This is a genomic window from Flavobacterium hercynium (assembly GCF_002217285.1).
GTDB classification, from domain to species: Bacteria; Bacteroidota; Bacteroidia; order Flavobacteriales; family Flavobacteriaceae; genus Flavobacterium; species Flavobacterium hercynium.
This window is the reverse complement of record NZ_MUGW01000034.1, coordinates 1-84182: the sequence shown is the minus strand read 5'-3', so window position 1 is coordinate 84182 and position 84182 is coordinate 1. Positions and strand designations below refer to the sequence as shown.

78 protein-coding genes are annotated in these 84182 nt (G+C 33.2%); 23 read left to right on the top strand and 55 right to left on the bottom strand.

Annotation, left to right across the window (positions count from 1 at the left end):
• Both gwsS and B0A66_RS16225 read left to right on the top strand, forming a co-directional pair.
• Positions 1-712 (top strand): grasp-with-spasm system SPASM domain peptide maturase (gene gwsS / locus B0A66_RS16230; RefSeq protein ID WP_123868250.1); only part of this gene is annotated, 712 nt, incomplete at its 5' end.
• 498 nt (positions 713-1210) lie between these two features.
• A complete protein-coding gene (locus B0A66_RS16225; RefSeq protein ID WP_089050909.1) occupies positions 1211-3085 on the top strand; it encodes an alpha-amylase family protein in 1875 nt (624 codons plus the stop codon).
• Between the two features lie 56 nt (positions 3086-3141).
• Here the strand turns inward: B0A66_RS16225 and B0A66_RS16220 are convergent, their stop codons facing one another.
• The 7 genes from B0A66_RS16220 to rsfS form a co-directional block, all read right to left on the bottom strand.
• The gene (locus B0A66_RS16220) at positions 3142-3921 is read right to left on the bottom strand and encodes a superoxide dismutase (RefSeq protein WP_089050907.1); all 780 of its coding nucleotides are present in this window, start codon (positions 3919-3921) and stop codon (positions 3142-3144) included.
• A gap of 13 nt (positions 3922-3934) precedes the next feature.
• Positions 3935-4201, bottom strand: a complete 267-nt coding sequence (locus B0A66_RS16215) for an acyl-CoA-binding protein (RefSeq protein ID WP_089050906.1) — start codon at positions 4199-4201, stop codon at positions 3935-3937.
• Positions 4202-4855, bottom strand: coding sequence for a phosphatidylserine decarboxylase family protein (locus B0A66_RS16210; protein WP_089050905.1), 654 nt, complete (start codon positions 4853-4855; stop codon positions 4202-4204).
• Positions 4845-5732 (bottom strand): phosphatidate cytidylyltransferase, encoded by an 888-nt coding sequence (locus B0A66_RS16205; protein ID WP_089050904.1) that lies wholly within the window; start codon positions 5730-5732, stop codon positions 4845-4847. The genes B0A66_RS16210 and B0A66_RS16205 overlap by 11 nt, the downstream gene beginning before the upstream one ends.
• A gap of 1 nt (position 5733) precedes the next feature.
• Positions 5734-6342, bottom strand: a complete 609-nt coding sequence (locus B0A66_RS16200; RefSeq protein ID WP_089050903.1) for a lactate utilization protein B/C — start codon at positions 6340-6342, stop codon at positions 5734-5736.
• 113 nt (positions 6343-6455) lie between these two features.
• A complete protein-coding gene (ftsH, locus tag B0A66_RS16195; RefSeq protein ID WP_089050902.1) occupies positions 6456-8381 on the bottom strand; it encodes an ATP-dependent zinc metalloprotease FtsH in 1926 nt (641 codons plus the stop codon).
• Between the two features lie 15 nt (positions 8382-8396).
• Entirely contained in the window at positions 8397-8768 is a 372-nt protein-coding gene (gene rsfS / locus B0A66_RS16190; RefSeq protein ID WP_017496527.1) for a ribosome silencing factor, read from the bottom strand.
• Positions 8769-8862: 94 nt separating this feature from the next.
• Between rsfS and B0A66_RS16185 the strand changes: the two genes are divergently transcribed.
• Positions 8863-9591, top strand: coding sequence for a biotin--[acetyl-CoA-carboxylase] ligase (locus B0A66_RS16185; protein WP_089050901.1), 729 nt, complete (start codon positions 8863-8865; stop codon positions 9589-9591).
• A gap of 107 nt (positions 9592-9698) precedes the next feature.
• Here B0A66_RS16185 and B0A66_RS16180 read toward each other — a convergent pair whose 3' ends face one another.
• Entirely contained in the window at positions 9699-10091 is a 393-nt protein-coding gene (locus B0A66_RS16180; RefSeq protein WP_089050900.1) for an orotate phosphoribosyltransferase, read from the bottom strand.
• A gap of 149 nt (positions 10092-10240) precedes the next feature.
• Positions 10241-10888 (bottom strand): orotate phosphoribosyltransferase, encoded by a 648-nt coding sequence (gene pyrE, locus B0A66_RS16175; RefSeq protein WP_089050899.1) that lies wholly within the window; start codon positions 10886-10888, stop codon positions 10241-10243.
• Between the two features lie 7 nt (positions 10889-10895).
• Between pyrE and B0A66_RS16170 the strand changes: the two genes are divergently transcribed.
• On the top strand, positions 10896-11501 hold the full coding sequence (locus B0A66_RS16170; protein WP_089050898.1) for an NUDIX hydrolase: 606 nt from the start codon (positions 10896-10898) through the stop codon (positions 11499-11501).
• Positions 11502-12472: 971 nt separating this feature from the next.
• Here the strand turns inward: B0A66_RS16170 and B0A66_RS16160 are convergent.
• Both B0A66_RS16160 and B0A66_RS16155 read right to left on the bottom strand, forming a co-directional pair.
• Positions 12473-12820, bottom strand: a complete 348-nt coding sequence (locus B0A66_RS16160; protein WP_089050896.1) for a cyclic-phosphate processing receiver domain-containing protein — start codon at positions 12818-12820, stop codon at positions 12473-12475.
• A 46-nt stretch (positions 12821-12866) separates the two neighbouring features.
• On the bottom strand, positions 12867-14594 hold the full coding sequence (locus B0A66_RS16155; RefSeq protein WP_089050895.1) for a M14 family metallopeptidase: 1728 nt from the start codon (positions 14592-14594) through the stop codon (positions 12867-12869).
• A 304-nt stretch (positions 14595-14898) separates the two neighbouring features.
• Between B0A66_RS16155 and B0A66_RS16150 the strand changes: the two genes are divergently transcribed.
• Together B0A66_RS16150 and B0A66_RS16145 are read left to right on the top strand one after the other, a co-directional pair.
• Positions 14899-16248, top strand: a complete 1350-nt coding sequence (locus tag B0A66_RS16150) for a DEAD/DEAH box helicase (protein WP_089050894.1) — start codon at positions 14899-14901, stop codon at positions 16246-16248.
• Positions 16249-16577: 329 nt separating this feature from the next.
• A complete protein-coding gene (locus B0A66_RS16145) occupies positions 16578-17024 on the top strand; it encodes a hypothetical protein (protein WP_089050893.1) in 447 nt (148 codons plus the stop codon).
• Between the two features lie 166 nt (positions 17025-17190).
• Here the strand turns inward: B0A66_RS16145 and B0A66_RS16140 are convergent, their stop codons facing one another.
• The 6 genes from B0A66_RS16140 to B0A66_RS16115 all read right to left on the bottom strand — a co-directional run bounded on the left by B0A66_RS16140 (position 17191) and on the right by B0A66_RS16115 (position 21670).
• A complete protein-coding gene (locus B0A66_RS16140) occupies positions 17191-17769 on the bottom strand; it encodes a PhnA domain-containing protein (RefSeq protein ID WP_089050892.1) in 579 nt (192 codons plus the stop codon).
• Positions 17770-17841: 72 nt separating this feature from the next.
• Positions 17842-18453, bottom strand: coding sequence for a zinc-ribbon domain-containing protein (locus B0A66_RS16135; RefSeq protein WP_089050891.1), 612 nt, complete (start codon positions 18451-18453; stop codon positions 17842-17844).
• Between the two features lie 48 nt (positions 18454-18501).
• Entirely contained in the window at positions 18502-19362 is an 861-nt protein-coding gene (locus B0A66_RS16130; RefSeq protein ID WP_089050890.1) for an alpha/beta hydrolase, read from the bottom strand.
• Between the two features lie 4 nt (positions 19363-19366).
• On the bottom strand, positions 19367-19822 hold the full coding sequence (gene coaD / locus B0A66_RS16125) for a pantetheine-phosphate adenylyltransferase (RefSeq protein ID WP_089050889.1): 456 nt from the start codon (positions 19820-19822) through the stop codon (positions 19367-19369).
• Positions 19823-19870: 48 nt separating this feature from the next.
• Positions 19871-20563: a DUF421 domain-containing protein gene (locus tag B0A66_RS16120; protein WP_089050888.1), complete on the bottom strand. Its 693-nt coding sequence runs from the start codon at positions 20561-20563 to the stop codon at positions 19871-19873.
• 135 nt (positions 20564-20698) lie between these two features.
• Positions 20699-21670: a D-alanine--D-alanine ligase gene (locus tag B0A66_RS16115; protein ID WP_089050887.1), complete on the bottom strand. Its 972-nt coding sequence runs from the start codon at positions 21668-21670 to the stop codon at positions 20699-20701.
• A gap of 303 nt (positions 21671-21973) precedes the next feature.
• On the opposite strand from B0A66_RS16115, the gene B0A66_RS16110 reads away from it, so the two are divergent.
• Both B0A66_RS16110 and B0A66_RS16105 read left to right on the top strand, forming a co-directional pair.
• Positions 21974-22594: a PASTA domain-containing protein gene (locus B0A66_RS16110; RefSeq protein WP_089050886.1), complete on the top strand. Its 621-nt coding sequence runs from the start codon at positions 21974-21976 to the stop codon at positions 22592-22594.
• Positions 22584-23627, top strand: a complete 1044-nt coding sequence (locus B0A66_RS16105; protein WP_089050885.1) for an RluA family pseudouridine synthase — start codon at positions 22584-22586, stop codon at positions 23625-23627. The genes B0A66_RS16110 and B0A66_RS16105 overlap by 11 nt, the downstream gene beginning before the upstream one ends.
• Positions 23628-23698: 71 nt before the next feature.
• Here B0A66_RS16105 and B0A66_RS16100 read toward each other — a convergent pair whose 3' ends face one another.
• The 9 genes from B0A66_RS16100 to B0A66_RS16060 form a co-directional block, all read right to left on the bottom strand.
• Positions 23699-24310, bottom strand: a complete 612-nt coding sequence (locus B0A66_RS16100) for a hypothetical protein (RefSeq protein WP_089050884.1) — start codon at positions 24308-24310, stop codon at positions 23699-23701.
• Between the two features lie 96 nt (positions 24311-24406).
• Entirely contained in the window at positions 24407-25639 is a 1233-nt protein-coding gene (locus B0A66_RS16095) for an ATP-binding cassette domain-containing protein (protein WP_089050883.1), read from the bottom strand.
• A 16-nt stretch (positions 25640-25655) separates the two neighbouring features.
• A complete protein-coding gene (locus B0A66_RS16090; protein WP_089050882.1) occupies positions 25656-26513 on the bottom strand; it encodes a sulfurtransferase in 858 nt (285 codons plus the stop codon).
• A 22-nt stretch (positions 26514-26535) separates the two neighbouring features.
• Positions 26536-26925, bottom strand: coding sequence for a DUF1398 domain-containing protein (locus tag B0A66_RS16085; protein ID WP_089050881.1), 390 nt, complete (start codon positions 26923-26925; stop codon positions 26536-26538).
• Positions 26926-27067: 142 nt separating this feature from the next.
• A complete protein-coding gene (locus B0A66_RS16080) occupies positions 27068-27910 on the bottom strand; it encodes a maleylpyruvate isomerase N-terminal domain-containing protein (protein WP_089050880.1) in 843 nt (280 codons plus the stop codon).
• Positions 27911-27918: 8 nt separating this feature from the next.
• On the bottom strand, positions 27919-28776 hold the full coding sequence (locus B0A66_RS16075; RefSeq protein WP_089050879.1) for a mechanosensitive ion channel family protein: 858 nt from the start codon (positions 28774-28776) through the stop codon (positions 27919-27921).
• Between the two features lie 123 nt (positions 28777-28899).
• Positions 28900-29367, bottom strand: a complete 468-nt coding sequence (locus tag B0A66_RS16070; RefSeq protein WP_089050878.1) for a hypothetical protein — start codon at positions 29365-29367, stop codon at positions 28900-28902.
• Between the two features lie 29 nt (positions 29368-29396).
• On the bottom strand, positions 29397-30071 hold the full coding sequence (locus B0A66_RS16065; RefSeq protein ID WP_089050877.1) for a hypothetical protein: 675 nt from the start codon (positions 30069-30071) through the stop codon (positions 29397-29399).
• A gap of 117 nt (positions 30072-30188) precedes the next feature.
• Positions 30189-31475 (bottom strand): Na+/H+ antiporter, encoded by a 1287-nt coding sequence (locus tag B0A66_RS16060; RefSeq protein ID WP_089050876.1) that lies wholly within the window; start codon positions 31473-31475, stop codon positions 30189-30191.
• Between the two features lie 317 nt (positions 31476-31792).
• On the opposite strand from B0A66_RS16060, the gene dnaK reads away from it, so the two are divergent.
• Positions 31793-33679 (top strand): molecular chaperone DnaK, encoded by a 1887-nt coding sequence (gene dnaK, locus B0A66_RS16055; RefSeq protein ID WP_089050875.1) that lies wholly within the window; start codon positions 31793-31795, stop codon positions 33677-33679.
• Between the two features lie 324 nt (positions 33680-34003).
• On the opposite strand, the gene B0A66_RS16050 is transcribed toward dnaK, so the two are convergent.
• The 4 genes from B0A66_RS16050 to B0A66_RS16035 all read right to left on the bottom strand — a co-directional run bounded on the left by B0A66_RS16050 (position 34004) and on the right by B0A66_RS16035 (position 39113).
• On the bottom strand, positions 34004-37768 hold the full coding sequence (locus tag B0A66_RS16050) for a DUF4132 domain-containing protein (RefSeq protein WP_089050874.1): 3765 nt from the start codon (positions 37766-37768) through the stop codon (positions 34004-34006).
• On the bottom strand, positions 37765-38202 hold the full coding sequence (locus tag B0A66_RS16045) for a hypothetical protein (RefSeq protein ID WP_089050873.1): 438 nt from the start codon (positions 38200-38202) through the stop codon (positions 37765-37767). Before B0A66_RS16045 ends, B0A66_RS16050 begins: the two co-directional genes overlap by 4 nt.
• Positions 38199-38384: a hypothetical protein gene (locus B0A66_RS16040; protein ID WP_089050872.1), complete on the bottom strand. Its 186-nt coding sequence runs from the start codon at positions 38382-38384 to the stop codon at positions 38199-38201. Before B0A66_RS16040 ends, B0A66_RS16045 begins: the two co-directional genes overlap by 4 nt.
• 84 nt (positions 38385-38468) lie before the next feature.
• Positions 38469-39113, bottom strand: coding sequence for a carboxypeptidase-like regulatory domain-containing protein (locus B0A66_RS16035; protein ID WP_089050871.1), 645 nt, complete (start codon positions 39111-39113; stop codon positions 38469-38471).
• Between the two features lie 143 nt (positions 39114-39256).
• Here B0A66_RS16035 and corA point away from each other — a divergent pair, with 143 nt between their 5' ends.
• From corA to B0A66_RS15975, 12 genes are all read left to right on the top strand, one after another.
• A complete protein-coding gene (gene corA / locus B0A66_RS16030) occupies positions 39257-40327 on the top strand; it encodes a magnesium/cobalt transporter CorA (protein ID WP_089050870.1) in 1071 nt (356 codons plus the stop codon).
• A 49-nt stretch (positions 40328-40376) separates the two neighbouring features.
• On the top strand, positions 40377-42470 hold the full coding sequence (gene pta / locus B0A66_RS16025) for a phosphate acetyltransferase (protein ID WP_089050869.1): 2094 nt from the start codon (positions 40377-40379) through the stop codon (positions 42468-42470).
• Between the two features lie 89 nt (positions 42471-42559).
• Positions 42560-43744: an acetate/propionate family kinase gene (locus B0A66_RS16020; protein ID WP_089050868.1), complete on the top strand. Its 1185-nt coding sequence runs from the start codon at positions 42560-42562 to the stop codon at positions 43742-43744.
• A gap of 100 nt (positions 43745-43844) precedes the next feature.
• Positions 43845-46589: a helix-turn-helix and ligand-binding sensor domain-containing protein gene (locus B0A66_RS16015; RefSeq protein WP_089050867.1), complete on the top strand. Its 2745-nt coding sequence runs from the start codon at positions 43845-43847 to the stop codon at positions 46587-46589.
• Positions 46590-46833: 244 nt separating this feature from the next.
• The gene (locus B0A66_RS16010) at positions 46834-49830 is read left to right on the top strand and encodes a SusC/RagA family TonB-linked outer membrane protein (RefSeq protein WP_089050866.1); all 2997 of its coding nucleotides are present in this window, start codon (positions 46834-46836) and stop codon (positions 49828-49830) included.
• A 4-nt stretch (positions 49831-49834) separates the two neighbouring features.
• Complete coding sequence (locus B0A66_RS16005; protein WP_089050865.1) at positions 49835-51301, top strand: RagB/SusD family nutrient uptake outer membrane protein; 1467 nt, start codon at positions 49835-49837, stop codon at positions 51299-51301.
• 72 nt (positions 51302-51373) lie between these two features.
• Entirely contained in the window at positions 51374-52747 is a 1374-nt protein-coding gene (locus B0A66_RS16000; RefSeq protein WP_089050864.1) for a glucoamylase family protein, read from the top strand.
• A gap of 11 nt (positions 52748-52758) precedes the next feature.
• The gene (locus B0A66_RS15995; protein ID WP_089050863.1) at positions 52759-53472 is read left to right on the top strand and encodes a carboxylesterase family protein; all 714 of its coding nucleotides are present in this window, start codon (positions 52759-52761) and stop codon (positions 53470-53472) included.
• Positions 53473-53483: 11 nt separating this feature from the next.
• Positions 53484-55784: a beta-glucosidase BglX gene (gene bglX / locus B0A66_RS15990; RefSeq protein ID WP_089050862.1), complete on the top strand. Its 2301-nt coding sequence runs from the start codon at positions 53484-53486 to the stop codon at positions 55782-55784.
• A gap of 113 nt (positions 55785-55897) precedes the next feature.
• Entirely contained in the window at positions 55898-56677 is a 780-nt protein-coding gene (locus tag B0A66_RS15985; RefSeq protein WP_089050861.1) for a glycerophosphodiester phosphodiesterase family protein, read from the top strand.
• Positions 56678-56759: 82 nt separating this feature from the next.
• A complete protein-coding gene (locus tag B0A66_RS15980) occupies positions 56760-58679 on the top strand; it encodes a family 43 glycosylhydrolase (RefSeq protein WP_089050860.1) in 1920 nt (639 codons plus the stop codon).
• 107 nt (positions 58680-58786) lie between these two features.
• Positions 58787-60181, top strand: coding sequence for a M20/M25/M40 family metallo-hydrolase (locus tag B0A66_RS15975; RefSeq protein ID WP_089050859.1), 1395 nt, complete (start codon positions 58787-58789; stop codon positions 60179-60181).
• A 175-nt stretch (positions 60182-60356) separates the two neighbouring features.
• Here B0A66_RS15975 and B0A66_RS15970 read toward each other — a convergent pair whose 3' ends face one another.
• The 19 genes from B0A66_RS15970 to B0A66_RS15880 form a co-directional block, all read right to left on the bottom strand.
• A complete protein-coding gene (locus B0A66_RS15970) occupies positions 60357-60809 on the bottom strand; it encodes a hypothetical protein (RefSeq protein ID WP_089050858.1) in 453 nt (150 codons plus the stop codon).
• A gap of 222 nt (positions 60810-61031) precedes the next feature.
• A complete protein-coding gene (locus B0A66_RS15965) occupies positions 61032-61715 on the bottom strand; it encodes a YiiX family permuted papain-like enzyme (protein WP_089050857.1) in 684 nt (227 codons plus the stop codon).
• A gap of 108 nt (positions 61716-61823) precedes the next feature.
• Complete coding sequence (locus B0A66_RS15960) at positions 61824-62669, bottom strand: hypothetical protein (RefSeq protein ID WP_089050856.1); 846 nt, start codon at positions 62667-62669, stop codon at positions 61824-61826.
• Between the two features lie 19 nt (positions 62670-62688).
• Positions 62689-63507, bottom strand: coding sequence for a 3-deoxy-8-phosphooctulonate synthase (kdsA, locus tag B0A66_RS15955; RefSeq protein ID WP_089050855.1), 819 nt, complete (start codon positions 63505-63507; stop codon positions 62689-62691).
• A 411-nt stretch (positions 63508-63918) separates the two neighbouring features.
• Entirely contained in the window at positions 63919-65115 is a 1197-nt protein-coding gene (locus B0A66_RS15950) for an SH3 domain-containing protein (RefSeq protein ID WP_089050854.1), read from the bottom strand.
• A 6-nt stretch (positions 65116-65121) separates the two neighbouring features.
• On the bottom strand, positions 65122-67416 hold the full coding sequence (locus tag B0A66_RS15945) for a glycoside hydrolase family 19 protein (RefSeq protein WP_089050853.1): 2295 nt from the start codon (positions 67414-67416) through the stop codon (positions 65122-65124).
• 12 nt (positions 67417-67428) lie between these two features.
• Positions 67429-67917, bottom strand: coding sequence for a DUF4280 domain-containing protein (locus B0A66_RS15940; protein ID WP_089050852.1), 489 nt, complete (start codon positions 67915-67917; stop codon positions 67429-67431).
• Positions 67918-67993: 76 nt separating this feature from the next.
• Positions 67994-69043 carry a peptidoglycan-binding protein LysM gene (locus tag B0A66_RS15935; RefSeq protein WP_089050851.1) on the bottom strand — a complete coding sequence of 350 codons (1050 nt, stop codon included), beginning with the start codon at positions 69041-69043 and terminating at the stop codon, positions 67994-67996.
• A 33-nt stretch (positions 69044-69076) separates the two neighbouring features.
• Positions 69077-70024, bottom strand: coding sequence for a TssN family type VI secretion system protein (locus tag B0A66_RS15930; RefSeq protein ID WP_089050850.1), 948 nt, complete (start codon positions 70022-70024; stop codon positions 69077-69079).
• A 300-nt stretch (positions 70025-70324) separates the two neighbouring features.
• Entirely contained in the window at positions 70325-71116 is a 792-nt protein-coding gene (locus B0A66_RS15925; RefSeq protein WP_089050849.1) for an arylamine N-acetyltransferase family protein, read from the bottom strand.
• A gap of 56 nt (positions 71117-71172) precedes the next feature.
• The gene (locus tag B0A66_RS15920; protein WP_089050848.1) at positions 71173-71625 is read right to left on the bottom strand and encodes a 2-dehydro-3-deoxyphosphooctonate aldolase; all 453 of its coding nucleotides are present in this window, start codon (positions 71623-71625) and stop codon (positions 71173-71175) included.
• The gene (locus B0A66_RS15915) at positions 71622-72296 is read right to left on the bottom strand and encodes a lysoplasmalogenase (RefSeq protein WP_089050847.1); all 675 of its coding nucleotides are present in this window, start codon (positions 72294-72296) and stop codon (positions 71622-71624) included. Before B0A66_RS15915 ends, B0A66_RS15920 begins: the two co-directional genes overlap by 4 nt.
• Positions 72297-72405: 109 nt before the next feature.
• Positions 72406-72681 carry an ATP-dependent Clp protease adaptor ClpS gene (locus tag B0A66_RS15910; RefSeq protein WP_089050846.1) on the bottom strand — a complete coding sequence of 92 codons (276 nt, stop codon included), beginning with the start codon at positions 72679-72681 and terminating at the stop codon, positions 72406-72408.
• 38 nt (positions 72682-72719) lie between these two features.
• Positions 72720-73553 carry a 50S ribosomal protein L11 methyltransferase gene (prmA, locus tag B0A66_RS15905; protein WP_089050845.1) on the bottom strand — a complete coding sequence of 278 codons (834 nt, stop codon included), beginning with the start codon at positions 73551-73553 and terminating at the stop codon, positions 72720-72722.
• A gap of 129 nt (positions 73554-73682) precedes the next feature.
• On the bottom strand, positions 73683-74435 hold the full coding sequence (gene tpiA, locus B0A66_RS15900; RefSeq protein ID WP_089050844.1) for a triose-phosphate isomerase: 753 nt from the start codon (positions 74433-74435) through the stop codon (positions 73683-73685).
• Between the two features lie 65 nt (positions 74436-74500).
• Complete coding sequence (locus tag B0A66_RS15895; protein ID WP_089050843.1) at positions 74501-74995, bottom strand: TlpA family protein disulfide reductase; 495 nt, start codon at positions 74993-74995, stop codon at positions 74501-74503.
• A 364-nt stretch (positions 74996-75359) separates the two neighbouring features.
• Positions 75360-76025 (bottom strand): alpha/beta hydrolase, encoded by a 666-nt coding sequence (locus tag B0A66_RS15890; RefSeq protein WP_089050842.1) that lies wholly within the window; start codon positions 76023-76025, stop codon positions 75360-75362.
• Between the two features lie 101 nt (positions 76026-76126).
• A complete protein-coding gene (locus tag B0A66_RS15885) occupies positions 76127-77227 on the bottom strand; it encodes a BT_3928 family protein (protein WP_089050841.1) in 1101 nt (366 codons plus the stop codon).
• A 70-nt stretch (positions 77228-77297) separates the two neighbouring features.
• Positions 77298-77837, bottom strand: a complete 540-nt coding sequence (locus tag B0A66_RS15880) for a DUF1599 domain-containing protein (RefSeq protein WP_089050840.1) — start codon at positions 77835-77837, stop codon at positions 77298-77300.
• A 198-nt stretch (positions 77838-78035) separates the two neighbouring features.
• On the opposite strand from B0A66_RS15880, the gene folP reads away from it, so the two are divergent.
• A complete protein-coding gene (folP, locus tag B0A66_RS15875; protein WP_089050839.1) occupies positions 78036-78860 on the top strand; it encodes a dihydropteroate synthase in 825 nt (274 codons plus the stop codon).
• A gap of 118 nt (positions 78861-78978) precedes the next feature.
• Positions 78979-79626 carry a hypothetical protein gene (locus B0A66_RS15870; protein ID WP_089050838.1) on the top strand — a complete coding sequence of 216 codons (648 nt, stop codon included), beginning with the start codon at positions 78979-78981 and terminating at the stop codon, positions 79624-79626.
• Positions 79627-79680: 54 nt separating this feature from the next.
• Here the strand turns inward: B0A66_RS15870 and rlmH are convergent, their stop codons facing one another.
• The 6 genes from rlmH to B0A66_RS15840 all read right to left on the bottom strand — a co-directional run bounded on the left by rlmH (position 79681) and on the right by B0A66_RS15840 (position 83864).
• Positions 79681-80154 (bottom strand): 23S rRNA (pseudouridine(1915)-N(3))-methyltransferase RlmH, encoded by a 474-nt coding sequence (rlmH, locus tag B0A66_RS15865; RefSeq protein WP_029269532.1) that lies wholly within the window; start codon positions 80152-80154, stop codon positions 79681-79683.
• A gap of 93 nt (positions 80155-80247) precedes the next feature.
• On the bottom strand, positions 80248-80550 hold the full coding sequence (locus tag B0A66_RS15860) for an antibiotic biosynthesis monooxygenase family protein (protein ID WP_089050837.1): 303 nt from the start codon (positions 80548-80550) through the stop codon (positions 80248-80250).
• 30 nt (positions 80551-80580) lie between these two features.
• Positions 80581-81993: an amidohydrolase family protein gene (locus tag B0A66_RS15855; RefSeq protein ID WP_089050836.1), complete on the bottom strand. Its 1413-nt coding sequence runs from the start codon at positions 81991-81993 to the stop codon at positions 80581-80583.
• Between the two features lie 299 nt (positions 81994-82292).
• Positions 82293-82577, bottom strand: coding sequence for a GNAT family N-acetyltransferase (locus tag B0A66_RS15850; protein WP_089050835.1), 285 nt, complete (start codon positions 82575-82577; stop codon positions 82293-82295).
• A gap of 6 nt (positions 82578-82583) precedes the next feature.
• Positions 82584-82979: an OsmC family protein gene (locus B0A66_RS15845; RefSeq protein WP_089050834.1), complete on the bottom strand. Its 396-nt coding sequence runs from the start codon at positions 82977-82979 to the stop codon at positions 82584-82586.
• Positions 82980-82982: 3 nt separating this feature from the next.
• The gene (locus B0A66_RS15840; RefSeq protein ID WP_089050833.1) at positions 82983-83864 is read right to left on the bottom strand and encodes a pirin family protein; all 882 of its coding nucleotides are present in this window, start codon (positions 83862-83864) and stop codon (positions 82983-82985) included.
• Positions 83865-84182: the final 318 nt, after the last annotated feature.

Genomic DNA, 84182 nt, shown 5'->3' with positions numbered 1-84182 from the left:
TTGTAGAATAATGTATTTAGAGATTCGTTTTTGTCATGATGTTACGATTAGTTATTTTGAAGATATATTAAAAAAATGCCTTATTTTAAATAATTCCTTTGTTAATGAAATTTCTTTTATTATTAAATTTAATAATGATTTATATGATTTTTTAAAAAATAATAATTTAGGAATTAATAAATTTTTAAATATTCAATTTCATTCTTGTTCCTATGATAGTAATTCACAATTAGATAACGTGATGTTTACTTTCACTTCGAATAAATTATCAATTCCATTGTCTTGTGGCATAATTAGAAAAAATAATTTTGTGTATAGTAATAATTTTTACTTGGAATCGCAAAATCATAATACTTGTCTAAATAAGAAAATATCAATTGATAAAGATGGAAATATTAAAAATTGTCCATCAATGAAGAATATTTATGGCAATATTAGAAATACAACATTAAGTGAGGTTTTAATAATTCCTGAGTTTAGGTCATTTTGGAAAATAAATAAAAATGAAATAGATGTATGTAGAGATTGTGAATTTCGCCATATCTGTACCGATTGCCGAGCTTACATTGAAAATCCAGCAAATATATATTCCAAACCTTTAAAGTGTGGTTATGATCCTTACACTAACCTATGGACTGAATGGAGTACAAATCCTTTAAAAGCAACAGTTATAGAAGAATATAATTTGCAAACCATAATTAATCCAAGTTAGTAAATTTATTAAATACAAATTAATAGCTAACAGATTACAGATATTGTTTACACGATTTTAATCCAATTTTCTAAATAAAACGAGAAACGACATGTGTATATGAAACTGTATTTCGTGGTATTTTATAAAAAAAACATCGTTCCTAAAACTTCTACGCTTTAGTTAAAATTGAGTAATCAATGGATTAATGGTATTTACTACTCAATATACCATTTATGTGAAACTTCCAAAACAATACAGAAACATTAACTAACACCTTTAATGATATTAGGATTTATTTATAATTCAAATTAATGTAAAATACATATTGATTTTAGAAGCTTAAGTTATCAACAAAACAATTCACTCTTTCGTTGTAGTGTTATTTTTTTAAATTGAAACGAAGACAAAATGATTTTCGACTCTGTGGAGTTTTAAAAATTAGCTTAAATTTAAAAATTAGTTTCCCTTTTTAATTTTAATTCCGGATTTTAAAGAGAATCAGTTTATAAAATGATTATGATAAATAAGAGAATTTTTGTTGCAGGATTGGCTGTAACCATGCTGTTTTCGGCATGTAAAACCAATGATTTAAAAATGAGTAAAGCAAAAGAAGAAGTGCCCGCAAATAAAAAAATTGTAGTGTACCAGGTTTTTACACGTTTATTTGGAAATAAAAATACAACCAATAAACCTTGGGGAACAATTGAAGAAAACGGAGTTGGAAAGTTTAATGATTTTACACCTAAAGCACTTGAAGAAATAAAAAACTTAGGCGTTACACATATTTGGTATACCGGAGTTCCGCACCATGCTTTAATTCGTGATTATTCGGCTTACGGCATATCAAATGATGATCCCGAAGTCGTAAAGGGAAGAGCCGGCTCTCCGTATGCAGTAAAAGATTATTACAATGTGAATCCTGATTTAGCCGTAAATCCGGCTAACAGATTGCAGGAGTTTGAAGAATTAATTGCACGCACGCATCAGGCAGGGTTGAAATTAATCATCGATATTGTACCGAATCATATTGCCAGAAAATACGAAGGTAAAAACAATCCCGAAGGTGTTCAGGATTTTGGAGCAAATGATGATGTAAATGTGGAGTATGCCAAAAACAATAACTTTTATTACATACCCAATACACATTTCGAAATTCCGGATGGTACTATTCCGTTAAACGGAGAAAAAAATCCTCTTGTTGATGGACATTTTGATGAAAATCCTGCAAAATGGACAGGAAACGGTTCTCGTAAAGCGAAGCCTAATCAGGATGATTGGTATGAAACAGTAAAAGTAAACTACGGCATACGTCCAGATGGTTCCAAAGATTTTCCGGAACTGCCTGCTGGTTTCGATCAGAAATCGTATCGGGAACATTTTGCTTTTTGGCAAGATAAAGAAGTGCCTGATTCCTGGAAGAAATTTAAATCCATTGCCTTGTACTGGACAGCAAAAGGAGTAGATGGTTTTCGATTTGATATGGCAGAAATGGTGCCGTATGAATTTTGGAGTTATATGAATTCAGCGATCAAAGTAAAAAATTCGAACGCTTTTTTATTGGCAGAAGTTTACAATCCAAATGAATATCGAAATTACATTCGTTTAGGAAAAATGGATTACCTGTATGATAAAGTAGAAACTTATGATAAATTAAAAGATATCATTCGCGGTAAATCATCAACAGCGGGTTTGAGTGATATTCAAAAAGGAATGGCAGATATCGAGCACCACATGCTTCATTTTTTAGACAATCATGATGAACAGCGTTTGGCAAGTCCTGAATTTGCGGGAAGCCCGGAAAGAGGAAAACCTTTGATGGTCGTTTCTACCACCATAAGCACATCGCCAACAATGGTTTATTTTGGACAGGAAGTAGGAGAGGCTGCAAATGAAAATGCCGGTTTCGGTACGCACTCCAGAACCTCCATTTTTGATTATATTGGAGTTCCCAATCACCAGCGCTGGATGAACGGAGGTAAATTTGACGGAGGTCAGCTTTCTGAATCAGAAAAAAACCTGCGTGATTTCTACAAACGATTATTAAACTTCTCAATCAAAAGTTCTGCCTTGATGGGTGATTTTCAGGAAATACATACTGTAAACCTTCAGGATACCAAAGGATATGACGAATTGCTTTATTCGTATGTGCGCTGGTATGCCGAACAAAAACTGATTGTAGTGGCTAATTTTTCTTCTGAAAAAACGAATGAGTTTGATTTAAAAATCCCTTCTGATATTATCTCAAAATGGAATTTAAAAGATGGATCGTATGAAATTGTCGATCAGTTGTATAAAAACGGTTCAGTACAATTAAAAGTAGCCAATGGAGAAGGAATAGCAAAAATTAAAATAGCGCCTTCAGAATCTTTTATTTTCGAATTGAAGCAATAAATGAAAACGTAATGCACAAAAAAGCTGATACCACTAAGTATCAGCTTTTTTGTTTTTTATATTTTGCGAACCTTTTTTAGGGCTTCGACATAATTTTCGTTGACCTTTTCCCAGTTAATGTGCTCATAAAAAGCATCGATATAACTTCCTTTTCTGTTTTGGTAGTCAAGGTAGTAAGCATGCTCCCATAAATCAATTCCTAAAATTGGAGTTCCCGGAATCAGTGCATTTCTCATTAGTGGATTGTCCTGGTTATCTGTTGTTGTAATTTGAAGTTTTCCAAGTTTATCTACCACTAACCAAACCCAGCCTGATCCAAATTGTTTGGTAGCCTGACCCTTAAATTGAGTAGTAAGATTGGTAAAAGATCCAAATTCTTTATTAATAGACCCAGATAAAGTGTCTTTAGGAGTTTGTTCCTTGGGCGTCAAAACATTAAAATACAAAGTGTGATTGTAATAACCACCTGCATTCTGGCGTAATTTCGCATTATTAAGATCCATTTTCTTTAGAATATCCTCAATAGCCATATTTTCATATTCTGTAGAGGCTATTTCTTTATTTAAGTTATTGGTATACGTTAAATAATGTTTAGAATAGTGTGTTTCTAAAGTCAACGAGCGTATCGCCGGAGCAAGACCATCATACGGAAACGAAAGTTTTGTAAGTGCAAAAGACCCAGGTTCTGCTTTAACGTCTTCCGGAGATCCAATCGTTATTTTTTCTTCTTTGGTAGGCAAAGGAACTTCTACTACTTCTCTTAACTTATTGTCGTTACAAGAAAATAGTGCTAAGAACAAAGTCAGAATGCTAAAATGTATAATGTTTTTCTTCATAGCGTACCTTATTTTATTGAGTTAATGAATTGATGATTTCAATGTATCTTTCTTTGGCTTCATCAATTGAAATATGACTAATTTGCATCCAGGCATTTGTTTTGAATGCATCGCGTAAATCAAAATTTTCAGATTGATTATACACCGCAGTGCCAAAGGTCGCTTGCTTATAGTACGCATAAAGCCTTAGCTGCACATCTTGTGGCAGCGAGGCTTGTGTCATTTTCAAAGCGATATCAACAGCCTCTAAAAAACGAGTATCTAAATCTTTTTGAGTCATTTAAGCTTTTGTAGCAATAATAGTTTTACCGCCAATCGCTTTTTGGTTTAGTACCACATTAATTGGTGTACCTAAAGGTAAAAATAAATCTACTCTTGAACCAAATTTAATAAAACCAGCGTCAGTTCCCTGAACAACCTGCATTCCTTCTTCTGCGTAGTTTACAATTCTACGGGCAAGAGCACCTGCAATTTGTCTGTATAAAATTTGTCCGAATGTTTCGTTTTCGATAACAACTGTAGTTCTTTCGTTTTCCTCACTTGCTTTTGGATGCCACGCAACCAAAAACTTTCCAGGATGGTATTTACTGAATTTTATGATACCGTCCATTGCGTAACGCGTTACGTGCACATTGATAGGCGACATAAAAATCGAAACCTGAAGACGTTTGTCTTTAAAAAATTCACCTTCATAAACTTCTTCAATAACTACTACTTTTCCATCAACAGGAGCCAAAATATGGTCACTGTTTTTGATAGCAATTCTTTTAGGATTTCTAAAAAATTGCAAAATAATAATCAGAATAACCAGACCTGCAATCTGAACCAGCATTCTTAGCCAGCTGATATCAATAAATTTGTCAGCAAGTAATAATACGGCAACAGCAAAAACAGTACCTAATAAAATCGATGGACCTCCTTCTTTATGAAACATAATATAAAATTTGATAAAATAAATATATAACTGGTGCTACAAATATAACACTATCTAATCGATCTAGAACACCTCCGTGTCCGGGCATTATTTTTCCACTATCTTTTACGCCTGCAACTCTTTTGAATTTGGATTCAATTAAATCTCCAATTGTTCCAAAAATGCTGACGATTAAAGCGATAATAGTCCAGATTAAAATAGATTTACTGCTGAAATCCGGATTAGGTCTAATGTAGAATTTTGAAATCAGAAATCCTGCAAAAGCTGCAAATACCACTCCGCCTACAAAACCTTCAATTGTTTTTTTAGGAGAGATGCGTTCAAATAACTTATGTTTTCCGATAGATTTCCCTACCAGATAAGCAAAAGTATCATTTGTCCAGATTAAAACAAATAAGCCAATGATGATTTTTGGATTATAGTTATTAATTCCAAAAGATATTTTAACAATAAAAATGAAAGGCAAAAGAATATATCCGATCAGATAAATATATTTTGATATTTTACTGATCGTTTGCGTATCGTCAAATAGAAAGACAATACATTTTATAGATACAATTAAGGTAATTAAAAGAAGTACAGAGAATAACCTGTCTGTGTCGACAGTAAATTCAATATTATTTTTTACAAATTTATTGATATAATTTTCGGTCTCTGTTTTGTAAAAACTAATTAGCGTTACGGTACCATAGAACAGAGAAACAAAAAGAATCGAAAAGACCTTATTAAGACCTACCAAGTTAGAAAATTCATAAGTAGCGATAATTAGAAAAGCGCCAAAAAGAATAATAAAGCTTTCGGTAGAAAACAAAATAGATGTTAGTAATAAAGCGATATAAACAGCGCCAGAAATGGCCCTTTTAAGTGTTTCATTCATCTTAAAGATCTTCTAGGAGCAAAAGATAAAGGTTTTTGGCAACACTTCCGTATTGTGTAAAATCTTCTTCCAGTGCTTTTTCGAAATATTTTATTGTGGTAATATTGGTTGGGTAGTCTCTTTCGTATTTGCGTTTAATAGCACTTAAACCGTCACTTTTCATAGTAAGGATTTGGCTTGTAGTAGCTATGATAACAATATTTGGAGGTAATTCGTTAGGTTTGTCTTGTCTAATTTGTTTTGATGAAAACAATATAGAACCTTCATCTGCAATTAGGTTTTCGCAGGTAGCAAGTAAAAATTTAGGATTTCTTGGTGAAATATAGATTAGTTTGTTTTCTTCTAACAAACTAAATAAGCCCGGTTCGTAACATAAAACTTCATTTTCGAACCAATCATTTTCTTCTAATATATTTTCAAACTGTTCCGCAACTTCTTGTTTGTTTTCACAATACAAAAATTTACCACCATTCTTTCTAAAGTTAAAAATGAATTGCTCATCTACGGAGAGATGACTATGCGGATTGGTGTTACCACCTCCGTATTCACTTTCATGTTCTTCTTCTGAAGAGGTATCGCTAGAACCAAATATTTTTTTAAAAAAATTCATTTTATATGAAATACTTTACATGTTAATTGAAAACGTTCAAAGATAAAAAAATCTTAATTCAAAAGGCTATTTTGAATTAAGATTTTAAAAAATATTGCAGATTTATTGAATATTTACGAAACTACTTCCCCTAGATTTTTGTCAAAAGTTCGTTTTCCGAAAATATTTTCTAAGTCGTCTTTGAAAATTACTTCTTTCTCAATTAAAATATCAGCTAACTGATTTAACTTGTCTTTGTTTTCCTCTAAAATGTGAATTGCTCTTTGGTATTGACCTTCAATTAATTCTGAAATTTCAGCATCAATAACTTTAGCAGTTTCATCAGAATATGGTTTAGAGAAATTATATTCGCTTTGTCCAGTTGAATCGTAATACGTAACATTTCCAATTTTATCATTCAAACCGTAAATCGTTACCATTGCACGAGCCTGACGTGTTACTTTTTCTAAATCGCTTAATGCACCAGTCGAAATTCTGTCAAAAGTTACCTTTTCAGCAGCTCTTCCTCCCATAGTAGCACACATTTCGTCTAGCATTTGATCAGTACGAACAATTTGTCTTTCTTCCGGCAGATACCAGGCAGCACCTAAACTTTGTCCACGAGGTACAATAGTTACTTTAATAAGTGGTGCAGCGTGCTCTAACATCCAGCTTACAGTAGCGTGACCAGCTTCGTGAATTGCAATTGCTCTTTTCTCTTCTGGTGTAATGATTTTGTTTTTCTTTTCAAGACCACCAATAATTCTGTCAACAGCATCAAGGAAATCTTGTCTGTCTACAGCCGTTTTATTGTTACGTGCAGCAATCAAAGCAGCTTCGTTACAAACATTGGCAATATCAGCACCAGAGAAACCTGGCGTTTGTTTTGCTAAGAAATCAAGGTCAAGACCATCAACTTTTTTAATAGGAGCTAAGTGTACTTTAAAAATTTCAGCTCTTTCGCGAATGTCCGGTAAGTCAACAAAAATTTGTCTGTCAAAACGTCCGGCACGCATTAAAGCTTTATCAAGAACATCAGCTCTGTTTGTTGCAGCCAGAACAATTACGTTAGAGTTTGTACCAAAACCATCCATTTCTGTTAGTAATTGGTTCAATGTATTTTCTCTTTCGTCGTTTCCGCCTGACATATTGCTTTTTCCTCTCGCTCTACCAACAGCATCGATTTCGTCGATGAAGATGATCGCAGGAGATTTTTCTTTAGCTTGTTTAAACAAATCACGTACACGTGAAGCACCAACACCTACAAACATCTCTACGAAATCAGAACCTGATAACGAAAAGAAAGGAACCTGAGCTTCTCCTGCAACTGCTTTTGCAAGCAACGTTTTACCAGTTCCCGGAGGACCTACTAATAAAGCTCCTTTTGGAATTTTACCTCCAAGGTTAGTGTATTTTTCAGGGTTTTTAAGGAATTCAACAATTTCTTGTATTTCTTCTTTAGCACCTTCTAAACCAGCTACATCTTTAAAAGTTGTTTTGATGTCTGTTTTTTCATCAAACAATTTAGCTTTAGATTTTCCAATGTTAAAAATTTGTCCGCCACCGCCACCAGCGCCGCCTGACATTTTTCGCATAATAAAAATCCATACACCAATGATAATGATGATAGGAAGTAAGCTAATTAGAATATCACTCCAATTGCTTGCTTCTTTAAAATCGTAATCAAGTAATTTTTTTTCAGCTTTAGCTTTATCCAGTTTTTCCTGAAAAGATTTCAAATCACCAAACTTAGTAGTATAGTGAGGTCCTTTGTTAGGTCTGTCAAAAAGATCTTTTGCTACTTTTTTATTAGCAGGATCTTTTAATGCAGCATCAGTAAGATAAATTTCAGCATCTTTATTATTAAAAATGATAACATTTTTTATTTGTCCTTTAGCTAACATGTTGTCAATATCGGACGATTTTAACTGAGCAGGTTCGCTCATGTTAGATCCACCGGTAGCAAAACTTATAAATAAAAAAACTAAAAGTATTGCGGTATAGATCAACCATGGACTTATTTTAAATTTATTCGGATTTGGATTATTATCTTTAGCCATTTAGAAAAGTTTTCTTTAGTATTTGTTTTCGATTGTAGTTATTTTGGCGTCCCCCCAAAGGCTTTCAATGTTGTAGTACTCACGAATGTGTTTTTGGAAAACATGCACAACGATATGAACGTAGTCCATAAGAACCCATTCTGCGTTGTCAGTTCCCTCTACGTGCCAGGGTTTATCTTTTAAATCTTTGGATACAGTTTTTTGAATAGAATTTACAATGGCGTTAACCTGAGTATTAGAGCTACCGTTGCAGATAACGAAGTAATCGCAAACAGCAGTGTCTATTTCCCTTAAGTCAAGAATATCGATATCATTTCCTTTTACTTCTTCAATTCCTTTTATTATGTTCGCCAACAGAACATCATTATTAACAGTCTTTTTCGCCATGAATTATTTTATATGATTTTGTAAAGTTACCAAATTTTGTGATTAATTTTGAACCTTAACAAAATATTAAATTAAGTATAAATAAATTATTTTAATGAAACTAATCAAACTCGATGCCATAGATTCTACAAACGATTTTCTAAAAGGATTAGCCAGCAAAGATGAGCTTGATAATTTTACAGTCGTAACAGCTGAAAATCAGACAAAAGGCAAGGGGCAGATGGGTTCGAAATGGGAATCTGAAACAGGTAAAAACTTAATTATGAGTGCCTTGGTGAAGGATTTTTTGTATAACAACAAAGATGTTTTTAATCTAAGCGTAATTGTTTCACTGGCTGTTATCAAAGCATTAAAATTGTTTAACATACCTGATTTAAGTATAAAATGGCCAAACGACATTATGTCATACAATAAGAAGATTGGTGGCATATTAATCGAAAATACGCTCAAAAGTGATGGCAGAATTGTGTCAGTTGTCGGGATTGGGATCAATGTCAACCAAACCAACCTTACTGAATTGCCGCATGCCTCGTCCTTGGCAGTCATTACCGGGGAAAGCTTTGACAAAGAAGTTTTACCTGCTTTAATTGTCGAAAACATCAAAGAAGAAATAACGTTGTGGGAAACTAATGCAACGCATTATTGGAATGAATATCTAAATTCATTATTCCGTAAAGGAGTTCCAATGCCTTTTAAAAACCTAAGAAATCAAAACTTTATGGGAATTATTCAAGGCGTTTCACCAACAGGGAAAATACAGATTTTATTAGAAGACGATACCGTAGCCGAATTTGAAATAAAAGAAATTCAGATGCTTTATTAGATGTGAGGTTCTGAGGTACTGAGATGCTAAGGTTCTTAGTAAAAAAAAGCCCGATCAATTAAGATCAGGCTTTCAATAATTTATAATTCACAATTTACAATTCAAAACTAAAGCTTCGTCATATTCGTAGCCAGCGTTTCAATGAATTTGCTAATTGGTCCTTTTATCATCATTGCCATCATTGGGTTAAATTCCCCGTCAAATTGCAATTGTACCGCGCTTGAAGCATCAGAAACAGTTTCGATGTTCGATACCAAAGTAAAAGGAAGTTTATCGCTTGCAGCACCCAAAACGATTTTGTTTGGAGCCGTTTTTTCTTTCATCTTCAATTTGATTTCCGGCATACCTTTCAATCCAAAAATAAAAGCATCTTCGCCAATTACTTCGAATTTAGCGATATTATCCGGCATTAATTTTTCAAAATTCTTTACATCAGTCAATAAATCAAATAAATCTTGAGCTGATTTCTGAACAGTAACTTTTGGACTTTCTAAGTTCATATTTTGTTTTTTGTTTTATTTAAACCAATTTTTTAATCAACGATTGCAACTAAAATAAATCAAGCAAAAAGCTTACCAGAATCTAAAATCAATATTTATTCACACAAAATAAGAAAGAATCTAAAATCTAAAATCTGCAATCTAAAATTCTACTTCTCCTGTAACCAAGTCGAAGGACTTTCGCTCCATTCCTGCAAAGTAGATTGTTGATCTTCGGTGATATATTGTTTTTGAACCGCTAAATCCAATAAGTTTTCATAATTACTTAGCGTGAAAAGGTCGATATTTGCGTTTTTAAAGTTTTCCTGAGCTACACCAAAACCGTACGTAAAAATCGCAGCCATTCCTTTAATGTTCGCTCCTTCGTTACGCAAAGCCTCTACAGCCAGTAAACTACTGTTTCCAGTACTAATTAAATCTTCAACAACAACAACATTTTGTCCTTTTTGTAAAAAACCTTCTACCTGATTTTGTCTTCCGTGTTTTTTCGCTTCCGGGCGCACATATACAAACGGCAATCCAAGGCTTTCTGCAACAAGAATTCCAATTCCAATGGCTCCAGTGGCAACACCGGCAATCACATCAGGTTTTCCAAATTGTTTCTCAATATTCTTCGCAAACTCATCACGAACATAATTTCTGATGGATGGAAATGAAAGAATTAACCTATTATCACAGTAAATAGGAGATTTCCAACCAGAAGCCCATGTAAAAGGATTTTCGGGATTCAATTTAATTGCATTTATTTGCAAAAGCAATTCGGCTGTTTTTTCGGCAGTATCTTTATTAAAAATCATAGTACAAATGTATAAAGTTTTTGTGAACGACAAACCACTTTTTTTGACAAATGAAATCTCAAAAGAAACAGATTTTCAATTATTCCTTCTTGAGAGTATTGATATTGAACATCTTATAGTGAAATTATTTCAAAATAAAATTCAAAAGGCTTATTTGTATCATCCTGACGAAAAGGAAGTTATGAAAACCCTTAAGGCAAAAATCCCCGTAAACAAAGCTGGTGGAGGACTTGTATACAATAAAAAAGGCGAAGTATTATTTATATTCCGCAACGGAAAATGGGACTTACCAAAGGGTGGAATCGAGAAAGGCGAGGAGATCGAAGACACCGCAATGCGCGAAGTCGAAGAAGAAACCGGTGTTGGAAAACTAAGAATTACCAATAAACTAGAAAAAACCTATCACGTCTTTAAGCGAAACGGAAAATATAAGCTTAAAATTACACATTGGTTCGAAATGCAATCCGATTTCGAAGGAACTCCAAAAGGACAAATCGAAGAAGGCATCGAAAAAGTAGAATGGCTTAATCCCGAGCAAATTAAAGAAGCCCTAAAAAACTCCTACGAAAACATCAAATTATTGTTCGAAGAAGAAAGCAATTCCGTTCAATAATCATTACATATAAACACAGCACCTCAGAATCGTATTTGCTTAACAAATAAGTATTTGAGCGTGCCACCATTTAGAAAAAAGCTTAATCTTTTTTACTTATCCTAACAGGTTTCCAAAACCTGTTAGGTATTTCATTAAATGTTTTTTATTTACCGCCATTAGCAATAATTGTCAATCCTTTAGTGATTATTTTAATTTAGATACCTAACAGGTTTTGGAAACCTGTTAGGAAACAAAAATAGTAATCAATTGAAATTGTTGTTTCGTTTATTTATCCTAACAGGTTTTCAAAACCTGTTAGGTATTTCATTAAACGTTTTTTATTTACCGCCATTAGCAATAATTGTCAATTCTTTAGGGATCATTTTAATTTAGATACCTAATAGGTTTTGAAACCTGTTAGGAAACAAAAATAGTAATCAATTGAAATTGTTGTTTCATTTATTTATCCTAAAAGGTTTCCAAAACGTGTTAGGTATTTCATTAAACGTTTTAGATATTTCGCCACTATCAACAATTGTCAATCTTTTAGGGATCATTTTATTTAGATACCTAACAGGTTTTGAAAACCTGTTAGGAAACGAAAAAGTAATAAAATCAAATTGTTGCTTTATTTGCTTCTCGTGCAAGGTTTTCAAAACCTGTTAGGTATTCAATTTATTTTTATTATGCTTTCTTTGTAAAGAGCCGTAGGCTCGGCAGATATTGTAGAGCCGGATTTTAATCCGGTTTTATAAATAGAGTATAAAAAAAGATCCATAGGATCGACCGATATTTTGAGCATATTTAGGCAAAGCAAATAAAATCGATCGTTCCTACGGAACTTTAGCTGCGGTCGTTATTTAAACAACGGATTAAAATCCGTTGCTACAAAATCGTTCGTTCCTCCGGAACTTTGAGTAGAATGCTTTATAGAAATATTGGAAAGTATTTCCTTGTCTTGTCCTGAAAAAAGTTCACATCATTATTATTTAATTATTTGAATTAGCTTTCAAATGCTTAATATAATTATCAAGTAAGCTTTGAATTTGTTGAGCTGCAACAGGATTTGCAGAATGAACATTGAATTTTAGATTTTCAAGATCAAGTCCGGATTCGTAAACCAACCATTTAGCGCAAGCATACCCATCTTCGGCAATATTGTCGTTTTCATCTAAACCTAAGTCGTTATCAAAACTAATTAATTCAGGAAGACCATTTTCAATAATTACTTTTTTGAAATCATGGAAATTTCTAACGATAACAAAATCGTTGTCAGTTAGGTTTTTGTAAACCATTTTTACATTTCGTAAATCGTCTAGAAACAGCTTGTATGTCATTTTAATTATTATGATATTAGGAAAATAGTAGAATTACATTAAAACCCTACAACACCCTATAAACAGGATACTGTAAATGCGACTTCTCATAATAAACAGAATGTTTGTAAATCCAGTTCAATTGAGCAGAAGGGTTTTTAGCAAATTCGGTATCACTTTGTTTTTTTGCTTCTAATTCCGCTTTGAGGGCTGGATTATCTTTTAGGAGTTTTGCTGCTGTGTCTTCAAAAATATAGTCCGAGTAATGTTCTTTTTGCTGTAAAATAGCATCGAAGAAATTCCAATTAAAAAACGAATCAACACCTTCAGGTTCAAAAGCTTCCAATAAATATTTTACACCTTTTTGCTGGGTTGAAACAAAGTAATCGCCTTTGGCAAAAGCCATTTTAACGATTTTAGAAGTTACTGTCGTATTTCTGTGCAAGTAATGTCCTTCGTAAGCAGAAGGAACCGTTTTAAAATCGGCAATTTTATAGCTTTCTACTTCTATGATCGTATCATTTTTAAGTGGAGTGTAAGCAATGTTATTGTTTTTCAGTAAGTCGATAACATTCCAATACCCACGCGGAACGATATACCCATTCGGAATCACAACTTCTTTTACCGATTTGAATTCTTTGATGTAAGGAACGTCTTTTTTATACGGTTTTGTACGGTCGTAATACAAACGATTTCCGGTTGTGGCTTCACTTTTTTTGTAATCCGCTTCATATCCTAAAAACGAAAATGTTGTTGCTTTGGTGCTGTCCAATTCCCATTTTAAGGTATACGATTTTTTAGGTTGGTATTGCTCTAGGTTTTTTACGCGCAGCTCTTTGATTTTTTTATAATTAGCATCGGTAAAATCCAAAGTCGATTTGGTGTATTCGTAGGTCATTTTTACACGTTCTGCGTATTTTTTCAGCATGTGTGTTTCCACCACAAAACCAATGGTATTAAACAAGGAAGTATAACCTGTTGTATAACGCGGACTATCCACAAATTGTCCAAATCCTTTATCGGGTGTATCTTTAAAAGAATCAACATACGGTGTTGTTTCGATTTTCTTTTGCTGTAAATCTTTCACCAAAGCAGGCATCATTTCGGTATTCATGAAATCACCCAAAACAGTACCTAATTTATTGTGCTGCGTCATGATGTAGGTTAGTTTGTATTGATAATCAGAACCATTGCTCACGTGATTATCAATGAAAACATCGGCATTTATTTTCTGAAAAATTTCAACAAAACTCTTTGTATTTCGCGTGTCTGATTTCATTAAATCGCGATTCAAATCGTAGTTTCTCGCGTTTCCTCTAAAACCATATATTTCCGGTCCGTCCTGATTGGCTCTGGTAGTTGAATTAAGGTTTAAGGCGCCTCCAATATTATAAACCGGAATAGTGACTAAAACCGTATTTTTTGGGGCTTTTAACTTTCCGATCGCTAAATCTCTGTAAAATTGCATTGTAGCATCTATTCCGTCAGGTTCACCAGCGTGAATACCGTTATTAATAAAAAGTACCGCCTTATTTTTTTGAATTGCCTCAAAATCGAATATTGCATCAGGATTGTAAACCACCATGTGCAAAGGTTCTCCTGAATCTGTCAATCCCATTTCTTTAATCTCAATCGTTTTGAAATCATGCGCTAAAAGTTTGAAATACGCAATCGTCTCAGCATACGAAGCAGACTGATTTCCGTTTCCTTTCTCGAAAAAAGTATCGTATTTTTTAGTGTTTTGAGCAAAAATGGTGATTGTGAAAAGTAAAAGGGGTAAGGTAAAAAGTTTCATTATTTTGGTTTTAATAGAAATTCAAATATAGTTTTTTTGGGTTTATTTGTTTCATGTTTTTTTTGTTTCAAGTTTCAAGTTGGTGAACTTTGTTTGTTTCAAGTTTCAGGTTTCACGTTAATAAGCTTTGTCGACAATGTAACCGCAATGTTTTAAAAACAAAAAAAGCAAAAAAATTACAAGTCTTTCTGATTATAACTTTGCGGCTTCGTGACTTTGCGAGATTAAATAAAAAAACTTGAAACAAAAATAACCATCAACCAACAACCACAAACCATCAACTTTTTTTAACTACTTTTGCAAAATGAATAAAAATCACCATTCCAACAACATACTTTCGAACTTAGGAATTGAAAGCCTAAACGAAATGCAAGAAGTAGCTCAGGACGCTATTTTAAATGATACTAATGTTTTACTGCTTTCTCCAACAGGATCGGGGAAAACGTTGGCTTTTTTGTTGCCTGTTTTAGAATTACTGCAGCCTGAAATTCTTTCAGTTCAATGTTTAATTCTGGTGCCTTCGCGCGAATTAGGTTTGCAGATTGAGCAGGTTTGGAAAAAAATGGGAACACAGTACAAAGTAAACATCTGTTACGGTGGACATTCAATTGATACTGAAATAAAAAATTTAAGCAATCCGCCAGCCGTTTTGATAGGAACTCCGGGTAGAATTGCAGATCATATAGACCGAGATACCTTTCGCACTGATAAAATTCAGACTTTAGTATTAGACGAGTTTGATAAGTCTTTGCAATTGGGCTTTCATGAGCAAATGTCGTATATCATTGGAAAATTAAGTAAACTAAACAAACGTGTTTTGGTGTCTGCTACATCAGATATTGAGATTCCAAGATATACCAGAGTTGTAAATCCAACTATTTTAGATTTTATTCCGGAGCAAGAAGAAAAAACCAATCTTTCAATGAAAATGGTTGTTTCGCCTGCAAAAGATAAATTGGGAAGTTTGTTTAATTTAATTTGTTCTTTGAAATCACAATCGGCTATTATTTTTTGTAACCACCGTGATGCAGCAGAGCGTATTAGCGATACACTGAATGAAAAAGGAATTTACGCTACATATTATCATGGCGGAATGGATCAGGATGAGCGTGAGCGTGCTTTGATTCAATTTAGAAACGGAAGTATGAGTTACTTAATTACAACTGACTTAGCTGCCCGTGGATTGGATATTCCGGAAATGAAACACGTTATTCATTATCATTTACCGCTAAAAGAAGATGAATTTACACATCGTAACGGACGTACAGCTCGTATGCAGGCATCTGGTACAGCGTACATCATCATTCACGAAAGTGAAAAACAACTCGACTATATAGATTACGGAATGGATGTTTTGAAGGTCGATAACGCGACTACTTTGCCAAAACCACCTGAATTTCAAACTATTTATATTAGTGGCGGAAAGAAAACAAAACTAAATAAAATTGATATCGTTGGTTTCTTTTCTCAAAAAGGAAAATTAGAAAAAGGCGATTTAGGATTAATAGAAGTAAAAGATTTTATTTCGTTTGCAGCAGTTAAATTCGGAAAAGTAAAAGACCTGCTTCATCATATAAAAGATGAAAAAATGAAAGGCAAGAAATTTAAAATTGAAGTTGCCCGTAAAGTGGTTAAAAAAGAAGAAGAAAGGTAATTTTTTGCTTAACTGTTTTGTATTAGACTTTTAGAGAAGATATATGTTTTAGAGTCAGGTTTTATTTTAGGTAAAATCTTATGAAAATTAAACTGAGATACCTCTGAACTGTTTTTATTGCAAATCAGAATGTTAAATTTTTAAACAGATTTAATTTGGTTTGAAATGATTAATTTGCTGATTTTGAAAAAGTTGTGTTCGCATTTTGTTAGATTAGGACATATTTCGTCAAAATTCACAATTTAATGTTAATAAAAGGATTGATTTAGAAGTAATTTTTCATAATTTCGGCGTTTGTTATATTAGTAAAAAAATAACCCCAAATTATTATGAAAAAGATTATTACCCTTGCCATTTTGTTCTTTAGTTTTGTTTCTGTTGCTCAAATTAAAGTTCTTGAAACTGTACCAGTTGAAAGATTAGGAAAAGTAAATAACAACTATATTCAAAAAATTGGAGATGAATATACTGTTTACTACACTAGCATCCAAAATGATGAAGAGTCTTCAAGCCAAAGAAAATTTTCATTTAGAAATTTAAATAACGATTACACAAGTCTATACAACATCATCATGGGAGGTTTCAGTGCAAGCCCTTTGTATGATATTAAATTAGAATTACCAAACAACTATATTTGGTTACACTACACAGGAAGTGTTTTACCTGAGAAAGCTACAGTTCAATTTATGGTTTCTAGTAAAGAAGCTGGTTCTGCAACAAATAGTGTTTCTGAGCCTTTCGTAAAAGATCAAATCAATAAATTATTCCAAAAATAATTTAGTATTTCATACCAATAAAAAAACGGGTCATTCATTGAATGACCCGTTTTTTTGTTTCAAGTTTTTTAAGTCTTTTTGTTTGAGGTTTCAAGTTTAAAATTGCGCCAGCAATAAAAAAACCTTTGAACCTTAGCACCTCAGAACCTTTGCACCTTTAAAAAACCTATATTTTCTTCACGTATTGTGTAATGATAACAATTTGCTGACCGTCTACTTTTCCTTCAATGTATTCGGCATTTTCATGATCTAAACGAATGTTACGTACGGCAGTTCCTTGTTTGGCTACCATGCTTGATCCTTTTACTTTAAGATCTTTGATTAAAACTACAGAATCGCCATGTTCTAAAATTACACCATTACTGTCGCGGTGAATGATTTTATTTTCATCGTCTTCGCCTTCTCCTGTTGCTTGCGCCCAAGCTAGAGTATCTTCATCTAAGTACATCATATCCAGTAATTCCTGTGGCCATCCTGCAGCGCGTAAACGACTTAGCATTCTCCATGCTACAACCTGAACGGCAACATTTTCATTCCACATACTGTCATTTAAACATCTCCAGTGATTTAAATCTACATTATCAGGGTTTTCAATTTGGTCGACACAAGTACTGCAAGCCATTACGCTTTCGTCAAGTCCTCCTTTTTGAGTTGGTAATACCTGATATACTTTTAGGTTTTCTTCAGCGCCACAAAGTTCACATTTAGATCCGCTGCGTTTGTTTAATTCTCTTTCGATGCTCATTATTTATAATCTTAAATTTTGGCGAAAGTACAGTTATCTACTACATTTCACAAGTATTTGAGGACTAAATTATTATTCTCTTTTCACTTCGAATAATTTCTTCTCTTTAAACAGTTCTAAGATATCTTTTTTGGCGATTGTTTCTTTTTTATTATAATTTGAATCAACATCAATTTTATAAATTTCTGATTTTCTTCCAATTTCCATATCATTTACTAAAACATTTAAGCTGTCTTTTAAGATCTCATCTATTTTTACTGTCGTGTAAAATTTATCTGTTGAATTTAAAAAGTATACGTCGCCTACTTTTGGACTTTTGACATAACTTTCGCTGTCAACATCTGTTTGATGTGAACTATATACACCTATCGCAGCAACAATAGCAATAATAAAAATCCCTGAAAACATCCATATAGGTGTTTTAACAACATGTTTTTCTTTTTCTCTTTCTAATTTTTGCTGAATTGCAGAAGGTAATTCCGCTTTTTCAAAGGTTTTTTTGCAAGAATTACATTCAATAAAAGTCGATTTTTTGATAGGGAAAAATGGGATCAAATAGAGGTGCGCATATCTTTGATAAATACTGTAGATCATTGATACGTTTGTAGCGCAGCTTGGACAATCTACATTAATGATTTGACCATTTTTTAGGTTACTTGCTTTGGTTCCGTAGTAAAATAACATTTTAGTTTTTTTTGGTTGTTAAAATAATGAATTTAATCTTTTTCTGTTTCAGACTTTTTTAATCCAATTGGTTATAATTTCAAGCGCTGTGGAATCTATTTCGTAAAGCGATTGGTATTCTTTTGTTTTTTTCCAATCATCTGTTTCTTGTCGAAGAAAATGGTTCAAATCCTTGAGGATTTTGGTTTCTATATTTTTGTTATTCAGATTATTTATTAAAGCGACTGTTTTATTACTTTCGAAAAAGCTATCGTTTGTACCTGCAACAAAAAGCATTGGAATTTGAATGTTTTGGAATACTGTTTTCGTACTTACTTTTTCAGCATTAGGTTTGGATTGATATTGGGGTTTGGTGAATTTTCCAAATTTCTCGATTGGAGTAGCCATTAAAACAAGAAAATCGAGTTTAAATCCTTTTTGATAATTATCGATAGTGGCAATTCCTCCCAAACTATGTCCCAATAATCCGATTTGTTTTTGAGATAAAGAATCTATTTTTTGAAGGTTATCTATGGCGTAAAACAAATCTGTTATGATTTGATCTACGCTAAAGTTAACCGTTCCTCTTGATTTGCCAACACCTCTGTCATCAAAGCGATAGACCGCAATTCCGTTTGCCAGTAAATTTTCTGCCAGAACGTAATGCGAATTGCGGGTGTCTTGTCCGCTTCCGGGAGTAATGACTACAATTTTAGAATAAGCCTTTTTAGGCGTTATTAAAGTGCTGCTAAGTATTATGTTTTCTGCTGTATCCGCAAATTCAATTTCTGTAAAGTTATAGTCTTTTGTGTTTTGAATTTCTTTTGAAAAATCCAATTTACTTTGGGCAAATGACTGGTTTAAAGATATAAAGAGACAAACTAAAATAGAAACACAGCTTTGTGTTCTGGCAGCACTTAGATATAACATATAATTACTTTACACGCACTGCTTTTGGAACCAGCATTTCATATTCACCATTATTGCGCAATACATCACGAACGATGCTTGAGCTAATGTATGATGTGCTTGCTGCTGTTAGTAAGAATACGGTTTCTATTTTGGATAGTTTTCTGTTCGTGTGTGCAATTGCTTTTTCGAATTCGAAATCAGCAGGATTGCGAAGTCCTCTTAAAATAAAGTTGGCTTTTAGTTTTTTTGCTAAATCTATGGTTAAACCTTCGTACGTGATTACAGATACTTTTGGTTCGTCTTTGAAAGTTTCTTCGATAAAACGCTTTCTTTCTTCAAGAGAGAACATGTACTTCTTTTCGGCATTGACACCAATGGCAATTACAATTTCATCAAATAATGAAATACCTCTTTTGATAATATCTTCGTGACCTAACGTAATAGGATCAAAGGATCCTGGGAATATAGCTTTTCTCATCTTGTAGTTTTCTAAGTTTAGTTGTAAAGGAGGCTTTAGTTGAATATTTTAAGTGATTCGGAGTGTTTTTATGGCTGGAACCCATTCGTTTTTTTTGCAGACTTCGCAAATTGCGGTTCCGGGAATCTGTTCTTCGATATGTCCGCAAAAAGTGCAGGCATAAATTCCGTTGTCTGAAATAATTTTACTTTTTTCATTAAACAAGCTTGGTAAAATAGGCAATCCGTATTTTACATCTTTATCTTCATAATAAAAGATACTTACTTCGCCGCTGGTTTCTATAAAAGCATGTCTTACCTGACCTAAATGTTCAATAGATTTGATACGCAATTCAGAGAAAAACTCGTCTTGGGCAAGACTTTCTTTTTTAAAGGATCTTAGTGAAAATTTGCCTTCGTTGATAAGGCATTCTGTTTTTCCTTCGATAAATTCTTCAAAGTGTTTGCTTTTTCCCGTTAACCAGGTAACAGCACGATACAAAGCAATAATTACGATAAATACGATGGCTGCAGGAACGATTCCGACATCTTCGTAAAACATAGGATCACCGGCTGCTGATCCCAGAGCGATTACAATTACAGTTTCGAAAATCGATAATTGTTTTACACCACGTTTTCCCGCAAGTTTTAATGTCAGCAATAAAATGATAAACATTACGGTAGAGCGAAAAATTACTTCGAGAATGAAAATTTCCGGAAGGTTATTGAAAAAGAGTCTATTCCACTCGAAAATTTCTTTCATTTTTTTGGAGGTTCTAAGTTGCTGAAAGGTTCAGGAACTAAGGTTTTTAATTGATTATGAGATGATTTTGGATAAAAAAAGGTTCTAAAATCTTAGTGCCGTAGCAACTTAGTATTTTAGAACCATTATGTTTTTTTAGGCAAGCGCTAACTCGATTGCATTGGTAAATAAATCTTCCAGTGATATTCCGGCAGCTTTGGCTTGTTGTGGAATCAGACTTTCTGTGGTTAGTCCCGGAATGGTATTCATTTCGAGCATGTACGGTTCGTTGTCTACGATGATGAATTCGCTTCTTGAGAATCCTTTCATTTTTAGGACTTCGTAAGCACGTTTCGCTGTTTCTCCTACTTTTTGTGTTAACTCGTCAGAGATTCTTGCTGGTGTGATTTCTTGTGATTTTCCTTCGTATTTGGCTTCGTAATCAAAGAAATCATTGTCTGAAACGATTTCTGTAATAGGCAATACTTTTATTTCACCTTGGTAATTGATTACTCCAACAGAAACTTCTGTTCCGTCCAGGAAGCTTTCGATGATGATTTCGTTGTCTTCTTTGTATGCCACTTCGATGGCAATTGGTAATTCAGCTTCGGTTTTTACTTTTGAGATTCCGAAACTTGAACCTGCTTTATTTGGTTTTACAAAACATGGTAAACCTACTTTTTTTACGATTTCGGCTGTATTGATGACATCACCTTTATTTAGGTAATAAGAGATGGCAGTTTTGATTCCGTATGGTTTTAGAACGGATAATAAATCACGCTTGTTGAATGTTAATGCAGATTGGTAATAATCGCAAGAAGATTGTGGGATACTTAATAATTCGAAATAAGCCTGCATTAATCCGTCTTCGCCCGGAGTTCCGTGAATAGCATTGAAAACACAGTCAAATTTGATTTTCTCTCCATTTACGGTTACAGAGAAATCGTTTCTGTCAATTGGGAATTCAGCATCGTTTTGGTCTACATAAACCCATTTTTCTTTAAAAATATGAATGCGGAATCCGTTGTATTTTGTTTTGTCAAGATATTGGTGAACGACATTTCCGCTGATAAGAGAAATTTTGTATTCGCTGGAATATCCACCCATAATAATGGCTATGTTTTTCATTTATTTTATTGTTTAAAATTTTATTTCAGATTATTCGTTATCAGTTCTGGAGTTAATCAATGTTAGCTGGTCTTTGTGTTTTGAAAACTCAATATCAAATATTGTTTTTATGAAACCTAAAGTCCTAGCCCTGATGGAAGCGGCATCCTTTTTGTTTTTTCTTTAAAAACAAAAAGATATAGCGTACAGCAGGAAACAGCTCCTTAATAATAACGTGTATTGTAAGCTTTCTTGTTTTAAACAAAATTATCATTTTTTTTGAAACGAAATAGGTTTATATTTGCGTCAACTAAAAATAATTTTATGAGTTTAATTAAGTATTTAACGAGTCGCGTGTTTTTTGTACAGATATTAATTTCGATTGCTATTATTGCACTTTTAGGTTATTTGTTTATGCATTGGCTGACTTTTACAACTGATCACGGACATGAAATTGAGGTTCCGACTTTGCTGAAATTGACAGAAGAGCAGGTGGAACAGAAATTGGACGATTTAGACTTGGATTATGTTCTTTTAGATAGTGTTGATTATCGTAGTGAGTTCCCTAAATTTAGTGTTGTAGAGCAAGATCCGTTGCCTGGAACTAAGGTAAAAGTGGGAAGAAAAATATATATTAAAATTAATGCATCGGGATTTTCGTCTGTTAAAATTCCTGATTTAGTTGATAAAACATACCGTGAGGCGGTACCGACTTTGAAGGCTTTAGGGCTTGAAGAAGGAACGATTACTTATATTCCGAACTTAGGGAAGGATATGGTTCTAGAAATGCGTTACAAAGGCAGAAATGTAAAAGCGGGAGATCGTGTGCTTAAAGCTTCTAAAATTGATTTGGTTTTAGGAGACGGAAAAGCTTCGTATGTAGATGAAAGTCAGCCGACAGATAGTTTGGCTACCCCAAGTGAAACACCAGATAATGAACAATAATAATGAAAATTTAGATCTAGAAGACGAGTTATTCGAACATTTTAGATTTGAAGTACCAAAAGGTCAGGCGCTTTTGCGAATTGACAAATATTTAATGAATTTGATTCAGAATGCAACCCGAAATAAGATTCAGAACGCAGCTACTGAGGGTAATATTTTTGTAAATGATATTCCTGTAAAATCAAATTATAAGGTTAAACCTTTCGATGTTGTTACCGTAATGCTAACACATCCACCATTTGAAAACCATATTCTTCCGGAAGATTTGCCGTTGAATATTGTTTATGAAGATGAAGCATTGCTTTTGATCAACAAAGAACCGGGAATGGTGGTACATCCTGGTCATGGTAATTATACGGGAACACTGGTAAATGCATTGGCGCATCATTTTGATAATTTGCCAATGAACAGCAGTGAACGCCCGGGTCTTGTGCATAGAATTGACAAGGATACTTCGGGACTTTTGGTTGTGGCAAAAACGGAAGCGGCAATGACGCATCTGGCAAAACAATTTGAAGCTAAAACATCAGAACGTGAATACATTGCTCTTGTTTGGGGGAATGTTGCTGATGAAGCGGGTACGATTGAAGGAAACCTTGCAAGACATTTAAAAGACCGCATGCAAATGGCTGTTTTTGCTGATCCTGAGATTGGAAAACCTGCTATTACGCACTATAAAGTTCTGGAGCGTTTTGGTTATGTGACTTTGATTTCATGTAAGTTAGAAACGGGTAGAACACACCAGATTCGTGCACACATGAAACATATTGGACATCCGTTGTTTAATGATGAACGTTACGGAGGTCATTTGATTTTGAAAGGAACCACTTTTACGAAATACAAACAGTTTATCGAAAACTGTTTTAAAGCATTACCACGTCAGGCTTTGCATGCTAAAACCTTAGGTTTTGTGCATCCGAACACAGGCGAAATGATGCGTTTTGATACGGAATTACCGCAAGATTTTCAGGATTGTATTGAGAAGTGGCGTAATTACGGAAAGACGCACAATATGGAAGAAGAGGAAAGTTAATTAGATAATTTTGTTAATTAGAAAATTAGATAATGTCTTAATAAATTTAAAAGCTCCTTTTGGAGCTTTTTTTAATCCTTCAATTTTTGAATCTTTAAATCAGTTATTTTTGCTTCGCCATTGGTTAAGAAACCTAGTTTTCCTTGTTGGCTTAGCTTGCTTTTTTCGATAGAACATTCTAAAAATGTCTCGTTATTGACTGAAAAAAACAGTTGATTGTTCGCCACTCTGATTTTTACAGCATACCATTGGTTGTTTTCTAACTTCATTGGTTTTTTAAACAAAGTTGGCCCGCCACGTTTTTCGTATTCATCGCTTCCTTTTTTGTAAACTCCTTTTCCAATCACGATGTTCTGGTCGATATTATAGAGATAAGTTCTAATGTAGTTTTCTTTGTCGATATTTAACATTACTTCGAAAAGGGATTCTCGGGTTATATTTACTTTAAAATCAATCTCGTAGTTTTTGGGTAATTTCTTTTTAGATTCTATAACTGCCCAATGCATTGGTCCTCCGGATCCTGTTAAAGTATCATTTTCTAATCGCCATTCTTTAGGATTGGATTTCCATTCTGATTTTAATGCAACAGTTTTATTTATATGATATTCTTTTTCTGTGGTTGCAATACTACCTGCACATGAAGCGAACAGGATTGAAATTGCTATTATGATGATGTTTTTCATTTTGTTTTGATGAGTTCCTGGTTGATGGTTTTTGGTTGATAGTTGTTGGATTACTACGCAATCTTTAATTTTTTCATCCTTTCAATTTTTCAATCCTTAAATATTATGAATTTTCCCAATCGATCCTGTTGGACTAGGCACAAGTTCAAAAACAGAAGTAGGAGCAAGCCCAGCTTCTATACGATGTGATACGTACAAAATAGTCACATTGGTTTCTTGTTTGATGGTATTGATAAGCTGAATTACCAAATCGACATTCTCATCGTCAAGACCTTCTACGGGTTCGTCGAGAATTAGTAAAGGCGGGTGTTTTAAGACTGCACGAACGATCAAAGCAACACGTTGTTGTCCTATAGAAAGATCAATGAAACGTTTTTTAGCAAGAGTACTCATTTCGATGACCTCGAGCCACTGTGCTACAATTTGTTTTTGCAGATTAGTTGGTTCATTGTAAAGTCCGATCGAATCGAAGAAACCGGACAGGATCATTTGTTCTAAGGTGTGCCCTTTCTGAAAAAGGTCGGTCATGGAAGTAGTGAAAATTCCGATTTGCTTTTTGATATCCCAAACGCTTTCGCCACTGCCTTTTTTTCTACCAAATAAAAACAAATTCTGTCCAAAACCTTTCGGGTTATCACCTGTGATTAGAGAAAGAAGTGTGCTTTTTCCTGCACCATTGGGACCAATAAGCTGCCAGAATTCACCTTGTTTTATCGTCCACGAAATATTATCTGTTATCTTGCGATCGTCATAACTTACCGAGACGTTTTCCATTTTTATTAAAACACTTTCAGGAAAGGTATGCGGAGGTTCTATAGCTTTTGGTATCGAAGCTGTGGTAAGGGTTTTGAAATGATTTTCGGTTTTTGTGATCGGATGCAATTCAAAAGTATTGTCTTTGATCTGTACTTTATTGGGTACAAATTCAAGTACATCTGCAAAACGATTTAGCAATTGAATAATGGCAACATTATCGGCTAAGTTTTTTAAAGAATCTGCCAGAATAACTCTCGAAGCTTGATCTAAATGATCAAACGGATTATCGAAAATGATAAAATCCGGATTTTGATTGATGCAGTATTTCAGAAATTCTTTTTTGCGTTCCCCGGAAGAGAAAGTTCGCAATTGCCTGTGTGAATCCGGTGAAGCTTCTATGACATCGTATTGGTATTCTTTTTCGATAAATTTTTCGATGGCAATATCAGAGAACAGAATGCCTTTTTTGCTGTTAAAAATAGCTAATTCTCCTGTTGCTTGGCTGTTAAGTATGGTTTCAATAAAGGCTTTTTTATTTACCTGATTTGATAAAAGGATATCCCAATGCTGCATTTGTATGGCTTATAAATTATTTTGTGTCAATGGTAAACAGTTCGCGATCGTTTCTTGACCATTCGCTCCAGGATCCTACGTAGAGTTTTGGAATTGGTATTCCAGCGTAATCTAACGCTAACAGCGTGTGACATGCCGTTACTCCTGATCCGCAATGCACAATACTGTTTTCTGGTTTGTGATTGTTGAAAAACGGTTTGTATTTTTCGGCTAAAACTTCGTGTGTTTTATAGAATCCATTTTGATCCAGATTTTCGCTAAACGGAATGTTTATTGCGCCCGGAATATGTCCTGCAATTAAATCGAGAGGTTCTGTAAGTCCGTCGAACCTGTTTTTGTCTCTGACGTCAATAACAATGCTTTTAGAGCTGTTTCGTGCGATTTCGACTTCGTCTATAGTTGCCTGAGCTAATTTCCATTCTGAAATGGGATAAGGAGCTGTTACTTCAAAATTTTCTGTTCCTGAAGATATAGGGTAATCTATTTGTAATGCTGCTTGCAAACCGCCGTTTAAAACCTGAATTTTTTCGTGTCCAATTGCTCTAAGCATCCACCAAAATCGGGCTGCTGCATTAGAACCATTTTTGTCATCGTAAACTATGACATGACTTGTTGGTGAAATCCCTAAATTAGAAAGTACAGCTGTAAACTTTTTAAATGACGGAAGCGGATGTCTGCCTCCGTTTGCAGGATCATCTGCGACTGTTGCTAAATCCTGATTTAAATTGACATAACGTGCGCCTTTAAGATGCTGTTTTTTGTAGTTTTCTTCGGCATTTGCACCCGCTCTGGCATCGATTAGTACAACGTCAGGATTATGCTGCAGTTTTACTAATTCATCTGGATGCAATAGAGGAGATATAGTTTGTGACATTTAAAATTAGATTTTAGAATTTTTAATCAGGAATTTTCTCAATCAATATTTCGTGTTCTTCCTGATCAAGATAAGTACAGGTCATTTCGATAATATCAACTCTCCATTTGGCGATACCACATTGTGCTGCCTGATTACAAAAGGTCAGATAGTCGGTTTGTCCTTCCTGATGCTGTACCAGAAACTCAATAAAGCGTTCTTTGTTTGCGGTAGGCGCTACTGTGATTACATCATATTTTTCATCAGAAGTTACCACGTAATTATTGACACCATAATATTCGACATGTCCGTCATTTATAAAGGTATCGTATCCTTTTACGCCTAAAATAATAAGGTCTTGTATATAATTTGGAAAATCAGCACCGGTTTGCACTTTGGCATGTGCTTCTTTTATTTGTTCTATCGTAAACATATTGTTGGTTTTTAAGGTTAATGTTTGTTGTGGTTTAGAAATTCAAGCATAGTCTTCGAATTTCGTGTACTTAAAATTAAAGTTAACGATTTTAAATTCAAAAAATATAGTCTTAAAGTTATCAGAAATTATCGGTTTCCAATTACGCCATGACAGCGATAATATTTAAAGCAACTTCGCCCAACTGTCTGTCTCCTGTAATTTCTACTTTTTCTTTAGCTTCAGAAGGTCTAATTCCTTTTGAAAATAGCAACCAGGCATCATTTGGATCAATTTTTAGAGTTGCAGCTGCTTTGTTGTCAAAGGATTCGATAAACTCCCATTCATTTTCTTTTTTAATGATGCTCCACTGACCACCAATTTCGGTATTGACAATAAGCGTTACTAGGGTGCCATTTTTTGCGGCTACATTTCTGTAAGCATACGGAAGTGCCTGCATAAAGATGTTGATGAACGGATAAAATAATTCTTTTGTAAAAAGTGCCTGCTTGCCAACAGCGTTTCTAATTTGTTGCTGGTGCAGAAATTTCTCAGTGTATTCACGTGCAATGTGAAACCAGTTTAAAGAGGTTTCCTGTCCCGCCCAGGCAACTGAAAAAATAGCATTTTCAAATGGATTTAAAGATTGTAAATGTTCAGAATACTGTTTGCCGGTAATAGCTAATAGTTCAGTCAAAACTACAGGACTTAACCGCTTTGTTGCTGTAGTCCATGACATGTTGAGCTGATTTAAAAAAGCAACTAAATCGTTGTAAGAGTTTATGTTTTCTGGCTTTTCTCCAAAATAATGATCTCGTGAGATCGATAAACCTCTTAGATTTCCGTCAAGCAGGTGAGAGGCAATGTCTTTAACCGTCCATTTTTTTGCAACAGTCTGAGCATTCCATTCTTCATCAGTTAAAGAATTTAAAAGTTCTATTAATAATTCGTCCAGAATAGAAAAAAGATGTAACGTGTCTATGGGAACAATTTCAGAGGATGCCATATAGAGAATTATTTTAAAATGTTGGTTTCGCTATTTTTTAGCGTTACAACTCTTTGTGGATAAGGAATATCGATGTTTGCTAAGTCAAAACGTTTTTTGATACTTTGTAATAAATCACAATAGAGTACAAATCCGTCTGTAGAGTTTTTTGCCCAAGCCCAGGCTTTTAATGTTACGCTGGAATCGGCAAGAGCCACAACCCGAGCCACAACCAAAGGAGTATTTTGTTCTTTGTTTTCAGCTGTTCGGTTGTCAATAAACAAAGGATGTTTTGCAATTTCTTCCTGCATGATCGCTAATGCCTCTTCGATATTGGATTCGTAACCAATACCAATTTCTATGACTTTGCAGCATTTCGTGTCATGCATGTTGGTATTGACAATAATCTGATTGCTGATAACGGAGTTTGGAATTATAATTCGATTGTTTTCAGCATCTTTAAGGACAACTTGTCTTAAGTTGATGTCTTCGACTATGCCTACAAAATTATTGATGGTGATTTTATCGTTGATACGGAAAGGTTTGAAAATGACAAGGAAAATTCCGCTTACGATATTGCTTAAAGCTTGTTGTGAGGCTAGTCCCGCTACTAAAGAAATAACACCGGCTCCGGCTAAAAAAGAATGTCCGATAATTTTGAACTCAGGAATTTGAATTAAAGCAAAAGCAAATCCCAGAATGTAAATTACGGTGATGATCAAGTGTTTTAAGAACTTAAAACCTGTTGCATCATATCCTTTATCATTTAGTTTACGATATAAGAAATAACGGAGTACCTTGTCTGTAACAGCTCCTAAAAAGATGGTAGTCACAGCAATAATGGCAATGATAACACCTATCTTAAAATCATTTGCAAAATCGAACATAAGGTTTTAGTTTGAATGAGAAAATCTCAAAAAGGAGATTTAAAAAGTATCACTTTCTAAAGGTACGAAATCCTATAATTTTAGGAACTAGTCAGGTCGCTATTTTCTTTTTGGACTGTTTTCTTAAATGCTTTCCAGATTATCCCATTCATATTCTATTTTGTTTAGTTTCCAATTGAAAAGGATCAGAAGTATGATCTCAATACGTAATTGAAAACGATTGTCTTCTGCAATAAAAGGAAGCACAAACATGGAGAATAAACAAATAATGATACCATAAATGGCATCTATTTTGCCAACTACTATAGCATTGTCTTTTTCAAACCAAAGTGAATAAGCAGCAAATCCTTTTATTAGCATAGTAATAATAATGAACATTCCTATGCCTGAAAATGCAGTGTCGCTGGAAAAGCCGTACAGAGATACATTTACATTAGGCATGAATAGATTTGTAATTACGGCACCAAGAGCACAAAGCGACAAAATCATAAAAAGCCAACAAAAGATTTTGATCCACCAAGGAAGAAGTTTTCGTCGGATCACCGGAGCTTTATCAAAATCATCAAAGCTGCTTTCTAATTCAGTATTCATGTTTTGTAGGTTTTATTATTTGGTGGTATTTAAATAATTTTGGTACTAATCAGAACTAAAATCGTGATTTGAATTCCGAGCATAATCCAGAAAAAGTTTCTGCTTGGTTCTGTGACATTTTTTAATCCGGTAATCATTTTGTTTTTGATAATGTCGGTAAAGCTTACGTTTTTATCTGTAAAATCAACATCGTCAAGACTTACTTTTTCAAAGCCGTAAATAATGATTTTTTTCAACCATTTGTTGTCGTTCGTATCTCTGATTTCCTGAATTACTTTTAGTTTTAGCTTTGTTTTATCTGTTCCTTGTTTTAATAAATCTGGCTGTTTCGATTTTAGTTTATTAAGAACCTTGTCGATAATAGGGAAGAGTATAGTTTCGCCTTTATCAGATAATAATTTATTGATGGTTTTGGATAGAATGTATTTATTTCCAAGAGAAAATAACGCAAAAGGAATAATTAACATAGCCAGAAATACTACCGGAAAGCCAATTGGTCTAATCATAAACAAAAACAGGATACCTGCGCCACCACCTGCATGTGCTGGTCCGCCACCGCTTTGTCCGGATAGTTGAAAAACAATTGTAAGTATAGAAATTAGTGAGAGAAGACCCAGTACTAATTGTCCCAGAATGTTTATTTTAAGAAAACTGAATGTAGCGCTGCCAAATAGTTTAGTAGCATATTTTAAATTATCATTCATTAAGTTGGTTTTGGTTTTAGTTAAAAATTTGGTTTTTGGTTGCGTAAAAGTATAGAAAAATAGTACAGTTGTTAACGTTTTTTAGATCAGTATTTATTTTTTAAATTAATTAAGAAGTTAAATGCTTGATTTAGAATTGGAATCTGCTTCTTTTTTTGCGTTTAGTTTTTTGACAATTAGTGGCAAAGTAAGTCCCTGTCCAATAAGCGTTATTAATACAACAGCAACGGAGATAAAAATAATAACTGTTCGCTCCGGAAACGGGGTTCCGTCTTGCAATTCTTTGGGTAAACCAATAGCGATGGCAAGAGAAACAATTCCTCGCATCCCTGACCAGCTAAGAATAATACTGTTGTTGAAATCAAGTAGCGCATGTTCGCTTACTTTTCTTTTTCGTTTTTCGTTTCTTTGAAAAGCTTTTTGAAGATTTATTTTCTGAAGAAAAATTCTAACCATTCTAATTAGCAAAGCTACAATTGTGATAATAAAAGCATAACCTATATAAGGTAAAATCATATCGTTATCAATGTCTTTTAAAATATATCTGAAATTAAGTCCGATTAGGATAAAGATTAATCCGTTTAGTAAAAAGATGATAATGTCCCACAAACTTCGGGAACTGTTTTTTAAGTTCTCAGGGAATATTTTTTTACTGAAACGAGCAATTGCCAATCCCGAAATGACAACTGCAATTACTCCTGAAACATGCAAATGCTCTGCAACTAAATAGGTAACGAAAGGCATTAGCAGCATAAAACTTATGGTAACATTGGTGTTTTTATGTACTTTATTTAATATGACGCTTAATATTTTTGCCATAACAAAACCTACCAAAAATCCACCGCCCAGTAATAATAGAAATTCAAGTGTTGCTTTCCAGATTACAAAAGCAGAACCCATTACAGCAGCGACAGCAAAACGATAGGCAACTAATGCTGAAGCATCATTGATTAAACTTTCTCCTTCGAGGATTGTAATGGTTTTATGTGGTATTCCGAGTCCTTTGGTAATGCTTACGGCTGCCACAGCATCGGTTGCAGAAAGAATTGCGCCAAGTACAAATGCCAAAGGCCAGGTTATATTTGGAATTAGATAATGAGCAACTACGGCAATCCAAAAAGTAGTAAGAAAAACTAATGTTATTGCCAGAGTACTGATAGTATTAAGATTCGTTTTGAAATCTTTTGGCGAAATATTAAATGAAGCATCATATAATAAAGGAGGAAGAAATATCAAAAATATAATCTCGGGATTAATTTGAATTTCAGTCATTGTGGGAATAAATCCAATTGCAACTCCTACAATAACCAATAAAATAGGGTAAGGCAGTTTTATTTTATCGGCAAAGGCAGAAAGACCAATAACGATGGTAAGAATAAAAATAATGATGCTGTAATTTTCCATCTTATATTGATTGAATTTTAGGAATATGCTAATGTATATATTTCATGCATTACTTGAAAATTTTGAAAGACATTAAAGTATTAATGCGTTGTTTTTCCTTGAACTGTCGTATAAAATGACGTTACTAAACGCTAATAATGACATGTTAAGTACTGCTATGCCACAAGTGTCAGGTTTTTTAAATGTCATGTTGTCAGATAATTTTTGACGGTCAGACATTAGAACTGACAATTTACTTTGTTTTTTATATTGGCACAAAGATTGACTTATGCCACGTGAGTTATAAAATAGTATATCTAAAACTAAATATATAAAAAATGGGTAAAATAATCGGAATTGACTTAGGTACGACGAACTCTTGTGTTTCTGTAATGGAAGGTAACGAAGCAGTTGTTATTCCTAACGCAGAAGGAAAAAGAACAACTCCATCTATCATCGCTTTTGTTGAAGGTGGCGAAATCAAAGTAGGTGATCCTGCAAAAAGACAAGCAGTAACGAATCCTACAAAAACGATTGCTTCTATTAAACGTTTTATGGGACACACTTTTGCTGAAACTACAGAAGAAGCAAAAAGAGTTCCTTACAGTGTAGTAAAAGGAGACAACAATACACCACGTGTGGATATTGATGGTCGTTTATACACTTCTCAAGAATTGTCTGCAATGACACTTCAAAAAATGAAAAAAACTGCTGAAGACTATTTAGGTCAAACTGTAACTGAAGCGGTTATTACTGTTCCTGCTTACTTTAACGATGCACAACGTCAAGCTACAAAAGAAGCTGGTGAAATTGCTGGTCTTAAAGTTATGCGTATCATCAATGAGCCAACTGCAGCTGCACTTGCTTACGGATTAGATAAAAAAGGAACTGATCAAAAAATTGCTGTTTACGATTTAGGTGGAGGTACTTTTGATATCTCTGTTCTTGAATTAGGAGACGGTGTATTTGAAGTATTATCTACAAATGGTGATACTCACTTAGGTGGTGATGATTTTGACCAAGTTATTATTGACTGGTTAGCTGACGAATTCAAATCTGAAGAAGGTATTGATTTACGTTTAGATCCAATGTCATTACAACGTTTAAAAGAAGCTGCTGAGAAAGCTAAGATTGAATTATCATCTTCTGCTGAAACTGAAATCAACTTACCTTACGTAACTGCTACTGCTTCAGGACCAAAACACTTAGTAAAAAAATTATCTAGAGCTAAATTTGAGCAATTATCTGATACTTTAGTAAAACGTTCTATGGAGCCAGTTGCTAAAGCATTAAAAGATGCAGGTTTATCTACATCTGATATTGACGAAGTAATCCTTGTTGGAGGTTCTACTCGTATGCCAAGAATCGCTGACGAAGTTGAAAAATTCTTTGGTAAAAAAGCATCAAAAGGAGTTAATCCTGATGAGGTTGTAGCTATTGGAGCTGCTATTCAAGGTGGAGTTTTATCTGGAGATGTAAAAGATGTATTGTTACTTGACGTTACACCTTTATCTTTAGGTATCGAAACTATGGGTGGTGTATTGACTAAATTAATTGAGTCTAACACAACTATTCCAACTAAAAAATCACAAGTTTTCTCAACTGCTGCTGATTCTCAACCATCTGTTGAAATTCACGTATTGCAAGGTGAAAGAGCTATGGCTGCTGATAACAAAACTATCGGTCGTTTCCACTTAGATGGTATTCCACCAGCACCAAGAGGAGTTCCTCAAATCGAGGTTACTTTCGATATCGATGCAAATGGTATCATCAAAGTTTCTGCAACTGATAAAGGAACAGGAAAATCTCACGATATCCGTATCGAAGCTTCTTCTGGATTAACAGCTGAAGAAATCGAAAAAATGAAAAAAGATGCTGAAGCTAACGCTGATGCAGATAAAATTGCTAAAGAAAGAGCTGAGAAATTAAACGAAGCTGACAGCATGATTTTTCAAACAGAAAGTCAATTGAAAGAGTTAGGAAGCAAATTAGCTGACGACCATAAAGTTGCTGTAGAGTACGCTTTAACTGAATTGAGAATGGCTCACCAATCTCAAGACATCACAGCTATTCAAACAGCTCTTGACAACATCAATGCAGCTTGGAAAACAGCTACAGAAGCTATGTATGCTCAAGGAGATCAAGGTGGTCAACAAGCAGCTCCACAACAAGAGCAATCTGCTGGAGACAATGTTGAAGACGTTGAATTCGAAGAAGTAAAATAATTTACCTCTGTAGAGACGCAATGTGCAATGTAGAGATGCACTGCAGTGCATCTTTACGACAATTGAATATAAAACCGGGTCAGAAATGACTCGGTTTTTTTTATGCATTAAACGTAGAGATGCACAGCAGTGCATCTATTAATCTTCATCTGGTGTAATAATTACAAAACCTTGTAATTCTTGAATGTCCTCTGTCATCTTGAATGATATTTTATAACTCATTTATCGAAAAACCCATAGTTGCGGAATCTCAGCAGTTCCGTTCAACACGAGTTTCATTGTTCGTGATACGCACGCAACGAAACTCTTGCTGTTGGGTGAAGTTTACATTGTTTGCAAGTGCATTATTTTTGCCAAGATAATGTACAATGTTTCATCATCCTCAATCGGTAGTTTTGTTTTTTTATCAGATTTTAATTTACTTGTATTCGGAATTAGATTAATGTGTTTTTGAGTTTCATTAGATTGTGCAAATCCACTGCTTAAGTTAATTTTATAAGTGTCATTCTTTCCATTGATTATAACGAAATTACCTTCAAATTTTTCTATGTTGAGTTTTAAAATAGGTGCGACTTTCTCAATAATTTGTTTTCTGATTTTTGCATTTGCATTGTCTGAAAAGAGTCCTTTTTGATATTCGGTTCTATAAGTTTCAAACTCTTGCCTATTTTCTGATAATTCTACATTATTAGCGATACTTGTAGTTGCAATAAAAAGATCAATATCTCTACAAATTTCAGATAGCGTATTTAAAGGAATTTCAGATAATTTTATTTTTTCAAAAGACTGTGTTGGTTTATAATCGTTAATTTTGGTTGAATTGCCTTTGGTAAAATAAATTGCCTTTGTAGGAATGGCAAAATTATATCTGTCATAATCGCATATTAGGTGAATTGTAATATTTAATGGCTTCAAATATACACGTGGCCAGTTTACTCCTTCGTGAACATATGTAAAAATCCAGCCTGTGTTATTCGCAATAGCCATTAGTTTTTGAACTTCTAGAAAATGATGGGCAAAACGTGGTGTTTCTAATAAATCTAATTCTGTTTTAGAGAAAGGATAATTTTCTCTAAATGCCTGCCTTTGAGTTTGAACAATTTTATTTACCCATAAGTAATTTTGCCACTGACTGATATTTTCTTCACTATTCGCGACTGGATGCCACAAACAAATCTCATCTTCTGAGTTCGAAGTAACTTCTTTATTATCGATATCTAATAACTGATTGTCTAAAACAATAAAGTCTTTATTTTGGGTTTTATTTGTCCAAATCAAGTTTTCAATATGAGGATATATTAAATCATGGTTTTTAATATATTTATTCCAATCTGAAAAAAACCATACTCTATCATAAAGCCAATACGTTTTGATTCGTTTACTTAAATCGTTAAAAATTGAATTGATTTGTTTGATTTCTGCATTGATTTCCTTTAATGTTTTGGCATGGTCATCTGATATTTGAGTTGGAAGTTTCTTTAAGCTATTCCCATCTTTATCCTCATAATCTTTTACTAGTTTTTTCTTTTGATAGCTTATAATTATCTTACAATCTCCTAATTTAAATGTTTTTTTTCCATCTTTAAAACCAAAAGATGGAATAGACATATCTGCTAATAGTTGTTCTGGTATTGGCGAATTTTCTTTAAATTTATCTATACTTTTTTCTAAGGCAACTACAAATTTATTATATTTTGTTTTGTTCCTCATGATGTTAAGCATACCAAAGGCTTCTTCTTTTTCGGTAGCAACCAACGCTTCTAATGCTAAATTTCCAGTAATGGTAGATTTTGCGCCAACACCATAAATTTTAGAATAAGAATACTCTGTGATATTTTTCAGAATACTCAAAGACAAATCATTTGGTTCAATATAAGCACATGACCAAATTAAACCTTTTAATGCATTCGCATAAACATCAAAAAACCAAGACTCTTCTTTTAGTGATAAATCAAATAATACTTGTAATTCTTTAAAGTATTTTTCAACTCCTAATTTTTCTATTACCTTTCGTAAACTAGATAACCATGCAGCAGTAGGTTTTTTTCCTTTGGGACTTTGGCAAATAACATTCATTATTTCATACCATTGTTCTTTTGAACTCAATTCATCAATGTACTTAACTTTAAACCACTCCCAATTAATATCTGAAAGAAATAAATTATCATTTTCTTCACTTTTTTGGCTATTTACCTGAGAATTTTTTAATTCAGAAAAAGTAATAGCAGTTTGTGAGGAAAAAGGTGGGTGTAAATTTTTAGAATTTTTAATGCTTGATTCAAACTGTTGATAAGTGGTGGACTCATTATCAGTAAACCAATCATGTATATTAGTGTCACTTATATATGTTTTCTCGAAATTTTCATGTTCATATTTATTCATGAATACTAAAGAAAGTAAAACATAGGGGATTTCATCCCAATGGTAAGTGGTTCCTGCTAATGGAACCGAAACTAATCTGTAGGGACTATCAGCTTCTAAAAGTAGATTATTACAATCTTCTACAAAAAATGAACTTCTAAATATTGTATCCTTACCTTTATAATTGATGGTGAATAATTTATCATTATCATCGGCATACAAGATTTCTTTATGTACTTTCTTCAAAGCTACAGGTACCAAAACATTCAAATCATCAATAAATTTCTTTATTAAATCTAATGATTTTGATTTTTCATGATTAGTTAAGTAACTATATGAATCAATATGAAATATTTTGGTTTTATAATAAAAACCGCTATATTTTAATAAGGCGACTGCTTTATTAAAATCTCTTATTTGAACACCAGAGAACTTTTTTGGACTAAATAATTTTGTTATAAAACTTTCTGATGCTGAATTGTCATTTGATTTTTCTTCTGTTTTAGAAGCTATTTCTTTTAAAAAAAACACTCCGTCTGCGTAGGGTTCCGTTTTTGTTCTTTTTAATAAAAGCATTTCGTACTTCTGAACAATTAAATTGTAATAATCTAATTGTGAAGATAAATTTTGTATCAACGGTGTGATTATATAACAAAAAATAAGATGAGAGTTTCTAATTTCGTTCTTTAATAGAGAACTGCGGTCTTCATTTTTTGACAATAAAAAGTCAATTTTTTCCTCTAACCATTCGGTTGTACAAACAATATTATTGGTTAGTGAAAGCAGTAAAACCTTCCAGTATCTATCTTGTTCATATAAAGATTCATTTTTTATAAAATAAATTATATGTTCTAAGATTCCTATTTCATTTCCTGCTGATTGATTTATTAACCTCTTCGCTTCTTCAAAATTATCTATGTTTAGCTTGGCTCTTTTATCTATTAATTTAAAGGCAAGAAAGTCTTTTAAAATTAAAAAAGAATCCTTATTCAAATTTGCTTTGTATGAATGATTATGCTCTTGGATTGCCTTTTCAAAGGCTTTTTCAATAGTTGCGTCGTAGGGGCTAATACTAATTGTTTCGGGTTTATCATTAATACGTTTTCCGTTTTCATCAACTAAACGGTCATATTGTAAAGTAGTAGATTTTAATAATAAAAATAATAAATAAGGTTTTTCTTCAAATGTTTGTTCATTTACGTATTCAAAAATGGCATTGAAATATATAGCATCGTTATGAAATTTTAGTTGAGCGAAATTACAAGGTAAATAACTGATGTTTTGATCTATTCGGGCATGAATTGCATGATAATATTTTGCAATTTGAGACCCAATATCTAATGGTCGGAATAAGTCTGGGTTTTGGTGTGCTAAGGTTGCGTGGCTATGCCATAAGGTAATATTACGATGGAAGTCGTAAGGAGTATCTTTTAATTCGAAAAATTTTTTTAGTAATATATTATTTGGGTAATGATTAATCAAATACATGAAAGCAAACTTTAAATAATACCCTTTTCGTACCTCTTCAAAGTTATCTTCAAAATACTTGTTTTCATGCTCTAATGTTCTGTAAACTTTAATTAATGGCTCAAAGAAGTTTGTTTCAAAAGTTGAGATATTAATTTTACTTTCATTAAACCAATCAAACAGTAAGTCATAAATGTCTTCTGAAATTTTGTACTCTAATTTTGGGTTTTCTAATTTAAAAATTTGTTCTAAAATATTCATAATGTTGTAAATGTTATGCTATCCATTTTTGAATTATTAATGAAGGATATAACAGAATTAGGATTAATAATAATAGGGTTTTCGATGTGTTCAATAACTATATTGTCTAAAATAACGATTATATTTTTAGATTGAATTTGACTCATTAATTCATAACTAAGGTATTCAGAATCAGATTTTCCGCCCCATTCTTGTAGCTTTGAACGTATAATCGTTTTCATCACTTCAGTTTCACTTTTTGGTATTTCTTCCAAATTATTGTATCCAATTTCTGTTAATAATGCCTCTATTTCAAAGATTTCTTTATGTCCATGTTTGTGACTGTCAAATAATTCAAATAAAAGTTGAAATAAGGATTCAAACTTATAGTTAAATAAATTTTTAAGATAATTCTTTTGGGTTCGACTAAGTTTTTGTATCTCTATTGATGTCATGTTCTATTTGTGTCAATGTAAAGTTTATCCTTGTTCCCCATTTCATCAATTTCTACATGAATCATTTCTTCGTGAAATCCAATAACTTTCCAATACATTTGGAAGTCTTCAATTCCTGTCCTTGAGAAAAGAATTTCATCTCCAGTATTAATATCTATGAAATTGTAATCTCCTTTTGCCATAATTTTAATTATTTAAGAAAAGTAAAATAATTTACCTCTGTAGAGACGCAATGTGCAATGTAGAGATGCACGGCAGTGCATCTACTAATCTTCATCTGGTGCAATAAGTACAAAAACTTGCAATTCTTGAATGTCCTCTGTCATCTTGAACGACATTTTTGCATTTTTAGTTAAAAACACTTCTTGTTTTTTATAGCCAATATAAGTAAGTACTATTTTAAGTCCTTCCTGAGCTTTAATATAAAACTGACCATCAAAGTCAGTTTGAGTTCCAATTTTAGTTCCTTTAATATTTATACTAGCTCCTGGTAATGGCATTCCGTATTGATCAATTACAGTTCCTGAATAATTTATTGGTTCAGGTATTTTAGGTACAATTAAATCATTTGATTCACTTATATCTGTTTGTTCTGTGTTTACATTGTTTTGAGCCTTTACCGTTTGATTTCCTAAGCCTAAAAAGGCTATTACAGATGCTGCTGCAATCATCCACAGTGTTTCTTTTTCTTTTGGAACACTAATTTTTCTGTTTAATTGCGAAACATTAAACCTGCCACACAAATTTTCGTCTTTATTGTAGGCTAAAAGAATTTCCCGATCAGATGCTCTTGTAAAATCAGTCACATTTTTTTTGCAGCTACTGCAAAATCTTCCTTTTTCAGTAACGGTCATTTTTTGCCAGTTCTCATGGCAAGGTTCTGGAATTGAGATTTTTATTTTTTGAGCCATTTATGTGACAGGTGTTTTTTAGTAGTTTTTGGTTGATAAATATAGCTAATTTTATAGCACTTTCTACGTTAACCAGCAAAGTGATAATTGTCATTTCGAGTTCAATTTCTTTTTCGTAATATTACTATTGTAAATTTCCATGAATGAGAAAGATAAAATATAAGAAGGGGCGGAAGCTCCAACACATTACTTTAGAGTACACAGGAACGCATAAAGACCATGAGTCAGAAATGCAATTGTTTGTATATAATGACGCCGATGTTGTTGAATATGATAAGTTTAATGTTTTAGCTTTAAATACCTGTATTGATTATTCTAAAAATAACTGGCTTAATATTCATGGATTAAGCGACATTAATTTAATCAAAACAATTGGTGCTCATTTTAAAGTAGATGATTTTTTATTAGCCGATATTTTAAATACCACCAAAAGAACCAAGTTACAAGAGCAGCAGGATATTTTGTTCTTTAATATAAAATCGCTTTTACCATCTGAGTATTCCGATAATATTAGTGTAGAACAAATTAGTTTTATTCTTAAGGACGGAATTCTGATTTCATTTCAGGAAAAACGAAGTGATTTCTTTACCCATATTCGTGAAAGGTTACGCACACATTCGGGAATAGTAAGAACCAAAAAAGCAGACTATTTACTATATCTATTACTGGATGCTGTAATGGAAAACTTTTACATTACGATTGAAGACGAAGAGGACAAGATTGAAGAATTAATCAACCTAACTAAAAAAGGAGCCGATCCTATTATTTTAGAAAAAATTGAAAATCACCGTGATAATTTTAATTTTTTAAAACGTTCTATAGTTCCGCTTCGGGATTCTTTGTATTACTTAAAAAGCATCAAAGATGACGATACAAATAACGGAATAGAAAAGGAAACGTTCAGTTTCTTTATCAGATTACATCAGAAAAGTTTAGAGCTCTTAGAACAGATAGATTCTGATATGAGTTCCCTAGAAAGTGCTTCTAATTTTTATTTTTCAGAACAAAGTCGAAAAATGAATGAAATTATGAAAACGCTTACTATTATTTCTGCCATATTTATTCCGCTAACTTTTATTGTTGGGGTATACGGAATGAATTTTGAAAACATGCCGGAATTGCGATATAAATATGGATATCATAGTGTTATGATTGCAATGTTTTTTTTAGTGATCGCATTGATTATCTATTTCAAAAAAAGACGTTGGTTTTAACGTTTGTTTGAGTTATAAAAAAATTGAATTTGTATAAATATAAATAATTATGAGTAAAGCAATATATATAGCCACAAGTGATTATAATAGTGGAAAGTCAATCATTACACTTGGATTGATGAGTATCTTAATGGGTAAAACAGCTAAAGTAGGGTATTTTAGGCCTATCGTTGAAGATTTTGTCGATGGAGAAATAGACAATCATATCGAGACTGTTTTGTCGCACTTCAACCTTGATATTTCGTTTGAAGATGCTTATGCCATTACCAAAAGCAGGCTGATTAAGAAGAAAAATAAAGGTAAAATTGGCGAGGTTCTGGATTTAATTATCGAAAAGTATAAAAAACTTGAAGAACGTTTTGATTTTGTTTTAGTAGAAGGAACGAGTTTTACAGGTGAGGGAACTTCTATCGAATTAGATTTGAATGTTTTAATTGCAAAAAACCTTGGAATTCCTACTATAATTATTGGTTCAGGAGTGGGTAAAACGCTGGAAGAATTAGTAGATAGTTTGTATTTGGTTTACGATTCCTTCAAAGTAAAAGAGGTTGAAGTTTTATCTGTTTTTGCCAATAAAGTACAGCCAGAAAATATAGAACTGGTTACTAAAAGCCTGCAGAAAAGTTTACCTGCAAATGTATTGGTAAATACAATTCCGCTTATCTCGAGTTTGAATAATCCGACAATGCAGGAAATTGTAAACGTTTTGGATGCTAAAGTTTTATTTGGAGAAAATTATCTTAATAATGAAATTGGTCATTTTAGTGTAGGTGCCATGCAGTTACATAACTACTTAGTTCATTTACATAACAATGCATTGGTAATTACACCAGGAGATCGTTCCGATATTATTTTAGGAGCTTTACAAGCCAATGAATCAGCTAACTATCCAACCATTTCAGGAATTATTCTAACAGGTAATATTGTGCCGGAGGAAAGTATTTTAAAGCTCATAGAAGGACTTTCTGCCATCGTACCTATTATTGCTGTAGATGGCGGTACATATCATATTACTAATAAAATTGGTTCTATCAGATCAGAGATTTACGCCAATAACACCCATAAAATAGAAACATCGATTACTACTTTTGAGAAGTATGTTGAGGTAGACGCTTTGTCTGAAAGACTGATTACTTTTATACCTGAGGGAATGACACCAAAAATGTTCCAGTACAATATGGTAAAAAGAGCCAAACAACATCGCAAGCATATCGTTTTACCGGAAGGATATGACGAGCGAATTATTACGGCAGCATCAAGATTATTAGATATGGATGTGGTTGATATCTCGATTATTGGAGATAAAAAATTCATCGAAAGCAAAGTAACAGAACTTGGAATTCCTTTCGATTTTTCAAAAGTAAATATCATTAATCCAAAAGAATCTGAACTTTACGAGGATTATGCTAATACTTATTACGAGCTTAGAAAAGCAAAAAACGTAAGTATTACGATGGCAAGAGATTTAATGGAAGACGTGTCATATTTTGGAACCATGATGGTATACAAAGGACATGCAGACGGAATGGTTTCGGGAGCAGCACATACTACTCAGCATACCATTTTACCGGCATTACAATTCATTAAAACCAAACCAAATTCTTCTGTAGTATCCTCTGTATTTTTCATGTGTTTAGAAGATCGTGTTTCGGTTTTTGGTGATTGTGCCATTAATCCTAACCCAACCTCTGAGCAATTAGCAGAAATCGCTATTTCTTCTGCTGAATCTAGTTTAGCTTTCGGAATAGAACCAAAAATTGCAATGCTTTCTTATTCATCAGGAGCATCTGGAAAAGGGGATGAGGTAGACAAAGTACGTTCTGCTACAGAAATTGTAAAACAAAAAAGACCAGACTTAAAAATCGAAGGACCAATTCAGTACGATGCTGCAGTAGATCGCGCCGTTGGAAAAAGCAAAATGCCGGATTCAGAAGTAGCAGGGCAGGCAAGTGTACTTATTTTTCCTGATTTAAATACCGGAAACAATACGTACAAAGCCGTTCAGAGAGAAACCGGAGCTTTGGCTATTGGACCAATGTTGCAAGGTTTAAACAAGCCCGTAAACGATTTGAGCCGTGGTTGTACTGTAGACGATATCATCAATACGGTTGTAATTACAGCGATTCAGGCGCAAGGATTGTAGTTTTTCAATTTAAAAATTAATCATTAAATCTTTTCAATCCTCCAAATCCTTCAATTCTTCAATCTTTCAATTTTTAAATATTAAATTAAATGAAAATATTAATTATAAACTCAGGAAGTTCTTCAATCAAATATCAATTAATGGTTATGCCAACAAACGAAGTGATTTGTACCGGTATGATAGACAGAATTGGTTTAGAAACTTCCAACGTTACGTTTAAAACAGCAGTAGATACAATAGATGAAATAATTCCGATTGACAGCCATAAAACAGGTTTACAGAAAGTAGCCGAAATGCTTTTGGATCCTGAAAAAGGAGTAATAAAATCGACTTCAGAAATTCAGGCAGTTGGACACCGTGTGGTTCATGGTGGAAGCTATTTTTCTGATACTACAATTATTACAGAAGAAGTTAAAGATAAAATCAAAGAGCTTTCAGAATTAGCACCGCTTCATAATCCGGCACATTTAGTTGGAATAAACGTAGCAGAAGAAATTTTTTCAGGAGCAAAACAAGTAGCAGTTTTTGACACGGCTTTCCACCAGACAATTCCGGTTGAAGCACACAAATATGCGATTCCAAATTTCCTTTTAACGGAGCATAAAGTTCGTGTATATGGTTTTCACGGAACAAGTCATAAGTATGTTTCCGAAAAAGCAATTAATTTTTTAGAGAAACATTCTAAAATTATTACCATTCACTTAGGAAATGGCTGTAGTATGACGGCTGTAAAAGATGGAAAAAGTATTGATACTACAATGGGATTTTCTCCGGCAAATGGTTTGATTATGGGAACACGTGCAGGTGATATTGATCAGTCTGTTATTTTCTATATGGTTAAAAATTTAGGTTACACTGCTGAAGAAGTAAATTCTATCTTGTTGAAGCAAAGCGGAATGCTTGGTTTGACAGGTTACAGCGATTTACGTGATATCGAATCTAAAGCGCAGGAAGGAAATAAAGATTGCGAATTGGCTTTGCTAATGAATGCTTACAGAATAAGAAAAACAATTGGTGCTTATGCAGCAGCTTTAAACGGATTAGACGCTATCGTGTTTACAGCGGGAATTGGAGAAAATTCTTCGTTCATGCGTAATTTAATTTGTACCGATATGGATTTCTTTGGAATTGAAATTGATAAAGAAAAGAACCAAATTCGTTCTAAAGAAATTAGAGAAATCAATACAGCAAATTCAACTGTTAAAGTTTTAGTCGCGCCAACAGACGAAGAATACGAAATTGCCAATCAGGTTTATCTTTTACTTCAGAATTAAAAAAAAACTTTTTTATATAGAAAGCTCCTCTCTGCGGGAGCTTTTTTTATGTTCTTAATTTCAATATTTGTGAGTATATTTGAAGATAAATCAGAATATTTTGAGATCGATACTTATAAAATTACTCTTCTTTTTTTTCATAGCTTCATCATTACAAGCCCAAGAATTACTTCCTTTCGTAGAAAATTACAATAAATCAGATTATCAGGGAGATAATCAAATCTGGAATGTAGCACAGGGAAAAGATAATGCTATGTATTTTGCCAACAATCATTATTTGTTGCGATACGATGGTGTGATATGGGAAAAATATACTTTGCCTAATAAAACAATTATTCGTTCTATTTTAATAGAAGGAGACAGAATCTATTCTGGTTCTTATAAAGAATTTGGCTACTGGTATCGAAAAGACGGTAAAATGAAATACGTTTCGATTACCAAAAAGTTACGTTTGTTTGCCGAAAAAGACAATGAAGAAATCTGGAAAATTTTCAGGTACAAAAACGCCTTATACTTTCAATCTTTTAATGATGTTTTCATTTATGATGGAAAGCACATTCAGAAAATAAAATTTCCATTTTTAATTTCCTATTGTTTTGTTGCTAATGATAATGTTTATGTAGCTTCTGTAGAAAAAGGTGTTTTTAAAATGGATGGATCACAAATCCAAAATCCTAAAGGCTGGAATGTTTTAAAAAATACTGTCGTACACGCTATTGAAGAATATCAAAACAAGACCTATATCTTCACCCAGAAAAAAGGAATTTTTGTTGATGAAAAAGGAATTTTAAAACCTTGGAATAATGCTTTAAACGAAGTATTAAAAGCTTCAACAATAAATGTGGCTAAGTTCATCAAAAATAATAAATTAGTTGTAGGTACAGGAAACAGAGGTGTTTTTATTTACGATTTGACGAAGAATACATACGAAAACATTGATCGTAATAATGTTTTAATGAACAATTCTATTTTGAGTATAGGATTTGATAAGGAAAATGACTTGTGGCTTGGTCTCGACAATGGTATTGCACATGTCGAAGTAAATTCGCCAATAACCTTCTTTTATGATAATTCGGGACTTCTTGGATCTGTTTATTCTGTTGCCACAACAAGTAAAGGATATCTAATAGCGTCGAATCACGGACTTTATGAGTTTGAGTCAGGCAATTTTAAAATGATTCCTAATACGCAGGGGCAGGCCTGGAACATTACTAAAATCAATAACAAATATATTATTGGTCATAATGACGGAACATTTTGTTACGAGAATGGTTCTTTGGTAAAAACAAATAAGATAAGCGGAGGTTGGAATTTGTCAAAAAGTATTATTAATGATGCCTATTTTCAGTCTACTTACAGCGGTGTTTTAGTTTATAATGATATTTCTAAATTGACGGAGCATAAGACAATTCAAAATCTTTCGAAACCTATTAAGTATGTGGCGCAAAATAGAAAAAATGAAATTTGGGCAGCAGATAATTATCGTGGTTTGTACCGTGTTTTATACGATGACAATTACAAAACGATTAAAGTTGAAAATATAACCCAACAGAGCAAAATAAAAAATGATTTTGGGGTTAAAATTTTCGAGTTTAGAAATGAGATTCTTTTCTTAATTAATAATTCATGGTATTCCTATGATGCCCTCAACAATAAATTAGAGGGAAATAAAACGTTCAACGATAGTTTTAAAAACATTACTGATGTTGTAGCTATTGATGAGGATCATTTTATAGTACTTCAAAATGGTGTCTTGTATCATATTTATGCAAAAGGAAATAAGTTTATCTGGAATATTATTCAGGAGAAATATTATAAGGGAAAATTAATTAACGACAATCTCAGAATCTTCAAAACTCAGAATCATTATTTGTTAAATCTCGATGATGGTTTTATTTCGCTTCAGTTAAAATACGAGAATAAACAAAATAAGGGAGTCAAAATTGAAGCTTTTAATGAAGGTGGCCTAGTTCAAAATGATTCTAAAATAAAATTCAATACAGAATTAAAAATTAATGTTATTTCCGGAATTTACGGAGCAAGCAAACCCAACTTGTATTACAGACTTAATGATAAAAGTGAATATACGCCGGTTTTAAATGGACTCGTGGTTTTAAATAATCTAAATAGCGGTTCTCATTCTATTCTAATTTATAAAAATGATGGAGCTAATTTCGAAAAGGTTTCCAGTTTTGAATTTACAGTAGCTCAGCCCTGGTATTTTTCATTTTGGGTTATAGTATTGTATTTTCTATTAATAGGAGCTGTTTTATTTTTCTATTATAAATGGAATAAGTTGCGTTATGTTCAAAAATTAAAATTACAGGCAGAAGAGCAGAAGCACCAAAGAGAAATCCTTGAAATGGAACTGAAAGCAGAAAATGAATTAAACGTTCAGGAATATGAAAAACATATTTTGGAACTAGAACTGCAAACAAAATCATCTGAAGTTGCGGGTAAATCATTATCGATAGCCAAGCAAAGTGAAATGATTGAGAATATTCAAAGTATCTTAGATTCAGAAAAAGATTTTAACAAGCTTAAAAGCGAAATCAAAAAAGCGATTAAAATCAATGAGGTTAATAAACACGAGTGGGAAACCTTCGAAACAAATCTGAATCAAATTCATAATGAGTTTATCATAAACCTTTCCAAAAAATATCCCCACTTAACTCCTAAGGATATAAAACTCTGTATTTACTTAAAAATGAATCTTTCTTCAAAGGAAATTGCGCCTATTATGAACATCTCTTTTAGAGGTGTAGAATTACATCGTTATCGCCTTAGAAAGAAGCTAAATCTCTCTCAGGAAGATAATCTCTCAAAATTTTTATTAACACTGTAAGATTAATGATTAATTTTTAAATATATAATACTTTTGAATGTGTTTTTTTATATTATTCTAATACATCATTACTACATCATAAGGTTATGTTAACAAAATAATTTTAACATTTAAAGTGCTTGTAATTAGTAGTATACATCAATGCTTTAACATAATGATGTAGCTATGTAGTAGTGGTGAATGATGTACTACAACGTTGTAATTGTTTAATTTGGCTGTACTAACTTAAACGATTACAAACTGTATGAAAAATTTTATTTTTAGCTTTTTAGCGCTTTTGCTACTTCCGGCATATATGTCTGGACAGGCAATAAAAGGAAAAGTAATTGACGGCAGCGGACTAGGGGTTCCGGGAGCAGTTATTAGTGCTCCAAATTCAAGAGTATCTGCTGATGCTGATTTCGATGGAAATTTTACAATTAATGCTAAAGAAGGAGAGAACTTAACAATCTCTATGCTTGGTTTTGATTCTGTAACAGTTCCGGCTACAGCTGCAACGATGACAATTACATTAAAAGAATCGGAAGATACTCAATTAAAAGAAGTAGTCGTTATTGGATACGGTACCAGAAAAAAGATTGATAATACATCTGCTGTAAGTTCCCTAAGGTCTGAGGAAATTACCAGAATGAAAGTATTAAATCCATCTCAGGCAATACAAGGTAAAGCAGCCGGAGTTCAGGTTTCTACTTCAGATGCGCCAGGAAGTACACCTTCTGTAATCATCAGGGGAGCAGGTACTGCATTAGGAGGAAGAAATCCTTTATATGTAGTAGACGGAATGCCAACAGAAAATATCAATAACATTAATGCTAATGATATTACGTCTTACGAAGTTTTAAAAGATGCTTCTGCACTTGCTATTTATGGTACAAGAGGTGCAAATGGTGTAATTATGATTACAACAAAAGCAGGAAAAGGAAAACTTACTGTTGAGGTAGAAAGCTTTGCGGGAGTAAGATCTCCTTTAAAAAGCGTGAAAATGGCCAATAGCGAGGAATTTGTTCGTTATAGTAATGAAGCTTTTAGAGCAGATTACCCACAAGGAAGATTTTCTGCAAACCAGCCTTACAATACAGATTGGTATGATGCGATAACAAGAACAGGAAGTTATACGCAAAACAATATTGCTATTTCAGGATCTTCAGAAACTGTAAAATACTTTTTTAGTGTAGGTAACTATGAAGAAAAAGGAATTTTGAAAGGTTCAGATTACGGACGTACTACGATTAGAAATAACAACGAGTTTAAAATTTCTGAGCGTCTTAAAATAGGACAAAATTTTAGTGTTAGTACGATCAAAAACAGACCTATGCCATTAAGTGCATTCTCTTCAGCTTACAGACAATCTCCACTAGTTCCTGTTCGTTTTGCTGACGGAAAATACGGAGTGCCGTTTGATGCTAATGGTGTAGTATCACAGACAGGAAGCTCATTTAACAATGTTGGAAATCCGGTAGCACAATTAGAGTATACAGATGAGCAACAACAAACGGTTATTCTGCAAGGTGGACTAAAATTAGACTTTGAAATTACTAAATCATTGAAGTTTACATCACAATTTAATGCAGAGTATTTTACCTATAAACAATACAATTATGTTGATAATACAGCACTTTGGCTAGCCGCTGATCCTGGGCGTGTATTATCACGTTATCCATTAGACTTAAATAAAAATACACTTACAAGAGAGAGAGATGAATATTTTAACTGGAATTTATCAAACTACTTAACGTATAATAAAGTTTTTGCAGAAATTCATGATATTGAAGTTACTGCCGGTATGGAGTCTAACGTAAATGGAACCAGAAATAAACTAACAATTGACAGAAAAAATGTAAATCCGAATTCTAATTACTGGTCATTAGAAGACGTAAATTCTGCTGCTAATATTACTGGTTATCAAGACGAAGCGCTTAATCAAAGAAGATTAGCTTCTTATTTTGGACGTTTCCAATACAAGTTAATGGATAAATATCTATTAACAGGTACTGTACGTCGTGATGGATCATCTCAATTTGCTAAAGATCAGCGTTGGGGAACATTTCCTTCAGTTGGTTTAGGTTGGATCTTGAATAAGGAAAGTTTCCTTAGTAATGTAGAAACAATTAATTTATTAAAATTAAGAGGTTCATGGGGTAGATTAGGAAATCAAAATGTACCACTTAACAGACAAGTTTTAACATCTGGAGTAGATTATCCTAGTTTTGGTTCAGGAGTAACCATTAATTCTCAAATAGATCCTAGTTTAACTTGGGAAATTGTAGAAGAACTTTCAGGAGGTTTTGATTTTGAATTGTTAAACAGCAGATTAAAAGGATCTTTTGATTTGTATGACAAAAAAACAACAAATACAATTTTGAACGTAAGACCTTATATAACTTCTGGTATTACATTACCAACTCCTTCGCACGTAGGAGAAGTATCGAATAAAGGATATGAAATCGCATTACGCTGGGATGATAAAATAAATGATAATTTGAGTTATTGGATTGGTGGTAACTATTCTAATAATCAAAACAGACTTACTAATATCCAAAATGTTGTTTTAGCACCTATTAATAGTGGAAGTTTAGGAAACGGACAAACTACTAAATTACTTGATAATACTTCAGTTGGACGTCCTTTGGGTAGTTTTTATCTGTACGATTATGCAGGTATTGTAAATGGTGAAAGAATGTACTATAAAGCAAATGGCGATATAGTACCTCAAAATCAATTGAATGAAGTAGAAGATAAAAAATATTACGGGTCAGTTTTACCAACTTCTACTTATGGAGTTAGTTTAGGATTAAACTACAAAAATATTGATTTCTCTATTGATGGTTACGGAACGGGTGGAGCACAAGTTTACAATGGTAAAAAAGCACAGCGTTTTGGAGGCGAAAATGTAGAAGCTTCAATAGCAAGAGATTTCTGGTCTCCAACTAATACAACTTCAGGTAATGCAAGACCTTCTAATGAAGTTCCTTATGCTTCTAATTTATACTTAGAATCAGCAGATTACTTTAGAATCAACAACATTACTTTAGGATATAAACTTCCGCTTAAAGAAGATATGTTTATTAGCTCTGCCAGAATATACATAAATGCAATTAATCCATTTATCACACAAAAATTCTCAGGATTTTCACCAGACGCAATTGGTGACGGTAAGTTAGTCGAAGGTACTCAGGGAGTTGAGCTTGATGCTTACCCATCATTGAGATCATTTGTTTTAGGTGCTAATTTAAAATTTTAATATTATGAAAAGATTATATATATCAATATTTGTACTGTCTGGATTATTCTTTTCAGCATGTTCAGATGATTTTTTAGAGGTAGATCCAACGCAAGCTCTTCCTGCCGATGATCCCGCATTGGTAAATAGCGATGAAGGAGCATCTGGTTTTGTAACGTCAATTTACAATCAGTTTTTAGGATGGGAAATGTCATCTTTTGCCTGGAATGCCGTAACGAGTATTATTTCTGATGATGCTGATAAAGGATCAGATCCGGGAGATACAGGTGCCGATAAAGATGTTATCGATGCTTTAACATACAATGCTTCAACACCTTCATTTCTTTCGACCTGGAGTGCAAATTATGCAGGAATCAACAGATGTAACCAAGCATTGGATATGTTTCCTAAACTGGATAAAGTTACACCTGAGCTAAAAACCAGATTAGAAGGTGAAGCAAAGTTTATGAGAGCATTTATGTATTTTACATTAGTAAAAGGATTTGGTGCTGTGCCTATTGTAGATCATTTAGCTCAGGTTCCAATATCACAGGCTGATAAAGAAATGCAATTAACACGTAAACCAGTTGCAGATGTATATGCTTTTATCGAAAAAGATTTAAATGATGCGATAGCAAATTTACCAGAGAAAGGTGCTTACGCAGCAGCAGACAAAAAAAGAGTTTCTAAGGGGGCAGCATACGCTTTATTAGCAAAAGTAAATCTGTATCAAAAAAACTGGCAAAAAGTAATTGATAACTGTGATAAAGTAACAGGATATTCTTTAGTATCAGATTACGCTTTACAATACAAAAAAATAGGAGAATTTGGACCAGAATCAATTTTTGAAATCGACGGAATAGGTTCTACTTCAAGCCCTGGATTTGGAATTGGAAATTATAGCATGTCTCAGGCGCCACGTGGTTCCGGAGGATGGGGCTGGGGTTTCAATACACCAACTGAAAACTTAGCAAATGCTTATGAAGCAGGCGATGTTAGAAGAGATGCCACTATTATTTTTAGAGGTTCAGTACTGTATGATGGTAGAGAAGTTCCATCAAGTGTAGCAAATGCAATGTACAATTACAAAGCATATTCATCAGAATTTTACAATCAGGAATTTACAGATACAAATCTTAGATATCTAAGATATGCAGAAGTAATTTTAATGAAAGCTGAAGCATTAAATGAATTAGGATTAACTGCAGATGCAATTCCGTTAATAAACATGATTCGTACCAGAGCAGGTTTAGGTGACACACCTTTTACTTCTCAGGATGATATTAGAAAAGCAATCTACAAAGAAAGAAGATTAGAGTTTGCTTTCGAGCATGACAGATGGTTTGATCTTGTAAGAACAGGTCAGGCAGCAGCTGCTATGGCAGCAGACGGAAAAACTTTTGTGGTTGGAAAACACGAATTGTTTCCTATTCCAACTTTATTCTTAAGAGAAGCAGCTGGATTCTCAGAACAAAACCCAGGTGGTTATTAATTAAAAATTTCTTAAATCACTTCCTCTGTTTTCAGAGGAAGTGATTATTTAATAAACGCATAAACTTTTATAATGATTAGAATTTCACTTTTACTAATAGCTTTTACCTTTTTGAGTTGCGGTTCCAATACCGATAAATCAAAAGAGGTTTCAAAAGAAGATACTGTTGCTGAAAAACTATCGGACGAACAGCTGTTAGATGCTGTTCAAAAACAAACATTTAAATACTTCTGGGATTATGCTGAACCAAATTCAGGATTAGCCAGAGAGCGTTATCATCCGGACGGTGTTTATCCTGAAAATGATGCAAATATTGTAACAACCGGAGGTTCGGGTTTTGGACTAATGGCAATTGTTTCAGGAATGTCTCAAGGATACGTAACAAAAGAACAAGGAGTTGAAAGACTAAACAAAATTGCTGATTTTTTAGCTAAAGCAGATCGTTTTTACGGAGCATGGCCGCATTGGATAGATGGTAACACCGGAAAAGTAAAACCTTTTGGAACCAAGGATAATGGTGGAGATTTAGTCGAAACTTCATTTTTGGTTGCAGGAATGATTACCGTTCGTGAATACCTGAAAGAGGGTTCTGAAAACGAAAAAGCTGTTGCTCAAAAATACGATGCACTCTGGAAAGGTGTTGACTGGAAATGGTATACCAATAACAAAAATGTATTGTATTGGCATTGGTCACCCAATTACAAATGGCAAATGAATTTTGCACTTGAAGGGTATAACGAATGTTTAATTACCTACGTTATGGCCGCATCATCGCCAACACATGCAATAGATGCGAAAGCATACCATGAAGGATGGGCGAGAAGTGGCGGAATAGTTTCGGCTAAAACAAAATATAACACCCCGTTGATCTTAAAACACAATGGAGCGGAAGAAATGGGAGGGCCATTATTTTGGGCGCATTATTCTTACCTCGGACTTGATCCAAATCAATTAAGCGATAAGTATGCTGATTATTGGAAGCTCAACGTAAATCAGGTAAAAATAAATTATGAGTATTGTGTAGAGAATCCAGGAAAATTTGAAGGTTATGGTCCTGATTATTGGGGATTAACTGCATCGTATTCAAGAAATAATGATGGCTCGGTAGGTTATGATGCACACATGCCAAGTAATGACAAAGGTGTAATCTCGCCAACAGCAGCTGTAAGTTCAATAGTGTATAGTCCAAAAGAATCATTAGCCTTGATTCGAAATTTATATGAAAATCATAAAGAAGAGACTTGGGGAAATGCCGGTTTTTATGACGCAGTAAGCCTGCAAAATAAATGGACAGCAAAAAGATACTTAGCGATCGATCAGGGACCGGAAGTAGTTATGATCGAAAATTACCGTTCAGGTTTACTATGGAAGCTTTTTATGAATGCTCCAGAAGTAAAACAAGGGCTGGTAAAACTAGGATTTAAGTCAGGAAAATACGGTTTTTAAGAACGTTTAAAATGAAAAAAAGTTTAGCGTTATTGATGTTCTTTATTTCGATAATCGGATTTGGACAGACCGAAACTACAGGAAAGATAAATACAGTTATAGTCTTAAAATATGAATTAGGTTTTGCATTGCACAAACCTGCTAATACAAAAGATAAAAAGCCATTAATCGTCTTTATTTCTGGTGATGGAGAAAAAGGTACAGACATTGAAAAAGTAAAGATCAATGGGCCTTTAAAATATATTAAAACGCATCAGTTGGATGCTTATGTTTTGGCACCACAATGTAAGGAAGATGAAAATTGGGATATTGCTTCTATTAATGAATTGATTTTAAAGATTCAAAAGGAGAACAAAATAGATCCCGATCGAATATATGTTACAGGTTTAAGTTCAGGAGGATGGGCAGCTTGGAATCTGGCGCTTTCCTATCCGGATAAGTTTGCGGCAATCGTACCAATCTCAGGTTTTGTGGATTTAATTGAGTTAGAAAATGCCTGTAAAATTGCTACCATTCCGACCAGAATTTTTCACGGATTGCTGGATGATGTAGTAAACGTAGATTATGCAATCAACATTTACAAAGAGCTGAAAAAGTGTAATGCTAAAGATATTCAACTGACCATTTTTGATGATGCAGGCCACGATAGCTGGACAAGAGTTTATGACAATCCCGAGATTTATGATTGGATGTTTAAACAGATAAAAAAGAATACAAACAAATAATAAAGAAGAGAATGAAAAACAAATTAGTCTTACTTTTTTTAGGATGTGCTGTTTTGGGTTATGCCCAAAAAAAGAACACTAAAAACACAGTAAAAATTAAACCAAAATCTGAGTTTGTAGCCGAATTAATTTCGAAAATGACTTTAGATGAAAAATTAGGTCAGCTTAATTTACCAACTTCAGGAGATATCACAACAGGACAAGCCAATAGTTCGAATGTTGCAAAAAATATTGCAGAAGGTAAAGTAGGTGGTTTGTTCAACATAAAATCTGTTCAAAAAATTAAAGAGGTTCAAAAGATTGCTGTTGAAAAAAGCCGTCTGAAGATTCCGTTGCTTTTTGGTATGGATGTCATTCACGGTTACGAAACAACATTTCCAATTCCGTTAGGATTATCTTGTACATGGGATATGAATTTAATCGAAAGAAGTGCTCAGATTGCCGCTCAGGAAGCAAGTGCTGATGGTATAAACTGGACATTCTCACCAATGGTTGATATCTCACGTGATCCTCGTTGGGGTAGAGTTTCTGAAGGTTCAGGTGAAGATCCGTATTTAGGAAGCCAAATTGCAAAAGCAATGGTAAACGGATACCAACAAAATGATCTTTCTAAAAACAACTCTATTTTGGCTTGTGTAAAACACTTTGCTTTATACGGTGCACCAGAAGGAGGACGTGATTACAATACAGTTGATATGAGTCATATCAGAATGTTCAATGATTATTTCCCTCCATACAAAGCAGCTGTTGATGCAGGTGTAGGATCAGTAATGGCTTCTTTTAATGAAGTTGACGGAATTCCAGCTACCGGAAACAAATGGTTAATGACCGATGTTTTAAGAAAACAATGGGGTTTTAAAGGTTTCGTAGTAACAGATTTTACAGGAATTCCTGAAATGATCGAGCACGGAATGGGGAATTTACAAGACGTATCAGCTTTATCATTAAACGCAGGTGTTGAAATGGATATGGTTGGAGAAGGTTTTCTAACAACTTTGAAAAAATCATTAGACGAGAAAAGAGTAACTATCGAACAAATTGATAATGCTGTCAGACTTATTTTAGAAGCAAAATATGACTTAGGATTGTTCGAAGATCCATATAAATATTGCGATGAAAAAAGAGCAAAAACAGAAATCTTTACAGTAGGCAGTAGAAAAGAAGCACGTTCAATCGCTGCACAATCATTGGTATTATTAAAAAATCAAAATCAATTATTGCCACTTAAAAAATCAGGAACAATTGCGCTTATCGGGCCATTGGCAGATGCCAAAGAAAATATGCCGGGTACCTGGAGTGTTGCTACTAAAATGGAGAATGCTATTTCATTATTAGCAGGAATCAAAGAAGTGGCGGGATCTTCTACAAAAGTATTGTATGCTAAAGGAAGTAATTTAGATTACGATGAGACTTTAGAAACAAATGCAACGATGTTTGGTAAAACATTACACCGCGATAACCGTTCAAAAGAAGAATTATTGGCAGAAGCTTTAAAAGTAGCCAACCAATCAGATATTATCGTGGCAGCTCTTGGAGAATCAGCTGAGATGAGCGGAGAATCAAGCAGCCGTACCAACTTAGAAATTCCACAAGCACAAAAGGATTTATTAAACGCATTATTAAAAACAGGAAAACCGGTTGTTTTAGTTTTATTTGATGGTCGTCCGTTAGTGATAACAGAAGAAAATCAAACAGTTCCTGCTATTTTAAACGTTTGGTTTGCAGGTAGCGAAGCAGGTTATGCCATTGCAGATGTTTTATTTGGAGATGTAAATCCTTCAGGAAAATTAACATCTACTTTCCCTAGAAGTGTTGGTCAATTGCCAATTTATTATGCACACAAAAACACAGGAAGACCACTTTCTAATACAGAAGGAAAATTCGAAAAATTCAGATCAAATTATATAGACGAAAGAAACGAGCCATTATTTCCATTTGGTTTTGGTTTAAGTTATACCTCATTTGAGTATACAAACCTTAAAGTTTCTTCTGATAAGATGAATTTCACAGGAACCTTAAAAGTAACAGTAGATGTTGCAAACACAGGTAATTTTGACGGAAAGGAAACAGTTCAATTATATATCAGAGATATAGTTGGATCAGTAACCAGACCCGTTAGAGAATTGAAAAATTTTAAAAAAATCGCTCTTAAAAAGGGAGAAAAACAAACTGTGACTTTCGACATCACAGTTGAAGATTTAAAATTCTACAATTCAGATTTACAGTTTGTAGCAGAACCGGGACAGTTTGATGTTTTCGTTGGTGGAAATTCGAATGCCAACAGCAAAATTAGTTTTGAGTTAACTAAGTAGTTGGTTTGTTAAATAGTAGTTCGCCCTTCGTACTGGTTATACGAAGGGCTTTTTTACACCATAAAATGCATAAAAACATACAGTTTTACCAGTCTAACTTTATATTATTACTTATGAATGCAATCAAAATAGTAAGTATTTCATTGCTGCTTGTATTACTTATTTCATCTTGTAAACCCGCAAAAAATGCTGTGGTAGCACATCGTGGCGCTTTTAAAGCAAACAATTTCCCAGAAAACTCTATCGCTGCTTTGCGTCACGCTATTGATCTAAAATTGGCAGGTTCAGAATTCGATGTTGTAATGACATTAGATGATTCGCTAGTTGTCAATCATGATCCGCATTACAACAAAATGATCATCGAAAAAACAAAGTACGCAGACTTAATTCCGTTTAAACTTTCTAACGGAGAAAAACTGCCGACATTAGAAGAATACATCACCGAAGGCAAAAAGAATAATAATCAAACCATGTTGGTTTGCGAGATAAAGCCATCCGGAATCAGTATAGAAAGAGGAAAAGAAATTGCCGTAAAAGTGGTCGAGAAGATAAAAAAGCTAAAAGCTGAAAAAAGAACAATCTACATTAGCTTCGACTACGAAATATTAAAGCAAATACAACAAATAGCACCAAGAGCTTCATTGCAATATCTGGAAGGAAACAAATCACCTTTAGAATTAAAAAAAGACCGCATTGCAGGAGCAGATTATCATTATTCTGTTTTTGAAAAACATCCTGAATGGATTAAGGAAGCAAAAGACAATAAGATCATCTTAAATGTATGGACGGTTAATGACGCTAAAGTTATGGATTGGATTATTGAAAACGATTTTGATTATATAACAACAAACGAACCCGAATTAGTAATAGAAAGAATTAACAATATAAAATAATCACTAAGCAATGCTATTTTAAAATTTTAAGATAATGTTTGCTTACTGTTTGACTTGTTAAGCTCTAAAATAAAATAAGGCTATGAAAAATATTTTCAAATTACTTACAATGTTGATGTTTATTACAAGCATTAATACCCAAGCACAAGAGACAAATATACCCGGAAAAACAGACTGGTTTGATCCTAATAAACCTGCTTCAACCTATTGTAATCCAATAAATATAGGTTACAATTACACAACATTTAATCACAACGGAATTCCGGAATCGCGTCGTTCAAGTGCAGATCCTGTTATTATTACATTTAAAAACGAATATTACTTATTTGCGACCAATCAGGCAGGATTTTTCTGGAGTAAAGACATGTCCGATTGGAAATTTGTTTACGGAAGTTTTCAGCGACAACCGGCAGACGATGATCAGTGTGCACCCGCAGCGTGGGTGGTAAACGATACCTTGTTTTACGTGGGTTCTACATGGAAAAAAGACCATCCGGTATGGAAAACGGCTGACCCGAAATCAGGGCAATGGTTACGTCATGTCGATAAAGCGATGTTACCAACCTGGGATCCTGCCATTTTTCAGGACGATGATAAAAAAGTTTATATGTATTACGGATCAAGCGGAAAATTACCTCTTGTGGGTGTAGAAGTAGATTATAATACATGGCTGCCAAAAGGAAATCAGGCAGATTATGCGCAGTTGTATGCCGCTACAGAAGTAGAGGATATTCAAAAACCTTACGGACGAGCAAAAGCAGTTGTAGGTTTAGATCCGGCTGCACACGGTTGGGAACGTTTTGGACCTAATAACGATATGGAACCAGCACCGTGGGGGAATTTTATTGAAGGAGCATGGATGACTAAACACAATGGAAAATATTATATGCAATATGGAGCACCCGCAACCGAATTTAAAGGTTACGCAAATGGTGTTCATGTAGGAGATAATCCGCTAGGACCTTTTGTATATCAAAAGCACAATCCGATGTCGTATAAACCAGGTGGATTTGTAATTGGTGCCGGACACGGAAACACATTTGCAGATAATTACGGCAATTATTGGAATACCGGAACCTGTAAAATTTCTATCAAAGACAGATTCGAGCGTCGTATAGATATGTTTCCGGCTGGTTTCGATAAAGACGATGTTATGTATTCTAATACTTCATACGGAGATTTTCCGATATTATTGCCAACTCAGGAGCGCGATAATACAAAAGGTGCTTCAGCCGGATGGATGTTGTTGTCGTATAAAAAGCCTGTTACCGTTTCTTCTTTTGAAGAATGTATGGAAGTAGAAACACATCGCGTAGACAATGGAGGCAAAAAAGTATACGAGAAATTTTGCTACGGACCTGAAAATTTAACCGATGAAAATATTCAAACTTATTGGTCAGCCAAAACAGATAAAAAAGGAGAGTGGTTACAGCTTGATCTAGGACGAAGCATGCAGATCAACGCTTTGCAAATCAACTACGCAGATCATAAAGCAACACAATACAATAAAGCAATGGATATTTATTACCAATATAAAATATTCATGTCTGATGATGCCGTAAATTGGACTTTAGTAGTCGATAAATCAAAAAATGCTAAAGATGTACCACATGATTATGTTGAGTTAACAAAATCGATTAATGCACGCTACATCAAAATGGAAAACATACACAACGCTTCTGGATTATTTGCTGTTTCAGACTTTAGAGTTTTCGGAAACGGATTGCTAGAAAAGCCTAAATCAGTTGCTGAGTTTAAAGTAAAAAGAAATACTAAAGATTCTCGTAATGCTATGATTAGCTGGAAAAAACAGTCAGATGCGATAGGATATAATATCTATTACGGTATCGCTCCGGATAAATTGTACAATACGATTATGGTCTACGATGAAGCGTCTTACGATTTTAGAGGTTTAGATAAAGGCACAAAATATTATTTCACAATTGAACCATTTAATGAAAATGGAATTGGTACTAAAAATAAAATTATTGAAATAAAATAAATTAGAGAAAACCATACTGAAAACGCCGCAGAGTTGTTAATAATTTTGTTTCTTTACGGTGCAAACTAAAAAAAGCAAACTAAAAACGCCAAAATGCCCTTAAAACCATGAAAAAAACCATTTTTTTAACTCTTTTAATTTTAAACGGATTATCATCGATCGCACAAGAATCAATAGATGAGCAAAACATTAAATTATTTTATAAAAAAGCATTAACAGAATCTAAATGTTACACTTGGTTAGAGTACTTATCAAATGACATTGGTCCTCGTTTATCCGGATCTGCAAATGCCGAAACTGCCGTTCAATACACCAAATCACAATTAGAAAGACTTGGATTAGATAAAGTGTACCTACAGGAAGTAATGGTTCCGCATTGGGTACGTGGAGAAAAAGAAACAGCTTACATTCTTAATAACAAAACCAAATCAGTCGTGCCTATTTGCGCTTTAGGCGGATCAGTTGCAACAGCTAAAACCGGACTTACTGCAGAGGTAATCGAAGTTTTAGGAATTGATGAACTAAAAAAATTAAGTGCTGACAAAGTAAAAGGAAAAATTGTGTTTTTCAACAGACCAATGAATCCTGAAAATATCGAAACATTTAAATCTTACGGAGCTTGTGTAGACCAAAGATTTGCAGGAGCACAAGAAGCCGCTAAACTAGGAGCTGTAGGAACAATTGTGCGTTCAATGAATTTACGTTTAGACGATTTTCCACATACAGGAGCACAAAGTTATGGTGATTTACCAAAAGAACAATACATCCCAACAGCAGCAATCAGTACCAACGGAGCTGAATTATTAAGCACAAGTTTAAAAACCAATCCGGCTTTAAAATTTTACTTTAAACAATCTTGTCAAACATTACCAGACGCTTTATCTTATAATGTAATTGGAGAACTTACAGGAAAAGAAACACCTGAAAACATTATGGTTGTAGGCGGGCATTTAGATTCTTGGGATTTAGCAGACGGATCACATGATGATGGAGCAGGAGTAGTGCAAAGTATGGAAGTACTTCGTATTTTGAAAAACTTAAACTACAAGCCTAAAAACACCATTCGTGTTGTATTATTTATGAACGAAGAAAATGGCGGAAAAGGTGGTGCGAAATATGAAGAAGTTTCGAAACAAAAGAATGAAAATCACATTTTTGCTTTAGAAAGCGATTCAGGCGGATTTACACCAAGAGGATTCTCTATTCAGGCAGATGATGCAAACGTTAAAAAGATACAAGGATTTAAAGACTTTTTTGAGCCTTATTTAGTGCATAGTTTTACAATTGGTCATGCAGGTTCAGATATTGGTCATTTAACCTCTAAAACGATCGTAAAAGCAGGTTTAAAACCAGATTCTCAACGTTACTTTGATTATCACCATGCAGCAAACGACAAATTTGATGCTATCAACAAAAGAGAATTAGAACTAGGAGCTGCAACAATGGCTTCATTAATGTATCTAATCGATCAAAAAGGAATTGAGCTTCCTAAAAGCAACTAAATTTAATTATAAATTATGAGTTATGAGTTATGAATTATGGGTTTAGAGTTATTTACAAGTTCTTATTCGCAATTCACATTCATAATTTATAACTAAAATTAGTTTTTACAATAAAACAGAAAGCTACGGGTATATTCTCGTAGCTTTTTTTTTATATCCTGTTTAGGCTTACACTTCATATCTTAAATGTTTCTTTGATCGAGTGAATCGGCATAAACAACATCTTCGAAAAATCAATATAATGAAAAGGCAAAGCCTGACGTCCTTTTTTATATTCTTTAAAAAAGTAATTAATTTTAGTGGGATAAAATAGTATTCCGGATAGCGTAACAAGAAATAAATACAAACTTCTCTTTCCGTTTCCCAGTAAATAATACTGCATTCCAATTTCTTCCAAAACCGATGTTCCTGTATTAGTCAAAACATGAATGACATCATGGTCTTCCAGCTTAGGCTGAATATCAAAATGATTCTTATAAAGAAAATTTCCTAAACCAAATCCTAAACTATCTTCAGGATAATCCATCAACTTTGTTTTATCAATTTGCCAAGGCTCATTTTTCTTAAAGTATTTTTGATATGGTTTTCTGGACAACTCGTACATTTTTTCAATTATTGTATCTTTCATGCTGGTTTTAGGTATAGGTTATAGGTTTGTTGTTTGTTGTTTGTTGTTTGTTGTTTGTTGTTTTCGACTTTCGACTTTCGACTTTCGACTTTCGACTTTCGACTTTCGACTTTCGACTGCTTGTATAAAGTTCTTTGAGTTTCAAAGTGAAATACTAAATAAAAAAGCTAATGTTTTGAATTAGCCTTTATTATTGGAAAAAGAGGGAGTAGAAAGTAATTTCTAATACGTATCGATTACGGTTGTAAGTAAATCAGATTCGTACAGATCAGAAGGAGCAACAACTTTCTCCTGAAGCGGAATATCATTGCCGTATCGCTCCTTTAGAATTTTCTGAACTCTATTGTCCGAAAGATTAAAACTCTTTAATTCACGAAGCTTACATAGTTCAATATCAGCAGCATTTTTATAGATCTTCCAAATCAATTCAGAACAATAAATTCGGGTATCAGACCACTCAAAATAGGCGTCATAATCTTTGCCATTAAATTGCTGGCTATAATCTTTCATTTTTTGCAGCGTAGCAGGATTCAAAACCTTAGCTGCATTTTTTAATCTTTTTACAGCATATTTACCCTCTTTTCCATGTTGAATCCATTGAGAGAAAGGAGTAAGTTTTACAGGTTGTACAGCTTCGTAGACAAAAAGATTACCGTTTATGTAATATAGAATTCCACAATGCGAAAATTTAGAATTTGTAGCAATTCGCACCGCTTCACACTGACTCGATTCCGAAGTCTGAAATATTAAATCACCATCCTGAAATTGCTCTGATGATGCAACAGCAGATATGTTTTTTGCTTGCGAAAACGGATTGTTTGGAAACACGCGCATTGCTATAAACAAAGCAAATGAGAAGCTAAGTATGAAAGTTATGGCAAGGAAAATGTATTTTGTTTTTTTCATGATATACACTTGATTTTTTTAAAGTACTTTGAATTACAAAGTAATTGATAAAAAAAATAGTTACCAAATAAAATGATAACTATTTTTTCAAATATATTTTATGAAATATTAGATTCTAAAAATTCCACCGACAGCAATAATTCGCTGTAAGAAAAAGAACTCTTGCGAAGCCTTATCGTCGTTACTAACCGTTGTTTTAATATCCTGCATGTTGATGTAACCACCTTTTAGCTCACCCTGAAGGTAAAAATACTTAAAGAAAGTAATATTAATTCCGGCTTTTGCAGATAGTCCAAATCCTGAAACATGAAAATCATCATGGCGATCTTTTCCTAAAAGCATCGTATTCGTTTTTGGATATAAAACACCACCGCCAATACCTTCAGTTAAATTAATCTGAACCTTGTCGATATTAGGCAGATTAAACCATTTCGAAATATCGTCATGTCTGGAAACTTCAGTATTAACGTAGTTCAATCCGTCAGTATGCTCGTAAGTTAAGAACGTTTCATCAGTAAAATTGACAGGAGTGTTGTTGTAAACACCATTGTGAACCTCACCATTGATATAACCAGTAACATTTGCCGTCTGATTTTGAGTCATTACATATTTCATGTGGTCTACACCAACTGCAACACTATAATGGTCATTAATAAAATAACCAACTCTTAAGTTAGTTTGCGGAATCGTCATGTTTACAGGGTTAATATAGTCGATATGCCATCCCTTAGGTTTGTCATGCGCAGTCATATTATTTACCGTAAAATTATAGTCCTTTCCTCTAAAAGTTACATCAGATTTAGAGTAACTTTCTCTATTACCACCCCATGAAACAAAGAACTTTCCTTTATTATGTGCTGTGTATTTATCTTGTATTGCGACTTCTTCCTGAGCAAATGTGTTTACAGCAAAACACATTAAGAAGAATGGCAAGAATAATAATTTATTTTTCAACTAATTAATATTAAAAAATTTAAAATGAGTTAACAGTTTTTCTGATGGCAACCAATTTGGTCATTAAGCCTTCAAAATAGTCAAGGTGCAGCATATTAGCACCATCACTTTTTGCATTAGCAGGATCAAAGTGTGTTTCGATGAAAATTCCATCAACACCTACAGCAATACCAGCTTTTGCTACAGTTTCGATCATATCAGGTCTACCACCGGTTACACCGGCCGTTTGGTTAGGCTGTTGCAAAGAATGCGTAACATCCAAAACCGTTGTAGCATATTGTTGCATAGTAGGAATACCTCTGTAATCAACAATCATGTCCTGGTAACCAAACATAGTACCACGATCCGTAACCATTACGTTTTCATTATTACAATCTAAAACTTTTTGTACAGCATGTTTCATGCTCTCCGGGCTCATAAATTGACCTTTCTTCAAGTTCACTACCTTTCCAGTGTTAGCCGCAGCAACAACCAGGTCAGTCTGACGAACAAGGAAAGCAGGAATCTGCAAAACATCTACGTATTGTGCTGCCATATCAGCATCTTCATTAGTATGAATATCTGTTACAGTTGGAATATGGAAAGTTTCAGAAACTTTTCTTAAAATTTTTAAAGCTTTTTCGTCTCCAATTCCGGAGAAACTATCAATCCTCGATCGGTTAGCTTTTTTAAAAGATCCTTTGAATACATAAGGAATCTCAAGTTTGTCGGTAATACCAACTAATTTTTCTGCAATTCTTAGCGCCATTTCTTCACCTTCAATAGCGCAAGGTCCTGCTAATAAAAAGAAATTACCACTTTCAGTATGCTTAATTTGTGGAATATGTTGTATGTTCATAATATGAATTATTTGACAATACAAAGGTAGTTATGATTTATGAATACGGAATAAAGATTAAGGTTTTTTTTTCTGAAACCAGATAGTTATCCGGACTGCTATTTGCGATGCTGCTTTTTTTCTAACACGTTGTTTTTATTGGTCTTTGCTGGATCTTCTTCTGATCGCTCTTCAAAAAATATAAAAAACAGGTTTTCGCTAAAAGTTATTTTCACTGCTATCAGGACTATTTTTTAATATTTTTTTAAGAAATATAACAATCATGTTTATTAAACGGCTGTTTATCTTATATCTAACAGGTTTTGAAGACCTGTTAAGAAATCCAGTTTCGACAAAGTGTCCTAACAGGTTTTATAAACCTGTTAGGTATTTAAGAAAAATAATTAGCGGACTTTGTGTAGTTTAAATCAATTATTCAGCCTTTATTCTAGTTTTATGAACATATCCTCTTTTACCTTCTCTAGTTTCTACAAGCCACCAATCTCCTGAATTATCCAAAACTTCAATTTCTGAACCGCTAACTATTCTTTGCAAAATTTCTGATGAGGTATTTTGGTATTTTCTTAAATTGGTGTAACCGTCTGGGTCATTTATTTTAAAAAACGTTTCAGATACATCATCTAGCTTTAATATATTGTAGTTTTCTACAAGCTCTTTAATTTCTGTATCATTATAATAGTTGCTTAATTTCAATCTATTCTCAAAATCATAATCTGATTTAAGGAAATTTTTTAGTTGAACATATGCTAATTGATCATTAATACTGCCAATATTTATTTTGTTTTTTTTATCAAATCTGTTGAGTAATTGTATGATATATATTGCGCACTCATCCTTTGTTTTCTGATAAATTGGAATTTTTTTAAAAGCTTTACTAAAATTATAAGAAAGTGCTACAAGACTATTATTAATTTGCTCAAAATTATTATTACTTCTTAAATATATATTATTTAATAAATCTTTCTTATAGCCTTTATTTTTATTATTATAAAATAGATAGTGATTATTGAAGTTTTCCATTATGAAATTTTCTTTTTTGAACATTTCGATAGCCATGTTGAAGAAATGAATACTTTTTTCATAATCAAAGTCAATGACTATTTCTATAATTTCAGGATTATTGATAAAGTAACTTAAGGTTACTAAATCATCATTAAATAATAATTTGTTATATGCTAAAAATTTTTCACCAATTCTATTTTCTCTGTTATTTAATTCTTTAATGGCATAATCTTTTGAAACTGGAACATCGAGGCTCGGGTTGTAAAAAAGACCTTCTGCTTCCGTTCTTAGAAACTGTTTTTCTGCAGAGAGAAGATATCCTGAATTTGAGTTTATTTCGATATAATTTTCTTTATCTATGTCAAGAATATTAATTCCAAAAAAATCTAAACAACGTTTTGTAAATTCTTCTTTACTAATAATTTTATAATTATTTTTTTTTGCATAGTCTGAGAAAATATCTATTTCCATTGTTTCTTGTTTTTTATTAAGAACTAATAAGCTTTCGTTTTTATTTGAAACTTGATTATCTTTTGTTTGTGAATTACTACTTAAAAATATTCCTAGAGTAGTAAGCAATATTATTCTGAATTTATACTTTTTCATAGTTGATTATTGAGCATTAGCTCTATTTCTTCGTTTTGAATCTTTGGTGTCAATTGGTAAATCATAAAAGGCATAAACATCTTCAATATCTCCGTCATACTCTTCTATATAACAATAGATTTTTTTTCCTTGATTTGATAAATCAGTATATAAATTACCAAGTTTTTCCATCTCATTATTATAAACTCTAACACATCCATAGGTAGACATTAATTGACCTCTATCATCTATGTAATCTTTATATACTACAGTATGCCCAGAATGTATTGCAATACCATTTCTGCCATTTCTTGTAGCTGTTAAAAATTCGCCATTTTCACCTGTTAAATAAATTAATCCATTGTTACCATAACTTAATTCGCCTTTATGTTTTTCTGAATTATAAGATGTTGTTGCTCTTCCTACTGGCGTGTCTCCATTCCCATTGGCTTTTGTTTTATTTTTATTACTTCCCCTACAAAGAGAATGCGTTTTAAAAAGTATGTTAGATTCATTAAATACTATTAAAGGTCCTTGTAGATTTCTATCTTTTGTAGTGATAATGTTTATATAAACTTCATTTGCATTTGCAGAGAATTTTTCGTCATAACTACAGATCTTATTTTTATCTTTTTTTATTGGGTTACAATCTTTTACTTTTAACACTTTTATTGCATTTTTAAAAAACTCAATTCTGGGGTTAACTATATCAGTACTTTTAGATGTATTAATTTTTGCTGTAACATTTTCAACAGATGTAGTTGTTGCGGAATTAGCAACTAAATTAATTTTATTATAGCCCCAAAATGCCAGTGCACTTGTAATAGCATTTTTTGCATTGTTTTTTAATTTATAAGGATTATCACCTTCAATCCAATTTACATCAGGTTCATTATTAACCTTCATATTAGCATTAAAGTAATTTTGTAGTTCTTTGTAATTGCCTTTCCATGTAATTTGTTTAAAGCCTTTACCACTGTAGAGCCAGCCATCACCATCGTTTATATGTAATCCGCCTAGAGGGTGAGTTTTACCATATATTGCGTTGGCTAGTTTTACTTGTTGATCTTGTGTTAATCCCGGATTTTTGGCCGCATTAGGTCTTCCTAGTCTTTTTGCTTCACTTTCTTTTTCAGCATGTGTTTCAAACTGGTCAAAGTAAGAAGGGTAAGTTTTTAATAGAGATTTCCAATACCAATTAAAATTTTCTTGTAAACTGTAAAAATGACTTTCCTGAGATATTTGAGCTAAGAAATGGGCTTTTCGCACGCAGGTAGTTATACCAACTTTTTTGCGATATGTATTTAAAAAAGGAAGCGCAGATCGTATCATTGTATCATTTGCTATTAAGCAATTATTGTTTTTATCTACGCAGATTTTTTTAATTTCATCAAGTGTAATATCTTCATTACAATTTGGACAATTACTATTAGTTTCCTCATTCTCCTCAACACCATCAAGCACATCAACCATCAAAGCCTTATTTGTGATTTCTCTAATACTATCACCAATTTCCCGAATTTGAGCTAATACTTCCACTTTCGTTTCGTAATAATTGACTTTAGAATTATTATGAAAATTTTCGCGGAGAATCTGCGGACTCTCATAATCCGGATTTCGTACCTCAATATTTTGGCTTTCGAAAGGTTTTTGGTTAAAGATTTCTACGGTAATGTAATATTCATGAAATTCACCTTCTTGTTTACCGTAACCTTTGTCGCCAAACGCATTAGCTAGTTTGGCGAAGTTCGGATTGAGGATGAAGTGCGCTTCGGCTTTGCCATCTTCAATATAAATAGGTACTGTTGTAAATTTACTATAACGGTTGTAATTTGTATTGGTTCCGTAAGGTTCGTCATCTTCATACAGTACAATTTTACCATGACAGCCGTCTAAGTTTACGCAATGAATTCTGGCAATTAGCTTATCGCCATACGCAAATCGACGTTTGGGAGGATTCCAGTTTTCATCTAAAAAAGTAACAGTTGCAATTTTTCGCTCCAGACTTTTTTTAGGTTTAATTTTCATCGAGACTTCTTGTCCGTTCTTTTCAGCGACTATTTTGAGATCATCATACTCAAGAGTAGCTTCCGTAAAAGTATATGGAACTTCATTACCTGTTTTCTTTGTATTCTCTTTTACTATCCAGTTTCCGCCTACTAGTTGCTGCATTGACCAATTTACTTTGGCTTCTGGAAACAAAGGATTGTTTATTACCGTGTTGGTCGTTGGAAGGTTTACTGAAAAGCTATCTGTTATAGAATACATTTCTTTTTGCCCCACTGTTGGATTAGCATTTCCAACTATTTTAAAATTTGACATTTCTATTTCGTTTTAAACTATATCATCATCCACTAACTCATTCTGAAATTTTTTCATGTTCACCAAAGGATTGATCTGATTGCTCAAATAAGGCTTAGCACTCATTGCATTTTGTTTCCCGGGTTCAATCTTTTGACCATGATGTGCTACTGTAATGCAATCAGGACCACCAATAGGACAGGTTGCTTTACTGTCTTCGGTTAATATTTGACCTTGGTTACTTAGGATTACCTTTTGATACGCATTGCTCCATTGTGTAATGACCGCCTGACACGGAAGAAAGTCACCTTTACCATCGGGTTGCATTTGGCATTTTCCAAAAGAGTTTTTCTCCATTGTTTGTCCAATTTCTTTACTCGTGGCAATGAGTTTTTTTTGCGCCTCTTTATCATTAGCAAAGTGCTTTTGGTGTGATTTTACTTTAAGAACATCAGTTTTCTTTTCAACGTTAAATTGGCATTTTAAGGTTGCACCGTTAACAACCACATATTTTTTGCTCATACTGTTATGGCTTTTAGAATTATAATTCGGCTTATATTTAATTTTGAGGCAAAAAATAGTGGCCGCTTCGGGGTTTCTAGTTTTTTATGGCTTCGATTTCTATACGTAATTCGAAAGTTTTCTCTAATTCGAGACGACATTCCAATTCCATTTTTTCTATGAAATAGGAGTGAGGATCTAAGAAATAAGTTGAGATATAACTTCCGTCAATGAGTTGATTTTGAGCATTGGTATTTATACAATTTCCTTTTTGTTCTACTTTAATGAGCCTGGCTTCGTTTAAGCAAGAATCTATTTTTTGCTTTACCAGAAATTGAGATTCTTTGTTGTTGAGTACTGGAAAATAAACTTTATGTTCAAAAATGCCTTCCTCTGTATAAGAAGTATGAATACCATTAAAAAACGATCTCAAAAAATAATCTGATTTTAGAAGCTGAAACAGCGATTCAGCACTTTCTAAGGCTAATTGGCAATTTTTCATATATATCGGAATAATTCCATTTTCGTAATCCTGCAATAATTCTATCTTTTTGCTCTCCCATCGATTGCGAATTTCCTTGTCATTGAAAACATCAATACATTTACCGGACGGATCGACAATAATTTGAAGCGGATATAAAACCTGTACCATTTTTGCACCAATTTCATCCATTATAGTATCAGGCATATTGTTGTTTACAAAAAGGTTAACAGATTTTCGGATTTCAATTAAGTGATAATTGTTCACGTCTGTATTGAGCCATTTCACTCGTATTCCCATTTCTAATTTTTCAGTTAGATCCTGCGTCTTAAAAGTATATTTGACGCTATAATCTTTCTGAATATCTTTTGGAAAAAACGGCAAAGAAGTAGCCGATCCAAAATTGACATTTTGTGATTTAGGACTAGTAGGTTTTGCTAAATTGGCTTCCGTTTTTTCAGGAGCCAGAATCAAAAATTTGGTATGACCTTTAAAATCTTTTTCGATTAAATCTCTTTCATCGCAATATCTGTTATGGTATCTTCTGATCTCGCTTGCATCTATATTGAGTTTTTGAGACACACCAACTAGTGTATCTCCTTTTGTGAGCTGGTAAGTGCGGAACTTATCATAATAATGCTCATCAATTTCCGGGAAAAATTTCATTAGAAAAAGTTTTAATTTTCAAAAGGCTTGTATTTATTCTTTCGCTTTAGGCGTGTATAAAAAATCTTCTTCTTCAATTATATCCATTTTTTCTGCTTGTGAAATTTCTCTTTTATGTCTGACACAAATAATAACAGTGTTTTCTGTTATACCATTCATTCCCAGCGTATATTTTGCATCGACATATCTGGCACTTTCATACCATTTTGGCTGCTTAAAAAACACCCAATGACAATTTTCCCCATTATGCTTTAAAGCAATAGGATTTTGAGTATTACGAGCATTGTAATTGGTAAGGGTTTGATAAAACAAATTACCAAAATCCATTCGGAGTGGACCTTTGGTTCTGATAGAACTATAATTTTTACTGTCTTCCTGCTTGTGAATCAGTAAAGTTATGAGCGCCAGATTTTGCATTTCTTCTGGTTCAATCTCTGGATAGGGGAACTCTTTATTCGGAATTTGCCAGGTAGCATACTGCTTTGGAGGGATCAGCATCATATAGTTAAATGATATGTTGATTCCTGTAGGACAAAGGAATAACACGAAATGAATACACATTAAATACGTAAAATAAATTCCGTTTAAGGCAGTGTAAATAATCGTAAATAAGATACTGGAATAGAGAATTACTAAAAAAGCAAAGAGTAGTTCTATAAAAATGTTTTTGGTGTTAAATTCCGCAAAACTAAAGCGGTATAGCCAACAGTGTAAAATTCCCAGTAAGAATGATACGACCTGATAGAAAAGAAATTCATGAGTAACTTCTTCAAACAATTTATTGTGCGCTAAAAAAGCAAGTAGCGCGTAAATGAGGACAAAGGATAAAATGTAGGCATAAAAGCTCTTTTTATACTTTGTTGAAAATTCCTGTACTTTATCAGAAAAGACAATCGTAAGGATTACACATAGAGCAGCAATAACTGCCAAAAATACGATCAGTGTAGGATCGAGGAGTTCTAGTAAATGTTTTTTTACCATTGTTAAGTTTTTTGTAAATCATGGGCAATAGGATTTTTAATTAGACATACGAGTTAAACCTTTTAACTCATTATTAATGTAGGTATACTTTGCGAATTTAATAAAAATATAATATTTGAATCTGAAATTTCTGTAATAATTTTTAATAAAATACTGATTAAAAGATAATTTCGTACATAAGTCTTTGTTTTTCTATAAGTTAGATATTAACTTTAAATAGAAAAAGCGTACATTGAAGTAATGTAGGAATAGGAGTAGGCTTTGATTTAAGCAATCAAGAAGTGCGAAGCAGTACCTTTTTTATAATTTTAAGCTGAATTCAGTTTCTAAAACAGTATTAACTTCATTCTCTTCAAAAGAAGTAATGCTGCTTACACCATTTACAACCGATTTGACCGCATTTTTAATTAGGATCTTTTTGCCTGATTCATTTTGCAGTACAACGATTCTGTTTTGTACAAAAAAAGAATCAGGATGGGAATAATTGTAATGATTAGCAGGTTTAAAATCAATCCATTGTTGCTGTACAAGGTCAAAAGAATATAAATCAGACCATTCTTTTGCGATTAAAACTTTTAGTAAAAATTCATTGCCTTCAGTTTTTTCCAAAATAAAGGTGTCAAAATCATGTTGCGTTTCTATGCCGATTTGGCTCAGCTTGAAAGGTTTTCGAATACTGTTACCGCCAAAACCCAAATCAATCAAATAGTTATCGCCTTCAATGCTGGCAATTATCGCCAAATGAGTTTTAGGATTTTGTCCCGGATTTACCATAGGACGTGCAGCAACGTAATAATGCGGAACACCTATTTCTTGCAGCACTAAAGAAAAAAGTCCGTTGATCTGATAGCAATAACCACCTCTTTTTTTGTGCACAATCTGATCAACAATTGCATCACCATTCAAAGAAATTACTTTACCGGCCTGAACATCTAAATTTTCAAACGGAACAGTAAACAACTGTGATTGCATAAGTTTTGTAATACCTGAAATTGTTATTTCGGGGGTACCGGAAAACGCAATTCTGTCTAAATAGTGTTGTAAATTAAAACCGGGAGCTTCAATTAGATTCTGATTTTTTGACTGTTCCATTATGTTTTAAAATTTAATAGGTAATCTTTATAAACTAACAAACTGCAAATAAAACACTATTCTTTCTTTAAACTCAATCCCATCGGAACCATCAGAATTCCTTTTTCATAGATATTTAGATACAGTATAACAGGTTTTTTTTGTCCTTCCCATTTCAATTCATAAACATTCAAAAATCCGGCTCCCATATCGCTTCGTTTTGTTGGAAATGGGCAACAGGTCTCTAAACGTGTATACGTTATCTTTTCGCCATTTGGGCCTGCCAATGCATTTAAAAAGCGTCCTTCATTCAAGGCTTCGTCTTTTGTATTTCTGTAAAAAATATTAATCGGATAATCCGGATCGTAACCATATTTTTTATCAGTGCTAAATAGTGTAATAGCAAAGGTATTGTTTTTCTTTAAAACTAAATCAGGAGCATTATCATCTACATTTTTTAAAGTAGATCGCGTACTTACGCAAGAAGTTACCGTAATGAGAAGGATGATAAATAGTACTATTTTTTTCATGATTTGTTTGAATTGAGTTTTAATACACCAATTATAATCAGATATTGTGCCACAAGATAGGTTAGCATGATTAAAAATGAACTTTTTTGGATAGGATGGTAAAATTTATCGAATGCCAGAATGGTATCTGAAAACACAAAAATAACAGCACCAAATAGAACATAATTCTTTCCAGATTTTTTCCAAACCAGAAAGCCATTAAAAGCAAACAAAAGCATAATTAAAATTATGCAGGCGTACACAAGTACGGGAACTTTTAAATGACCTAAATGCGGAAATAAAATAGTAATAATAACAACAAGATATAACGCAATAAAGAGACTGCCAATAATTAACGGATTTTTGTTTTTTATGGTTTTGCCTTTAGTCTGTTCATTTAAAAGCATACAGTACATAAGATGCGAAATGAGAAAAGCAACTAATCCAAGTATGAAGTAGAGCTCGGCTATATCTGAAAAAAGTAAAATGACATCTCCAATCCAGGAAAAAAGTAATCCGGCTAAAAGTGTATTTTTTAATTTGAAATTTTTAAAAGAATATACACCAAAACCGAGTAAAGGTATTAAAATAGGTTTTAGGTAGATGTCCAGATAATCGTATCCTATAAATAATAAAAGGAGATAAAAAACACTAAAGCCAATGTAGATTTTAAAAAAAAAGGTGCTTTTCATAGTTTGATTATGAATTTGGTTTGAGAGGGAGTAAGCATTTCTACATAAAAAAACATTCAATTTTATTCAAATATAGAATAAAATTGAATGTTTTTTAAATTATTTGAAATTAAACGATTTCAGCGCTTAGTCCTGCTTCTAAAAGTTGTGTACATTGTGGTTTTAACTTATCCATTGGCCCTGTTTTTACAGTGCATTTTCCGTTGTAATGTACAATTAAAGAGCATTGTTCTGCTTGTTCAGGCGTATGACTGCAAACACGCATTAAAGTATCGATTACGTGATCAAAAGTGTTTACATCATCATTATAAACAATGATTTCGTTATTAAAACTTGTCGCTTCTCTTTCGCGAACTCTTTCTCTTACTTTTTCTTTAGTACTCATTTTTTTTTAGGTTTTTGTACTGTTGTAATTACTAGTAACTAATTTACGTATTTTAATGAAACCCAGTTGTTTCTTTGAAACTTTTTAACATATTTTAATCCTTTTTCAGTGCAGGAAGCATCGATAAAGGGAATGTCTTCTTCATAAAAACCGCTTAAAAGCAACGTTCCGTTTGGATTTAAACAATCAACATAATGCTGCATATCATTCAATAGAATATTTCTGTTGATATTAGCAATGATCAAATCGTAACTTTTACCTGCTAATAATGCCGCGTCACCTTCGTAAACGGTAATATGTTTACAATTATTGCGCTCTGCATTTTCAATAGAGTTTAAATAACACCAATTATCAATATCAATCGCATCAATAGGTTCAGCACCTTTCATTTCGGCAAGAATAGCAAGAATAGCAGTTCCGCATCCCATATCAAGTGTCTTTAAACCTTTTACATCAGTTTCAAGCAAATGCTGAATCATCATGTGAGTTGTTTCATGATGTCCTGTTCCAAAACTCATTTTAGGCTCAATAATAATGTCAAATTCAGCGTTTGTTTTTTCGTGAAAAGGTGCACGAACATGACATTTTCCGTCAACATCAATCGCTTCAAAATTCTTTTCCCATTCTTCATTCCAGTTTACCTGATCAATTTCTTCAACGGTATATTCAATTTTGAAATCTTCAGATTCTAAGATATAAATGTCATCAAGAATATTCTCATCCCATAAATCTTTCTTTACAAAAGCCGAAATTCCGTTTTCTGTTTCAGTAAAACTTTCAAACGCTTTTTCGCCTAATTCCGCAATTAAAATTTCTGAACCTAATTCTTTTGGTTCAATTGTAAAATGGTACCCCAAATATATATTCGACATAAATAATTTTTTTGCAAAGGTAAGAATCGAAAGCAGAAGTTGCTTAAAAATAAATGATATAATTAGCTGGATTTATAAACAAAAAAAGCGTCCGCAATGCGAACGCTTTCTGATAGTATTTGCTAAAAATTAGATAGCAGTAACGATAGCTAAGAAGTCATCAGCTTTTAAAGCTGCTCCACCAATCAGACCACCGTCTACGTCTGGTTTAGAGAAAATTTCCTTAGCATTATCTGGTTTTACAGAACCACCGTATAAAATTGAAACTTCGTCAGCGATATCAGCTCCAAAAGCTTTACGAACAGTTTCTCTAATAAATTCGTGCATTTCTTGTGCTTGTTCCGGAGAGGCTGTTTCTCCTGTTCCAATAGCCCAAACCGGCTCATACGCTAAAACAACTTTAGCCCATGCTTCTTTAGCGATGTGGAATAATCCGTCACGCAATTGGTTTTCAACAATATTAAAATGATTTCCTGATTGACGATCTTTTAATTCTTCACCAAAACAGAAAATTACAGTCAAATCATGTTTCAATGCAGTATCAACTTTACTAGCAATTAAAGCGTCAGTTTCGTTAAAAATAGCTCTACGCTCAGAGTGACCAAGAATTACATTGTTTACACCAATACTAGTTAACATATCTGCAGAAATTTCTCCTGTAAATGCACCGCCTTCAGCTTGGTGAACATTTTGAGCAGCAACACCAATTGTAGTGTTTTTTACTTTAGCTACAGCCGCTTGTAAATTTACAAATGTTGGAGCAACAATTACCTGAGCAGTAGTTTGTGCTGGTATTTTAGTAATTAATTCGCTTAAAAGTTCTTCTGTTTGTGCTGCGTTTTTATGCATTTTCCAGTTTCCTGCAACGATCTTTTTTCTCATATTGATAAGTTTTTATTTTATTCTTTTTTGTTTTTTGCTCTTGTATAATGAATGCAGAAATAATGTTACTTCAGACTATTCAAAGTCTCATTGATTTTTTCAAAATCAGTTTCTATAGCACGGTATAAAGCTATCTTTCCAGTTTTGTCAACGATAATGTATCTTGGAATCCAGTCTAAGTCGATTGTTTTTCCAAAAACACCTTTCATACCGTCGTTAATCAAATAATGATCTCCTTTTAATTCGTGTTTTTCGATTCCGGCTTTCCATTTATCAGCTGTCTTATCAGCAGAAAGAAACAGGTACGAAACATCAGTATGATTTGCCTGAAGTTCTTTTAATTTTGGCATTGCTTTTACGCAATCACCGCACCATGAAGCCCAAACTTCGATAACAACAGTTTTGCCTTTGTATTTTTTTAAAATGTTTTTAAAAGTAACCTGACTTCCATCAGTTGCTGCTAATTTCTCAGACAAAGCTTCTTTTGAGAAACTTGTTTTCTGAGCTTGCGTACATGAAAAAGTGATGAACGCAATTAAAATAAGTGTGATTTGTTTCATATAAAATTTCTAATTTTTTTATTTTACGAAATGTGCTATTTTACTTTTCTACTTGTAAAATTTATTTAGGACATTTTGTAAAAGTTAACGTGCCCAACAAAGTTAATCAAACAAATTGAAAGCCAAACGGAGATTAACAAAATTTGATGAGTCGCTTATATTATCACAAATATTGAAATTACCGTTAGAAAAAGCAGAATGAAATCGTAATAGTAGGCGCCAAAAACAGTAATTTTTATAGAAATTGTAGAATTAATTGCTGACAGAATTTGAAAACACTTATTTTTTTATGGTGTAATAAATTCTGAAGGTCAAAAAAACGTCAGATTATCGTAAAAATATCGTTTTGTATTTGTTACTTTTTTTAGTTCAGATCATAATTACCCTTTGCCCATTTTTTACTCGGAACAAGCCATTCGTCTAATGCTTTAAATAAAAAGCCGTGTTTAAGGTTAGTATTCAACTCAATTTCTTTAAAGTGATTTATTTTCAATTTTGAAGTTTCTTTTCTTTTAATAGCGGAAACTCCATAGTCATCTGATTTTTCATATATATTTAAGATATTTCCGCAAAAATTAATCTGTGGATTTTGTTCAGTGTCAGTTTTTCCAACACTTCCAACAAAAACAAAATTTACATTAGGATTTGCTAAATAAGTTGAAATATATTGTGCAATATGGCCGCCTTTTGAAGTTCCTATAACAGTTACTTTATTTGGAGAAACCCCTTCATTTATTAGTTTCTTTATTTGCTTAACAATTTTTTTAGCATATTTAGGTACGTTGGTATTTTTGCTTCTTTTTTCACTAAAAACAACAAAATGATCTTTTTTAAATGAATTTAAAATTTCATTGTATTCTGCTCGTCCATATTCAGGATGAGCGATATTCAAATCCTGTTCTTCAATAAATTTATTGTGTAGAAAAAAGATATAAGTTTGATCTTTAGAAGCTATTTGTTGACCAAAACCGATAAAAATATTGAAAGTAAGAAGTAGAAGAATACAGAATGATCTGAAAAATGGTTTCATAATTTACGGTTGGTTTTTGATTTGTCTTTTTTGATAGCTAAAAAAAACACCAATTCAACTAGTATAAGAAGAATTGGTGTTGGTAATTATTAATTTTGATTTTAAAGTTTCAAATCTTTAATATCGTTGTAATGTACTTTTTGAATAACAGTTCCTTTCTCTAAAACAACAATACTAGGATTGGCTCTTTCGATTGTTTTTAGCGTTGTAGCATCACAGAAATAGAAATCAACATTCAAACCATATTGTTTTTTTGCTTTTGCAATTTCATCGGCTCCTGAAGCTGTCATAGCAATAACTTTATATCCTTTTGCTTTAGCATCCTGATTTACTTTCTCTAAACTTTTCATACCTGATGGTTCTGATAATTTAAGATCGTAGGTTACGAAAATCACTAATTTAGGTTCTTGCAAATATTCGTCTTTAAAATCAGTATCGTCTTTCGTCATACTGAAATCATGAATTGGCGGTACATAACCTTCTGTAATTACTTTGTCTTTTCTGTCTACAAAGCTTGCTCCTTCTGGAATATTCATCAAATCTTTATCTGTAAATTCTTTGTCAACGCCATTTACTTTGTATACGAAAATCATCTCAACTACAGATTTTGGAGCTCCTTCCGGAATTTCCATTCCTTTTTCGATATTGCTTCCTACTTTAAAAGGACGGAAATCTTTTATAGGATTATGGTTTAATACCCAAACCGCCATAAAAATGCATAATAAAACACTTGCGTAAGTTATTATATTCGTCACTGCTTGGGAGAACAATGGTTTTACCAGTTTTTTATTGATGAATAGAATTAAAATAAAGAACAACAAGACAATATCTTTTGTGAAAGATTGCCAAGGCGTTAAGTGTAAAGCATCTCCAAAACATCCACAATCTTTAACTACATCAAAGTAAGCAGAGTAGAAGGTAAGGAAGGTAAAGAAGATGATTAGCAATAATAAGCACCAAATGGTTGCTTTTGCTTTGTAGCCAACTAATAACATTACACCTAAAACAACTTCAAGAATTACCAAAAAGATAGCTAAACCTAATGCCAAAGGCTCTAAGAAAGGCATATTGAAAACCGGTTCGCTAAAATATTCTGCCAGTTTATAAGAGAACCCAACAGGATCGTTTAATTTTATCAATCCGGAAATGATAAATAAGATGCCGACAAACAGTCTTGAAAATTGAGTAATAATGTTTTTCATGTGGAATTATTTTAAAATGTTTATTTGCTGTAAACCATCATGAGGAACTCCAGATGCACAGCGGAATATTTTATTTTAATGGATCTAGGATTAATGCAAATACAGCATAATTTATCATGTCCTGATAATTAGCATCAATACCTTCAGATACTAATGTTTTACCTTTATTATCTTCAATTTGTTTTACACGAAGTAATTTTTGCAGAATTAAATCTGTTAAAGAACTTACACGCATATCACGCCAAGCCTCACCATAATCATGGTTTTTAGCTTCCATTAGTTCTTTGGTTAATTTAACTTTAGCGTCGTATAGTTCAGTTGCTTTTTCTACATCAAGATCGGGTTGTTCTACAACTCCCAATTCCAGTTGAATTAAAGCCATGATCGAGTAATTGATAATTCCGATGAATTCTCCTTTTTCATCTTCATCAACCTTACGGATTTCGTTTTCCTGTAAACTTCTGATTCGTTGTGCTTTTATAAAAATTTGATCTGTTAAAGATGGCAATCGTAAAATTCGCCATGCACTGCCATAATCTTTCATTTTATTGATAAACAAGGTGCGGCAAACCGTGATTACATTATCAAATTCTAAGGAAGTATTCTTCATTTATTGCTGTATATTTGCTAAAATTTCTTCAAAAATAAGGATAATTTTTTAAGAGTTTCAAGTTTAAGCTTCTCTTTGTTTTAAGTTTTTTCTAAACAAAGTGTTAACAGTGCTTATTTGAAATAAAAAAAAGTTTCAGGTTTCAAGTTCTCGAACTTACGTAAGCTGCATCAACTTGAAACAAAAATAACAAAAGAGATGACAATGAACTGCAAAGGACAACTTATAGATTTGTCGATTCCTAAAGTAATGGGAATCCTTAATGTAACACCCAATTCTTTTTTCGATGGTGGTAAATATAAGAATGAAACCGAAATTGTTTCGCAAGTCGAAAAAATGTTGTTTGATGGTGCCACATTTATTGATCTTGGTGCTTATTCCAGTAAACCAAGTGCTGAATTTGTTACGGAACAGGAAGAAATTGAACGAATTGTTCCTGCCATCGAACTAATTTTAAAGCATTTTCCGGAAACGCTGCTATCTATTGATACTTTTAGAGCCGGAGTTGCTAAGGCCAGTATAGAAAGCGGTGCTGCAATTATTAATGATATTGCTGCAGGCGAACTGGACGAAAAGATGTTCGACATTGTGGCACATTATAACGTTCCGTATATTATGATGCACATGCGAGGCAATCCGCAAACGATGCAAAGTATGACGCAATACGATGATATTGTAAAAGAAATGCTTCTCTATTTTGCTGAAAAAGTAAACACAGCCAGAAGTTTAGGGATTAATGATTTAATTATTGACCCGGGTTTTGGATTTGCTAAAACGACTGATCAGAATTATGAAATTTTACAGAAAATGGAACTTTTTAATACGCTTGAATTGCCTTTGTTAGCTGGAGTTTCACGTAAATCTATGATTTACAAAACGTTGAATACTACGGCGCAAGAAGCACTAAACGGAACTACGATACTCAATACGATTGCATTGACAAAAGGCGCAAAAATTTTACGTGTTCATGATGTAAAAGAAGCAATGGAATGTGTTACATTGTTTGAGAAAATGAATTTATAATTTAGTGTGCTATTTCTTCTTTTTTGAAAATATCAAATAAGACTAAAAAGCAAAGCAATCACAGTATTGTCAGAAATGACATGCTTCGCGCTTAAAAGCTACTAATTAATTAAAAAATATGAAATACTTTACTCTAATTATTGCCTGTTTACTTCTTTCCTGTGGAAACAAAGAATCTGTTTTACTTCCTAAATCTAATGTTTCAATTGTTAAGGATGTTCAGGATCATTCGCCAATCTACATTTTCTTTAAAACAGAAGGGAAAGACACAATCGCTGATGTGAATCGTAAAAGTAGTATCATCTCTACCAACTGGATTTTTAATATTGACAAGCGCTTGCCACTTAAATTGGTCATTCCACAGGTAATGAAGCTTCAGGATAAAAAGCGAAATGAAAAAGCGCATAAAAACGAAAACGCCGAAAATTATTATTCCTACGCCGATTCTATTGGAAAGAATTTAGCTTTTTTACCTTTCACGAAAGTGTATTATAAAATGGAAATTGCGAATAATAGAAGTCAGCTGTATTTTAAAAAGAATGGTATTATTCAGTATACAGAAAAAGAAAACTATTTTTTCCCTAAAAATGAATTAGGAAAATTTCTGGACAGTTTGATCATTAATACTAAAGCGCAAATTACTTTTTCTTTCGACAAGAATATGTCTTATGGAGAATATATTCAGTACAAAATTTTTCTGGAGAAATTAGTACTAAAACAAGAAGGATTGGTTTTTCTAAACAAAGAACAGGAATTCATTTTTTAGGTTGTAAGAAACCTGAAACAAAAAACTATAACAAAGAAAAACCTGAAACAAAATTTACTGATGATGGTAAGGTTCATTTCTTAAAATAGTAAATCCGCGGTACAATTGTTCGATAAAAAACAAACGAACCATTTGGTGTGAAAAAGTCATTAGCGAAAGCGAAATTTTTCCTTGTGCTTTGCTGTAAACAGTATCCGAAAATCCGTATGGACCACCAATTACAAAAACTAAAGTTTTGATTCCAGAGTTCATTTTCTTTTGTAATTCTTCTGAGAAACCAACGCTGGAGAAATTCTTTCCGTTTTCATCCAATAAAATTAACTGGTCAGTAGGTGTTAATTTCGAAAGGATAAGTTCACCTTCTTTTTCTTTTTGCTGACTTTCAGATAAATTCTTTACGTTTTTGATATCCGGAATGATTTCCAGATCAAATTTGATGTAAAAGGACAAACGCTTTGTGTAATCGTCTATAAGAGTTTGCAGCGATTTATTGTCGGTTTTGCCTATGGCAATAAGTTTAATGTTCATTGTTCGATTTTTTTTGCCACGAATTACCGGATTATCACCAATTAAATGGTAATAAAATAGGTCTTCATGGGTTTTATCCTCATAATCTGAGGACTATTTTTTATTCGAAAAAATATTTTCAAAATGCTCTACAACAGGAAACGGTTCATAATAATGATGCAGAATCTTTTTCCATTCCAAATAAGCTTCAGAGTTTCTAAAACCTACTGTATGATCTTCAAGCGCATTCCAATCAACCAATAAAAGATATTTGTTTTCAACTTCAATGCATTTTTGTAAGCTATGTCCGAGATAGCCATCAATTGACGAAATGTATTGACTTGCCTGAGCAAAATCAGCTTCAAATTTGGTTTTCAAATTTGGTTTTACAAAAAGAAATGCTGCTTCTAAAATCATAACTTAATATTGGTAAACCTCTCAGGTTTGTTAGTTCTTCGAAAATTTAGCTTCAAAAGTTTTAAATCTTGCATCTAAATCTTTCAGTAATTGTTTTTTTACCGAAGCATCCTGAATAAAACTGTAATTGATTCCGTTGTAAACATATTGTTTTATAGTAGCGTACGAAACATCAGGATATCTTTTGGCTAATAAAACATATTGTTCTGTCATGTTCGTTCTTAAAATCCCTGCATCATCAGTACTAATGATAATAGGCACATTGAATTCTTTGTAAAGTGTAAAAGGATGTCTGTTTTCTTTAACTTTTAGAATAAATTCATTACTTGTTAAGTTAATTTCAATTGGAATATTATTTTTTGCCATGTGACGCAATAAGTCGTAGGAGTTCTCTTCATAAGCAATATCTACTCCGTGACCAATTCTGTTGGCTCCTGCGATATGAATAGCTGTATTTATATGCCATGTTAAATCTTCCGGTTGAACCAATCCTAAGGTTAGTTCTCCTGCATGAAGCGTATATTTTACCTCTGGGAATTTTGAATTACAATATTTAAACATGACCATGTGTAACCAATAATCTTTCATAGAGTTTTCAGCATGTTCTGGAGAAACGATATTGACTCCGGCAACCAATTTACTGTCATTTGCAGAAATAAAAGCAATGCTTAAGTTTTTGAATAAATCCACCGGATTCATAAAACGCAATACAAAATTTTGATAACGCATTGTAAAACGTTCATCATCAATTTTTAAATCTTTATGCAGTTTTGCGATAAAATTAGTGTTGAAGTCAGTTGCATATTTTTTAGCATCTTTTTGTTGAAGTGCTTTGTACAATTCATCTAAAAGTTTTAGAACCGCTTTCTCGTCTTTTTGAGCAGCTGCCTGACGCAATTTTGAATCGAAATCGCTTAAATCAGCCACATTCATATCGCAAGGAATCGTAGATAGCTGTGTTTCGATGTAGCTTACATTTTCTGAAATGGCACGCTTTTTTAGTTCCAGCATTCCCTCGGCAAAATGACCTTTAATAGTAGATTCAAATTTCATGAAAGAATCAAAAAACTGATCGTCAGAAGGAACAGAACCATTATAATCTTTAATAGACCAAGTCTGCATTACTTGTTGCTCATAAAAAGGAAGTTTGCCTTCGCTTTTAAGAGTCGAGAAATTCTGCCAGTTTCCTTTTTCAGGTTTTGTTTTTGAAACCGCCATAGTTTCTAAATTTAAATAGAAATCTTCTGCGATAGCTCTTTCTAAAAGAGGTTCCGCATAAACTGATCCTGAAAAATGATGGTGTAAATCGCCGCCTTTTGGCATTTGTTGAAAGAAAGCCGTTAGAAGGGCTTCGTTATTTCGTATTTTTTCTAAGTAATTTTCAGCAGTTTGAGAGAATCCAAGGTGTGCTAATAAAAGAAAGAAAAGTGTAATTATCCTCATACTCTAAGTTTAAATTACATGCAAATGTAGTGGTTTTTGCGCACATTTGAAAATGTGAATTGAAATTAACGGCAATGAGGGGTGAAAAAAAACGCATAGTAGTAGAGACGCACAGCAGTGCGTCTCTAAGCGAAAACACGGATTTATACGGATTTTTTTATGGTTAATTTCTAGAAATAAAAACAATATAATTACAAAAAAAAGACGCACTGCTGTGCGTCTCTACAATCGTGCGTCTCTACCCAAAGGAAAACCTCTGAACCTATGTTGCTTTGTTCCTTTGAACCTTTAAAAAAAAATCATGAAAAAAGAACATCACGAATTTCTTCTGTTTTATCAAAAACGCTCTTCGCAAATGGACAGAGCGGAATAATTTTCACATTATTATTTCGAGCGTAATCAACAGCCGCCATTAAAAGTTTTTTACCAACAACTTTTCCGCCAAATTCATCGCTTACTTCAGTGTGATCAATGATGAATTTTGAATCTCCTGCCCACGTATAAGTCATTTTTCCTGCTTCTTTTCCGTCTTCTGTCGCTTCAAAATAGCCTTTTCTGTTATCGTTTATTTGTTGTACTTCCATGATGCGTTATATTAATGTGGTTTTAATGTCAATTGAATGTGTTAATGTTTTGTGTATCGGACAACTGTTGGCAATCGTTTCTAATCGTTGTCTTTGCGCTTGATCTACTTCACCAATGACTTCGATTTTTCGGGTAAATAAAGACACGTTTTTATCTGCATCTCTCTCAAAATCAATTGTGATATTAATTTCAGAAATATCCCATTGCTTGCGGTTTATGTACATACGAAGCGTAATTAAGGTACAGGAAGCCAATGCAGAAGCCAATAGCTCTGAAGGACTGAATCCTAGGTTTTTGCCTCCCATGTCCTGAGGTTCGTCAGAGATTACAATGTTGCCGCTGCCAGATGTTATTTCTGTTCTGTATAAACGGGTGTCAATTTTTGCTGATAGTGTTTCCATGTTTTATCTTATTTTAGGATCAGGTAACGGAACAAATTCGGTTTCTCCCGGAACTTTTGGGAAGGTTTGTTCTGTCCAATCCTTTTTTGCTTTTTCGATTAAATTTTTATCAGAAGATACAAAATTCCAAAATATAAAATGCTCTTCTGGAAAAGGGGTGCCCCCAAAAATATAAACAGTCGTATTCGCAGCAATTTCAAACTCGCATAAAGTGCTGTCGTTCGTAATCAGAATTTGTTTAGGATCATAAACATGTTCGTCGCTTTTGATACTTCCTTCTAAAATGTACAAACCGCTTTCTCCAAACAAATGATTTCCAATATTGATTTTTGTTGCTTCCGTACTTTTGATTTCAATAAAATAAAGCGGACTATAAACAGGAACGGGTGATTTTTTACCAAAAGCTTCACCTGCAATCAATTTATAAGAAACGCCATTTTCTTCCCAGGCAGGAATTTGATCAGCTTCGACATGTGTGAAGTTTGGATCCATTTGCTCTAATTCTTTAGGCAATGCAACCCAAATTTGCAATCCGTGTAGCATTTTGTCTGAAGTTCTCAAATATTGTGGAGTTCTTTCAGAATGAACAATTCCTTTTCCTGCTGTCATCCAGTTTACCGCACCGGGTTTTATTTCTAATTCTGTTCCTAAACTATCGCGGTGCATGATACTTCCTTCAAACAAAAAAGTAAGTGTAGAAAGACCAATATGCGGATGAGGAGGAACATCCATATTTTGATATTGATTTAGATGTGCCGGTCCCATATGGTCGATGAAAACGAATGGTCCAACAGCTCTTTTTTCACGGAAAGGCAATAATCTGCCTACCATAAAATTGCCAATATTGGCAGAACGTTCTTCGATAATTAAACTGATATTTGACATGGTTGATTTTATTTGAAAACAAAATTACAGCAGAGATAGAAAGCTGTAACTTAATTTAGATTAAGAAAGTTTTATTAGTAACTATAAAAATAGGAAACAGAATTAGAAAAGATTCTATTAAAATGAAGAATTAAACACGAATTGCACTAATTATCACAGATTTTCTAATGATAAAAGAACAAATTGATTAGTGATATTACTTTGCTTTTTTATAATACGCAGATCATACGGGTTCGCTCTGCGAAAGCGCGAATCCATGCGGAATTTTTATGCAGATGTAAAAGGCAAGAATTAGTGCTAATTCGTGAAATTCGTGTT

Excerpts from the sequence above, each read along its gene's own strand:
- B0A66_RS16225 (WP_089050909.1), top strand. The coding sequence starts at position 1,211 with ATGATAAATAAGAGAATTTTTGTTGCAGGATTGGCTGTAACCATGCTG.
- B0A66_RS16220 (WP_089050907.1), bottom strand. The coding sequence starts at position 3,921 with ATGAAGAAAAACATTATACATTTTAGCATTCTGACTTTGTTCTTAGCA.
- B0A66_RS16215 (WP_089050906.1), bottom strand. The coding sequence starts at position 4,201 with ATGACTCAAAAAGATTTAGATACTCGTTTTTTAGAGGCTGTTGATATC.
- B0A66_RS16210 (WP_089050905.1), bottom strand. The coding sequence starts at position 4,855 with ATGTTTCATAAAGAAGGAGGTCCATCGATTTTATTAGGTACTGTTTTT.
- B0A66_RS16205 (WP_089050904.1), bottom strand. The coding sequence starts at position 5,732 with ATGAATGAAACACTTAAAAGGGCCATTTCTGGCGCTGTTTATATCGCT.
- B0A66_RS16200 (WP_089050903.1), bottom strand. The coding sequence starts at position 6,342 with ATGAATTTTTTTAAAAAAATATTTGGTTCTAGCGATACCTCTTCAGAA.
- ftsH (WP_089050902.1), bottom strand. The coding sequence starts at position 8,381 with ATGGCTAAAGATAATAATCCAAATCCGAATAAATTTAAAATAAGTCCA.
- rsfS (WP_017496527.1), bottom strand. The coding sequence starts at position 8,768 with ATGGCGAAAAAGACTGTTAATAATGATGTTCTGTTGGCGAACATAATA.
- B0A66_RS16185 (WP_089050901.1), top strand. The coding sequence starts at position 8,863 with ATGAAACTAATCAAACTCGATGCCATAGATTCTACAAACGATTTTCTA.
- B0A66_RS16180 (WP_089050900.1), bottom strand. The coding sequence starts at position 10,091 with ATGAACTTAGAAAGTCCAAAAGTTACTGTTCAGAAATCAGCTCAAGAT.
- pyrE (WP_089050899.1), bottom strand. The coding sequence starts at position 10,888 with ATGATTTTTAATAAAGATACTGCCGAAAAAACAGCCGAATTGCTTTTG.
- B0A66_RS16170 (WP_089050898.1), top strand. The coding sequence starts at position 10,896 with ATGTATAAAGTTTTTGTGAACGACAAACCACTTTTTTTGACAAATGAA.
- B0A66_RS16160 (WP_089050896.1), bottom strand. The coding sequence starts at position 12,820 with ATGACATACAAGCTGTTTCTAGACGATTTACGAAATGTAAAAATGGTT.
- B0A66_RS16155 (WP_089050895.1), bottom strand. The coding sequence starts at position 14,594 with ATGAAACTTTTTACCTTACCCCTTTTACTTTTCACAATCACCATTTTT.
- B0A66_RS16150 (WP_089050894.1), top strand. The coding sequence starts at position 14,899 with ATGAATAAAAATCACCATTCCAACAACATACTTTCGAACTTAGGAATT.
- B0A66_RS16145 (WP_089050893.1), top strand. The coding sequence starts at position 16,578 with ATGAAAAAGATTATTACCCTTGCCATTTTGTTCTTTAGTTTTGTTTCT.
- B0A66_RS16140 (WP_089050892.1), bottom strand. The coding sequence starts at position 17,769 with ATGAGCATCGAAAGAGAATTAAACAAACGCAGCGGATCTAAATGTGAA.
- B0A66_RS16135 (WP_089050891.1), bottom strand. The coding sequence starts at position 18,453 with ATGTTATTTTACTACGGAACCAAAGCAAGTAACCTAAAAAATGGTCAA.
- B0A66_RS16130 (WP_089050890.1), bottom strand. The coding sequence starts at position 19,362 with ATGTTATATCTAAGTGCTGCCAGAACACAAAGCTGTGTTTCTATTTTA.
- coaD (WP_089050889.1), bottom strand. The coding sequence starts at position 19,822 with ATGAGAAAAGCTATATTCCCAGGATCCTTTGATCCTATTACGTTAGGT.
- B0A66_RS16120 (WP_089050888.1), bottom strand. The coding sequence starts at position 20,563 with ATGAAAGAAATTTTCGAGTGGAATAGACTCTTTTTCAATAACCTTCCG.
- B0A66_RS16115 (WP_089050887.1), bottom strand. The coding sequence starts at position 21,670 with ATGAAAAACATAGCCATTATTATGGGTGGATATTCCAGCGAATACAAA.
- B0A66_RS16110 (WP_089050886.1), top strand. The coding sequence starts at position 21,974 with ATGAGTTTAATTAAGTATTTAACGAGTCGCGTGTTTTTTGTACAGATA.
- B0A66_RS16105 (WP_089050885.1), top strand. The coding sequence starts at position 22,584 with ATGAACAATAATAATGAAAATTTAGATCTAGAAGACGAGTTATTCGAA.
- B0A66_RS16100 (WP_089050884.1), bottom strand. The coding sequence starts at position 24,310 with ATGAAAAACATCATCATAATAGCAATTTCAATCCTGTTCGCTTCATGT.
- B0A66_RS16095 (WP_089050883.1), bottom strand. The coding sequence starts at position 25,639 with ATGCAGCATTGGGATATCCTTTTATCAAATCAGGTAAATAAAAAAGCC.
- B0A66_RS16090 (WP_089050882.1), bottom strand. The coding sequence starts at position 26,513 with ATGTCACAAACTATATCTCCTCTATTGCATCCAGATGAATTAGTAAAA.
- B0A66_RS16085 (WP_089050881.1), bottom strand. The coding sequence starts at position 26,925 with ATGTTTACGATAGAACAAATAAAAGAAGCACATGCCAAAGTGCAAACC.
- B0A66_RS16080 (WP_089050880.1), bottom strand. The coding sequence starts at position 27,910 with ATGGCATCCTCTGAAATTGTTCCCATAGACACGTTACATCTTTTTTCT.
- B0A66_RS16075 (WP_089050879.1), bottom strand. The coding sequence starts at position 28,776 with ATGTTCGATTTTGCAAATGATTTTAAGATAGGTGTTATCATTGCCATT.
- B0A66_RS16070 (WP_089050878.1), bottom strand. The coding sequence starts at position 29,367 with ATGAATACTGAATTAGAAAGCAGCTTTGATGATTTTGATAAAGCTCCG.
- B0A66_RS16065 (WP_089050877.1), bottom strand. The coding sequence starts at position 30,071 with ATGAATGATAATTTAAAATATGCTACTAAACTATTTGGCAGCGCTACA.
- B0A66_RS16060 (WP_089050876.1), bottom strand. The coding sequence starts at position 31,475 with ATGGAAAATTACAGCATCATTATTTTTATTCTTACCATCGTTATTGGT.
- dnaK (WP_089050875.1), top strand. The coding sequence starts at position 31,793 with ATGGGTAAAATAATCGGAATTGACTTAGGTACGACGAACTCTTGTGTT.
- B0A66_RS16050 (WP_089050874.1), bottom strand. The coding sequence starts at position 37,768 with ATGAATATTTTAGAACAAATTTTTAAATTAGAAAACCCAAAATTAGAG.
- B0A66_RS16045 (WP_089050873.1), bottom strand. The coding sequence starts at position 38,202 with ATGACATCAATAGAGATACAAAAACTTAGTCGAACCCAAAAGAATTAT.
- B0A66_RS16040 (WP_089050872.1), bottom strand. The coding sequence starts at position 38,384 with ATGGCAAAAGGAGATTACAATTTCATAGATATTAATACTGGAGATGAA.
- B0A66_RS16035 (WP_089050871.1), bottom strand. The coding sequence starts at position 39,113 with ATGGCTCAAAAAATAAAAATCTCAATTCCAGAACCTTGCCATGAGAAC.
- corA (WP_089050870.1), top strand. The coding sequence starts at position 39,257 with ATGAGAAAGATAAAATATAAGAAGGGGCGGAAGCTCCAACACATTACT.
- pta (WP_089050869.1), top strand. The coding sequence starts at position 40,377 with ATGAGTAAAGCAATATATATAGCCACAAGTGATTATAATAGTGGAAAG.
- B0A66_RS16020 (WP_089050868.1), top strand. The coding sequence starts at position 42,560 with ATGAAAATATTAATTATAAACTCAGGAAGTTCTTCAATCAAATATCAA.
- B0A66_RS16010 (WP_089050866.1), top strand. The coding sequence starts at position 46,834 with ATGAAAAATTTTATTTTTAGCTTTTTAGCGCTTTTGCTACTTCCGGCA.
- B0A66_RS16005 (WP_089050865.1), top strand. The coding sequence starts at position 49,835 with ATGAAAAGATTATATATATCAATATTTGTACTGTCTGGATTATTCTTT.
- B0A66_RS16000 (WP_089050864.1), top strand. The coding sequence starts at position 51,374 with ATGATTAGAATTTCACTTTTACTAATAGCTTTTACCTTTTTGAGTTGC.
- B0A66_RS15995 (WP_089050863.1), top strand. The coding sequence starts at position 52,759 with ATGAAAAAAAGTTTAGCGTTATTGATGTTCTTTATTTCGATAATCGGA.
- bglX (WP_089050862.1), top strand. The coding sequence starts at position 53,484 with ATGAAAAACAAATTAGTCTTACTTTTTTTAGGATGTGCTGTTTTGGGT.
- B0A66_RS15985 (WP_089050861.1), top strand. The coding sequence starts at position 55,898 with ATGAATGCAATCAAAATAGTAAGTATTTCATTGCTGCTTGTATTACTT.
- B0A66_RS15980 (WP_089050860.1), top strand. The coding sequence starts at position 56,760 with ATGAAAAATATTTTCAAATTACTTACAATGTTGATGTTTATTACAAGC.
- B0A66_RS15975 (WP_089050859.1), top strand. The coding sequence starts at position 58,787 with ATGAAAAAAACCATTTTTTTAACTCTTTTAATTTTAAACGGATTATCA.
- B0A66_RS15970 (WP_089050858.1), bottom strand. The coding sequence starts at position 60,809 with ATGAAAGATACAATAATTGAAAAAATGTACGAGTTGTCCAGAAAACCA.
- B0A66_RS15965 (WP_089050857.1), bottom strand. The coding sequence starts at position 61,715 with ATGAAAAAAACAAAATACATTTTCCTTGCCATAACTTTCATACTTAGC.
- kdsA (WP_089050855.1), bottom strand. The coding sequence starts at position 63,507 with ATGAACATACAACATATTCCACAAATTAAGCATACTGAAAGTGGTAAT.
- B0A66_RS15950 (WP_089050854.1), bottom strand. The coding sequence starts at position 65,115 with ATGAAAAAGTATAAATTCAGAATAATATTGCTTACTACTCTAGGAATA.
- B0A66_RS15945 (WP_089050853.1), bottom strand. The coding sequence starts at position 67,416 with ATGTCAAATTTTAAAATAGTTGGAAATGCTAATCCAACAGTGGGGCAA.
- B0A66_RS15940 (WP_089050852.1), bottom strand. The coding sequence starts at position 67,917 with ATGAGCAAAAAATATGTGGTTGTTAACGGTGCAACCTTAAAATGCCAA.
- B0A66_RS15935 (WP_089050851.1), bottom strand. The coding sequence starts at position 69,043 with ATGAAATTTTTCCCGGAAATTGATGAGCATTATTATGATAAGTTCCGC.
- B0A66_RS15930 (WP_089050850.1), bottom strand. The coding sequence starts at position 70,024 with ATGGTAAAAAAACATTTACTAGAACTCCTCGATCCTACACTGATCGTA.
- B0A66_RS15925 (WP_089050849.1), bottom strand. The coding sequence starts at position 71,116 with ATGGAACAGTCAAAAAATCAGAATCTAATTGAAGCTCCCGGTTTTAAT.
- B0A66_RS15920 (WP_089050848.1), bottom strand. The coding sequence starts at position 71,625 with ATGAAAAAAATAGTACTATTTATCATCCTTCTCATTACGGTAACTTCT.
- B0A66_RS15915 (WP_089050847.1), bottom strand. The coding sequence starts at position 72,296 with ATGAAAAGCACCTTTTTTTTTAAAATCTACATTGGCTTTAGTGTTTTT.
- B0A66_RS15910 (WP_089050846.1), bottom strand. The coding sequence starts at position 72,681 with ATGAGTACTAAAGAAAAAGTAAGAGAAAGAGTTCGCGAAAGAGAAGCG.
- prmA (WP_089050845.1), bottom strand. The coding sequence starts at position 73,553 with ATGTCGAATATATATTTGGGGTACCATTTTACAATTGAACCAAAAGAA.
- tpiA (WP_089050844.1), bottom strand. The coding sequence starts at position 74,435 with ATGAGAAAAAAGATCGTTGCAGGAAACTGGAAAATGCATAAAAACGCA.
- B0A66_RS15895 (WP_089050843.1), bottom strand. The coding sequence starts at position 74,995 with ATGAAACAAATCACACTTATTTTAATTGCGTTCATCACTTTTTCATGT.
- B0A66_RS15890 (WP_089050842.1), bottom strand. The coding sequence starts at position 76,025 with ATGAAACCATTTTTCAGATCATTCTGTATTCTTCTACTTCTTACTTTC.
- B0A66_RS15885 (WP_089050841.1), bottom strand. The coding sequence starts at position 77,227 with ATGAAAAACATTATTACTCAATTTTCAAGACTGTTTGTCGGCATCTTA.
- B0A66_RS15880 (WP_089050840.1), bottom strand. The coding sequence starts at position 77,837 with ATGAAGAATACTTCCTTAGAATTTGATAATGTAATCACGGTTTGCCGC.
- folP (WP_089050839.1), top strand. The coding sequence starts at position 78,036 with ATGACAATGAACTGCAAAGGACAACTTATAGATTTGTCGATTCCTAAA.
- B0A66_RS15870 (WP_089050838.1), top strand. The coding sequence starts at position 78,979 with ATGAAATACTTTACTCTAATTATTGCCTGTTTACTTCTTTCCTGTGGA.
- rlmH (WP_029269532.1), bottom strand. The coding sequence starts at position 80,154 with ATGAACATTAAACTTATTGCCATAGGCAAAACCGACAATAAATCGCTG.
- B0A66_RS15860 (WP_089050837.1), bottom strand. The coding sequence starts at position 80,550 with ATGATTTTAGAAGCAGCATTTCTTTTTGTAAAACCAAATTTGAAAACC.
- B0A66_RS15855 (WP_089050836.1), bottom strand. The coding sequence starts at position 81,993 with ATGAGGATAATTACACTTTTCTTTCTTTTATTAGCACACCTTGGATTC.
- B0A66_RS15850 (WP_089050835.1), bottom strand. The coding sequence starts at position 82,577 with ATGGAAGTACAACAAATAAACGATAACAGAAAAGGCTATTTTGAAGCG.
- B0A66_RS15845 (WP_089050834.1), bottom strand. The coding sequence starts at position 82,979 with ATGGAAACACTATCAGCAAAAATTGACACCCGTTTATACAGAACAGAA.
- B0A66_RS15840 (WP_089050833.1), bottom strand. The coding sequence starts at position 83,864 with ATGTCAAATATCAGTTTAATTATCGAAGAACGTTCTGCCAATATTGGC.